At 62.3% G+C, this 112,357-nt stretch carries 111 protein-coding genes, 1 tRNA gene and 1 pseudogene (2 of these 113 only partly in view); 71 read left to right on the top strand and 42 right to left on the bottom strand.

All coding sequences use genetic code 11. The features are described 5' to 3' along the window. Positions 1–411, top strand: the 3' portion of a protein-coding gene (locus BMX04_RS03430; RefSeq protein WP_074785019.1) for an ion transporter. Its footprint begins 381 nt before the window's first position; only the last 411 of its 792 coding nucleotides appear in the window; its start codon lies off the left edge, out of view; the stop codon is at positions 409–411. Here BMX04_RS03430 and BMX04_RS03435 read toward each other — a convergent pair. Continuing rightward, positions 396–1,370: a GlxA family transcriptional regulator gene (locus BMX04_RS03435; protein ID WP_074785020.1), complete on the bottom strand. Its 975-nt coding sequence runs from the start codon at positions 1,368–1,370 to the stop codon at positions 396–398. The genes BMX04_RS03430 and BMX04_RS03435 overlap by 16 nt on opposite strands. A 78-nt stretch (positions 1,371–1,448) precedes the next feature. On the opposite strand from BMX04_RS03435, the gene BMX04_RS03440 reads away from it, so the two are divergent. The 12 genes from BMX04_RS03440 to BMX04_RS03490 all read left to right on the top strand — a co-directional run bounded on the left by BMX04_RS03440 (position 1,449) and on the right by BMX04_RS03490 (position 14,300). Then, positions 1,449–2,699 carry a sarcosine oxidase subunit beta family protein gene (locus BMX04_RS03440; protein WP_074785021.1) on the top strand — a complete coding sequence of 417 codons (1,251 nt, stop codon included), beginning with the start codon at positions 1,449–1,451 and terminating at the stop codon, positions 2,697–2,699. A gap of 49 nt (positions 2,700–2,748) precedes the next feature. Beyond that, the gene (locus BMX04_RS03445; RefSeq protein ID WP_074785022.1) at positions 2,749–3,036 is read left to right on the top strand and encodes a sarcosine oxidase subunit delta; all 288 of its coding nucleotides are present in this window, start codon (positions 2,749–2,751) and stop codon (positions 3,034–3,036) included. Beyond that, the gene (locus BMX04_RS03450; protein ID WP_074785023.1) at positions 3,033–5,966 is read left to right on the top strand and encodes a sarcosine oxidase subunit alpha family protein; all 2,934 of its coding nucleotides are present in this window, start codon (positions 3,033–3,035) and stop codon (positions 5,964–5,966) included. The genes BMX04_RS03445 and BMX04_RS03450 overlap by 4 nt, the downstream gene beginning before the upstream one ends. Then, positions 5,959–6,525 carry a sarcosine oxidase subunit gamma gene (locus tag BMX04_RS03455; protein WP_074785024.1) on the top strand — a complete coding sequence of 189 codons (567 nt, stop codon included), beginning with the start codon at positions 5,959–5,961 and terminating at the stop codon, positions 6,523–6,525. The genes BMX04_RS03450 and BMX04_RS03455 overlap by 8 nt, the downstream gene beginning before the upstream one ends. A 69-nt stretch (positions 6,526–6,594) precedes the next feature. Beyond that, complete coding sequence (gene pheS, locus BMX04_RS03460; RefSeq protein ID WP_074785025.1) at positions 6,595–7,668, top strand: phenylalanine--tRNA ligase subunit alpha; 1,074 nt, start codon at positions 6,595–6,597, stop codon at positions 7,666–7,668. Between the two features lie 255 nt (positions 7,669–7,923). Then, a complete protein-coding gene (locus tag BMX04_RS03465) occupies positions 7,924–8,340 on the top strand; it encodes a BLUF domain-containing protein (protein ID WP_074785026.1) in 417 nt (138 codons plus the stop codon). Positions 8,341–8,615: 275 nt separating this feature from the next. Further along, positions 8,616–9,746, top strand: coding sequence for a TRAP transporter substrate-binding protein (locus BMX04_RS03470; RefSeq protein ID WP_050661425.1), 1,131 nt, complete (start codon positions 8,616–8,618; stop codon positions 9,744–9,746). 78 nt (positions 9,747–9,824) lie between these two features. Then, entirely contained in the window at positions 9,825–10,409 is a 585-nt protein-coding gene (locus BMX04_RS03475) for a TRAP transporter small permease subunit (protein WP_074785027.1), read from the top strand. Further along, on the top strand, positions 10,406–11,827 hold the full coding sequence (locus tag BMX04_RS03480; RefSeq protein WP_050661337.1) for a TRAP transporter large permease: 1,422 nt from the start codon (positions 10,406–10,408) through the stop codon (positions 11,825–11,827). The genes BMX04_RS03475 and BMX04_RS03480 overlap by 4 nt, the downstream gene beginning before the upstream one ends. Further along, positions 11,817–13,160, top strand: coding sequence for an amidase (locus tag BMX04_RS03485; RefSeq protein ID WP_074785028.1), 1,344 nt, complete (start codon positions 11,817–11,819; stop codon positions 13,158–13,160). The genes BMX04_RS03480 and BMX04_RS03485 overlap by 11 nt, the downstream gene beginning before the upstream one ends. 15 nt (positions 13,161–13,175) lie before the next feature. Then, the gene (locus tag BMX04_RS19325) at positions 13,176–13,334 is read left to right on the top strand and encodes a hypothetical protein (RefSeq protein WP_162838250.1); all 159 of its coding nucleotides are present in this window, start codon (positions 13,176–13,178) and stop codon (positions 13,332–13,334) included. Positions 13,335–13,337: 3 nt separating this feature from the next. After that, positions 13,338–14,300: a 2-hydroxyacid dehydrogenase gene (locus BMX04_RS03490; RefSeq protein ID WP_074785029.1), complete on the top strand. Its 963-nt coding sequence runs from the start codon at positions 13,338–13,340 to the stop codon at positions 14,298–14,300. A 9-nt stretch (positions 14,301–14,309) separates the two neighbouring features. Here BMX04_RS03490 and BMX04_RS03495 read toward each other — a convergent pair whose 3' ends face one another. Continuing rightward, a complete protein-coding gene (locus tag BMX04_RS03495; protein WP_074785030.1) occupies positions 14,310–15,260 on the bottom strand; it encodes a GlxA family transcriptional regulator in 951 nt (316 codons plus the stop codon). Positions 15,261–15,387: 127 nt separating this feature from the next. On the opposite strand from BMX04_RS03495, the gene BMX04_RS03500 reads away from it, so the two are divergent. Genes BMX04_RS03500 through BMX04_RS03520 form a run of 5 tightly spaced genes read left to right on the top strand, consistent with a single transcriptional unit; the run spans position 15,388 to position 20,622 of the window. Beyond that, positions 15,388–16,092 carry a GntR family transcriptional regulator gene (locus BMX04_RS03500; protein WP_074785031.1) on the top strand — a complete coding sequence of 235 codons (705 nt, stop codon included), beginning with the start codon at positions 15,388–15,390 and terminating at the stop codon, positions 16,090–16,092. 8 nt (positions 16,093–16,100) lie between these two features. Beyond that, positions 16,101–17,018, top strand: coding sequence for a dihydrodipicolinate synthase family protein (locus BMX04_RS03505; protein WP_074785032.1), 918 nt, complete (start codon positions 16,101–16,103; stop codon positions 17,016–17,018). A 3-nt stretch (positions 17,019–17,021) separates the two neighbouring features. Continuing rightward, positions 17,022–18,518 carry an aldehyde dehydrogenase gene (locus BMX04_RS03510; protein ID WP_074785033.1) on the top strand — a complete coding sequence of 499 codons (1,497 nt, stop codon included), beginning with the start codon at positions 17,022–17,024 and terminating at the stop codon, positions 18,516–18,518. Next, a complete protein-coding gene (locus BMX04_RS03515) occupies positions 18,518–19,285 on the top strand; it encodes an NAD(P)-binding domain-containing protein (RefSeq protein ID WP_074785034.1) in 768 nt (255 codons plus the stop codon). The genes BMX04_RS03510 and BMX04_RS03515 overlap by 1 nt, the downstream gene beginning before the upstream one ends. Next, a complete protein-coding gene (locus tag BMX04_RS03520; RefSeq protein ID WP_074785035.1) occupies positions 19,282–20,622 on the top strand; it encodes an NAD(P)/FAD-dependent oxidoreductase in 1,341 nt (446 codons plus the stop codon). The genes BMX04_RS03515 and BMX04_RS03520 overlap by 4 nt, the downstream gene beginning before the upstream one ends. Positions 20,623–20,714: 92 nt before the next feature. Here BMX04_RS03520 and BMX04_RS03525 read toward each other — a convergent pair whose 3' ends face one another. Beyond that, the gene (locus BMX04_RS03525) at positions 20,715–22,268 is read right to left on the bottom strand and encodes a trimethylamine methyltransferase family protein (protein WP_074785036.1); all 1,554 of its coding nucleotides are present in this window, start codon (positions 22,266–22,268) and stop codon (positions 20,715–20,717) included. 315 nt (positions 22,269–22,583) lie between these two features. On the opposite strand from BMX04_RS03525, the gene rbfA reads away from it, so the two are divergent. Genes rbfA through BMX04_RS03545 form a run of 4 tightly spaced genes read left to right on the top strand, consistent with a single transcriptional unit; the run spans position 22,584 to position 25,223 of the window. Continuing rightward, entirely contained in the window at positions 22,584–22,979 is a 396-nt protein-coding gene (rbfA, locus tag BMX04_RS03530) for a 30S ribosome-binding factor RbfA (protein WP_050661346.1), read from the top strand. Next, positions 22,966–23,715, top strand: a complete 750-nt coding sequence (locus tag BMX04_RS03535) for a phosphodiester glycosidase family protein (RefSeq protein ID WP_074785037.1) — start codon at positions 22,966–22,968, stop codon at positions 23,713–23,715. Before rbfA ends, BMX04_RS03535 begins: the two co-directional genes overlap by 14 nt. 36 nt (positions 23,716–23,751) lie before the next feature. Next, a complete protein-coding gene (gene truB / locus BMX04_RS03540; protein WP_074785038.1) occupies positions 23,752–24,657 on the top strand; it encodes a tRNA pseudouridine(55) synthase TruB in 906 nt (301 codons plus the stop codon). After that, complete coding sequence (locus BMX04_RS03545) at positions 24,654–25,223, top strand: DUF1643 domain-containing protein (protein WP_074785039.1); 570 nt, start codon at positions 24,654–24,656, stop codon at positions 25,221–25,223. The genes truB and BMX04_RS03545 overlap by 4 nt, the downstream gene beginning before the upstream one ends. Positions 25,224–25,232: 9 nt before the next feature. Here the strand turns inward: BMX04_RS03545 and BMX04_RS03550 are convergent, their stop codons facing one another. From BMX04_RS03550 to BMX04_RS03575, 6 genes are all read right to left on the bottom strand, one after another. After that, positions 25,233–26,075: a dienelactone hydrolase family protein gene (locus BMX04_RS03550; protein ID WP_175477320.1), complete on the bottom strand. Its 843-nt coding sequence runs from the start codon at positions 26,073–26,075 to the stop codon at positions 25,233–25,235. Positions 26,076–26,224: 149 nt separating this feature from the next. Then, a complete protein-coding gene (locus BMX04_RS03555; RefSeq protein ID WP_074785041.1) occupies positions 26,225–27,682 on the bottom strand; it encodes a DegQ family serine endoprotease in 1,458 nt (485 codons plus the stop codon). Positions 27,683–27,856: 174 nt separating this feature from the next. Beyond that, positions 27,857–28,423, bottom strand: coding sequence for a PqiC family protein (locus BMX04_RS03560; RefSeq protein WP_074785042.1), 567 nt, complete (start codon positions 28,421–28,423; stop codon positions 27,857–27,859). 3 nt (positions 28,424–28,426) lie between these two features. Next, on the bottom strand, positions 28,427–30,493 hold the full coding sequence (locus BMX04_RS03565; RefSeq protein ID WP_074785043.1) for a PqiB family protein: 2,067 nt from the start codon (positions 30,491–30,493) through the stop codon (positions 28,427–28,429). Next, positions 30,490–31,143: a paraquat-inducible protein A gene (locus tag BMX04_RS03570; protein ID WP_074785044.1), complete on the bottom strand. Its 654-nt coding sequence runs from the start codon at positions 31,141–31,143 to the stop codon at positions 30,490–30,492. Before BMX04_RS03570 ends, BMX04_RS03565 begins: the two co-directional genes overlap by 4 nt. After that, the gene (locus BMX04_RS03575; protein WP_050661355.1) at positions 31,122–31,739 is read right to left on the bottom strand and encodes a paraquat-inducible protein A; all 618 of its coding nucleotides are present in this window, start codon (positions 31,737–31,739) and stop codon (positions 31,122–31,124) included. Before BMX04_RS03575 ends, BMX04_RS03570 begins: the two co-directional genes overlap by 22 nt. A 309-nt stretch (positions 31,740–32,048) precedes the next feature. On the opposite strand from BMX04_RS03575, the gene BMX04_RS03580 reads away from it, so the two are divergent. The 6 genes from BMX04_RS03580 (at position 32,049) to BMX04_RS03605 (ending at position 36,527) form a co-directional block, all read left to right on the top strand. Next, positions 32,049–32,549 carry a type III secretion system chaperone family protein gene (locus tag BMX04_RS03580; protein WP_050661356.1) on the top strand — a complete coding sequence of 167 codons (501 nt, stop codon included), beginning with the start codon at positions 32,049–32,051 and terminating at the stop codon, positions 32,547–32,549. A gap of 44 nt (positions 32,550–32,593) precedes the next feature. Beyond that, positions 32,594–33,409: a pyrroline-5-carboxylate reductase gene (gene proC, locus BMX04_RS03585; RefSeq protein WP_074785045.1), complete on the top strand. Its 816-nt coding sequence runs from the start codon at positions 32,594–32,596 to the stop codon at positions 33,407–33,409. After that, a complete protein-coding gene (locus BMX04_RS03590) occupies positions 33,402–33,740 on the top strand; it encodes a tRNA-binding protein (protein WP_074785046.1) in 339 nt (112 codons plus the stop codon). Before proC ends, BMX04_RS03590 begins: the two co-directional genes overlap by 8 nt. Further along, positions 33,737–34,693 carry a 2-hydroxyacid dehydrogenase gene (locus tag BMX04_RS03595; RefSeq protein WP_074785047.1) on the top strand — a complete coding sequence of 319 codons (957 nt, stop codon included), beginning with the start codon at positions 33,737–33,739 and terminating at the stop codon, positions 34,691–34,693. Before BMX04_RS03590 ends, BMX04_RS03595 begins: the two co-directional genes overlap by 4 nt. Before the next feature lie 127 nt (positions 34,694–34,820). Next, positions 34,821–35,951 (top strand): beta-ketoacyl-ACP synthase III, encoded by a 1,131-nt coding sequence (locus BMX04_RS03600; protein ID WP_074785048.1) that lies wholly within the window; start codon positions 34,821–34,823, stop codon positions 35,949–35,951. A 117-nt stretch (positions 35,952–36,068) separates the two neighbouring features. Continuing rightward, positions 36,069–36,527: a phage regulatory CII family protein gene (locus BMX04_RS03605; protein WP_074785049.1), complete on the top strand. Its 459-nt coding sequence runs from the start codon at positions 36,069–36,071 to the stop codon at positions 36,525–36,527. 6 nt (positions 36,528–36,533) lie between these two features. On the opposite strand, the gene BMX04_RS03610 is transcribed toward BMX04_RS03605, so the two are convergent. The 4 genes from BMX04_RS03610 to BMX04_RS03625 all read right to left on the bottom strand — a co-directional run bounded on the left by BMX04_RS03610 (position 36,534) and on the right by BMX04_RS03625 (position 39,785). Then, complete coding sequence (locus BMX04_RS03610; RefSeq protein WP_074785050.1) at positions 36,534–36,863, bottom strand: DUF1294 domain-containing protein; 330 nt, start codon at positions 36,861–36,863, stop codon at positions 36,534–36,536. 51 nt (positions 36,864–36,914) lie between these two features. After that, positions 36,915–37,508 (bottom strand): recombination mediator RecR, encoded by a 594-nt coding sequence (gene recR / locus BMX04_RS03615; RefSeq protein WP_074785051.1) that lies wholly within the window; start codon positions 37,506–37,508, stop codon positions 36,915–36,917. Positions 37,509–37,576: 68 nt separating this feature from the next. After that, positions 37,577–37,921, bottom strand: a complete 345-nt coding sequence (locus tag BMX04_RS03620) for a YbaB/EbfC family nucleoid-associated protein (RefSeq protein ID WP_050661363.1) — start codon at positions 37,919–37,921, stop codon at positions 37,577–37,579. A 100-nt stretch (positions 37,922–38,021) separates the two neighbouring features. Then, positions 38,022–39,785 (bottom strand): DNA polymerase III subunit gamma/tau, encoded by a 1,764-nt coding sequence (locus tag BMX04_RS03625; RefSeq protein WP_074785052.1) that lies wholly within the window; start codon positions 39,783–39,785, stop codon positions 38,022–38,024. Between the two features lie 147 nt (positions 39,786–39,932). Between BMX04_RS03625 and BMX04_RS03630 the strand changes: the two genes are divergently transcribed. Next, positions 39,933–40,415 carry a protein-tyrosine phosphatase family protein gene (locus BMX04_RS03630; protein WP_074785053.1) on the top strand — a complete coding sequence of 161 codons (483 nt, stop codon included), beginning with the start codon at positions 39,933–39,935 and terminating at the stop codon, positions 40,413–40,415. Between the two features lie 261 nt (positions 40,416–40,676). Here BMX04_RS03630 and BMX04_RS03635 read toward each other — a convergent pair whose 3' ends face one another. From BMX04_RS03635 to BMX04_RS03645, 3 genes are all read right to left on the bottom strand, one after another. Then, a complete protein-coding gene (locus BMX04_RS03635; protein ID WP_074785054.1) occupies positions 40,677–41,651 on the bottom strand; it encodes a M23 family metallopeptidase in 975 nt (324 codons plus the stop codon). Further along, positions 41,648–42,487: a DUF6544 family protein gene (locus BMX04_RS03640; protein ID WP_074785055.1), complete on the bottom strand. Its 840-nt coding sequence runs from the start codon at positions 42,485–42,487 to the stop codon at positions 41,648–41,650. Before BMX04_RS03640 ends, BMX04_RS03635 begins: the two co-directional genes overlap by 4 nt. 165 nt (positions 42,488–42,652) lie before the next feature. Beyond that, on the bottom strand, positions 42,653–43,051 hold the full coding sequence (locus BMX04_RS03645; protein WP_074785056.1) for a DUF2177 family protein: 399 nt from the start codon (positions 43,049–43,051) through the stop codon (positions 42,653–42,655). A gap of 216 nt (positions 43,052–43,267) precedes the next feature. Between BMX04_RS03645 and BMX04_RS03650 the strand changes: the two genes are divergently transcribed. After that, the gene (locus BMX04_RS03650) at positions 43,268–43,894 is read left to right on the top strand and encodes an SOS response-associated peptidase (RefSeq protein ID WP_074785202.1); all 627 of its coding nucleotides are present in this window, start codon (positions 43,268–43,270) and stop codon (positions 43,892–43,894) included. On the opposite strand, the gene BMX04_RS03655 is transcribed toward BMX04_RS03650, so the two are convergent. Then, a complete protein-coding gene (locus BMX04_RS03655) occupies positions 43,863–44,123 on the bottom strand; it encodes a 3'-5' exonuclease (protein ID WP_338101061.1) in 261 nt (86 codons plus the stop codon). The two genes, BMX04_RS03650 and BMX04_RS03655, sit on opposite strands and share 32 nt — an antisense overlap. A gap of 516 nt (positions 44,124–44,639) precedes the next feature. On the opposite strand from BMX04_RS03655, the gene BMX04_RS19800 reads away from it, so the two are divergent. The 13 genes from BMX04_RS19800 (at position 44,640) to BMX04_RS03720 (ending at position 56,968) form a co-directional block, all read left to right on the top strand. After that, a complete protein-coding gene (locus BMX04_RS19800) occupies positions 44,640–44,966 on the top strand; it encodes a rhodanese-like domain-containing protein (RefSeq protein WP_338101063.1) in 327 nt (108 codons plus the stop codon). 436 nt (positions 44,967–45,402) lie between these two features. Continuing rightward, a complete protein-coding gene (locus BMX04_RS03665) occupies positions 45,403–46,638 on the top strand; it encodes a transporter substrate-binding domain-containing protein (protein WP_083398074.1) in 1,236 nt (411 codons plus the stop codon). An 82-nt stretch (positions 46,639–46,720) separates the two neighbouring features. Then, positions 46,721–47,590 carry an urea ABC transporter permease subunit UrtB gene (urtB, locus tag BMX04_RS03670; protein ID WP_074785058.1) on the top strand — a complete coding sequence of 290 codons (870 nt, stop codon included), beginning with the start codon at positions 46,721–46,723 and terminating at the stop codon, positions 47,588–47,590. 10 nt (positions 47,591–47,600) lie between these two features. After that, positions 47,601–48,713 carry an urea ABC transporter permease subunit UrtC gene (urtC, locus tag BMX04_RS03675; protein ID WP_074785059.1) on the top strand — a complete coding sequence of 371 codons (1,113 nt, stop codon included), beginning with the start codon at positions 47,601–47,603 and terminating at the stop codon, positions 48,711–48,713. Between the two features lie 2 nt (positions 48,714–48,715). Beyond that, positions 48,716–49,444 carry an ABC transporter ATP-binding protein gene (locus tag BMX04_RS03680; protein WP_074785060.1) on the top strand — a complete coding sequence of 243 codons (729 nt, stop codon included), beginning with the start codon at positions 48,716–48,718 and terminating at the stop codon, positions 49,442–49,444. 2 nt (positions 49,445–49,446) lie between these two features. Continuing rightward, complete coding sequence (gene urtE / locus BMX04_RS03685; RefSeq protein WP_083398075.1) at positions 49,447–50,148, top strand: urea ABC transporter ATP-binding subunit UrtE; 702 nt, start codon at positions 49,447–49,449, stop codon at positions 50,146–50,148. Positions 50,149–50,193: 45 nt separating this feature from the next. After that, the gene (locus BMX04_RS03690; RefSeq protein WP_074785061.1) at positions 50,194–51,237 is read left to right on the top strand and encodes an aliphatic amidase; all 1,044 of its coding nucleotides are present in this window, start codon (positions 50,194–50,196) and stop codon (positions 51,235–51,237) included. A 75-nt stretch (positions 51,238–51,312) separates the two neighbouring features. Then, entirely contained in the window at positions 51,313–52,434 is a 1,122-nt protein-coding gene (locus BMX04_RS03695; protein WP_074785062.1) for an AAA family ATPase, read from the top strand. Positions 52,435–52,450: 16 nt separating this feature from the next. Continuing rightward, on the top strand, positions 52,451–53,620 hold the full coding sequence (locus BMX04_RS03700) for a transporter substrate-binding domain-containing protein (protein WP_074785063.1): 1,170 nt from the start codon (positions 52,451–52,453) through the stop codon (positions 53,618–53,620). Next, positions 53,613–54,212, top strand: a complete 600-nt coding sequence (locus tag BMX04_RS03705; protein WP_074785205.1) for an ANTAR domain-containing response regulator — start codon at positions 53,613–53,615, stop codon at positions 54,210–54,212. The genes BMX04_RS03700 and BMX04_RS03705 overlap by 8 nt, the downstream gene beginning before the upstream one ends. A 400-nt stretch (positions 54,213–54,612) precedes the next feature. Continuing rightward, positions 54,613–54,879: a hypothetical protein gene (locus BMX04_RS19000; RefSeq protein WP_139194488.1), complete on the top strand. Its 267-nt coding sequence runs from the start codon at positions 54,613–54,615 to the stop codon at positions 54,877–54,879. A gap of 412 nt (positions 54,880–55,291) precedes the next feature. Further along, complete coding sequence (locus BMX04_RS03715; RefSeq protein WP_074785065.1) at positions 55,292–56,116, top strand: cobalamin B12-binding domain-containing protein; 825 nt, start codon at positions 55,292–55,294, stop codon at positions 56,114–56,116. A gap of 318 nt (positions 56,117–56,434) precedes the next feature. Continuing rightward, the gene (locus BMX04_RS03720; protein ID WP_074785066.1) at positions 56,435–56,968 is read left to right on the top strand and encodes a YecA/YgfB family protein; all 534 of its coding nucleotides are present in this window, start codon (positions 56,435–56,437) and stop codon (positions 56,966–56,968) included. 275 nt (positions 56,969–57,243) lie between these two features. On the opposite strand, the gene BMX04_RS03725 is transcribed toward BMX04_RS03720, so the two are convergent. The 5 genes from BMX04_RS03725 to cysQ form a co-directional block, all read right to left on the bottom strand. Beyond that, positions 57,244–57,657, bottom strand: a complete 414-nt coding sequence (locus BMX04_RS03725; RefSeq protein ID WP_074785067.1) for a SpoIIAA family protein — start codon at positions 57,655–57,657, stop codon at positions 57,244–57,246. Between the two features lie 896 nt (positions 57,658–58,553). Continuing rightward, positions 58,554–59,432 (bottom strand): SGNH/GDSL hydrolase family protein, encoded by an 879-nt coding sequence (locus BMX04_RS19005; protein ID WP_139194489.1) that lies wholly within the window; start codon positions 59,430–59,432, stop codon positions 58,554–58,556. Positions 59,433–59,586: 154 nt separating this feature from the next. Then, positions 59,587–60,354 carry a DUF3800 domain-containing protein gene (locus BMX04_RS03730; RefSeq protein WP_074785068.1) on the bottom strand — a complete coding sequence of 256 codons (768 nt, stop codon included), beginning with the start codon at positions 60,352–60,354 and terminating at the stop codon, positions 59,587–59,589. A gap of 650 nt (positions 60,355–61,004) precedes the next feature. Beyond that, positions 61,005–61,805, bottom strand: coding sequence for a 3-deoxy-manno-octulosonate cytidylyltransferase (locus BMX04_RS03735; RefSeq protein ID WP_074785069.1), 801 nt, complete (start codon positions 61,803–61,805; stop codon positions 61,005–61,007). 1 nt (position 61,806) lies between these two features. After that, entirely contained in the window at positions 61,807–62,604 is a 798-nt protein-coding gene (gene cysQ / locus BMX04_RS03740; RefSeq protein ID WP_074785070.1) for a 3'(2'),5'-bisphosphate nucleotidase CysQ, read from the bottom strand. Positions 62,605–62,741: 137 nt separating this feature from the next. Between cysQ and BMX04_RS03745 the strand changes: the two genes are divergently transcribed. Continuing rightward, positions 62,742–63,563, top strand: coding sequence for an ABC transporter permease (locus BMX04_RS03745; protein ID WP_074785071.1), 822 nt, complete (start codon positions 62,742–62,744; stop codon positions 63,561–63,563). Here the strand turns inward: BMX04_RS03745 and BMX04_RS03750 are convergent. Beyond that, a complete protein-coding gene (locus BMX04_RS03750) occupies positions 63,560–64,168 on the bottom strand; it encodes an alpha-ketoglutarate-dependent dioxygenase AlkB family protein (protein ID WP_074785072.1) in 609 nt (202 codons plus the stop codon). The genes BMX04_RS03745 and BMX04_RS03750 overlap by 4 nt on opposite strands. Before the next feature lie 208 nt (positions 64,169–64,376). On the opposite strand from BMX04_RS03750, the gene dnaK reads away from it, so the two are divergent. The 3 genes and pseudogenes from dnaK to radC all read left to right on the top strand — a co-directional run bounded on the left by dnaK (position 64,377) and on the right by radC (position 68,336). Next, positions 64,377–66,287, top strand: a complete 1,911-nt coding sequence (gene dnaK / locus BMX04_RS03755) for a molecular chaperone DnaK (protein WP_074785073.1) — start codon at positions 64,377–64,379, stop codon at positions 66,285–66,287. A gap of 78 nt (positions 66,288–66,365) precedes the next feature. Continuing rightward, positions 66,366–67,526, top strand: coding sequence for a molecular chaperone DnaJ (gene dnaJ, locus BMX04_RS03760; RefSeq protein ID WP_074785074.1), 1,161 nt, complete (start codon positions 66,366–66,368; stop codon positions 67,524–67,526). A gap of 51 nt (positions 67,527–67,577) precedes the next feature. Beyond that, positions 67,578–68,336 (top strand): annotated as a pseudogene (radC, locus tag BMX04_RS03765) (RadC family protein). On the opposite strand, the gene BMX04_RS03770 reads toward radC, so the two are convergent. The 3 genes from BMX04_RS03770 to secA all read right to left on the bottom strand — a co-directional run bounded on the left by BMX04_RS03770 (position 68,333) and on the right by secA (position 73,691). Next, a complete protein-coding gene (locus BMX04_RS03770; RefSeq protein WP_074785075.1) occupies positions 68,333–69,892 on the bottom strand; it encodes a phosphate ABC transporter substrate-binding/OmpA family protein in 1,560 nt (519 codons plus the stop codon). The pseudogene radC and the gene BMX04_RS03770 overlap by 4 nt on opposite strands. A gap of 26 nt (positions 69,893–69,918) precedes the next feature. Further along, positions 69,919–70,899 (bottom strand): hypothetical protein, encoded by a 981-nt coding sequence (locus BMX04_RS03775; RefSeq protein ID WP_074785076.1) that lies wholly within the window; start codon positions 70,897–70,899, stop codon positions 69,919–69,921. Between the two features lie 95 nt (positions 70,900–70,994). Continuing rightward, positions 70,995–73,691, bottom strand: coding sequence for a preprotein translocase subunit SecA (secA, locus tag BMX04_RS03780; RefSeq protein WP_074785077.1), 2,697 nt, complete (start codon positions 73,689–73,691; stop codon positions 70,995–70,997). 192 nt (positions 73,692–73,883) lie between these two features. On the opposite strand from secA, the gene BMX04_RS03785 reads away from it, so the two are divergent. The 7 genes from BMX04_RS03785 (at position 73,884) to tdh (ending at position 80,009) form a co-directional block, all read left to right on the top strand. Beyond that, a complete protein-coding gene (locus BMX04_RS03785) occupies positions 73,884–74,735 on the top strand; it encodes a peptidylprolyl isomerase (protein WP_074785078.1) in 852 nt (283 codons plus the stop codon). Positions 74,736–74,738: 3 nt separating this feature from the next. Then, entirely contained in the window at positions 74,739–75,968 is a 1,230-nt protein-coding gene (gene argJ / locus BMX04_RS03790) for a bifunctional glutamate N-acetyltransferase/amino-acid acetyltransferase ArgJ (RefSeq protein ID WP_074785079.1), read from the top strand. Beyond that, complete coding sequence (gene mutT / locus BMX04_RS03795) at positions 75,965–76,363, top strand: 8-oxo-dGTP diphosphatase MutT (protein WP_074785080.1); 399 nt, start codon at positions 75,965–75,967, stop codon at positions 76,361–76,363. Before argJ ends, mutT begins: the two co-directional genes overlap by 4 nt. 151 nt (positions 76,364–76,514) lie before the next feature. After that, the gene (locus BMX04_RS19740; RefSeq protein ID WP_268784945.1) at positions 76,515–76,649 is read left to right on the top strand and encodes a hypothetical protein; all 135 of its coding nucleotides are present in this window, start codon (positions 76,515–76,517) and stop codon (positions 76,647–76,649) included. Between the two features lie 207 nt (positions 76,650–76,856). Beyond that, positions 76,857–78,053 carry a glycine C-acetyltransferase gene (locus tag BMX04_RS03800; protein WP_074785081.1) on the top strand — a complete coding sequence of 399 codons (1,197 nt, stop codon included), beginning with the start codon at positions 76,857–76,859 and terminating at the stop codon, positions 78,051–78,053. Then, positions 78,050–78,985, top strand: coding sequence for a PLP-dependent cysteine synthase family protein (locus BMX04_RS03805; protein ID WP_074785082.1), 936 nt, complete (start codon positions 78,050–78,052; stop codon positions 78,983–78,985). The genes BMX04_RS03800 and BMX04_RS03805 overlap by 4 nt, the downstream gene beginning before the upstream one ends. Before the next feature lies 1 nt (position 78,986). After that, on the top strand, positions 78,987–80,009 hold the full coding sequence (tdh, locus tag BMX04_RS03810) for an L-threonine 3-dehydrogenase (RefSeq protein ID WP_217644435.1): 1,023 nt from the start codon (positions 78,987–78,989) through the stop codon (positions 80,007–80,009). A gap of 191 nt (positions 80,010–80,200) precedes the next feature. On the opposite strand, the gene BMX04_RS03815 is transcribed toward tdh, so the two are convergent. The 4 genes from BMX04_RS03815 to BMX04_RS03830 are packed head-to-tail and all read right to left on the bottom strand — an operon-like array spanning position 80,201 to position 85,062. Continuing rightward, positions 80,201–81,370, bottom strand: coding sequence for a pyridoxal phosphate-dependent aminotransferase (locus tag BMX04_RS03815; RefSeq protein ID WP_074785206.1), 1,170 nt, complete (start codon positions 81,368–81,370; stop codon positions 80,201–80,203). A gap of 40 nt (positions 81,371–81,410) precedes the next feature. Continuing rightward, entirely contained in the window at positions 81,411–82,874 is a 1,464-nt protein-coding gene (locus tag BMX04_RS03820) for a heme biosynthesis protein HemY (RefSeq protein ID WP_074785084.1), read from the bottom strand. Positions 82,875–82,893: 19 nt separating this feature from the next. Beyond that, on the bottom strand, positions 82,894–84,279 hold the full coding sequence (locus BMX04_RS03825) for a hypothetical protein (RefSeq protein WP_083398076.1): 1,386 nt from the start codon (positions 84,277–84,279) through the stop codon (positions 82,894–82,896). A 48-nt stretch (positions 84,280–84,327) separates the two neighbouring features. Then, positions 84,328–85,062: a uroporphyrinogen-III synthase gene (locus BMX04_RS03830; protein ID WP_074785085.1), complete on the bottom strand. Its 735-nt coding sequence runs from the start codon at positions 85,060–85,062 to the stop codon at positions 84,328–84,330. 73 nt (positions 85,063–85,135) lie between these two features. On the opposite strand from BMX04_RS03830, the gene tsaD reads away from it, so the two are divergent. The 4 genes from tsaD to BMX04_RS03850 are packed head-to-tail and all read left to right on the top strand — an operon-like array spanning position 85,136 to position 87,874. Then, positions 85,136–86,233, top strand: coding sequence for a tRNA (adenosine(37)-N6)-threonylcarbamoyltransferase complex transferase subunit TsaD (tsaD, locus tag BMX04_RS03835; RefSeq protein ID WP_074785208.1), 1,098 nt, complete (start codon positions 85,136–85,138; stop codon positions 86,231–86,233). After that, on the top strand, positions 86,230–87,186 hold the full coding sequence (locus tag BMX04_RS03840) for an NAD(P)H-dependent glycerol-3-phosphate dehydrogenase (protein ID WP_074785086.1): 957 nt from the start codon (positions 86,230–86,232) through the stop codon (positions 87,184–87,186). Before tsaD ends, BMX04_RS03840 begins: the two co-directional genes overlap by 4 nt. Then, a complete protein-coding gene (locus tag BMX04_RS03845) occupies positions 87,186–87,455 on the top strand; it encodes a YciI family protein (RefSeq protein ID WP_074785087.1) in 270 nt (89 codons plus the stop codon). The genes BMX04_RS03840 and BMX04_RS03845 overlap by 1 nt, the downstream gene beginning before the upstream one ends. Further along, complete coding sequence (locus BMX04_RS03850; protein ID WP_074785088.1) at positions 87,455–87,874, top strand: EVE domain-containing protein; 420 nt, start codon at positions 87,455–87,457, stop codon at positions 87,872–87,874. The genes BMX04_RS03845 and BMX04_RS03850 overlap by 1 nt, the downstream gene beginning before the upstream one ends. A gap of 536 nt (positions 87,875–88,410) precedes the next feature. Here BMX04_RS03850 and BMX04_RS03855 read toward each other — a convergent pair. Genes BMX04_RS03855 through ectA form a run of 4 tightly spaced genes read right to left on the bottom strand, consistent with a single transcriptional unit; the run spans position 88,411 to position 92,141 of the window. Further along, the gene (locus tag BMX04_RS03855; protein ID WP_074785089.1) at positions 88,411–89,847 is read right to left on the bottom strand and encodes an aspartate kinase; all 1,437 of its coding nucleotides are present in this window, start codon (positions 89,845–89,847) and stop codon (positions 88,411–88,413) included. Positions 89,848–89,883: 36 nt separating this feature from the next. Beyond that, the gene (locus BMX04_RS03860) at positions 89,884–90,276 is read right to left on the bottom strand and encodes an ectoine synthase (RefSeq protein ID WP_074785090.1); all 393 of its coding nucleotides are present in this window, start codon (positions 90,274–90,276) and stop codon (positions 89,884–89,886) included. Between the two features lie 5 nt (positions 90,277–90,281). Next, the gene (gene ectB / locus BMX04_RS03865; protein WP_244888467.1) at positions 90,282–91,574 is read right to left on the bottom strand and encodes a diaminobutyrate--2-oxoglutarate transaminase; all 1,293 of its coding nucleotides are present in this window, start codon (positions 91,572–91,574) and stop codon (positions 90,282–90,284) included. 48 nt (positions 91,575–91,622) lie between these two features. Then, positions 91,623–92,141 carry a diaminobutyrate acetyltransferase gene (gene ectA, locus BMX04_RS03870; RefSeq protein ID WP_050662828.1) on the bottom strand — a complete coding sequence of 173 codons (519 nt, stop codon included), beginning with the start codon at positions 92,139–92,141 and terminating at the stop codon, positions 91,623–91,625. Between the two features lie 249 nt (positions 92,142–92,390). Here ectA and BMX04_RS03875 point away from each other — a divergent pair, with 249 nt between their 5' ends. Next, positions 92,391–92,864 (top strand): MarR family winged helix-turn-helix transcriptional regulator, encoded by a 474-nt coding sequence (locus BMX04_RS03875; RefSeq protein WP_050662809.1) that lies wholly within the window; start codon positions 92,391–92,393, stop codon positions 92,862–92,864. 50 nt (positions 92,865–92,914) lie between these two features. Here the strand turns inward: BMX04_RS03875 and BMX04_RS03880 are convergent, their stop codons facing one another. From BMX04_RS03880 to BMX04_RS03890, 3 genes are all read right to left on the bottom strand, one after another. Then, positions 92,915–93,256 carry a DUF2853 family protein gene (locus BMX04_RS03880; protein WP_074785091.1) on the bottom strand — a complete coding sequence of 114 codons (342 nt, stop codon included), beginning with the start codon at positions 93,254–93,256 and terminating at the stop codon, positions 92,915–92,917. A 201-nt stretch (positions 93,257–93,457) separates the two neighbouring features. After that, positions 93,458–94,846 (bottom strand): adenosylhomocysteinase, encoded by a 1,389-nt coding sequence (gene ahcY / locus BMX04_RS03885; RefSeq protein ID WP_074785092.1) that lies wholly within the window; start codon positions 94,844–94,846, stop codon positions 93,458–93,460. A gap of 71 nt (positions 94,847–94,917) precedes the next feature. Further along, positions 94,918–95,232, bottom strand: coding sequence for a hypothetical protein (locus BMX04_RS03890; protein ID WP_074785093.1), 315 nt, complete (start codon positions 95,230–95,232; stop codon positions 94,918–94,920). Positions 95,233–95,389: 157 nt separating this feature from the next. Between BMX04_RS03890 and BMX04_RS03895 the strand changes: the two genes are divergently transcribed. Both BMX04_RS03895 and BMX04_RS03900 read left to right on the top strand, forming a co-directional pair. Further along, positions 95,390–96,307 (top strand): FkbM family methyltransferase, encoded by a 918-nt coding sequence (locus BMX04_RS03895; RefSeq protein ID WP_074785094.1) that lies wholly within the window; start codon positions 95,390–95,392, stop codon positions 96,305–96,307. Positions 96,308–96,336: 29 nt separating this feature from the next. Next, positions 96,337–96,930 (top strand): HD domain-containing protein, encoded by a 594-nt coding sequence (locus tag BMX04_RS03900; RefSeq protein ID WP_074785095.1) that lies wholly within the window; start codon positions 96,337–96,339, stop codon positions 96,928–96,930. 42 nt (positions 96,931–96,972) lie between these two features. Here the strand turns inward: BMX04_RS03900 and BMX04_RS03905 are convergent. Next, positions 96,973–97,048 (bottom strand) — tRNA-Thr (locus BMX04_RS03905). Between the two features lie 213 nt (positions 97,049–97,261). Here BMX04_RS03905 and BMX04_RS03910 point away from each other — a divergent pair. Further along, positions 97,262–98,095, top strand: a complete 834-nt coding sequence (locus tag BMX04_RS03910; RefSeq protein ID WP_074785210.1) for a bifunctional allantoicase/(S)-ureidoglycine aminohydrolase — start codon at positions 97,262–97,264, stop codon at positions 98,093–98,095. A 247-nt stretch (positions 98,096–98,342) separates the two neighbouring features. On the opposite strand, the gene BMX04_RS03915 is transcribed toward BMX04_RS03910, so the two are convergent. Together BMX04_RS03915 and puuE are read right to left on the bottom strand one after the other, a co-directional pair. Beyond that, positions 98,343–98,843, bottom strand: a complete 501-nt coding sequence (locus tag BMX04_RS03915) for an ureidoglycolate lyase (protein ID WP_074785096.1) — start codon at positions 98,841–98,843, stop codon at positions 98,343–98,345. Continuing rightward, the gene (gene puuE / locus BMX04_RS03920; RefSeq protein ID WP_074785097.1) at positions 98,840–100,255 is read right to left on the bottom strand and encodes an allantoinase PuuE; all 1,416 of its coding nucleotides are present in this window, start codon (positions 100,253–100,255) and stop codon (positions 98,840–98,842) included. The genes BMX04_RS03915 and puuE overlap by 4 nt, the downstream gene beginning before the upstream one ends. 171 nt (positions 100,256–100,426) lie before the next feature. Between puuE and uraH the strand changes: the two genes are divergently transcribed. Beyond that, complete coding sequence (gene uraH, locus BMX04_RS03925; protein WP_074785211.1) at positions 100,427–100,780, top strand: hydroxyisourate hydrolase; 354 nt, start codon at positions 100,427–100,429, stop codon at positions 100,778–100,780. A 90-nt stretch (positions 100,781–100,870) separates the two neighbouring features. On the opposite strand, the gene BMX04_RS03930 is transcribed toward uraH, so the two are convergent. Further along, on the bottom strand, positions 100,871–101,776 hold the full coding sequence (locus BMX04_RS03930) for a LysR family transcriptional regulator (protein ID WP_074785098.1): 906 nt from the start codon (positions 101,774–101,776) through the stop codon (positions 100,871–100,873). Between the two features lie 110 nt (positions 101,777–101,886). Between BMX04_RS03930 and BMX04_RS03935 the strand changes: the two genes are divergently transcribed. The 8 genes from BMX04_RS03935 (at position 101,887) to BMX04_RS03970 (ending at position 111,014) form a co-directional block, all read left to right on the top strand. Then, the gene (locus tag BMX04_RS03935; protein WP_074785099.1) at positions 101,887–103,125 is read left to right on the top strand and encodes a urate hydroxylase PuuD; all 1,239 of its coding nucleotides are present in this window, start codon (positions 101,887–101,889) and stop codon (positions 103,123–103,125) included. 132 nt (positions 103,126–103,257) lie between these two features. Next, positions 103,258–104,151 carry a UTP--glucose-1-phosphate uridylyltransferase GalU gene (galU, locus tag BMX04_RS03940; protein WP_074785212.1) on the top strand — a complete coding sequence of 298 codons (894 nt, stop codon included), beginning with the start codon at positions 103,258–103,260 and terminating at the stop codon, positions 104,149–104,151. A 21-nt stretch (positions 104,152–104,172) separates the two neighbouring features. Next, positions 104,173–105,156, top strand: a complete 984-nt coding sequence (gene galE, locus BMX04_RS03945; protein WP_074785100.1) for a UDP-glucose 4-epimerase GalE — start codon at positions 104,173–104,175, stop codon at positions 105,154–105,156. A 35-nt stretch (positions 105,157–105,191) separates the two neighbouring features. Beyond that, positions 105,192–106,223, top strand: a complete 1,032-nt coding sequence (locus tag BMX04_RS03950; RefSeq protein WP_083398077.1) for a glycosyltransferase family 2 protein — start codon at positions 105,192–105,194, stop codon at positions 106,221–106,223. Positions 106,224–106,441: 218 nt separating this feature from the next. Further along, on the top strand, positions 106,442–107,059 hold the full coding sequence (locus BMX04_RS03955; RefSeq protein ID WP_074785101.1) for a biliverdin-producing heme oxygenase: 618 nt from the start codon (positions 106,442–106,444) through the stop codon (positions 107,057–107,059). Then, on the top strand, positions 107,056–109,350 hold the full coding sequence (locus BMX04_RS03960; RefSeq protein ID WP_074785102.1) for an ATP-binding protein: 2,295 nt from the start codon (positions 107,056–107,058) through the stop codon (positions 109,348–109,350). The genes BMX04_RS03955 and BMX04_RS03960 overlap by 4 nt, the downstream gene beginning before the upstream one ends. Beyond that, complete coding sequence (locus tag BMX04_RS03965) at positions 109,334–109,942, top strand: response regulator transcription factor (protein WP_074785103.1); 609 nt, start codon at positions 109,334–109,336, stop codon at positions 109,940–109,942. The genes BMX04_RS03960 and BMX04_RS03965 overlap by 17 nt, the downstream gene beginning before the upstream one ends. 145 nt (positions 109,943–110,087) lie before the next feature. Beyond that, the gene (locus BMX04_RS03970; RefSeq protein ID WP_074785104.1) at positions 110,088–111,014 is read left to right on the top strand and encodes a cobalamin B12-binding domain-containing protein; all 927 of its coding nucleotides are present in this window, start codon (positions 110,088–110,090) and stop codon (positions 111,012–111,014) included. Positions 111,015–111,440: 426 nt separating this feature from the next. Here BMX04_RS03970 and BMX04_RS03975 read toward each other — a convergent pair whose 3' ends face one another. After that, positions 111,441–112,357: the 3' portion of a branched-chain amino acid ABC transporter permease gene (locus tag BMX04_RS03975; RefSeq protein WP_074785105.1), read on the bottom strand. Its footprint extends 382 nt past the window's final position; 917 of the gene's 1,299 nt are visible here — the last part of the coding sequence; the start codon falls outside the window, past its right edge — the gene reads right to left on this strand; its stop codon occupies positions 111,441–111,443.

Genomic DNA, 112,357 nt, shown 5'->3' on the forward strand with positions numbered 1-112,357 from the left:
ACGGCGCTGCCGGGGATGGGGTCTGTGTTCCTGCTGATGGGCATGATCTTCTATATCGGCTCGGTCATGGCGACCAAGCTCTTTGGCGCGGCCTTTCCGGAGTGGTTCGGCGATCTGGGGCGCAGCGCCTATTCGCTTTTCCAGATCATGACGCTGGAATCGTGGTCGATGGGCATCGTACGCCCGGTGATGGAGGTGTTTCCCTATGCCTGGGGCTTCTTCGTTCCCTTCATCATGGTCACGACCTTTGCGGTGGTGAACCTTCTGGTCGGTCTCATCGTCAACTCAATGCAGGACGCGCATCACGCCGAGGACGCGGAAAAGACCGACACCTATCGCGACGAGGTGCTGACGCGACTGGCAGACCTTGAGGCGCTCATTCGCGAGCGGCGCGATCAGGACGAGCGATAGCGAGACGGCGGCTGCCCGTATTCCGCGCGGTAGGCGCGCGAGAAATGCGACGAACTGGCAAAGCCGGTGGCAAGCGCCACCTCGGTCAGCGACAGCGCCGAATTGCGCAACAGGTTGCGCGCCTTGTCGAGCCTGAGGCGACGGTAATAGCCATGGGTCGTTTGGCCAAGATGCTGCCGGAACACCCGGTTGAGCTGTCGCGGCGAGAGCCGGGCAATCTGCGCCAGATAAGGCAGGGACAGCGGATCGGCGATATTGCCCTCCATCGCCTCGACCGCATCGAGAATTGCCGGGCTCTGGGTGCCGACACGCTCCACCAGACTTGAGCGTTGCGGGCCGGTGGGCGGGCGGATTTCGGTATGCATGAACCAGTCGCTGACCTCACGCGCAAAGGCGCGGCCGTGATGGCTGGCGATGAGTGCGTGCATCATGTCCATTGGCGCGGTGCCGCCCGCGCAGGTCATGCGGTCGCGGTCGATGACATAGAGCGTGCGCTCGATGCGCAGATCGGGCGCGACCTCGGCCAGGGCTGTGGCATATTCCCAATGCACGGTCATCCGCCTGTCGCCCATCAGCCCGGCGCGCGCCAGCAGGATCGGCCCGCCCGAGACACCACCCAGCACCACGCCTGCCCGCGCCTGACGGGCGAGCCACGGGGTGAGGGCGCGGGCCGGGTAGGTGGCCGGATCGCCCCCCGCCACGATAAAGAGATGATCGAGGTGGAGATCGTCAGCGAGCGTCGCCTCGGGCCTGACCTGTGCCGCGCCGGAACTGCACACCGGGTCAGGCGTCGGGGCGATATGGATCACCTCGTAGAGCGTGCGCGCCGCCAGCAGGTTGGCGGCGCGCAAGGGCTCGACCGTGGCGGCGTGCGACATCAGCGCGAAACCGGGGATCGGCAGGATGCCGATTCGATGTGGGCCGGGGGTGTGTCGGGCAGGTTTGTCCATATTCATCATCTAAATGACTGTTTGGGGCAAGTATAGCCCCCGCAGATCGGCCATGATCACACCAGAGCGAGCCACAGGACAGACCCGATGCGCTATTCCGCCTTGAAGATCCTCCGCGAGGGGCTGACCGGCAACAAGGGCTGGACACCCGCCTGGCGCGACCCGGAGCCGAAACCCGAATATGATATCGTCATTATCGGCGGCGGCGGGCATGGTCTGGCCACCGCCTATTACCTCGCCAAGGAGTTCGGTCTGCGCAATATCGCGGTGCTGGAAAAGGGCTGGATCGGGTCGGGCAATGTCGGGCGCAACACCACCATCATCCGCTCCAACTACCTACTGCCCGGGAACGAGCCGTTCTACGAGATGTCGCTCAAGCTGTGGGAGGGGCTGGAGCAGGATTTCAATTACAATGCGATGGTCAGCCAGCGCTCGATCCTGAACCTCATCCATTCGGATGCGCAGCGCGATGCCTTCGTGCGGCGGGCCAACGCGATGTTTCTGGCCGGGGCCGATGCGGAACTGGCCGATGCCGATCAGTTGCGCGCGGAACTCCCGTTTCTCGATTTCGACAATGCCCGCTTTCCGATCAAGGGGGGCCTCTATCAGCGGCGCGGCGGCACGGTGCGGCATGACGCGGTGGCCTGGGGCTATGCGCGCGGTGCCGATGCGCGGGGCGTCGATATCATCCAGAATTGCGAGGTCACCGGGTTCGACATCCAAGAGGGTCGTTGCCGGGGTGTCGAGACGACGCGCGGGGCCATTCGCGCGCGCAAGGTGGGGGTTTGCGTGGCGGGCTCTTCCGGCCGGGTGATGGCGCTGGCGGGGATGCGCCTGCCTATTGAGTCGCACGTCTTGCAGGCCTTCGTCACCGAGGGGCTGAAACCGATACTGCCCGGCGTCATCACGTTTGGGGCGGGGCATTTCTATGTCAGCCAGTCGGACAAGGGCGGGCTGGTCTTTGGCGGCGATATCGACGGCTATAACTCCTACGCGCAGCGCGGCAACCTGCCGGTGGTCGAGGACGTGGCCGAGGGCGGCATGGCGATCATGCCGATGATCGGACGCGCGCGGTTGTTGCGCAGCTGGGGCGGGATCATGGACATGTCGATGGATGGCTCGCCCTTCATCGACCGCACCGATATCGACGGGCTCTATTTCAACGGCGGCTGGTGCTATGGCGGCTTCAAGGCGACCCCGGCAAGCGGGTTGTGTTACGCCCATCTGCTGGCCAAGGACGCGCCGCATCCTGTGGCGACGGAAATGCGCCTCGACCGGTTCGCGCGCGGGCATCTGATCGACGAAAAGGGCATGGGCAACCAGCCCAACCTGCATTGAGGGCGCGCGCCATGCTTCATCTTGCCAAAAATACTCAAGGGGCACCGGCATGATCATCAATCACCCGCTTCTGGGCCCGCGCGATGCTGCCGAATTCGTGTATCTGGGCGATGCCGCGCTGATCGACCGCCCCGACTGGCAGGCAGAGGACGCCGCCGAGGCCTTTCACGCCTATGGCTACCTGCGCGATAACCCGGCGGGGGCGCATCAAGAGCTTTGGTATCACGAGCAGGGCGACCGGTCCTGGCTGGTGGTCACGCGCGACACGGTGAGCCACGAGATCACGGCGGTGGAATTGGCGCGCGACGTGGCCCGTGCCCGGGGACGCAGCCGATGAGCCAGATCCATCGCATCAAGGGCGGGCTGATCGACCGGTCCACCGAGATCAGCTTTACCTTCAACGGCAAGGCGATGCGCGGGCATCCGGGTGACACGCTGGCCTCGGCGCTTCTGGCCAATGGGCAGCGGCTGGTGGGGCGGTCGTTCAAGTATCACCGCCCGCGCGGCATTTTCACCGCCGGGTCGGAAGAGCCCAACGCGCTGGTGGAGCTGCGCAAGGGGGCCGCGCAGGAGCCCAATACCCGCACCACGGTGGCCGAACTCTTCGACGGGCTGAGCGCGCGCAGCCAGAACCATCGCGGATCGCTCGAATTCGATCTGATGGCGGTGACGGACCTGCTGTCGCCGTTCCTGTCGGCGGGGTTCTATTACAAGACCTTCATGTGGCCGCGCGCCTTTTGGGAAAAACTCTATGAGCCTGCGATCCGCGCCTCTGCCGGTCTCGGGCGGTTGTCGATGGAGGAGGATCCCGACACCTACGACAAGGGCTATCTGCATTGCGACCTGCTGGTGATCGGCGCGGGGCCTGCCGGGCTGATGGCAGCGCGCACGGCGGCGCGGGCGGGCGCGCGGGTGATCGTTGCGGATGAGGATTTCGTCCTGGGCGGGCGGCTCAATGCCGAGACGCTGGAGGTGGACGGCGCAGCCGGGGCCGATTGGGCCGCCGGTGTCGTGGCCGAACTGGCGGCGATGGCGAACGTGCGCCTGATGCCGCGCAGCACGGTCTACGGGGCCTATGATCACGGGGTTTACGGCGTGCTTGAGCGCTGCACCGATCATCTGGCATCCAGCGGCGGCAAGCCCCGGCAGGTGCTGTGGCGCGTTTATTCCCGGCATGCGGTGCTGGCGGCGGGGGCAACCGAACGCCCCATCGCTTTTGGCAACAACGACCGGCCCGGCGTGATGCTGGCCGGGGCCGTGCGCGCCTATGCCAATCGCTGGGGCGTGGCCCCGGGGCGGCGCGTGGCGGTCTTTACCAACAGTGACGACGGCTGGCGCACTGCCGCCGACCTTGCTGCCAAGGGGGTCGAGGTGCCCGCCGTGATCGACACGCGCGACGCGCCCGCCGTCTGCGATGTGCCCGGCGCACGGCATATGCGCGGCGCGGCTGTGATGGACACGAAAGGGCGCAAGGGGCTGCGGCAGATCACGCTGACCGACGGGCAGATGATCGACGTTGATTGCCTCGCCGTGTCGGGCGGCTGGAACCCCAACGTGCACCTGACCTGCCATCAGCGCGGGCGGCCCGCGTGGCGCGACGATCTGGCGGCGTTTGTGCCCGGGCACGATCTGCCGCCGGGCATGGTGGTGGCGGGTGCCGCCAACGGCGCGATGACGCTGGCGGCGGCCCTGCGCGAGGGCCGCGTGGTGGCGGAGCGTCTGGGCTATGCCGACAAGAGCGACCTGCCCCGCGCCGAGGACGAGCCGCGCGACTGTGCGCCGGTGTGGCATGTGCCGCAGAGCCGGGCGCGCGCCTGGCTCGACCTGCAGAACGACGTGACCGTCAAGGACGTCAAGCAGGCGCATCAGGAAGGCTTTCGCGCGGTCGAGCATCTCAAGCGCTACACCACGCTTGGCATGGCCACTGATCAGGGCAAGACGGCGAATATCCCGGCGCTTGCGATCATGGCAGACTGCACCGGCCGGACCATCCCCGAGACCGGCACGACGATCTTTCGCCCGCCTTACACGCCGGTGCCCATCGGCGCGCTGGCGGGCCGTGCCCGGGGCCGCGAGTTCCGGCCCTATCGTCTGACGCCCTCGCATCGCTGGGCCGAGGCCAATGGCGCAACCTTTGTCGAGGTCGGCAACTGGCTGCGGGCGCAATGGTTCGCGCGGGAGGGCGAACAGGGCTGGCGCGATTCGGTGGATCGCGAGGTGCTGATGACGCGCGGGTCGGTCGGCATCTGCGACGTGACCACGCTGGGCAAGATAGACATTCAGGGGCGTGACGCCGGGGAGTTTCTGAACCGGGTCTATTGCAACGGGTTTGCCACGCTGGCGGTGGGCCGGGTGCGCTATGGCTTGATGCTGCGCGAGGATGGCATTGCCTATGACGATGGCACCACCGCGCGGCTGGGCGAGCATCATTACGTGATGACCACCACCACCGCCAATGCCGTGACGGTGTTCCGACGGCTGGAGTTTGCGCGGCAATGCCTGTGGCCCGATCTGGATGTGCATCTTATTTCCACCACCGACGGCTGGGCGCAATTCGCCGTCGCCGGGCCGAACGCGCGCAATCTGTTGCGCAAGGTGGTGGATGAGTCGCACGACCTGTCGAACGAGGCGTTTCCCTTCATGGCCTGCGGTGAGGTCACCGTTTGCGACGGGATGCCGGCGCGGCTGTTTCGGATCTCCTTTTCGGGCGAGTTGGCTTATGAGGTCGCGGTGCCCGCGCGCTATGGCAATGCCATGATGGGCGTGCTGATGGAGGCCGGGCGTGAGTTCGACGCTGTGCCCTATGGCACCGAGGCGCTGGGCGTGATGCGGATCGAAAAGGGGCATGCGGCGGGCAATGAGCTGAATGGTCAGACCACGGCGCATAACCTCGGGATGGGGCGGATGGTCAGCCGCAAGAAAGACTGCATCGGCAACGTGCTGTCGCAACGCCCCGAGATGCTGCGCGAGGATGCGGTCAAGCTGGTCGGGTTCCGGCCCGTAGATCGCGCGACGGGGCTGATTGCCGGGTCGCATTTCATCGGGCAGGGGGATGCCGCGACGATGGAGAACGATCAGGGCTGGATGTCCTCGGTCGCCTATTCGCCGAGCCTCGGGCATTCCATCGGGCTGGGCTTTCTCAAGCGGGGCGATGCGCGGATGGGAGAAATCCTGCGTGCGGTGAGCCCGGTGCATGGCAGGGAGATGGAGGTCGAGGTGGTCTCGGCGCATTTCATCGACCCGGACGGGGAGCGGTTGCGTGGCTGAGTATACCTTGCAGGCAGAGCCGCCACTGGCGGGCACGGAGATGGAGATTGCGGGCGTGCGGCTATCGGCACCCGCCGATCTGGCGGTGGTGTCGCTGGCGCTGCCTTTGGGGGGCGAGTCGGCGGCAGAGGAGGCCGTGAAGGACGCCTATGGGCTGGATTTTCCCGGGATTGGCCGGTCGGCTCTGGCCGGGGATGGCACGCGCCTCATCCGGCTGGCCCCTGATCTTGTCTTTGCGCTTTTCACTCATGCGACCCCCGATGCCGAGCGCGTCGTGGCGGAGGGGCTGAAGGGCGCGGTCTATACCACGGATCAGACCGATGTCTGGGTTGCGCTGGCCCTTTCGGGCCCGAATACACGCCGCGCGTTGGAGCGGATTTGCCCGGTTGACCTGCACCCGGAGGTGTTTGGCGTGGATCATGCCGCGCGTACGGTGATGGAGCACCTGGGGGTGCTGATCCTGCGTGCCGGGGCCGATGATTACCTGCTGCTGTCGGCGAGTTCCTCGGCCAGATCCTTCCTGCATGCGGTCGAGGTGTCGCTGCGCAATATCGCGTGACCGCCCCATATGCTTGCACGCACGCGCAAGGCGCGGTAACTCGCCCCTGACATCAGCGGGATAAGAGCCATGAACGATCTGCGGGACAAATATCTGACGGCGATTGCCAATGCGGGCGACGAATCCGCGCTCGAGGATCTGCGGGTGCAGGCCGTGGGCAAGAAGGGCGAGATCAGCCTGAAGATGCGCGAGTTGGGCAAGATGACGCCCGAGGAGCGGCAGGTGGCGGGCCCGGCGCTCAATGCCTTGAAGGACGAGATCAATTCGGCGCTGGCGGCCAAGAAAGAGGCACTGGGCGATGCCGCGCTCGATGAGCGGCTGCGGGGCGAATGGCTCGATGTGACGCTGCCGGGGCGGCCGCGCAGGCAGGGCACCATCCACCCGGTGTCTCAGGTGACCGAAGAGGTCACGGCGATCTTTGCCGATATGGGATTTGCCGTGGCCGAAGGGCCGCAGATCGAGAGCGACTGGTACAATTTTGACGCGCTGAACATTCCCGGCCACCACCCGGCGCGAGCCGAGATGGACACGTTCTATACGCATCGCGCGGACGGGGACGACCGCCCGCCGCATGTGTTGCGCACCCATACCAGCCCGGTGCAGATCCGCACCATGCAGGCCGAGGGCGCGCCCATCCGGGTGATCGCGCCGGGCCGTGTTTACCGTGCGGATTACGACCAGACCCACACCCCGATGTTCCATCAGGTCGAGGGGCTGGCGATTGACCGCGATATCTCGATGGCCAATCTCAAATGGGTGCTGGAGGAGTTCGTCAAGGCGTTCTTCGAGGTGGATGACGTGGAACTGCGGTTCCGCGCGTCGCATTTCCCGTTCACCGAACCCTCGGCAGAGGTGGATATCCGGTGTTCCTGGGAAGGCGGCACGCTGAAGGTCGGCGAGGGCGATGACTGGCTGGAAATCCTAGGCTCCGGCATGGTGCATCCGAAGGTGCTGGAGGCCGGAAATATCGATCAGAACGAGTGGCAGGGCTTTGCCTTCGGGATGGGCATCGACCGGATCGCGATGCTGAAATACGGGATACCGGATTTGCGGGCGTTCTTTGACTCGGACCTGCGCTGGCTACGGCATTACGGATTCGCGAGTTTAGACGTGCCGACGTTGCATGGTGGGTTGTCGCGGTAACTCAAGCCGCGCCATCGTATGTCCGCGGGCAGGCGATCCGACGCTGTTTCGCAGCACTTTATGGCTGCTTTCCCGCAAAAGACCTGATCGGTGCGCTAACTTGGATAAATCGCCTGTCCGGGGGGCGGACATGCGATGGCGTGGCGGGCTTCGCCCTCGATTCCGCGCTGGGTTTGCTAAAGTGTGGCGGTTCTCTTTCTCGCATCGACAGGCCGCCGCAACCCCTCTAGGCTCTGCTTGAAAGGGAGTCGCCTCATGCCGCTGACCCAGCTTGTTTATGCCTCGCGGCCCTTCGGGTTCGATCAGGCGACGCTCTCGGCGATCCTGATGGATGCGCGCCGGGCCAATGCGCGGGACGATATCACCGGCGCGCTGATTGCGCGGCATGATCTCTACCTGCAACTGCTGGAAGGGCCGCGCGACAAGGTCGAGGCGGCCTATCAGCGTATCCGCCATGATGACCGTCATGTCGAGGTCACGCGGCTGGTGGAGCGGACCATAGAGACCCGGCTGTTTCCCGGCTGGGCGATGCGCGACGATCCGGCGCAAAGCTGGGTCTGGAGCATCGAGGATGTGCGGGGCGGTGCCATCGAGCGGACGGACGAGGCTGAGGTACTGGGGTTCTTCCAGCGTCTCGCGGATCAGGGCGTGGTGCCGCCGCGCGAGGCCTGAGGCCGGGCGGTGGACCAATTGCATCTTATGCGCGAAATATTTGCGGATTTCACCAGCCAAGGCTGTGTATACTGGGCGCGAATTGGGGTGAAAACCCAGGAAAACCGCTGAATCAGGGCCTTTGGTCAGATTATCTTACCAGAATACTTGTTTTTGCATAGCCAATCCTTACGATGGCCTGCGTGTGGTAGGCATTCAGCACCGAATCGCCTTTGCAACTGACGTGCGCCTGCCATCCGACACGATTGATGCATACGCATAAATGGGAGGATAACATGACAGATAAGGCGAAGTTTGACCGCCGTTCGTTCCTGCGCCGCGCAGCGGTAGGGGGACCGGTGGCGGCTGCGAGCACGCTCGCGGCACCGGCGGTATTGGCGCAAGCGCCGATCGTGCTGAAAATGCAGACATCCTGGGGTGCCGGGAACATCTGGCAGGAATTCGCACAGGACTATGCCGACCGGGTGGAGGAAATGTCCGGTGGCCGTCTCAAGATCGACGTTCTGCCCGCGGGCGCCGTCGTGGCCGCGTTCCAGGTGCTCGATGCCGTGAATGACGGTGTTCTCGACATCGCGCATTCGGTGCCGGTCTACTGGTACGGCAAGAACAAGGCGGCCTCGCTCTTTGGCACCGGCCCGGTGTTCGGCGGTTCGGCCACCACGATGCTGAGCTGGTTCTACGAAGGTGGCGGCAAGGCGCTCTATGACGAGCTGACCCAGGATATCCTGGGCATGGATGTCGATGGCTATCTCGGCTTCCCGATGTTCGCGCAGCCCTTCGGCTGGTTTAAGGACGAGGTGAACACCGCCGAAGACCTCAACGGCTTCAAGTATCGCACCGTGGGCCTTGCGGCGGACCTGCTGCAAAGCATGGGCATGTCGGTGGCACAGCTTCCGGGTGGCGAGATCGTCCCCGCGATGGAGCGTGGCGTGATCGACGCGTTCGAGTTCAACAACCCGTCCTCGGACAAGGATTTCGGCGCGCATGACGTGGCGAAGAACTACTACCTGTCCTCCTACCACCAGGCATCGGAAAGCTTCGAGTTCCTGTTCTCCAAATTCACCATGGAAGAGCTGGACCCCGATCTGCGCGCGATCCTGAAATACGGCGTCGAGGCCGTGTCGACCGCGAACACCGCCAAGGCGATGCGTCGTTACTCGGCCGACCTCAAGTGGCTGCAGGAAGAGGCCGGTGTCACCGTGCACCGCACCTCGGAAAACATCCTGGCGGCACAGCTCGACGCATGGGACAAGCTGATCCCGGAACTGGAGCAGGATCCGTTCATGAAGAAGACTCTCGACAGCCAGCGTGCCTGGGTCGAGCAGGTCACCTTCTATGAGCTGATGAACGCGCCTGATCTGGAGCTGGCCTACGATCACTATTTCCCGGGCAAGCTCAAGCTCTGAGTTCGGGCAAAGACCTGATTGAAACAGGCCCCGGCGCAGAAAACGCCGGGGCCGCTTTCCAACTAACGGGGGCATCTCGTGATCGGTTTCATACGCTTCGCCGACAGCCTGTCGGCCTGGTTTGGCAAGGCTTTCGCCTGGCTCATCATCCTGATGTCGGTGGGCACCGGCTATGAGGTGGTCTCGCGCTATCTCTTCAACGCGCCGACGGCCTGGGCGCTCGATGTGTCCTTCATCATGTACGGCACGCTGTTCATGATGGGCGGTGCCTATACGCTGTCGCGTGGCGGGCATGTTAGGGGTGATTTCCTTTATCGCCTGTGGCAGCCGCGCAACCAGGCCAAAATCGACCTGGTGCTCTATATCCTGTTCTTTTTTCCGGGCGTCACCGCGCTGATCTTTGCAGGCTGGAAATATGCCGCAAAGTCCTGGTCCTACGGCGAGGTGTCGGTCAACAGCCCGGCGGGCGTGCCGATCTACCAGTTCAAGACGGTGATCGTCGCTGCCGGTATTCTGCTGTTCATTCAGGGGCTGGCGCAGGTGTGTCGCTGCCTCCATTGCATGCGCACAAATGAATGGCTCCCCGCTGACGAGGATGTCTTCGAGACCGAAGACCTGTTGATGCAAAAGGCCGCCGAGGCCGAAAAGGACGCACATCCATGACCGATCCGCAAATCGCCCTGATGATGCTGGGCCTGTTCATCGTCTTCGTGTTTCTGGGCTTTCCGATTGCCTTCACGCTCATGGCCATGGGCATCGGCTTTGGCTATTATGCCTATTTCGAAGAGCGCCGGATGTGGCGCGAGTTCAACCGTCTCGATGAGACGGTGGCCACCACATGGGATCAATGGTCAACCTGGATTGAGGGATTCTTCAATAACCGAATATTCGATCTGTTCGTGAACCAGACCTTCACGGTGATGTCGAATGAGGTTCTGACCGCCGTGCCGCTGTTTTTGTTCATGGGCTATATCGTCGAACGCGCGAATATCGTGGACCGCCTGTTCTCGACGCTGAACGTCGCGGCCAAGAACATGCCCGGCTCGATGGGTGTGGCCGCATTGATCACCTGTGCGCTCTTTGCGACCGCCACCGGCATCGTCGGCGCGGTTGTCACGCTGATGGGCCTGCTGGCGCTGCCGGCGATGCTCAAGGCGCGGTATGATCCGTCGTTCGCGTCCGGCATCATCTGCGCAGGCGGCACGCTGGGCATTCTCATTCCGCCGTCGATCATGCTGATCGTCTATGCGGCGGCCTCGAACGTGTCGATCGTGCGGCTTTACGCGGCGGCGCTGTTGCCCGGGCTGGTTCTGGTCGGGCTTTACCTGACCTACGTGATCGGGCGTGCGATCATTCAGCCGTCGGTGGCACCGAAGCCGAGCAAGGAAGAAGTGCCCGACATCCCGATGACCAAGCTCATCCTGATGATCGTGACCTCCTTCGTGCCGCTCGCGTTTCTCATCATGGCGGTTCTCGGCTCGATCCTGTTTGGTCTGGCGACACCGACAGAAGCGGCCTCGATCGGCGCGCTTGGCGGGATCTTCCTCGCCTTCGTCTACCGCGCGATGACATGGCAGCGGATGCGCGAAAGCGTCTATCTCACGGTGCGCACCACGGCGATGGTCTGCTGGCTCTTTGTCGGCTCCTACACCTTTTCGGCGGTGTTCTCCTATCTGGGCGGCGAGCATATCATCTCGGAATTCGTGCAGGGGCTGGATCTGAGCCCGCTGGAATTCCTGCTTCTGGCGCAGCTGATCATCTTCCTGCTCGGCTGGCCGCTGGAATGGTCCGAGATCATCATCATCTTCGTGCCGATCTTCCTGCCGCTCCTGCAGTTCTTCGAAGTCGATCCGCTGTTCTTCGGCATCCTCGTGGCGCTGAACCTGCAAACCAGCTTTCTGACGCCACCGATGGCGATGTCGGCCTATTACCTCAAGGGGATCGCGCCACCGGAAATCAAGCTGACGCAGATCTTCTCGGGCGTGATGCCGTTCCTGTTCTGCGTCTTCATCTCCATGGCGCTGATGTACATCTATCCGCAGATCGTCTTCTATCTGCCGGAGCTGATGTATGGCGGATAAGATCGACATGCTGAGCCTGGACGCTTGCGCCTTGCGCGAGCGTCTGGCCTCGGGCGCGATCAAGGCTGTTGAACTGATCGAGGCTTGCATCGCCCGGATCGAGGCGCGTGAACCCGAGGTGCAGGCCTGGGCTTGGTTCGATCCCGATTTTGCCCGCCATCAGGCCAAGGCGCTTGATGCGCATCGGCAGGCGGGGCGGCCGGTCGGTCCGTTGCACGGGGTGCCGGTGGCGCTCAAGGATGTGATCGACACCGCGAAAATCCCCACCGAGAACGGTTGCGCGCTGGATCAGGGGCGTGTGCCGATCAAGGACGCGGCCGTGGTCGAACGGCTGCGAGCGGCAGGTGCGGTGATCATGGGCAAGACGGTCACGACCGAACTGGCCTTCATGCAGGCGGGCAAGACCCGCAATCCGCATAACCCCGCGCATACGCCCGGCGGCTCGTCCTCGGGGTCGGCGGCGGCGGTGGCCGACGGGATGGTGCCGCTGGCCGTGGGCACGCAAACCGGTGGGTCGGTGATCCGGCCTGCCTCTTTCTGCGGCGTGACCGGGTTCAAGCCCAGCTTTGGTGCGATCCCGCGCAGCGGCGTGCTGATGCAATCGCCAACGCTCGACACCGTGGGGGTGTTTGCCCGCACGCCTGCCGATGCGGCGCTCCTTTCGGAGGTGCTGTTTGGGCATGATGCGGGGGACACGGCCACAGCACCGCAACCGACCCCGGCGCTGTTGACCATCGCCCAGTCGAAACCGTTGGTGAAGCCGGTCTTTGCATTGGTGAAACCGCCGGGCTGGGACGAGGCCGACCCGCAGTTGCACGCCGCCTTCGACGAACTGGCCGAGGCGCTAGGCGAGCAGGTGTTCGAGGCCCCGCTGCCCAAGGCGTTCGAGGAGGCCGCCGAGGTGCGCGAGCGCATCAATTTCGCGGAAATGGCGGGCTATTACTACCGCTATGGCAAGCAGATCGACGCGCTCGGCCCCCGCACGCAGGAGGCACTAACCAAGGGCAACGCGATCCTCGCGCGCGACTATCTTGCGGCGCTCGACTGGCCGGATGTGCTCTATGCCGGGCTGGACGAGATCTTCGAGCGCTGCGACGCGATCCTGTGCCCCGCCGCCACCGGACCCGCGCCCGAGGGACTGGAGTTCACCGGCGAGGCGATCTTCAACGGGCTTTGGACACTGACCGGCGTGCCTGCCGTGACGGTGCCTGCCTTCACCGCCGAGAACGGCCTGCCGATGGGCGTGCAGTTGGTCGCCGCGCGCGGCCAAGACGCACGGCTGTTGCGCACGGCGAATTGGTTTCAATCCTGGCTGCTCGAGGCCGGGGAATGACGAAAGGATGATGACATGAACAGGCTATTGGCGCTTTTCGCCTTTGTGGTGCTGGCGGCGTTTCTCTATATCCTCGCCAGCGAGATCGGCGAGACCGACCTGTGGATCGTGACGGTGTTCGCCGCCGGGCTCGCGGCCTATGATTTCATAACCTCCAGCAAAAACAAGAGCTGAGTCATGTCCAAGAAGGTGATCTGGATTCCGCGCCGCCTGTCGGATGCGACGCTGGAGCGTGCGCGCCGCGATTACGAGGTGATCGTGAACGAGGCGGATACACCCGGCAGTGCCGAGGATATCGTCGCGATGAGTGCGAAGGTGGATGGGATCATCCCCTGCCATTCCGAGCATTTCAGCGCGGATGTGGTGGCGCGGCTTGATCCGCGGCTCAAGATCGTTGCCAATCACTCGGTGGGCGTCGATCATTGTGATCTGGAGGCGCTGAAAGGCGCGGGCGTGGTGGTGACGAACACGCCCGACGTGCTGTCGGATGCCACCGCCGAGATCGCCATGCTGCTGATGCTGGGTGCGGCGCGCCACGCGGTGCGCGGTGATCGCCTCGTGCGGCAGGGGCAGTGGGACAGTTGGTCGCCGTCCTTCATGGTGGGCAAGCAGATGACCGGCGCACGGCTGGGCATCGTGGGGATGGGACGCGTCGGTCGCGCCTTTGCCGAAAAGGCGCGCGGTTTCGGCATGGAGATCCACTATCACAACCGCTCGCGGCTTGCGCCGGATGTTGAGCAGGGCGCTGTTTTTCATGAGGATGTGGAGAGCCTTCTGGAGGTTGCCGATTTCCTGTCGCTGCATTGCCCGGCGACGCCTGACACGGTCGATTTGCTGAATGCTGAGCGCATTGCCAAGCTGCCCAAGGGTGCGGTCGTGGTGAATACCGCGCGCGGCGCGCTGGTCGATGAAGACGCGCTATTGGCCGGGATCGAATCGGGCCACATCGCCGCCGCCGGTCTCGATTGTTTCAAGGTCGAGCCGGGCGGTAACCCGGCCTTCGCGGCGCATGAGAACATCTTCATGCTGCCCCATATCGGCAGCGCCACGCGCGCGACGCGCGACGCGATGGGGTTTCGCGCGCTCGATAATCTCGACGCGTTCTTTGCGGGGCATGAGCCGGGTGACCGTCTGGTCTGAGGCACGGGGTCAGCTCAACCGTCCGCGCTGCTGCATCGGGGCCACGCCATAGGCCGCGCGGTAGACGCGGGAGAAATGCCCGGAACTCTCGAACCCGCAGGCCAGTGCGATCTCGATCACCGACGCCTCGGTCTGGATCAGCAGATGGCGCGCGCGTTCGAGGCGCAGGTCCATGAAATATTTCTTGGGCGAGGTGTTGAGGAACTTGCCGAAGAGCCGCTCCAACTGACGTGTTGAAATGCCGATCTCGGAGGCGATCTGCGCGGGGCTGAGCGGCTCCTCGATGGTCTCGCGCATGCGCTGGATGGCACGGGTCAGGTGGACGTTGCGGATGCCGTTGCGCGATTGCAGCGAGACGCGCTGTGCCGCCGTCGCCTCGCGCGCGGCGCTATAGACCATCTGGTCGGCCACCGCCATCGACAGGTCCGCGCCATGATCGCGCTCGATCAGGTGCAGCATCAGATCCGCCGTTGCAGTGCCGCCCGAGGCGGTGAGGTGCCGCTCGTCGGCCACGAACACGTTGCGCACGAGATTCACTTCGGGAAAGCGCTCCATGAAACTGTCGTGGAATTCCCAGTGGATCGCCGCCTTCATGCCGTTGAGGAACCCGTCCTCGGCCAGGATCCACGCGCCTGAACACAGCGCCCCGATGGGCGTGCCGTGCCGTGCCTCGCGGCGCAGCATGGTCATCAGTGGCTTGGTCAGATGTGCGCGCATGTTGATCCCCGACAGGAGGAACAAGCGGTCGCATTTGGGCAGGGTGTCCAGCCCGTGATGCACCAGCGTGACCGAGCCGTTGGAGCAGCTCGCGCTCTGTCCGTCCTCTGACGCGAAGGACCAGCGATAGAGCGTCTCGCCGCTCAGGAGGTTGGCGATGCGCAAAGGTTCCACCGCGCAGGAAAATGCGAGATGCGAGAATTCCTCGACCAGAACAAAAGTGAAATGCTGGGGTGCGATCATGGCATGTCCATCGGCGGGCTGTGACCTGTCTGGCGATGATATTATGAAAACACAAGAATTATTCATTGCGTATACAAGTTGTATATTATAAAGGCAAGGTGAAATTCACGCCAGAGGAGGCCCGGACATGGCCGCCAAAGACCGCAAGACCACGCTTGCGACGCATCTCAGACACGCGATTCTCACCACTACGCTCCGGCCCGGTGTCGATCTCGACGAGGCCGCGCTTTGCGCTGAGTTCGACCTGTCGCGCACCCCGGTGCGCGAGGTGTTCCGCGAATTGGCAGGCCTTGGCTATATCGACCTGCGCGACAATCGCGGGCCGCGCGTCGCGGACCTGTCGCATACCACGCTGCGCGATTTCTTCCTTGCTGCGCCGATGATCTACGGCGCGATCCTGCGGCTTGCCGCGCACAACGCCACCGAGGTCCAGATCGCGGCACTGCGCGCCGCACAGGAAAGGTTCCGCGCCGCGCTGCGCACCGGTGCAACCGCTGACCGCACGCTCGCCAATAACCGCTTTCACGAGATCACCGGTGAGATGGCGGGCAATATCTATCTGCTGCCCTCGTTCCACCGGTTGCTGATCGACCATGCGCGCATTTCAATGACCTTTTACCGCCCGAAAAACACCACCATGGCCGATAACGTGGCCGAGGCCAGCCGCCAGCATGACGCGATCATCGCGGCCATCGCGGCGCGGGACGAGGCGCAGGCCGCGCAACTGGCCGAGGATCACTGGAACCTGTCGCGCCACGAGATCGAACGCTTCGTGATGCCCACGGCCCTTGATGTGCCGATGGGCCGCCTCACCCGCTCCAGCCCCGCATGAGGACCGCCATGACGCCACTCTTTCGCTTTGACGGGATCTATACCCCGGTCATCACCCCCTACCACGCTAACGGCACGGTGAACCGTGATGCCTTGGGTGCGGTGATCGAGCACCTGATCGCCAGCGGTGTGCATGGGATCATCACCGGCGGTTCGACCGGTGAGAACTATGCCCAGACCGTGGCTGAGCGGGTGGAATTGGCGCGGCTCACGCATGACATGATCCGGGGCCGTGTACCGCTGGTGATGGGCACGGGCGCGATGCTGACCAGTGACTCCATAGCCTTGGCGCAGGCCGGGCGCGAGATCGGGGCGGATGTGATCCTGCTGGCCTCACCGCCTTATGCCGTGCCCACGGACCGCGAGAATGCGCTCAACGCGCTCGCCATCGACCGGGCGGCAGGTTTGCCGGTGATGCTCTATAACTACCCCGGTCGCACCGGCACGATGATGGGCGAGGAGTTTCTCGACCGTGTCGGACGCAGTCGCAATTTCTGCGGTATCAAGGAAAGCTCTGGCGATATCAACCGGGTGCACCTGCTGGCCCGCGATTACCCGCATATCCAGATGGGCTGTGGCATGGACGATCAGGCGTTGGAATTCTTTGCCTGGGGCGCGCCGTTCTGGGTTTGCGGCGGCTCCAACTTCCTGCCGGCCGAGCATGTGGCGCTTTATCAGGCCTGCGTGGTCGAGGGTGATTTCGCCAAGGGGCGGCGGATCATGTCGGCGATGCTGCCGCTGATGCATGTGCTGGAGCAGGGCGGCAAGTTCATCCAGACGATCAAGCATGGCGTGACCATGAGCGGCATCGACGCGGGCGAGGTGCGCGCCCCGCTGAAAGGCCTGAACAAGGACGACAAGCGCGCATTGGAACAAGTGGTGCGCGTGCTGAAAACCACCATCGCAACCATCACGGCGGAGGGCTGAGACATGAGCTTGCTGACACGCGACGAATATGCGGCCATCGCCGCGACGCTCGACCTGCCCACGGGGGCGTTCATCGACGGCGGCTACCGCCCCGCGATCTCGGGCAAGACATTTGCCACGCTGAACCCCGCCACTGGCGAGACACTGGCCGAGATCGCCGCCTGCGGCGCCGAGGACGTGGATTTTGCCGTGACCAAGGCGCGCGCGGCGTTTGACGATGGCCGCTGGTCGCGCCTGCACCCCTCCGCGCGCAAGGAGGTGCTGATCCGGTTTGCCAAGCTGATGACCCGCAATGCGCGGGAACTGGCGGTTATGGAGAGCCTCGACGCGGGCAAGACCATATACGATTGCGAGACGGTGGATGTGCCTGAGACCATCCATTGCCTCAAATGGCACGCCGAGGCGATCGACAAGATCTACGATCAGGTCGCCCCCGCCTCGGACGATCACATCGCCATGGTGCTGCGTGAACCTATCGGCGTGGTGGGCCTCGTGCTGCCGTGGAATTTCCCACTTTTGATGCTGGCGTGGAAGGTCGGCCCGGCACTGGCCGCCGGCTGCTCGGTCATCGTGAAACCGGCGGAGGAGACCAGCCTCACGGCGTTGCGCGTGGCTGAACTTGCGCATGAGGCCGGACTGCCGCGCGGGGTGCTCAACGTGCTGCCCGGCAGCGGGCCGGAGGTGGGTGAGCCTTTGGGCCGCCACACGGATGTGGACATGGTCAGCTTCACCGGCTCCACCGTGACCGGCAAGCGGTTCCTGGGCTATTCAGCGCAATCGAACGCCAAGGAAATCGTGCTGGAGATGGGCGGCAAGAACCCCGCCATCGTCATGGACGACGCCGAAAATCTCGACCGTGTCGCGGCGCATGTCGTGCAGGGCGCGTTCTGGAACATGGGTGAGAATTGCTCGGCCACCTCGCGGCTGATCGTGCATCGCGACGTCAAGGAGGCGCTGCTGTCACGGATCGAGGCGCATGCCCGCGAATGGGTGGTGGGCGACCCGCTTGATCCCGAGACCCGCGTCGGCGCGCTGGTGAGCGAGGGGCATTTTGCCAAGGTCTGCGGCTATCTCGATCAGGCGGAGAATATCGTGTTCGGCGGCAAGGCTGAAAAGGGCTTTGTCGAGCCGACGGTGGTGATGCTGCCGGGCAACGATCATCCGCTCGCGCGCGAGGAAATCTTTGGCCCCGTCCTCAGCGTGATCGAGGTCAGCAGCTTTGACGAGGCCATCGCGGTGGCCAATGACACCGATTACGGCCTCTGTGCGGCGCTCTTTACCGCCAATACCAAGCTTGCGCTGCGCGGCGCGCGGATGCTGCGGGCGGGGACCGTGACGGTCAACAGCTTTGGCGAGGGCGATATCTCGACGCCCTTTGGTGGCTACAAGCAATCAGGCTTTGGCGGGCGCGACAACGGGCTGCACGCCCATGACCAGTATACCCAGGTGAAGACCATCTGGCTCGATCTGGCGGATGATTCGGATGAGGCGGTGTCCTGATGGCGCGGATCGGATTTCTCGGCACGGGTGCCATCGCAGAGGCGATGGTGCGCGGGCTGGACGGGCTCGGGCACGACATCCTCGTGTCCGAACGCAACGCGGCGACGGCGCAGCGGCTCGCCCGTGACTTTGCCGGTGTGTCTGTCGCTGCCAATGCAGAGGTGGTCGCGCAGTCGGATATCGTGATCCTGTGCCTGATGTCCGGCATCGCCGAGCGGGTGCTGCCGGACCTGCCGTTCCGCGCCGATCACAAGGTGATCTCGGTCATGGCCGACATGCCGTGTGACAAGCTGGCGGCGCTGATCCCGGGTGTTGCCGATTTGAGCCTGACCATCCCCCTGCCCTCCATCGCGACGGGCGGCTGCCCGCTGCCGGTCTGGCCGGATACTGGCAGCGTGCGGGCGGTGTTCGGCGACCGCAACCCGGTGATCGCCGTCGAGAGCGAGGCGGCTCTCAACGCGCATTTCGGGGCCTGCGCCGTGTCGCTTCCGGTGATGGGGTTACTGCGCACCGGCATAGACTGGCTGGCCGCGCAGACCGGCGACAGGGCCGGGGCCGAGATTTACGTGACCGCGATGTTCGGGGCCTATTTTGCGGCAATGCGCAAGGACGGGTCCGGCGGCATCGACGCGCTTATGGCAGATCTGGGCACCGAAGGCGGCCTGAACGACAGCCTGCGCAACACCATGGCGCAGGCCGGTGCCCCCGATGCGCTTCTGGAGGGCCTCGACGGTCTGCGGGAGCGTTTGGGATTGCCACTGGCATGACCGCGCACCGCGCCAGACGGCTGCCCGCGCATCTTGGGCCAGCGGCGTGGAACGCTATCCTGGGGCCACAGGGGGCCGCGCATCCACTGGAGGGTGACGCCACCGCCGATTTCGCGGTGATCGGTGCGGGCTTTGCCGGGCTGTCCGCGGCGCGGCGGCTGACCCAGCTTGCTCCGGGCGCGCGCATCGCCGTGCTGGAGGCGGGCCGTGTGGCCGATGGGGCGGCGGGGCGCAACTCGGGCTTCATGATCGACCTGCCGCATGACTTGACCAGTGAGGATTATGCCGGGGCGGGCGATGATCGGACGATGATCGCCCTCAATCGCATGGCGCAGGGTTTCGGGCGTGATGCCGTTGAAGAGTATGGCGTCGCGCCCGCGTATTTCGACCCGGCGGGCAAGGTCAACGGCGCGGCGAGCGCGTTGGCGCATGCCCATAACGAAAGCTACGCACGCCATCTCACGAGCCTCGGGGAACCGTCCGAGATGCTCGACGCGCAGGCGATGCAGGGGCTGACCGGCAGCGCGCATTACCGCTCGGGCCTTTATACCCCCGGCACCGTGATGTTGCAGCCCGCGGGCTATGTGCGCGGGCTGGCGGACGGGCTGCGGCGCGCCGGTGTGGCGCTGCATGAGGGCAGCCCCGTCACCGCCCTCACCCGGCAGGGCGATGCGTGGCAGGTAGAGACGCCCAAGGGACGGCTGAGCGCAGGCAAGGTGATATTGACGGTGAATGGCCATCTCGAAAGCTTTGGCATCGCGCGCGGGCGGCTGATGCAGGTGTTTCTCTTTGCCACCATGACGCCAGAGCTTGATGCCGAGACGCTTGCCCGCCTCGGCGGTCAGCCGCGTTGGGGGGTTACGCCGTCGGACCCGATGGGCACCACCCTGCGCCGGATCGACAGCGCGCAGGGCGGCGACCGGATCGTGACTCGCACCTGTGCGGTGCTGCGCCCCGGCATGGTGGCGAGCCGTGCCGACATGACCCGCGCCGCCCGGGTCATGCAGCGCAAGTTCGATCAGCGATTTCCGCAGCTTTCGGGCATGCGGATGGAACATGCCTGGGCGGGACATCTGTGCCTGAGCCTCAACGGGGTGTCGGTGATGCGCGAGATCGAGCCGGGGCTATATGCGGGTTGCGTGCAGAACGGTCTTGGCACCGCGCGGGGCACGCTGACGGGGATGGGCGCGGCAGAGCTTGCCTGTGGTGAGACCAGCGCCATCACCCGCCATTTCACCGACCATGCAGAGCCCAAGCGCCTGCCGCCGCAACCCTTTGCCGAGGCCGGGGCCAATGCGGTGTTGCGCTGGAAGGAATGGCGCGCGGGCGCGGAGTGAAAGAGGGGGCGCTGCCCCCGCCGCGCCTTTGGCGCGTCTCCCCCGGAATATTTCAGGCAAGATGAAGCCCCGAAAACGGCCCGGTGAGGGGCTTAATACTCCTGGTTGAGCGCGTCGGCGGCGGGGATTTCGCGTTCGCGCCGCGCGATATAGTCGAGCAGCGCTTCGTTCACGCCCGCGTCGAGTGTCGGTTCCTCATAGGCGTCGAGCAGGCGGCGGGCGTGGATGAGGGCGCGTTCGGTGGTCTCTTTTGATCCGTCCGCGGCCCATTGCTCGATCGAGTTGTTGTCGAAGAGGTCGGGCATGAAGAAGGCGGTCTGGAAATTCTCCTGCGTGTGCGGATGGCCGAGGTAGTGCCCGCCGGGTCCGACATCGGGGATCGCCGCGAGCGCGGCGTCGAAATCGCCCCAGTACGGGCCTGAGGCCATGCGATGCGCCATGGCGCATTGTTCGGCATCCACCACGAACTTGGCGACGGAGCAGTGCATCCCCGCCTCGTTCCAGCCGGCCGAATGCCAGATGTAATTGGCCCCAGCATGGATCACCGCCGAGAGGGTCGTCGCACTCTCATAGCCTGCCTGTGCATCAAAGGTCTTGGCCCCGCCGAGCGTGTTCGAGGTGCGCCACGGCACGCCGTAGAACCGCGCCATCTGGCCGATCATGAAGTTCATCAGGCTGATCTCGGGCGTGCCCGCCATCGGCGCGCCGGACCGCATCGATACGGTCGAGAGGTAATGCCCGTAGATTGCCGGGCAGCCGCGCCGGATCAGCTGTGTGTAGGCCAATGCGCTCAACGCCTCGGCATTGAGTTGCGCCACGGTGGCGGGGACGGAGGCGGGCGTGTTTGCGCCGCCAAGGACGAAGGGTGAGCAGAGCACCGGCTGATTGCGGCGGCAAAACGCGCGCATCGCGCCCAGCATCGTTTCGTCCCAGACCAGCGGCGAGTTGCCGTTACAATTGCCGGTGGTGACCGGGTGCTCCTCCATGAACGCCTCGCCGAAGAGGATGGCGCACATCTCCATCACGTCCTCGGCATTCATGGGACTGGTCGTCATCCCCATGAAGGTCTTGTCCGAGTGTTTCATCGACGAATAGGTGATCCGCAGGTGGCGCTGGCTGATCGGGTGATCATAGGGCTCCACGATGTGATGCGCGGATGAATGGAGCGCGGGCATCATGTGGCTCAGCTTGTGGAACATCGCCAGATCGTCGAGCGTGGGGTTACGTCGCACATCGTCTAGGTCACGCAGATAAGGCGCGCCGGTCATCGGCACGAAGATCGAATGCGGCCCGCCGAGGCGGACGTTCTTTTGCGGATCGCGGGCGTGATAGGTGAAATCCGCAGGGATCGTGGCAATGAGGTCGCGCACGAGGCCACGGTCGGGATGGACACGCTCGCCCACGACCTTGACCCCTGCGCGCCTCCAATCCGCAAGCGCGATCTCGTCGCGAAAGACCACACCGACGTTTTCGAGGATGTCCATGGAGGCCGCATCAATGCGCGCAATCTGGTCTGGGTCCATCACCTCGCAGGTGGGCAGCGCGCGGGTCAGGCCGGGGAGCATGTCGAAGTTCGGCGCGCTGCGGCTGCTGCGCCGGGCGGCGCGGCCCCCGGCGCGGGCGCGGGGCTTGGTCAAGACTGTCATGGCGGGTCTCCTTCCAGTCCAGTCTGGGAGGGACAGAGGCCCTTGACGTGCAGGTTTGCGATATCCTCTTGCAGAATACGACATCCCGGAGACGTCACAGCCATAGTCCGGCTGTTGTCGTGAGGACTGCGGGTTTGCGGCGCACGGAAAAGGAAACTGGTCCGGACACGACCCCGAAACTTCTTTCTTGAACGCGGCGGGCGTGGTTCGGCACAGACCACGCCACACCCCGGCAAACAAATGTACCTCTCCTCAAACCTTATCTGTGGATATTCTATGCTTGGAATGTCGCGTGTCAGAGCTTAGATGCGTCACATGGCAAAGAACAAGTTCAATGACGGGCCCGGCCCTTCGCAGCGTCAACTTCGGGTTGGCGAACTCATCCGGCGGACCTTGTCGGATGTGCTCATGCGGGGTGACATCCATGACCCGGATCTCAACCGTCTGTCGGTGACAGTGGGCGAGGTGCGGACCTCGCCCGATCTCAAGATCGCGACCGCCTATGTCATGCCATTGGGCGGCAGCGGGCAGGGTGAGGTGATCGAGCTGCTGGCCCGCAACAAGGCCGAGCTGCGCCGGATCATCGGGCGCAAGGCGGGGCTCAAGTTCACCCCCGATCTGCGGTTCCGGCTTGATGAGACCTTCGATCAGATCGACGAGACGCGCAGGCTGTTTTCGCAGGACGAGGTGCGCCGGGATGTGGAGGACTAGGCTCTGCGCCGCCCTCGGGGCCTGTCTGTTGGCGGTCCCTGCGGTGGCGGAGTGCCGGGCGGAGCAGGTCGAGGGGCAGGGCTATGTGATCTGCGCGGTCGATGTCGCCGCCGATCTGCGGCTTTTTCTGAACGATCCCGAGACCGGCACGCTGCTTGGCAGTTTCGCGGGGGTCGATGCGCATCTTGGGAAGGCGGGCGAGCGTCTGGCCTTTGCGATGAATGCGGGGATGTATCACGGTGATCGTCGTCCGGTGGGTCTTTATATCGAGGACGGGCTGGAAATTGCGCCGCTGGTGACCCGCGAGGGGCCCGGGAATTTCGGGCTGTTGCCGAACGGCGTCTTTTGCCTGCGCGGCGGGCGCGTGGAGGTGATCGAGACGCTGCGCTATGCGCAGGAGCGGCCCGAGTGCAGCTATGCCAGCCAGTCGGGGCCGATGCTGGTGATCGACGGCGCGCTGCATCCGCGGTTCCTCATAGACAGCGACAGCCGCTATATCCGCAACGGTGTGGGCACCTCTGACGATGGGCGGGCGTGGTTCGTGATTTCCGATGCGCCGGTGAATTTCCATCGCTTCGGGCGGGTGTTCCGCGATCGTCTGGGTGCCGAGCAGGCGCTCTATTTCGATGGCAAGGTGTCGCGGCTTTATGCGCCCCGGCTGGGCCGCAATGATCTGGGGTTTCCGCTGGGGCCGATGGTGGGGCTTGTGGTTGACGCGGACACCCCGCTGGATTAGCCCTGCGCTTCGTTCAAAAGCAGGAAAAGGCCGCAGATGGCACGCAAAAGCAAGGGGCGCGACGTAAACGGGTGGCTGGTGGTCGACAAGCCTGCGGGCATGACCTCGACCAGCGTGGTGAACAAGGTCAAATGGGCGCTTCAGGCGAAAAAGGCAGGCCATGCCGGCACGCTCGACCCCGAGGCGACGGGGGTTCTTGCGGTGGCGCTTGGCGAGGCGACCAAGACCGTTCCCTACATCACCGACGCGCTCAAGGCCTATGAGTTCACTGTCCGGTTGGGGCAGGCCACCAATACCGACGATGCCGAGGGCGAGGTGATCGCCAGCAGCGATGCGCGCCCTACGGATGATGAAATCAAGGCCGCGCTTGGGGCGTTCGTCGGCGATATCATGCAGGTGCCGCCGCAGTATTCCGCCGTCAAGATTGACGGGCAGCGCGCCTATAAGCTGGCCCGCGAGGGCGAGACATTTGAGGTCGCCGCGCGCCCGATCTGGGTCGAGGAACTGCTGCTCGTGGACCGGCCGGATGCCGATCACGCGGTGCTGGAAATGGTCTGCGGCAAGGGCGGTTACGTGCGCTCGGTCGCGCGGGATCTGGGCGCAGTGTTGGGGTGTCACGGGCATGTTGTGGCGCTGCGGCGGGTCTGGTCGGGGCCGTTCGAGGCCGAACACGGGCTGAGCATCGAGCAGATCGAGGCGATGGCGCAGTCTGCTGATCTAGACGCATATCTGCGACCCTTGGAAGACGGGCTGAGCGACCTGCCCATGGTCACCGCCACGCCGGAGGGCGCGGCGCGGCTGCGCAACGGCAACCCCGGCATGGTGATCGCGAATGACGTGGAATATGGCGAGGAATGCTGGGCCGCGCAGGATGGGCGCGCTGTGGCCGTGGGCCGGTTCAAGGCAGGCGAATTGCACCCGAGCCGCGTGTTCAACCAATGACCGGTAACGCCCCCGAGCACCTGCACGATCCGGGCGGCAAGGTGCGGCTGCGCCTGCCCGACGGGGTAATCGGCGGGGCGACGTTTTCCGACTGCGGACGATATCGGCAGGCGCTGACCCGTGATTGGACGGCTGCGGGCGAGGCCCCGCGCGCGGTGCTTTTCGTGGGGATGAACCCGTCGGTGGCCGGGGCCGAAGTGTCGGACCCCACCTGCCACCGGGAATTGATGTTCGCCCGCGACTGGGGTTTTACCCGCTATCTCAAGGGCAATGTGCTGGATTGGCGGGCCACCTCGCCGCGTGACCTGCCGCACGATCCGGCCCTTGCGTGCAGTGCGGCGAATATCCCCGCGCTGGTGGCGATGGCGCAGGAGGCGGAGTGCGTGGTGATGGCCTATGGCAAGCTACACGCGCGCTACGCGGAGGTGGTGGGCGGTGTCCTGCGCGCGGTTGCCGAGACCGGTCGCCCGCTCAAATGCCTCGGGCTGAACAAGGACGGATCGGCCAAGCATCCGCTCTATCTGCGCAAGGATACCGTGCTGATGGATTTCCCCGCGCTGGCCTGACCTCGCGAGTCAGAAGGGATCATCAAGGTTGTCGAACCAGCCCCAGACATCTGCGGCGAGGTTGGGGCCGATTTCGTAGAACCAGTGGGTGTGATCGGGGATGAGGTGCAGTTCCGTGTCATGCCCTGCCGCCGCGAGCGCCGCCGCTGCCGCCTGCGCGCCGTCTACCGAGAAGATGTGATCGCCCTCGCCGAGATGGAGGCGCAGCGGGGGTGCCTTGGGCGTGGGCAGATACTGTTCAGGGGGGCCATAGCCGCCATGCAGTGCTGCCGCGCGCCAGGGACCGATGCCGCGATTGACGAGCAATGCGGCGTAGCTTGCCCCGGCCGAGTGGCCGAAGAGGTAAACCTTCGCGCGGTCGATGGCGCGCGTCGCGGCGATGGTGTCGAGCATGGCCGCGATGCGCGGTGCCGTGATGTCCTGTGCCGCCCATGTCTTGGCCGGCGCATCCGGGGCGATCAGCACCACCGAGCGCGTGCGCCCGACCCGCTGCCACATGTCGAGCATCGACAGCCCGTCACGATTGGCGCCGTGCAACAGCACGACCACCGGCGCCGCCGCATCGCCGGGTGGCAAGAGGGCGTGCCAGGACAGGCCGTCGCTTTGATACCGGGTGCTCTGCCGTGCGATCTCGGCAGAAGGGCTGTAATCGAACTTATCCGGAATCGCGGGTGTGAGAAAGCCACGTGGCCGTTCGATCAGCGTGCCGGGACGTATCTCGGGGGCCGTTGCTGCGGGGTGTTCCGGGGCGGGGGCCGCCTGTTCGGTCCCCGGTGTCGTCAACAGCGCCGCGAGGACAAGCGCGAGCGCGCCACCGACGATTCCGATCAACAAAACGCGCAAAACTCTCATCTGACACTCCGGGAAACCAATTTGGTTGCGCTGCCTTGATAGCCAATCGTTCTGGTTGTGAGAAGCCTGCATCGCGGGGCTGTCATTGCCCGGACATGAAAAGGGGCACCGCCGAGGGTGCCCCTTTCAAGATTTTGCCGGACCGTGGTCTAGCTGTCTTCGAGTGTCAGCGCGACGAAGCGCGGCTCACCGGCGCGGCGGATCAGCAGCAGGAGCGATTTGCGCCCTGCCTCGCGGGCCTCGGCGATGCGGTCGTCGAGATCGCTGATCGAGGCGATTTTCTGTTGCCCGGCCTCGGTGATCACGTCACCGGCGCGCAGGCCCTTTTCATAGGCCTCCGACAACTCGTCCACATCCGTCACGACCAGCCCGGTCGTATCGCTGTCGAGTTCCAGCTGGGCGCGCAACTCGTCATCAAGCAGCTGAATGGTCAGACCGAAGATGTCCTTTTGCTGATGTTCCTCGGACGGATCCTCGCCGGGCTGGGCCACCGGGATCGCGTTCTCGGCCTCTTCGCGGCGGCCAAGCGTGACCTTGAGTGTCGTGGTCTTGCCGTCGCGGAACACGACCACACGCACGGTCTTGCCCACGGCGGTGTTGCCGACCTGACGCACGAGGCTGCGGGTATCCTCGACCTCCTTGCCGTCGAAGGACACGATCACGTCACCGGCCAGCATGCCGGATTCAGCGGCGGGGCCTTCGGGCACATCGGTGACGAGCGCGCCTGCAGCCTCTTCGAGGCCCATCGCCTCGGCCACGTCATCGGTCACGTCCTGAATGCGCACACCCAGCCAGCCACGCCGTGTTTCGCCGTATTCCTGAAGCTGATCGACCACGCGCTTGACCACGTTCGAGGCCATCGAAAAGCCGATCCCGATCGAGCCGCCGGTGGGGCTGAGGATGGCGGTGTTGACGCCCACAACCTCGCCATCGAGGTTGAATAGCGGGCCGCCCGAGTTGCCACGGTTAATGGCCGCGTCGGTCTGGATGTAGTCGTCATAGGTGCCCGAGAGCGCGCGGTTGCGGGCCGAGACGATCCCCGCCGAAAGCGAGAAGCCCTGACCGAGCGGGTTGCCCATGGCGAGCACCCAGTCACCAACGCGCGCGGTGTCGCTGTCACCGAAATTGACGAAGGGCAGCGACTTGTCGGCCTTGACTTTCAAGAGCGCGATATCGGTCTTGGGGTCGGTGCCGACCACCTCTGCCGCAAGCGTTTCGCCCGAGAAGAACTCGATGCTGATCTCGTCGGCGGATTCGATGACGTGGTTGTTGGTCACAACAAACCCGTCCTCGGAAATCACGAAACCAGAGCCGAGCGCCGAAGAGCGGCGCGGGCGGTCGCCTTCGCCCATGCGGTCGCGGAATTGCTCGAAGAAGTCCTCGAAGGGCGAGCCTTCGGGCACCATCGGCGAGGGGCCGGTGCCGCGCTCGACCACGGTCGAGGTGGTGATGTTGACGACTGAGGGGCTGACCTTGTCGGCCAGATCGGCAAAGCTCTCTGGGCGCGCCTGCGCCGCAATCGCCTGTGCCAGCAGAAGGCCCACAACCAGGGCCATCAGCCAGAGCGACCTGAGCGGCGTCGCCCGGGATCGTGTGTCGGATATCATCGGGAGGTTCACGCCAATATCTCCTTTGGTTCGTGTCAAACGGGGCGCGCCGCGCGCGCTATCCTTGGGTACAGATGTAGGTGCCTCGGGCCGGATCGCAAAGGGCGCAACCTCAAGTCACGTTCATGTGACTGCTTTGGCGCGCACAAATCAAGCATTGCCGGGTGCCAAAGTTCACTTCAGACCCCGCTGCACCACATCAAGCGCCAGATCGCGGACCAGCCGCGCCCGCGCATCCGCCAGATCGGCGGGTGTTCGCTCACCGGCGATGGGCGTGGTCAGGTCAAAGAGACGCGCGCGGTCGCGGCCCTCTTCGGTGGCGACAAAATACTGCCCCGAGAACTGAAACGTGCCATCGGCGCGCGCCAGCATGTCCTCGACGCGAATCTCGACTTCTGCCGCCGCCGGATCGAGAAACGGCCAGGGTTCAGAGGCGACGCGCGCGCCGGTGATCCCGGTCAGATGCCGCGCCAGTTCCAATGTCATTGCGCGGCTTGGGTCGTCGGCCCACAAGAGCCCGCCATTGTCGCGCAGGCGGCCGGTTTCGTCGGCGGTAAAGATCGCTTCGCCCGCCGCATAGGTCGGCAGCGAGACGTTGCGCAGGGCAACCGTGCCATAGGCGATGCGCTGCTTTTCCGTGGCTTGCGCGCGGGGCACGGCGATGCGCTCTTCGGGCACCGAGGCGCAGGCGACCAGCAGGGGCAGGGCGGCGAGGCAGATGATAGAGAGGGATTTAAACATGGCTCAGCGTCCTCGGATCAGGGAATTGGGATTGCGCTCGATGGCGCGGGCAAGCGAGGCGACCGCCTTGGCGGCGGCCTCGACCTCGCGCAGGGCGGCGCGGGCGTCGCGCCCGACCCCGCCCTGTGCCTGATAGCCTTCGAGCGTGGTATTGGCGCGGGCCAGAACGCCGCGCGCCTCGGCGATGAGGCCGGGCAGGTCGCCTCCGGCCTCGGCGAAGGTGTCGGCCGCGCTACGGGCGGAATCGAGCGCGGCGACAGCATTGTCCACGACGCCGCCCGCGCGCAATTCTTCCAGCACGAGGGCCAGTTCGCCAAGCGTGGCGTTGAGTTGGCCGGGCAGGGCGCGGGTGTCGTCCTGTCCGATCAGGCGTTCGGCACTTGCCAGCAGCGCCGAAAGATCGGACGCAAGCACATCGAGTTCGACCTCGCCCGCGCGGGCGGCGACCGTATCGAGCCGGTCAATGAGTTGCGGCACGCCTTCGGTCGCGCTGCCGACGCTGCGCGCGGCCTCTGCCGCCTCATCAAGAAGGCTGGAAACGCGGGCCGCAAGCGCCTGCTCGTTGATCTGCGCGACCAGGGTTTCCAGTTCCGCCAATGTTGTATCGAGCCGGGCGGGCAGGGCCTGTGCCTCGGTCAGAAGCGCGTTCACATTGCCCGGCACCGCGCGGGTGTCGTCACTTGCAATCAGCGTGTTGGCGTTCTGCATGAGGGTGATGGCCTGTGCCATCACCTCCTCGACCGGCAGGGCGTTGATCCGCTCGAACACGCCTTCGGCGGTGGCGGAGACGTCTGCGATCTCGCTGTCGGTGGTGGGCAGGACGGGTGGCGCGCCCTCGGTCTCGGTGATCTGCGCCTCGGGGGCGTTCGGCACCTCGACCAGTTCTACCTTGAGCCCGCCGGTGAGGATCGATGCGGTGGCAAGGCGCGCACGCAGACCTTCGGCCACCCGCGCGCGCAGGAAATCGAGCGCGTTGCCGGTGCCATTCTCGCCGGCAAGGCCAAGCCGCCCGGGGCGGATCGCCAATGTGACGGCAAGGCGCACGTTTCCATCCCCGAACTGCGCCTCGTCGACCAGGCCGTTGAGCGCCTCGACCTCGCCGATGCGCAGCCCGTTCAATTCGACCGGCGCGCCGGTGGACAGGCCGGTGATGTTCTCGTCAAAAAGCACCGAAAGCGTCAGCGCCTCGCCCTCGTTGCGGGAAAAGATGCTGGACTGCGCCGCCGATTGCTCGGCGAAGACGGTAAAGCGCGCGCCGGGATCGACGGAGGTGCCACCCGACAGCATGGTATCGAACGTGATGCCGCCCGAGACCAGCGAGGCGATGGACGAGAAATCGACCGCAGCGCCGCCCGGCCCGAAGGAAAACGAGAACCCCGAGGCATCCCAGAACCGCGTTGCGCTATTGATCAGGCGGTCATGCGGAGCGTAGATCACCGCCTCTGCCTCAGCGGTGCTGCCCTCGTCTGAAATGACCGGTTTTCCGATGCGCCCCACTTCGATCCCGCGATAGAGGATCGGTGCATTCTCGGTCAGTGCGGCGCCGCCCGAGGCGCGCAGAGTCAGGCGCAGCCCCGGCTCGCCCAGCCGCTCCAGCGGGGCATCGGCCAGCCCCTCAAAGCGCGTGGTCGCCGGGCCCGGCTCATTGTCCCACAGCCCTTCGATAAAGACGCCCGAGAGCACCGTATCGAGCCCCGAGACACCTTGCGTCGTGACCTGCGGACGCACCACCCAGAAGCGCGCGTCGCTGTCCACGTAAGGTGCCACGGCCTGATCGAGCCGCACCTTGACCAGCACCTGCCCGAGACCTTGGGCAAAGCCCACCTCTTCGACCAGCCCGACCTTGACGTCGCGGTAGCGTACCTCGGTGCTGCCCGCGCGCACGCCGCTTGCGTTCTCAAATCCGATCTCGATCAGCGGTCCGCGATCGGCGTAGTTCTGCCAGGCGATGACAAGAACCACGACGAGCGCCACGAGCGGTACGATCCAGACAATCGACAGACGTTGCCAGACCGGCCGGCCGGCCGGGGAGACCGGGGCCTCGGGTGGGGATGTGGTCTCGTCACTCACGCGATACGCTCCTTCGGGTTGCGGGCAGGGCGCGCGCCCTCGGCGCTGTCCCAGATCAGGCGGCTGTCGAAGCTTTGCGCCGACAGCATGGTGAATATGACAGATAGGGCGAAGAACAGGCTTGCCCGTCCCGGCGTGATCGTGGCCAGCGCCTGAAGCTGCACCAGCGCGGACAGGATGGCCACCACGAAGACGTCGATCATCGACCAGCGCCCGATATATTCCACCACCTCGTAGAGCCGGTGCCGCCACGCCTCGGAGATTTGCGGCCCGCGCCGGACCCCGATGGCGAGACCGGCAAGCACCACGAACTTGCCCACCGGGATGAGAACGCTGGCGATCAGGATGATCGCCGCCACCCCCCAGTTGCCATGCCGCGCCAGATCGACCGCGCCGCCGACGATGGTGTCGCTTTGCGTGCTGACCAGGGTGCGGGTTTCCAGCATCGGATAGATATTGGCCGGGACATAGCAGGCCAGCCCGACCAGCCACCAGGCCCAGACCTTTTGCAACGACATCGCATCGCGCGACTGCAAGCGGCTGCCGCAGCGCGGACAGCGCGCGGTGCCTGTGGGCGAGGGGCGGGTACAGCGCGTGCAGCCGACAAGCCCCTGTTCCCGCGCAGTGTTCACTCCTTCAGGGAGGTCCATATCGAATACCTGCACATCAATCGGTCACTCGCCACCACGATCACCACGAGCGCAGCAAAGAGCCAGGCCGCAGGGCCAAAGAACACCTCGGCCAGATCGCTCAGCTTGACAAGGGCCACGGCACAGCCAAGCGCGAAAATTTCCGCCATCGACCAAGGCAAAAGCTCCTCCGAGAAGCGGAACGCGGCCTTTGCATGCGGTGCGGGCGGCCGGTCGCGGATGATCGGGGCGAGCACGTAGATCAGCAAGATCAGCCGCAGCGCCGGGATGATCACGATGAACAGGAGCACCGCCACGGCCAGCACCGACAGCAGCCCCGAAAAGGCAAAGGCGGTGTCGAGTACCGAAGCCTCGTGCCGGACCCCGCCCGCGCCGATGGCGAGAAACGGAAACACCGTCGCCGCCGCGATCAGGATCAGCACGGTGAGGGCGAGCGCGATCAGTTGCTTGCCCGCCTTGCGCCGAGGCGCAATGAGCACAGTATGACAGCGTGCGCAATAGGCCCGCTCGCGCGCCGCCACAGCGGGCGCCCGATAGACCAGATCGCAGGTCGGGCAGACGATCAGATCGTCCAGGTCATCCGTTGCGTCGCGCATTGGTCCCTTTCATCCGGGGGGCGGTTCTGTCCCGGCAAGCGTCAAGAGTGGGGTAAGCGGGGGCGGAACTCAACCCCCGGCCCCCGAACGAGTGGCGCCATGTCGCCTTCTGCAGCTGTCTCTGCTTGAGGCATCCGCGAATTCATCCACAACATATTGCAGGTATCCCCAACAAATTGCTTTACAGGCCGAAAGAATGCCCGCACCATATCTTGTATGGGCGGCGGGAATGGCCCCCGCCCGTAGAGCAGGCACCTAGCATTGGGGGTGCGTAGCCATCCCCCGCGCTACAGCAAATGAGGCGGCGCCATGGCACTTTCCGAAAGCTTCTTTCAAGAAGATCTCCATCCCATTGATATTGTTGAGCATATCGCTGAGCATCACGAGTGGGATTTCGACCGGATCGGCGACGATCAGATCGCCATGGCGGTCGAGGGACAATGGCGCACCTATTCACTGACCCTCGCCTGGTCGCACCATGACGAAACCCTGCGTCTGGTGTGCACCTTCGACATGGAGCCACCCGAGGATAAGCTGCCTGCGCTCTATGAAATTCTCAATGAAATCAACGACCAATGTTGGTCAGGCGCCTTTACATGGTGGGGCGAGCAGAAGCTGATGGTCTATCGCTACGGCCTTGTGATGGCCGGATCGCAGGCCCCCTCGCCCGAGCAGATTGATGTCCTGCTGAGCGCCGCCGTGCTGAGCGCCGAGCGGTATTACCCGGCGTTCCAACTGGCGATCTGGGGCGATCAGACCCCGCAGGAAGCCATGCAAGTCGCCATTGCAGAGGCGTACGGCCGCGCGTAACACTGACCCCCGCGAAACGGTTTAATCAGACGCGGGGGATCACCATGACCATGGATCACGTGGCCGAGAAAGGCCTTGTTTTGTTGGGCTGCGGCAAGATGGGCAGCGCCATGTTGCAGGGCTGGCTGGGGGACGGATTGCCGCCCGCCTCTGTCTGGGTGATCGACCCGAATCCGTCTGACTGGCTGCGCGGCACCGGCGTGCATATCAACGCTGACCTGCCCGCCTTGCCCGCCATCGTGCTGGTCGCGGTCAAGCCGCAGATGATGGGCGACGCCCTGCCGATGATGCGCGACCGGGGCAATGGCGACACGCTTTTCGTCTCGATCGCCGCCGGCACGCCGATTTCCGCGTTTGAGCAGGCGCTTGGGGGGCAGACCCCGATCGTGCGGGCGATGCCCAATACCCCCGCTGCCGTCGGGCGCGGCATCACCGCGATCATCGGCAATGCCCATGCCACGCCTGAGCAACTCGATCTGGCCGACATGCTGTTGCAGGCGGTGGGGCAGGTGGTGCGGCTGGAGGATGAGGGTCAGATGGACGCGGTCACCGGCCTCTCGGGCTCTGGTCCGGCCTATGTCTTTCACATGATCGAATGCATGGCGCGGGCAGGCGAGGCGCAGGGGCTGGCCCCCGATCTTGCGATGCAACTGGCGCAGGCGACGGTGGCGGGGGCCGGGGCGCTGGCTGAGGCGGCGGATGAGACGCCCGCGCAACTGCGCCAGAACGTCACCAGCCCCAAGGGCACCACGCAGGCGGGGCTTGAGGTGCTGATGCACGAGGACACGGGCCTGCCGCCGCTGATGGCGCGCACGGTCAAGGCCGCGGCAGAGCGTTCGCGGGAATTGCGCAATGGCTGAGATCACGTTCGACGACTTCCTGAAGGTCGATATCCGGGTCGGCCGCGTCACCCGCGCCGAACCCTATCCCGAGGCGCGCAAGCCCGCGATCAAGGTCTGGGTGGATTTTGGCCCCGATCTTGGCGAGAAGAAATCGAGCGCGCAGATCACCGCGCATTATGAGCCCGAGGCGCTGATCGGCCAACAGGTTCTGGCAGTCGTCAACTTCCCGCCCCGTCAGATCGGCAAGTTTCTGTCCGAAGTGCTGGTTCTGGGGCTGAGCGATAGCAAGGGCGATATTGTTCTGATACGCCCTGACATGGACGTTCCCATCGGAGAGAGACTGCATTGAAACGGATCCTGATCACCCGACCCATGCCCGCCCGCGTCGCCGAGGCCGCGCGCGCGCATTTCGACGTGGAGATGCGCGACGACAACACGCCGCTGAAGCCCGGACAGATGCGCGGGGCGCTGGCGCTTTACGACGGTATCCTGCCGACGCTTGGCGATATGTTCAGCGCGGATGTTTTCACCGAGGCCGAGGGCAGCCGCTGCCGGATTCTGGCGAATTTCGGGGTGGGCTATAATCATATCGACGCGGATGCTGCGCGGTCTGTGGGCATTGCGGTCACCAACACGCCCGGTGCCGTGACCGATGCGACCGCCGATATCGCCATGACGCTGATCCTGATGAGCGCGCGCCGCGCGGGCGAGGGCGAGCGGCTGGTGCGCGCGGGCAAATGGCCCGGCTGGAACCCGACGCAGATGCTGGGGCTGCATGTCACCGGCAAGACCGTGGGCATCATCGGCATGGGCCGCATCGGGCAGGCCATCGCGCGGCGCTGTCATTTCGGCTTTGGCATGGAGGTGGTCTATTACAACCGCTCGGACAAGCAGATGGAGTTCGAGGCGCGGCAATTGCCACGGATCGAGGACGTGGCGGCCGAGGCGGATATCGTTGTCATCGCGCTGCCCGGCGGGGCCGAGACCAAGCATATCATCAATGCCGAGGTGCTGGCCGCGATGAAGCCGACGGGGCATCTCGTCAATATCGCGCGCGGTGACGTGGTGGACGAGGCGGCCTTGATCGCGGCCCTGAAGGACGGGCGCATCGCGGGGGCGGGGCTTGATGTCTACGAGCGCGAGCCGGAGGTGCCAGACGCGCTCAAGGCGATGGAGAACGTGACACTGCTGCCGCATCTGGGGACCGCCGCGCTGGACGTGCGCGAGGCGATGGGGCTGATGGCGGTGGACAACCTGCGTGCCTTTTTCGACGGAGAAACCCCGCCCAATCAGGTGAACTGAGCCACAGCGGGTGTTTTTGAGTATTTTTGCCAAGAAGAAACTCCGATTGCCCGATTTCGCGCCACGTCGTGCTTGACGGGGGCGGGAGGACGCGTTGATCTGGCCGGAACTTTGAGGAGAACGGATTATGGCTCAGCCCGCGATAACGGGATCGGGTGTGTTCACGCCCGCCGAGGTGATCAGTAACGAGGAACTGGTCGAGGCCTTCAACGCCTATGCCGAGCGGTTCAACGCGGCCCATGCCGACGCCATCGTCGCGGGTGAGGTTAAGGCCAAGGGCCTGTCCTCGCCGGAGTTCATTCACAACGCCTCGGGGATCGAGCGGCGTCATGTGATGGACAAGAGCGGTGTTCTCGATCCGGAGGTGATGCATCCGCGCTTGCGTCAGCGGCGTGATGACGAGCCGGGGATCATGGCGGAAATGGCGCTCGATGCCTGTGGCAAGGCTTTGGCGCAGGCGGGGCGCGACGGGTCGGAGATCGACCTGATCATCTGCGCCGCCTCGAACCACGAGCGGCCCTATCCGGCGATTGCCATCGAGATACAGGAGTTGCTGGGCGCGGGCGGCTTTGCGTTCGACATGAACGTCGCCTGTTCCTCGGCCACCTTCGGCATTCAGTCGGCGGCGGATATGATCCGCGCGGGCAGCGCGCGGCGTGCCATAGTGGTCAATCCCGAGATCTGCTCGGGTCACCTGGAATGGCGCGACCGCGATTGCCATTTCATTTTCGGCGATGTTTGCACCGCCGTGGTGATCGAGCCGGCAGAGGACGCGAAAGGCGCACATTTTCTGATCCATTCGACGCGCTGCGCGACCAAGTTCTCGAACAACATCCGCAACAATAATGGCTTTCTGCGGCGCACGCGCCCGGATGGCGTGGCCGACCGGCGCGACATGCAATTCATGCAGGAGGGACGAAAGGTGTTTAAAGAGGTTCTGCCGATGGTCTCGGCGCATATTCTGGGGCATCTGGAGGGCGAAGGTGTCGAGGCGGATAACCTGCGCCGCCTGTGGCTGCATCAGGCCAACAAGACGATGAACGATTTCATCGGGCGCAAGGTGATGGGGCGTGTGCCCGAGGCGGGCGAGCAGCCAAATATCCTTCAGGATTATGCCAACACGTCGTCGGCTGGATCGATCATCGCGTTTTCGCAGTATTCGGGCGATCTCGAACCCGGCGACAGGGGGCTGATCTGTTCGTTTGGCGCGGGCTATTCGGTGGGCTCGGTGCTGGTGGAACGGGCCGGGCCTGTGTGACGGCCGCCCCCTGCAAGCCTGCGCAATAATTTGCAAATGACATTGCAGGGCAAAGTCAGTAAGGAAAAATCAGGTTCTGGGTGCCCCGGGCGGTTCGGGGAGAATTGGGGGTCGGGTATGTCGACGATGCGAAGCTATCTGAAAAAGCACACCGAGGCGCTCGTGAAGGATGTGGGCATCGAGGCGGCGTGCAAGCTGACCGGGAAATCCAAGGCCACGCTTGGCCGCTATTATTCCGATCACGAGGAACATTCGGATCGTTTCATTCCGGTCGATGCGGTGGCGGCACTGGAAGAGGCGTCCAGCTATCCGCATGTCACCAGTGCCCTTGCCGAGTTGAAGGGTATTCACCTCAGTCTGAGCGCAGAGCGGCGCAACGCCGATGAGAAGGCCAACGTGAACAGCGACGTGATCGCGTTGTCACAGCGTTTCGCGATGCTGATGGCCGAATATCAGCAGAGCATCGAAGATGGCCGTATCACCGTGAACGAGGCCAAGCGCCTGTTGCGCGAGACGACGCAATTGCAGCAGGTTCTGATCGAGATGAAACTGCACCTTCAGGAAGAGGTCACCTGAGCGGTTTCATCCGAAAAGTGCCGCCGAGGCGTCATGCAGCATGGCCACCACCGAGCCGCGGAAGCCTGGCAGCACGAGGGCCGACAAGAACCCCAGATGCAGCACGATGATCGCGTTCAGCGAGGTGCGGAACGGCTCCTTGCGGGTCTTGTGGCGGAACAGGCCCTGCCCTGTCTTGGCACCGAAAGAACCGCCGACGAGGCAAAGTGTGAGCATCGTGCTCTCGGGCACGCGCCAGCGTCTGTGAATCGCGCACTGCTTGTCCCACCAGAACAGGCCAAGCGTGACGAGGTTGAGCCCGAAAAGGTAGACAAGGGCGAGGGTCAGCGGAGACATGGCAATGTTTTCAGGTATTTGAGTGTGTCAGATGCCGCGTGGCGCGGCGGCTCAGAGGCTTTTGCGCGCCGAGAGCGCCGCGCTGATGGTGCCATCGTCGAGATAATCCAACTCGCCGCCAATGGGAACACCCTGCGCGAGAGATGTGAGCGTAACCCTGCCGTCAAGTTGATCGGCGATGTAATGCGCCGTGGTCTGGCCGTCCACCGTGGCATTGAGGGCGAGGATCACCTCGCTGATCTCTTCGGTCACGACCCGTTCCACGAGTTTCGGGATGCGCAGCGTCTCGGGCCCGATCTGATCGAGCGCCGAAAGCGTGCCGCCAAGGACGTGATAGCGCCCCTTGAAGGCCTGCCCGCGCTCCATCGCCCATAGGTCGGCCACGTCTTCGACCACGCAGATCTGGCCGTTGGCGCGTTTTGGCGAGGCGCAGATATCGCAGGTTTCCATCGTGCCGATATTGCCGCAGGCGGCGCATTCGCGCGCGGTGGCGGCGACGGACTGCATGAGATCCGCCAATGGCGTGAGCAGCAGCGCGCGCTTGCGGATCATGTGCAGAACCGCGCGCCGCGCCGATCGGGGCCCAAGCCCCGGCAGGCGCGCCATCATGTCGATCAGGGCGTCTATGTCGCGGGTGCTGTTCAATCGTCACATCCGTGTCGTGGGCTGCCGCGCGTCGCGCGCGTATCTTCGGAAAGATGGGTCGCAGGGTATCAGAACGGCAGTTTCATGTCCTTGGGCAGACCCATGCCTTCGGTCAGCTTGCTCATCTCTTCCTGAGCGCGGTCGCTGGCCTTGGATTGCGCATCTTTGATGGCGGCGAGGATCAGGTCCTCGACCACTTCCTTGTCGTCGGAATTGAAGATCGACGGGTCGATATCGAGGCCCTTCAACTCGCCCTTGGCGGTGCAGGTCGCCTTCACGAGGCCCGCGCCGCTTTCGCCCTCGACCATGATGTTGTGCATCTCTTCCTGAAGATCGGCCATCTTCTGCTGCATTTCCTGCGCTTTTTTCATCATTCCGGCCATATCGCCGATCTGGCCCAAACCCTTGAACATGAAATGATCTCCTCTGGATCGTGGCCCCTTACGGGGCCGGGAAAGATTCTGCCGTCTTTAAGCATATTGGCATGGCAAAGGCGACAGGCAAGCGGCGGGATCAGTCCTCCTCGAAGGGATCCCATTCATCCTCGACCTCGGGCAGGGCCTCAACCCCGGCGTCGGTGGTGATGTCCTCGGCGGTCTTGATCTCCTTGATCGCGGCCTTGGGGAAGGCGTCGAACACCGCGCGCACGAGGGGATGCGCCCGCGCCTCGTCTCTCAGTGCGTCGCTCTCGGCCTCGCGCGTTTCGCGGATCGTGGGCGTCGAGGCGGAATTCACCAGCGTGACGGCCCAGCGGTTGCCGGTCCAGCGTTGCAGCGCGCCGCCCAAACGCTGCGCGAGGTCCTGCGGCGCGTCGGGCGTCGGCGTGAACTCGATCCGCCCGGGGCGGTAGGCGGCGAGGCGCAGGCAGCCCTCGACCTCGATCAGCAGCTTGGCGTCGCGATTGGCGCGGATGAGGTCGAGCACATGCTCGAAGGTGGGATAATGGGCGAGCGCCGCCTCTGTATCCTGCGCAAGAGCCGTGACCGGCCCCGCACCCCTTGCGCTTGGGCCCGAGGGGCCGGAATGGGTGGGGCGGGGCATGGCGCTGCCGTGCGCCGACGTGCTTTGGCCCTGCGCCTGCGGCCTCGCGCCACCGCCGCCCGGCGGCGGCGGGCTGTCCTGCAGGCGGCGCACGAGGTCTTCGGGCGTGGGCAGGTCGGCGACGTGGGTCAGGCGGATGATCGCCATCTCGGCGGCCATCATCGAATTGGGGGCGTCGGCCACCTCGTCGAGGGCCTTCAGGAGCATCTGCCACATGCGGGTCAGGATACGCATCGGCAGGGCTTCGGCCATCTCCTGCCCACGGGTGCGCTCATCCGGGCCGACCGTGGGGTCGTTGGCGGCGTCGGGCGTGATCTTGACCACGGAAATCCAATGGGTGATCTCCGACAGATCGCGCAGCACGGCCAATGGATCGGCCCCTTCGGCATATTGCGCGCCCAGTTCCGAGAGTGCACCTGCCGCGTCGCCCCTCATGATCATGTCGAAGAGATCGAGCACCCGGCCCCGATCGGCCAGCCCCAGCATGGCGCGGACCTGATCGGCCCCGGTTTCGCCCGCGCCATGGCTGATCGCCTGATCCAGAAGCGAGGTCGCATCGCGTGCCGAGCCTTCGGCGGCGCGGGTGATGAGGGCGAGCGCATCGTCGGTGATCTGCGCGCTTTCCTTGTCCGAGATGCGGCGTAGCAGGCTGATCATCACCTCGGGCTCGATCCGGCGCAGGTCGAAGCGCTGGCAGCGCGACAGGACGGTGACCGGCACCTTGCGGATCTCGGTGGTGGCGAAGATGAACTTCACATGCGCGGGCGGCTCTTCCAGCGTTTTCAGGAGCGCGTTGAACGCGCCCGTCGAGAGCATGTGCACCTCGTCGATGATGTAGACCTTGTAGCGCGCCGAGGCGGCCCGATAGTGAACGGAGTCGATGATTTCGCGGATATTGGCGACTCCGGTATTGGAGGCCGCGTCCATCTCCAGCACGTCGACATGGCGGCCCTCCATGATTGCGCGGCAATGCTCGCATTCGCCGCAGGGATCGGTCGTCGGGCCACCCGCGCCGTCAGTGCCGATGCAATTCATCCCCTTGGCGATGATCCGCGCGGTTGTGGTTTTGCCGGTGCCGCGAATGCCGGTCATGATGAAGGCCTGCGCGATGCGGTCGGCCTGAAAGGCGTTCTTGAGCGTGCGCACCATCGCATCCTGCCCGACCAGATCGGCAAAGGTTTCGGGCCGGTATTTGCGGGCCAGAACCTGATAGCCGGTATCGGGGGTGTCGGACATGCGCGGTGCCTTTCGGATTCGGGGGTCTGGGGCAAGGTAAAGCGGGGCAGGCGGGGCGTCCACCTTGCTTTTTGCACGCGGCGTGGCAAAGCTGTGTGCGTTCGAGTTGGGGGTGGTGATGACTGATGCTGTGCAAGAGGTAGAAACGTGACGGGCTTCGTGATCCATGCCCTGCACGTGGGCGGCGGTACGCTGGCGCTTGCGCCGCTGCCCGGTGTTGCGGGGGATTATGCGTGCGACCTCAGCCATATACGTGACTGGAAACCGGCGCTGGTCATCAGCCTGACCGAGGCGGCGGAACGTGCCGTGGCCGGGGCGTCCGGGTTCGGTGCGGACCTACAGGATACCGGCACCCGATGGATTGCCTTTCCGGTGCCGGATTTCGGCGTGCCGAGCCCTGATCAACACATGGATTGGCGTACCGCCAGCCAGGCGGCCCGCGCCGCGCTGCAGGGCGGCGGGCGGGTGCTGATCCAGTGCCGGGGCGGGTGTGGCCGATCCGGGATGGTGGCGTTGCGCCTGATGATCGAAACCGGAGAGGCCCCTGATGCCGCGCTGCGCCGCTTACGGTCGGTGCGGCCGTGCGCCGTCGAGACCGAGGCGCAGATGGCCTGGGCGCTGCGCGACTAATGCTTTGCCGATGTCGGGAAAAGGGTGAGAGGTTGGACAACGACCAGTGTGCATTAAAAACAATAAGTTAGGTGTAGTTTTGTAACCATGTAACCGCATTTGAAATGGGTAAATGACGTTGCGTCAATATGACTGCGTCTGCCATCAGAACACATCCACTTCTATCGTATCAGCGATGCTTGTAGAATTACTAGATGCCCCGTCATCGTCTGCCAATGTGTGGACGCTTCATAGACCCCAATCCGGGGTGTCCCTCGGCTTTTACCTTAATGGATTGACCGGATGCCCCGAAAGATGATCGCCACGCACGAGGAAACGGCCCTCGATGCGTAGGGCCAGCGGCTCGCCCGAGATCGGCGGCGCACCAAGGGCTGCGGGACGCTGCGCGTGGATATGCAGATGCGGCTCGGTCGAGGCACCGGAGTTACCAACCTGCCCAAGCAGGTCCCCGACCCTGACCTGATCGCCAGATGCCACGGTCACGCTACTCTGTCGCATATGGGCCAATACGATCTCGGCCTCGCCGCAGCGCAGGATAACGTGGTTGCCAAGACGGTTGACCTGATCGCTATTTGGCACCTCGAAATCCGGCATGTCCCCTTCCTTAGCGACCACCCTACCGGCGCAGGGAGCGCGCAGTTCCGCTCCGAAGATGGCATAGGCGGCAGGATCGGCAGGCTGCCAGCCCTGCCCGCGCAGCCCCCAAGCTCCTAGACCGAAGAAATCCACCGCATAGGACTGGCCACGCCACGGACGAAACCGCGCAACGCTTCGATCAAGTGTCGCAATGTGCACGTTGACGATCCGGTTCGAGCCCCCGTTACCCACGAGATAGTGACCGGGTCCGAACGGATTGCCGATATCGACGATCTCGACCTCTGGCAGGCTGCGACCCATCACTGCGCGTGCGCCATACCAGCCGCCGACGCACAAAAGCACGACCGACAGCACTATCCCGGTCCATCCGGCCAGCCCATTCGGCACCCTGGGTGGCGCAGCCCTGCCCTTGCGCACCAGTCCAGCCAGCAAGGCGAGCAGCCACAGCCCGCCATAGACCCAAGGCAACCACCAGACCGGAACGGCCCATTGCGCGACCCGGGCCAGCGCGAACAGGAAAGCACCGGTGCCCACCGCCTGAAGCCCGAATCTGGACCAAGTGCTACCCGGAAGAAATGCTACCCACGCGATCAAAGCGAGCGGCAACGCTATCTGAAGTGACAGGATCATCACCGTCATGGCACACCCCTCGGCAAGCGAATCTCGGTGACATCCGCGATGAAGAATGGGAAATAGTCGTCCGTGCCGAACATGTTGCCCGCCTCGACATGGAACGCCAGCCGATACCCCTCGACCTCGCGAAAGTCCGACAGGTTCGCACCGAATGGCTGAAAGCGGTGGATGCGGTCCGGGTTCGCGTCACTCCAGCGCTGGAAGGAAACGACACCCGGTCGGCCCTCATGGTCCAGCGTCACATCGACCGCTTGGCTCAACGCGTCACGGCGCACGGTCACGCGCGCGGTGCTGTCATCCACCGTTTCCCAGGAAACGCCCGGACCCGGCAGGAGTGCGGCCGGTGACCAGATCACGGCCTCGGCGACATAGCGCCCAAAGGCCGAGCGCCTGTGGTCAGCATTATCCCCCAATCGCCCGACGGGGATCAGCCCGAAAATGCGAAACCGTGTCCAGAATGCGGAATCTGACCCCGACACCGGCATCCCCTTGCGCGTCCGCATCGCCCAGACGAATCCCTCCGGCACGGACAGGATCTGGCGCGCCGCCATCGGTCGATAGGCAGGGGCCTGCTTGCTGCCAAGGCTGAATTTCCCCGTCATGTCGATTTCAGACACGGGCAACAGCGGGGTGCCGGGCTGTATCACGAACATGAAATAGCGGCGCGCAGGTTCAGGCAAGTCCGCGACCATCTCAGGATCGAACCGCGCCGGATCGGCGGGCTGCAACGCCGCCAGCCGCTGCCATTCGGCGCGATCGGCCCGCCGATCATAGACAAGAAGCAGCGCTAAAGTCGAAATGCACACCAGCAGCATGGTGCAAATTACGATCAAGATCGTCATTCTGTGCGCTCCTATAGACCAGCTTGGATCATGACCACAAATGACGCTTTGGCACGTTGACCTCCGTCAAAACCCGAAATCACGCACCCCGACGCGAGATGATGCAGGAGTAGGCGAGGTTCGTCACCGGACGCGGCGCAGTCACTTGACGGGCGTGTGGTCCGTTCAGCCGATTGCCCGGGCGCTCACAACTCCGGCCCAGGCAGATACGCCAGTGAGTGTCGCGCCCCAGGCCATGTCGGCGACCACCATCGAGGGATGCCAGTCGCGCATAACCGTCCAGCTGGTCAGCACGTAGGTGCCGTAGGCGACAAAGCCCAAGATCGCGCCATTGACGAGCGCGGTGACGGGCGTGCCATCGCGCAGCGCCGGCCAGCCCGCGAACCAGACCACGCCCACCATGTAGATGAGATAGAACAGCACGGCCGGGAGGGGCCGTATGCCCTCGCGAAGCGTATCGCCCAGGTGCTGAGCGAAGAGCGGCTGCATGACGGTCGAGAGCATGATGGCGTCGGCGATCAGGAAGATCACGCCGGTGACCAGGGCGAGGACGAGAAGGGACATTCGTTTCTCCTTTGCAGGGCTGGATATAGGCCGTCGAGGCGGCCCGTCTACGAAGGGAGATGGCGGCAGATCAGTATGGCGTCTTGCACCTGCGGACCTGCCGAGCACAAAGGCCGCGCTATTAGGATTGCGTGGACCGTGCACAGGCAGAGAAAGCACTGCTGTTCAAAGAGCACGAGCTTGTAGAATCACTAGATGCCCCGTCATCTTTCATTCATGTGTGGACGCTTCATAGACCCCAACCTGCGCGGCACCGAGTTCGAGTTCGCCGATCTCAAGATCACGCCCTTCCCGCGACGGTTCAACATCAAGCCGACGCAGGAGGTCTATGTGCTCCTGGGACAGGAGCTGACCTGCGCCCGATGGGGCCTGATCCCGAGCTGGCACAAGGGTGATCTCAAGGACTGGCGCGCGAGCACGATCAACGCGCGGATCGAGGAGGCCGCGACCAAGCCCAGCTTTCGCGGCGCGTGGCGCTATGGCCGCTGCCTGATCCTGGCGGGTGGCTATTACGAGTGGACCGGAAGCAAGAGCCCAAAGCAGCCGCATTTCTTCGCCAGCGCCGGCAACGAGGAGACGCTGTGGTTCGCGGGCCTGCTGTCGGTCTGGAACGACCTGCGCACCTGCGCGATCCTGACGCGCGCGGCGAATGACACCGTCACGCCGATCCATGACCGCATGCCGGTGATCCTCGTCAGCGCAGAGCGCGACGACTGGCTGACCGGGAGCGACCGGACCGACCTCGGTGCAAGCTATCAAGTCAAGCACCATCCGGTCGTGCGGTTTGGCATCCAGGATGAAGGAGAGGCGCTCATCGAGCCAATAAGTGGGCTTTCAATTTGAAAACGTCTTCCAGGAATTCTGATACAGGTTTCACCCCGGACATCCAAAGGTGATCCCGGGCACGAGATGCAGCGACATAGAGCAGGTGTCGTTCGGTATTCATGATCTCGTCGAGCCTCGCCTCGTTATTCGCGGACATCAGGCGCTCCTCGAGCGGGACGATATCCTGATCGAGTGCCAGCACTGCGACAGCACGGTATTCAGCCCCCTTGGCTTCGTGCATGGGCATCACCCGGACGGGCAGAAGCGGCGCGATTTCGGCAACGAGGTCGGAGGTGCGAACAAGGCAGATGACGTCGTCACTCGGAACACCGGCTTGCGCGAGGTTTTCTGTCTGACGCCAGAGCGTGTTTTGCTCAAACCTAGGTCGGCGTCGTGGCGTGCGTCAGAGGTTGTCGTGACCAACAAGCATGACTCGGTCGGAGAGGTTCTTTGCGGGATCCTTTCGGCGCGCTTTGATTTGCACAGACTGGAGGACAAAATGAATACATTTGCCACGGCTTTCGCAACCGCACTCATCGCCGGATCAGCGCAGGCCGACCCTACAGTTGGCATAACGAAATCGATGCCCCAAGTGACAGTGCAGACCGAAAATGGTCCGCAGGTGATCAATCGCGTTCAGGATCCGTCGCACGAGATCACGGACGAGTGGGCGCGCACGTCACGGCCGTGCCCGGAATTCTGCATCCAGCCGATGAGTCCAGCTCCGGGCGTGTCGACGATTGGGGAGCTTGAGCTTCTGGAGATGTTGCAAGACCCAGAGTCAGTGGTCGTGGACAGCCGGACGCCCGACTGGTTTCAGGGTGGCACAATCCCCGGCGCCATCAACATCCCCTATACATATGTCGTCGATGAGCTCGGTCTGCTCGGGTGTGAGCCAGATTTCGACGGCTGGGATTGTGCGGAGGCCAAGCGGGTCGCGCTTTTCTGCAACGGGATCTGGTGCGGCCAGTCGCCGACGGCGATCCGCAACATGATCGACGCCGGTTACCCGGCTGAGCAGATCTCATACTACCGCGGCGGCATGCAGGTCTGGCGTCTACTTGGTCTGACGGTGACGGGTGGAAGTTAAAAATAAATGTGGCGGTGGTTGCACGGCGTGATGCGTAGGGCGCAATTACAGGGGAGGGGCAGCACTATAGCCATTCGTTGCCCGCCTCGCACATCAAGCGTCAGACCTTGATGCTCTCGGAAGTCTCTACAGAAGACGCCAAGCCAGGGCGGTCTCCTTAACCTCCAGTCGCATAACATTACTTTCCAGAAGTCGTGATCGATTCCACACCAAGCCCGAAGATTCAACGAGTTTTAACCGTAAGTCACTCAAATTAAATAAATAAATAATCTTGCAAAAAAATCCCTTCTGGATAACGATTATTTCAGGCTCAAATGCGAGTCTAAAAATCAAATGAGCAAAGAGGCTCTTCGACTGCGGTTTTCAACCGCGTTGAAGGGCCTTTTTTTATTGCCGAATGAAACGGCGGCTCGGATCCAACAGAGGAGAAGTAAGAATGAAACGTCGCGATTTTCTGAGAGGCGTCGGCGCAGTTGGGACAGCCAGCGCGCTGTCGGCTCCGGCCTTCCTGACGACGGTGAGCCGCGCTGCTGCGCAGGGCACTGACATTCCCGTGGGCTTGCTGTTTTCACTGACTGGGGCCGTGGCCGTGGTCGAGAGCACACTGCATGACGCGGCGTTGATGGCGATTGAGGAGATCAATGCGGCAGGTGGCGTGCATGGTCGTCAATTGCGCCCGATCATTGAAGATCCCGCTTCTGATCCTGCGACCTATGCTGACCGAGCCCGTCGCCTGATGATCCGTGACAAATGCGTGAGCGTATTCGGCTCCTATACGTCAGCCAGCCGCCAGGCCGTGTTGCCGGTCACAGAGCAGCGCAAGAACCTCTACTGGTATCCAACGCTCTACGAAGGTCGCGAGTGCTCTCTTAACGTGATGTATGGCGGTGCTGTGCCGAACCAGCAGCAGGATGAATTGATTCCGTGGGCCATCGAGAATTTCGGGCCGCGCTTCTATATGATCGGCAACAACTACGTGTATCCGAAAGAGGAGAACAACTACTGTAAGACGCTGCTGGAGAAGCACGGGGGCGAAGTGGTGCACGAAGAATATGTGCCCTTGGGCCACTCCGACTTCAGCTCGGTCATCAACCGTATCCGAGCCGAAGAACCGGACGTCATCTTTGCAACAGTGGTTGGAGACTCCGACGTCGCTTTTGCGCGGCAGTATCATGCAGCAGAGCTTGATCCCGCGAAGATGCCGGTTATCAGCCTCACACGCTCGGAAGTCGAAGTGAAGGCTATAGGCGGCGAAGCTGCGGCCGGGCACTTCTCATCTGCTCCCTACTTCATGGGCACCCAGACGCCGGAAAACGAGCGTTTCGTCGAGTCCTACAAATCTCGCTATGGCGCAGATCAGGTCACCCATTTCGTCAGCGAAGCAGCTTACTTTCAGGTGTATCAGTTCAAAGCAGCCCTGGAGAAGCTTGATCCGGCAAATATCACGCCAGAAACGATCCGCGACGCCGCAGTGGGGCTGACATTGAACGCGCCGCAAGGTGAAGTTCTCATCGATGAAAACTTGCACACTCACCTCTGGCCGAAGATTGGTCAGTGGCAGGCAAACGGTCAGGCCGAGGTAATGCTGGAATCGCAGAATCGCGTCGCTCCCTTGCCCTACGCTGCCTACGAGGGACAGCGTTGCACTGGCGAAGGCCTGGTGCAGGGCTGACGCCCCGACACGCAAACTCCGACAGAAGCAATCTACTGCCCGGCTCCACCATTGGAGCCGGGTCAACGGGAAGGGTGTCTCAATGGACGTCATATTGAACCAGATATTCGCCGGGCTCAGCATGGCTTCAATCCTGCTGATGATCGCCTTGGGCTTGGCCATAATTTATGGTGCGATGGGTGTCATCAATCTCGCGCATGGTGAGTTCGTAATGCTTGGAGCCTATGCGGCATGGGCGCTACAGACCTATGCAGGGTTCAGCATCATCGTCGCTCTCCCCTTTGTATTCCTCGCCGTTGCTTCAGTTGGCTGGATCATTGAGAGGGTCATTGTTCAGCGGCTCTATCATCGTCCTCTCGACACGATTCTCGCGACATGGGGAATTGGTATTGTCTTGCAGCAGTTGGTGAGACTCTTCGTCGGAGCGGAGTCACGTTTCGTGAAAGGGCCGGAAATCCTCAGTGGCAACATTGAGATTGGTGGACTGATCATGTCCAACTACCGCATTTTTGTGATCGTGTTCTCCTTGGCTATTTTGGCGGCATCCTGGGCACTCATGACGCGAACCGAATTTGGCATGAAACTCCGCGCCGTGATCCAAAATCGTCAGATATCGGAGTGCTATGGCATTGAGGCCAAACACATATACTCGATCACGTTCGCTTATGGAGCTGGGCTTGCTGGCATCGCAGGGGCGCTGATCACACCACTCTTCAGCACCATTCCGACAATGGGGACAGGGCTTGTGGTTGACGCATTCCTTGTTGTGATCGTCGGTGGGTTGGGAAGCCTGCTTGGTGCTGCCACTGCCTCCGTGCTCATCGGCGAAGCAACTGCACTTTTCTCGATGCTGCTCAACGATACGCTTGGTCGGATCGCCGTGCTGGCTGGAATTATCGTGCTTATCCGGTTCCGCCCAAAGGGCCTATTTCCGTCCAACACCCGCCGCTGAGGAGAGCAAAATGACAACGAAACTATTCTACGACCTGTTTGCACTCGCAGTCTTTGCAGTGGTTATCGTAGTCGGGGTCCCATTCCTAATGGGGTTCGACGGGTTCGAGTTGAACACCTTTGCGCGCTATCTCGCGCTCGGCATAGTGTCACTCGCGCTAGCGCTCTCGTGGGGAAGCGCCGGGCTGCTCAACCTCGGCCAGGCTGCGACTTTCGGCATGGGCTCTTACGCGATGGCCATGCATCTCAAGCTCAAGGCGAGCGGCGACGCTCTGCCTGACTTCATGGGATGGAACAATGTCCCAGAACTGCCACTTATTTGGATTCCTTTTCACTCACTCGGCTTCACCCTGTTGGCCGGGCTACTGGTGCCGGCATTCGTGGGCGGACTGATCGCTATGTTCATGTTTCGCGCACGGATTGCCGGCGTCTTTGTCGCGATCATCACACTTGCATTCCTGGTAGCGTTCCAACTGGTTGTAATTGAACAACAGGGTATTACAGGAGGTCAGAATGGTCTGACCGGGCTCGCCCCGCTGAGCTTGCTTGGCTGGAGCGTCGACACCTATGACGTGAGCTTCTACTACCTTGTCGCAGGCTGCCTGATGGCGGCAATCACAGTCGGACTCTACCTAACGCACAGCAAGTTCGGACTGATCTTGCGCGCAATACGCGAGGACGCAGACCGCACCCGGTTTTTTGGCTACAATGTGGCCAATTACCAAACCGTTATTTTCTGTATCTCAGCAGCACTGGCTGGCTGGGCAGGCATGCTTTACACACTCGTTCTCGAGTTCGCATCCCCAACCTACATGAGTGTGTCGTTCAGCCTCGCCATCGTGATCTGGTGCGCGGTTGGCGGGCGGGATTCCGTGATTGCAGCTGCCATTGGCGCAATCATCGTGAATCTTCTCGAGGGGCGCCTTTCGGACGTCTTCGTAGAAGGCTGGAACCTTATGCTCGGCGTCATCTTCGTTCTTGTGGTGATGTTCATTCCACGCGGGTTGCACGGATTGATCGGCGACTTGTGGAAGGCACTGAATAACCAATCCCACAAACAGCGCGCCAATGAAGCTGAGCCAAAATTGCAGCCACAACCGGTTAAATCCGGTCAGGAGAAATAATCATGGCCCAGCTTCAGGTAACCGATCTGCATGTCGATTTCGGAGGGCTTCGCGCCGTTGATGGGCTTTCCTTCAACGTGAACGAAGGCGAAATACTCTGTCTCCTTGGCCCGAATGGAGCAGGCAAATCGACTACTCTCGACCTCATCTGTGGGAAGACTCAGCCCACAAGCGGATCGATCCGGTTCGAAGGCACTGATATTTCTCAGTTGCTTGAATTCCGGCGGGCGCGCTTGGGTATCGGGCGCAAATTTCAGGTGCCATCTGTCTACAAAGAGCTGACCGTAGCCGAGAACCTCTCAGTCGCTCGCTCACGCAGTCCTGGAATTTGGCACGCGCTTACCCGCTTCTCATTATCCGACGGCCGCGTGGCAGCGCCGATCCTGGAGCGTGTTGGCCTGGAAGCCAGGGCAAGCGAGATCGCGGGCAATCTCTCGCACGGGGAAACTCAATGGCTCGAGATCGCCATGCTGATCGCTCAGGACAGCCGCTTGATCCTGATGGATGAACCAACGGCCGGTATGACCATTCAGGAAACCGCACGCACTGCCGAGATATTTCGATCGCTCAGCACCAGCCACACCCTCATCGTAGTGGAGCATGACATGTCCTTTGTTCGCACCGTCGCGGACAGAATCGTCGTGATGAACCGCGGTGCCATGCTGGCTGAGGGCACGATCGAAGAGATCGAGACGAACGACGACGTTAAGACTGCATATTTGGGGCATTGATCATGGAAACCATGCGAGCAAAGGATCTATTTTCGTTCTATGGCAAGAGCCCGGTGATACAGGGTGTCACCTTTGATCTGGCACCTGGCGAGTTTCTCGCCATCCTGGGACGCAATGGTGTCGGCAAGACCACTCTGCTGAAATCTCTCATGGGGCTCACCGACCGCTGTGACGGAGGGCTTGTCTTCGGCGAGAATGAATTGCTTGGTCTGAGCACATCGCAGCGTGCGCAACTCGGCATTGCCTACATTCCGCAGGGCCGTGAGATCATTCCTGACTTCACGGTCCGTGAGAATATTCTGATGGGCACCTTCGCCCGCCCTGACGGTGGGCGCGAAATCCCCGACTATCTCTTCGAAATGTTTCCGATCTTGGACGAGTTCATCGGCCGAAAAGGCGGGGACTTGTCCGGAGGACAGCAACAGCAACTGGCTATCGCAAGGGCGCTTGCGATGGATCCTAAGATTCTGATCCTCGACGAGCCGACCGAAGGCATTCAGCCCAACATCGTCAAGCAAATCGAAGAGGCGATCATTCGGCTGAACAAGGAGCGAGGCCTCGGCATCATTCTCGTGGAACAAAACGTGCCATTCGCAAGACGCGCTTCAGACCGTTTCCTGGTGCTCGACAAGGGCCGTGTAGTCCTGAGCGGGCACAGCACCGATCTCACCGACTCCGTCGTGGAGAAGCACCTGACCTTCTGACGGTCAGGCAATCAGCACCGCAGTAACTCAAGAAAAGGATAAGACATGAGACATGGTGACATCTCAAGCAGCGACAACACCGTCGGCGTTGCAGTCGTCAACTACAAGATGCCCCGGATGCATACCAAGGCGGAGGTTCTAGACAACGCACAGAACATCGCCGACATGATCATCGGCATGAAGAAAGGCCTTCCCGGGATGGATCTGGTAGTCTTCCCGGAATACAGCACTCAGGGGATCATGTATGATCCCGACGAGATGATGGAGACCGCGGCCACGATACCTGGTGAAGAGACCGAAATTTTTGCCGCCGCCTGCCGCAAGGCGAACACCTGGGGCGTTTTCTCGATCACCGGCGAACGCCACGAAGAGCACCCAAAGAAGACACCTTACAACACGCTCATCCTTATGAACAACAAGGGTGAGATCGTGCAGAAGTATCGCAAGGTTCTGCCGTGGAATCCGATCGAGGGCTGGTATCCGGGCGATCAGACCTACGTCTGTGAAGGCCCAAAGGGCCTCAAGGTCAGCTTGATAATCTGTGACGACGGCAATTATCCGGAGATCTGGCGCGACTGCGCCATGAAGGGTGCCGAACTGATCGTGCGCTGCCAAGGCTACATGTATCCTGCAAAAGAACAGCAGGTGGTCATGGCAAAGGCGATGGCCTGGGCGAACAATAGCTACGTCGCTGTCTCAAATGCCGCAGGTTTTGACGGGGTCTATTCTTACTTCGGACATTCAGCGATCATCGGCTTTGATGGGCGGACGCTGGGTGAATGCGGCGAAGAGGACATGGGCATCCAATATGCACAGCTTTCGATCCCCGAGATCCGCGACGCCCGTGCCAACGATCAATCCCAGAACCACCTCTTCAAGCTTCTGCACCGCGGCTATACCGGTATTCATGCCTCGGGCGATGGTGACAAGGGTGTGGCCGAATGTCCGTTCGAATTCTATCGCAACTGGGTGAACGACGCGGAAAAGACACGGGAGCATGTCGAGTCCTTTACCCGTTCGACCGTCGGCGTGGCCTGCTGCCCGGTCGGCGGCTTGCCCACTGGTGCAAAAGAAAAAGAAGCGAAGTGATCTCGCTCAATCTCCCGCTTTGGAACGGCGCCAAGCTGCGCCGTTCCAGATCTTCCCCGGAATGGTGGACTTATAATGCCGTTTTTGACTGATCGACTGCATGATAGTGCACGTCAGGAAAAACTGACCTCGGCTTTGGCCGATGAAAATGCACGCATGACTGTGGCGAATACCACAAAGCAGCCCGAGACAGGGTTGCAATCTCGTTTTTCGTTCGACCTCCAGATGGTCGAAGCTGAATTGCGTGCGGCTATCATCGGACAGGATGAAAGTATCAACGAGTTGCTCGATATCCTCAAAGTCGTTCGAGCCGATATTGGCGACCCACGCAAGCCTCTGGCTACGGTTTTGTTCTGCGGTCCAACGGGAGTGGGCAAAACTGAAACGGTGCGAACGCTTGCGCGTGCACTCTACGGCGATGCAGACGCTTTCTGTCGCATTGACATGAACACATTGTCCCAAGAGCATTATGCGGCTGCTCTTACAGGGGCGCCTCCCGGATATGTCGGCTCCAAAGAAGGCACCACGATCCTTGATCAAGAGAAGATCGAAGGCACACGCAACCTTCCGGGGCTTGTGCTGTTTGACGAGTTGGAGAAGGCCAGCGACGAGGTCGTTCTGGCGCTCATGAATGTGTTTGACAATGGCTTGCTGACTGTCGCTTCAGGAGAAAAAACCTACTCGTTCCGCAATGCCCTGGTATTCATGTCCTCTAACCTCGGCGCGCGCGAATTGATGGACATTGATGAGCAACGTAGCCGCCTGTGGCATCGTTTCCTCTCAGCCCGCAAGAGCCGTCGGTCACAGGCCCACGACATAGTCATGAAATGCCTTCTTGAAAGATTTCCGCCGGAATTGGTCAATCGAATCGACCATGTCGATACGTTCAATTGGATATCCCGCGACAAGGTTCCTGCACTCGTAGATGTCGAGTTGACGCGGCTCAATCGGCGCCTTCGCAAACACGACCTTTCACTGGACATCACTACAACCCTGAGGGATTTTCTTTCATCCGAAGGATATGATAAGCAGTTCGGAGCGCGGGGCTTAAGACGGGCGATACGGCGGCATCTCGAATTTCCCTTGGCCGGTTTTCTACTGAACGGGCCTTCCCCTACAGCTGTTGGACCGGACCAGCATGTGATCCAAATTCTTGCGGACCGAAAAGATGGAACGGTCCAGTTTCAATATTCCTGAATAAAGGTGCCTCTTCGTGACAAGAACCGAAAGCTGGAAGATCGGACTGCTCTTTTCGACATCAGGTGTGACCTCGATAATCGAGCAGTCGCAACTCAATGGTGCGTTACTGGCCATCGATCAGATCAACGCAAAGGGTGGAATTCGCGGGCTTCCGCTAGAGGCGGTCAGCTACGATCCTGGCTCCATCGTTCCTCGCTACGGTGAATTGGCCGAGCGCTTGATCGTGGAAGATAAGGTGAGTGTCATCTTTGGCTGCTACATGTCGTCTTCACGCAAAGAGGTTTTGCCCGTGGTCGAGCGGCGCAATGCCCTTTTCTTCTATCCGACCCTTTATGAGGGCTTTGAATATTCTCCGAACGTCATCTACGGTGGGGCTTGCCCTAACCAGAACAGTGTGCCGCTTGCTAACTACCTGATGAGCGCCTTTGGCCATCGCATATTCTTCGTAGGCTCCAACTACATCTATCCCTATGAATCCAATCGAGTAATGCGAAACGTTCTTCGGCAAGGTGGCGGTGAAGTGGTTGGCGAACGCTATTTTGATCTCACTACCTGCGCAGAAGATTTCACTGATGTAGTCAAGGAAATCATGGAGGTTCGGCCCGACGCGATCTTTTCCACAATCGTGGGGCAATCATGCATTGAGTTTTATCGCGCCTACCATGCAGCGGGAGGTGACGGACGTATCTGCCCCATAGCCAGCCTCACAACGAACGAAGGTGAGATTAGCGCAATCGGGGCAGATGCAGCTGTTGGCCACATAACCGCAGCACCTTATTTCCGATCGATCAACTCCGTGGCGAACCGGCGCTTTCTCAAGGCCTATGAACAAAAATTTGGTTCTACAATTGATGTTACAAGCTGCTGCGAAGCTGCTTATAGTCAAGTGCATCTGTTTGCGGCAGCCTTGGAGGAGACTGGTGAAATGGACACAGATTGCTTGCGCGAGGCCCTGTTGGGCGAGGCGTTTGATGCGCCCCAGGGCCAGATCAAGATCGACCCGGAAAACAATCACACATATCTTCAGTCGCGCATCGCAATGGTCAATGGCGAAGGCGAGTTCGTAATAGACCTCAAAGTCCGTCGCGCGATCAAACCAGACCCCTACCTCGTCTATCCGGCGATCCATGACTGGAGTTTCCGCACTCAAAAAGTTTCCGGGGGTGGCGGTCACCATGCATGACCTGATCCGCGACCTACGCGATCAGAATGTTCTGCTGATCCATCCGCGTGATCGGAGTGCAGACGAACTTCTGCAACAAGTGAATCGGATCGGATGTAGTTTCGATCACATGTGGCCGGTGCCACACGCTTTACCAGATAAGTTCGACATGGTCTTTGTCGATGTTACCGATCAGTCCGCCAGTAAGTTGAAGAGCTTTTTCGACAAACGCGAGAAGCGTGCAACAATCATTACAATCATCGGATATGAAAATCCTTCGGTCTTGGACATCATTCTTGAGATCGGAGCACATGCCGTGTTGACGAAACCAGTCCGCGCAGCGGGTGTCTTGAGCAGTATGCTCATGGCGCGGCGATTTCAGTCCGAGCAAGAAAGGTTTTCCAAGGACCTCACCAAGCTACGGGAAAAGCTCGAGAATGTGCAAAAGGTCAATGATGCAAAATTCATTCTGATGCGCCATCGCGGAATTACCGAACGCGAAGCATATCATCTAATCCGCAAACAAGCTATGGCCAAGCGGACCACAACAACAGAAATTGCACAATCAATTATCAATGCTGAGAGCATTCTCAGCAATATGGGCGATAGCTAAAAGGCTATTCTATCGCGTCTAAACACCTACGAACTGTTTTTCGAACACCGGAGGCACCATGGCCTTTCGAAATCGCGTCGCACCCACAGGCGCACTTCACGCAGCCTCATCCAGAGGAACCCTAATGGGTAACCGGGGTATCATTCATGATGACCAGGGTAACATCCTCCGGACCCATGCACATCAGAATTGGGTAACATGTGCGCTTAACTATAAGGGGCGCAAACAGGTCGTAATGACCCCCGGACGCTATACTCGGCTGTTCTTTCTCGATGAGGCGACCGCGCTTAGTGCTGGGCATCGCCCCTGCGCGACGTGTCGGAGGGACCGCTACAGATCATTCGTTGACGCCTGGTGTCAGGTCCATGGATGCCCTGCAGGCAATCGCTCCGTGCCGCAGTTGATCGATAAGATTCTGCATGCAGCACGCATTTCTCGAAATGGTGCAAAGGTTACATTTCAAGCCAAGCCTGCGGAGCTTCCGGATGGCACGATGTTTGTCGGCGATGAGGCTCCGATTCTGCGGTGGAACGGCTACTTCCTGAGATGGAGTTTCTCCGGTTATCGAGTTGCTGAAGTAAATGAATCGAGAGAGGTTAGTGTCCTGACACCAAAACCCGTGGTTGATCTCTTCTCAGTCGGCTGGACCCCAGAGGTGCAATTATAAAGGTCATGGTCTGGATAGCAGGGCAAATCCCTACCGAGGCAATCTTCACATACCGCGCTAGGAATTAGCATATCATGTCCGCGAATGACGCTATGCTCGTTATGAGCAGGAGAGCCGGATATCTATACATGCATCGACGAGCAGAATGCAGGTCGGGCGGGAAGCGGAACTTCGCTGCAGATACGCGAGATCCAATATGGGCCTTGAGCGATAGCGGGCGAGCCCGAACCGGAAGGTCCCCGCCGAGCTACCGCATGACCGCTTAGAGCCCAATCCCGTCATTGCACCAAAGCGCAGCATCTGACGTGAAGCACGGAAAGCCGACATCCATGCGAAGTTCTTCTCACGTCAACATGAGCCTATTGAACGAATCGCAGGCTACGCTAAGCTCAACTCCCGGGGGGAATATTAAATGGGCAAACCGCAGGCTGCATTCGACGCAGAAGTGTTCTCACGGACGACGTCTCTCTTTGCATCAAAGCGTGATACCTTTCCTCCCGATGCGGTCGAGGCGCTTGCCGACGACATCGCAAGACGTCTTGTCTCAGCCAATTTACTTGGTCCGGCATTCGACATTCCTGTTATACCTGAGGAGGACATTTCCGCCTTTTGCGACGCGCTAATCCAGCCCGATCCTCAAGTCTCCCTGCACTTCATTGAAAACCGCCGTGCCGAGGGCCTGACCCGGCAAGGCGTTTATCTAAGCTATATCACTGCCGCAGCGCGTTACCTGGGAGAAGGGTGGGAGGAGGACAGGTTATCCTTACTGCAAGTGACATACGGAACCGGTCACCTTTACGCCCTGATGCGAGCCTTGAGGGCCGAAAGTCATTCAGTGCAGCACCATGCATTGGACAATCGCCGTTACGCCCTGTTTGCGACCGTTCCGGGTGAGGATCACGGCATAGGGATCACCGTCGCCGCGGATATGTTCCGAGACGTTGGCTGGGAGATTGACCTTCAGACTTGCACCGATCACGAAGCACTCATCGCGCATGTCGAGAATACCCGGCCGCATTTCATCGGCCTCTCACTGAGCACTGAACAAAGGCTGGAAGCGCTGGTGCGGCTGGTCGTGGGGATGCGCATCATCATGCCTGAAGCAATCATCGGCGTCGCACCGGCTTCGAAGGTCGACCCAAAACGCCTGACGGACCTTGTGGACATCGACCTCGTGTTCGAGGATGCACCTTCTGCGTGCCGCACATTGGATCGTCTGATCCGTCTTCGTGGCTGAGCTGTGCGATTAGGTTGCCGGGCGAATTGATCGACTGCAGCGAATGTCCGGTATGGCGGGCTGAACAGCAGCGCTGCGGATTGGGCTCCAAGGTCGGCTAAGTCCCGCAGACCGGACAGTGGCTAAGTCGTTGGCGAAGGTCTGATCTAGTTGAGACAACGGTCAAGTCTCGACCATTCTTGTCACCGTCGATAACCACGTTAATGAAAGAAGTTTAAATGCGAACGCCTTGATCGACAGATTTGCGCATGCTTTGCTCCGTAATTATGCTTGGCGACACCACCATGATCCTCTCCACTCTAGTTTAGAGATTGCCATATGGTCAGCCTTGATGAGCTTGATGATTACCTGTCTTCGGATGAAATGCCGGATGACTGCATGTGTATTTCAGATTTGGATGGGTTCATTCATGGAATCGCTTGTTCGCCTGTCACGATCCAGCCAGAGGAGTGGGTGCCAGTCGCCTTAGGTGGGCACGTTGAAGGCATCCCCGATTGGGTGATTGAAGCCATCATCACTCTCTACGGCGGTTCAATTTCTGATCTGTCAAAGGACCCACCTGAGGTAGAGCCGATATTTTGGCAAGCCAAAGAGGGCCATGTGATTGCGATGGACTGGTGTGAGGGGTTCATGCAGGCAGTTGCTCTCCGTAACAAAGAATGGCTGAGACTTACGGAGAGCGGCAATGGTGTTCGCCTTTTGACGCCTATTCTGGTTCACATTCTGGACGACAACGGAAACTCAGTGATGGGCATACCGCAGGAGGAACTAGACAAGACACTGAACGCTGCTGCGCAGGAAATCCCAAAATCAGTGGCCGGGATATATCAGTTCTGGAAGGAACAGTCTTAGACATACTCAGGCCTGACGTGCTTACTCATTTCTGGTGGTTCCTCTTCTGTAAAAAGCCAGGTTTCCATTTTAATGGCGCCCTCCATTCAGGTTCCCTGATAAGCATTCCAAAGTTCTTCAGCACTGCCACTCCTATGCTCAAGGCAAAGGTAGTCGCATACCAAAAGCGTTCTGCGCCCTTGCCAATCTAACGGCACATCAGAACTTCTTGGGTTTCATCTGGGTTAAGCTTCTTCAGCAGTCGCCCAGAGCAGGACACCCGCGAGCGTGTGATTTTAGACTGGAAAGTTCTCATCGTCGTCCCTGTCACTTTCTTCATGCGTTTGGTCGTCTAGCCAAGCCTCAGCCGCCTTAATATCTTTCATTGCAAAGCTCTTTATCGCGAGTGAAGGAAACATGGCGCCCTCAATCTCTGCTGCGGTTCGGATCCAAGCTGTATCCGAGAGCACAGCGCATTTTTCGAACTTGTTGATTAAGCTAAAAAGCCTCGGCATCTGCTGGAGTTCGACAGCCATCGCACTCAAAGTCGGCATTTCAAAATCAGAGATTCTGTAGAGCATCTTACCGTTGGTGATGCCTTCGGATTTCTCAATGAGGTTATGGAGCGCTGACCCCATAGCTTCTGCATCAAGTGCGCCCGACAGTTCAATGTTCAGACGGTTGGTTGACGGTTTCGAGACATGAAGCATTTCAGAACCCACTTCGCTATGGTCATAATCACCCTCAGACTGGGGTCCGCTTTCATTTATGCAAGTCAACAGCTACCTAGGCTCTGGACCTATAAACTGGTCGCATCGTAAACCACTGCTTTAACCTAGGCCAGACACTGGCAGGAAACACGGCTATGACCGGGTTGCGGACAAAGCAGACTTCAATATCACTTGGCGCTTATCATTTTTTCTGGCGCACTCTTCGGGTCTCAATCCCTGGTACCGCTACACGAACCAAGCTTAGCGAAGGGGCTAGCGGACTCGGGTCAGTTCTTTCATGTTCAGAAACCGAGTGTTTCCGAATTGGCTCAATCTTTCACGTTTGTGGCTAGAACGGACCTCCCTTTGGACAGCTTCCACCTGCAAAGATGCACCGTGTAACCAGTGATGGTACCAGTTATTGCATGATGCGTGCGGCAATCCCCTCATTGGGGATTGCTGTTTTTCCGCTGAGCGGGACGAAGCGGACTTTGCTTTTCTATGCTTTTCGAGCCAGCCTTTGGCGATATGTGTGGATTTGCGAATTATGATTCGCTCATAGGCTAAAGTACCTACAAGTGACCATTTCCAAGACTACAAAAAATCAGCAACTACATCACGTTTCATGGTAACCTTCGAACCGAGAACGACTTAACCAAGCCTTGGTAATTGAGTTATCCACAGTTCATTTGTTTGGGAAGTCAACTCGTAAGGACACCACTTAAAAGGATGCCAATTTATGAAAGTCGCGAAATCAATATTGCTCATTGCGCTTTTTGGCCTTGCCGCCTGCGCGCAAGTTGAACCTGCACCAAGCTATGGTGACAATCTCTACGACGCAGGGAGCTGAAAACTGTACCCAGTCTGTGAGGCGCGTTGCGCACCCCGCTTCTGATCTACTCGCCCAAAGCGGATAAAATTGCACTGCACAATTGCGGTTTGACCGCCTTCAGATATCGCCGGGCTCCGCGGTCAGTAGGATGAAATGGGTCTTTCACCTTGTTTTGCTCGGACAAACGGAAATTGCGCTTGTTCGACATCATGAGGGCTATTGTGTCCTTGCGCACTCCGCCGACAAATCGGCATTTATCCCCCTCCTGTTCAAAAGCCGCTTGGACATTGGATTGTGCCGTCAATCGCAGTTTGTTGGCTGCAGACTGAAAGCTGGGTGCGGTTGTCATGAAAACACAGGGCAATCCTTTTGGTACCTGTGATATCGCCCGCCGGACGTCACGCTGTGCGGTGGCAGGGTCGGCTGCCCAATCAGCCGCAGCATTTCCCAAAAATGAGAGGACCAGCAATTTTGGCTGATAATATCCGGGAGTGATTGCAGCTTCCATCGGGGACAGCCCTGGCTTGCAGAACTGAAAGTCCGGACCAACGCCAATCTGCACATACTTCTCTCGTTCGCGATTAACAGTGCCAAATGCGCCGGCGTTCCTTTTGAAACGTGGGTGAATTTTGCAGACATCTGCCTTACCCTTTGTACTACGAGCCGACCATTCCCTAAGCGCGGTCGAACGCACCCCGATTATTGCTGTCGCTTTAAGGCGGCGCAGCACCTGTCGTTGCCGCCAGTTCGTCTGACTGGCACAGCGCCGAGACAAAGATTGGAAAAATGCTAAGTAAGCTGGTCCCGCCCCAAAAGTGATCTGACTGTCACCGAGAACCAGAATATCTGGCGTCTCGAAACTCCGGGCGGGCTTTGCGCTCCAGGCGATTGCACAGGTCAGTACTAAGCACACCCGAAAAAATGATGCGGCGCTGTGTTTCATACCGGCAGGTTAGGCAACGCTCCACCATTTCGCAACGGAAGCTCGCTGGACCTCGTTTGGCATGTCCGCCTTGGGCTCAAACCTGCCGTTCTCTGTTTTGGCCGTGAAGGTCGGCTTTGGGCCGAGCACGAAGATACTCTAGATAGATGATCGCTCAATGGATGCACCCGAGATACATCGAGCCGAACCGTTTAGGTGCGGCTACTGAAACCTCTGGGGATGCACTTGGATCAATGTACAATCCGTGTGGTTCGACTAGCACGACAGCAAAGTCTTCATCGTCGATATCTGCGCCGCTGCCCACGCTCAAAAACGAGTAGCGTATGCCTGCCCACATCTCGAACCCGAGATCGATTTCAACACCGTCGTCATACCCTGAGTTTGGCACGTTGACGATCTTGTTGATTTTCCCAAGTGCGTCGAGAAGCATCGTTCCGCAAGTGTGAGCAATGAGATCAGCCACTTGGATGCCTGAAACGCGCTGCGAGTCCTGTTCAAAATGAATTGTGCAATCGTCAAGACCGCTAATTTCTGAAGCAATAGTTTTTGCTCTGCTTTCCGATGAGAAAAGACCTTCATCAAAGAAAACTTGATGGCGTTGACCTCGCAGCTTTGGGTGCAAGATCGCTTTCTTCAGGAGCGCAAGAGACGCGGGGCCGATCTGCTTGTCGCCATCAACAATGCAGACGGCGATCTGGCACTTGGAGCTTACAAAACCCCTTAGTGCGTTGCGCAAGCGCTGCAGACCTGGATTGTCGCGCATTGCTGTCGAGGATTTGTATTCGTAGCTTGATAAATCGAACCCACACTCCACAAAAAGCGCCTCGAGTTCCTCGTGTGGGTCAGCGTCACAGATCGCGAAAGCCGCCAGGGAAAACCCATGTGGGTGATGTTTACTATCGTCCAAGTAGAGGTAAGCCATGGATACAGTGTAAATAATCAGATCATTCTACAAAAGCCTTTCCGAAAGAAGATGCGAGCGGGAGAGGGAGCGAGCAGTTGGTTCAAAAGATTTGAGACGACGAGTCTGCCCACACACCAGACACCGCTGAACCAAATCCCTGACCAAATGATCAATGTCTGTTTTTGGGAAGCCGCACCGCAGCGTTGACGGAGCCGGTCAATGTCCGGAATGGGCCGTTTGTGCGATCGTCAATCTCAGTACTGGCAATGGATGACTGGAGCTCCACGTACGGGTATGCTCTGGTCGGGTGCGTCCGGAGCAGCAGCGAGGCTTCTCCCGCCGTCCTTCTAGACGCGCTACAATTTTCGAATTACTCTAGACGATGCTGGACAAACTGAGACTTAACTGGACATTCAATTTGGTTCCTAAACATGGAATCACACTGATCTTTCAAATACTTGGAATCAAATGGATGCCGCCACAGGGGTACATATGGGGGTAGGAGGGGCACAAGAGGATTCATGAAATTAATAAAATACAAGATCTTGATCGATAAGTGTGATTCCGCCCCCGGCACCATGTTACCAAATGTCTCTATGACTTGCCGTCATTGCTTCGGTCCAAGGAACCGACGGTGCGGGACGCCTTGCGTCCCTGTCAGGCGGCGGTCAGTCCAGCCCCATCTGGCGCATCATCGTTTCGATCTTAGGCAGGTCCTCGGGGTTGTTCAACTCCCAGAACTGGCGGTCGCGGGCTTCGACTTCGACGCAGAGTATGGCGCGGCCGTTTTCCAGAAAGCGCAACTGTTCCAGCCCTTCCAGCCCTTCGAGCGGCCCCGGTGCCCAGCCGGGATAGGCGGCGAGCGCCTCGGGGCGGTAGGCATAGACGCCGACATGGTGAAAGACCGGGGTCTGCGCATCGTCGGCATAGGTCTGAGAGGTGAAGGGCACCACTTCTTTGGAGAAATAGAGCGCGTGGCGGTCGCGGGTGAAAACTGCGGTCGTGCCGCCCACGCGGCCCGCCGCGCGGTCGGCCAGAAACCCGTTGAGCGCCGCGCCATCGCAGCGCAGCACCGGCGTTGCCACCTCTGCCGCGGGGTCGGCGCGAAGGCCCGCCACCAGGTCCTCGACGAACCAGTGCGGGGTCAGCGGTGCGTCGCCCTGCAGGTTCACAACGATGTCGAAGCCGCCGCCAAGGGCGGCATGCGCCTCTGCGCAACGCTCGGTGCCGTTCGCGCATTCCTGCGAGGTCATCACCACCTCGGCACCGAATGCCTCGGCGGCGGTTCTGATCCGGTCATCATCGGTGGCCACGACCACCCTGTCGACGCCCGAGACCGCGCAGGCGGCCTCCCATGAGCGGCGGATGAGCGACCGGGCCTCTCCGCTTGTCCCGCGCAACTCGGCGAGGGGTTTGCCGGGATAGCGCGTCGATGCGTAGCGGGCGGGGATGGCAATGAGAACGCTCATGTCAGGCTTTCTTGAGGTCGATGCCCGGCGCATGGGCGATGTAGAACGGGTTGGCAAAGCCGTCCTTGCCGTAGCGCAGCGGTGTGTGATCGTCAAAGCGCACCACATGCCCGCCGGCCCCTGACAGGACGGCATGCCCGGCGGCGGTATCCCATTCCATGGTGCGCCCTACACGGGGATAGAGATCGGCCTCGCCGGTGGCGACAAGGCAGAACTTGAGCGAAGACCCCGCGCTTGTCATGTCTTTCACGGCGTATTTGCCGATATAGTCGTCGGTTGCCTGATCGCGGTGCGACTTCGACGCCACCACCATTAGCGCGTCATTGTCAGGACGTGTGACGCGGATGGCGCGTTGTGGGCCGGGGGCTGCCTTGTCGAAGGGGCCGTCCTCCTCTACGGCAGTGCCATCGGCGAGGGTGTAGAACATGCGGCCCTTTGCCGGGGCATAGACGACACCGCGGGTAGGCGTGCCGTTCTCGACATAGGCGATGTTCACCGTGAAGTCGCCGCGCCGGTTGATGAATTCCTTGGTTCCGTCGAGCGGATCGACGATCAGGAACGTGTCAACGCTTTGACCATGCGACGCGGCCTGTTCTTCGGTAACGAGCGCCACGTCGGGGAAGGCTGCGCGCAGACCGGCGGAAATGATCGCATCGGCGGCCTCGTCGGCCTCGGTTACGGGGCTTGCGTCAGACTTCACCTTCACGTCGAAATCATCTGCTTCGTAGATTTCCATGATCCGGTCGCCAGCTTCCAATGCCAGTCGCCGCATCTCTGCCACAAGCGTGTCGTACTCCAAATTGTCGCTCCTTTGCCCGGAAGACGCCACTTTGCGCCCTTAATGAATGGATTACCCGGTGCCCCTTATGATAGGGTCTGAATGGGACAGCAAGAAACCCGCGCAAGAAATCCAACGGCATTCAGGCAGTTTTTCCGATGTTCAAGACCGCACGCCCAAGATCGAGCCTGCATTCCGCGATCATCATCCTTGACGTGATCTACCATGCGACCGTGCGGAGCGTGCGTCAGGCGCATGGCAACGCGGTGATCGCGCTCGTGTTGAACATCATGACCGTGATTATCATGGTGCTGGCGTTCTATCTCATGTTCACGGTTCTTGGCATTCGCGGCGCGAAGCTGCGCGGTGACTTCTTGCTGTTCATGATGTCGGGGATTTTTCTGTATCTCACGCATATCAAGGGCATGGGTGCGGTTCTCGGGGCGGATGGGCCATCCTCGCCGATGATGCAGCATGCACCCATGAACACGATCGTGGCGATCGCCTCTTCGGCGCTTGGGGCACTCTACATCCAGGTGTTGTCGATGTTCGTCATCCTGTTCGTCTACCATGTGGGATTCACGCCGATCACGATCTATCAGCCGATCGCAGCCTTCGGCATGGTCCTGCTGGCGTGGTTCACAGGGGTGGCCGTGGGCTTGGTTTTGTTGGCGATCAAGCCGTGGCTTCCAACCTTCGTGTCGATCTTTGCAACGGTCTACCAGCGCGCCAACATGATCGCCTCGGGCAAGATGTTCGTGGTCAACACCCTGCCGCCCTTCATGTACAACATGTTTTCCTGGAACCCGCTGTTTCACAATATCGATCAGGCGAGGGGGTTCGTTTTCATCAACTATTTCCCGCACAAGACGTCGCTGGAATACCCGATCTATGTGGGCATCGTTCTATTGGTGGTCGGGCTGATGGGCGAGTTTTATACCCGGCAATATGCCTCGCGCAGTTGGGATGCGCGGCGTTAATCCACGACCCGGCAGGTCAGGTTGATCCGTCCGCCGCCCTGTAACAGCGACGAGGTGCCGGGCCGTATGCGATCAACCCCGTGATGGATCAGGCGCACCGCACCACCCATGACAAGCACGTCACCCGAATTCAGCCAGACCGATTCGGTTGGGCCTCCGCGTGTGCAGTTGCCGACGCGAAAGAGCGCGTCGTCGCCAAGGGACACCGACAGGACCGGCCATGAGAAATCCGCCTCGTCACGATCCTGATGCAATCCCATCCGCGCGCCTTCGGTGTAATGATTGATCAGGCAGCAATCGGGCAGCCGCGCCTCGCTTACAAGTGCGCGCCAGATGGTCAGCACGCTCTCTGGAATCGGCGGCCAGCGCAGCCCGTCGGGGTGGGTCGGTTCATAGCGATAGCCATGCCGGTCGGTGACCCAGCCATAGCGTCCGGCAGAGGTCATGCGCACACTCATAGCCTTGCCTCGCGGGGTAACGGGGGTGAAGAGCGGGGCCTGCGCGACCACACCGCGCAATTCGTCCACCATCGCTGCCTGCGTCTCGGGCGACAGCCAGCCCTTGTAGATTGCCACGCCGCGCAGGGTCAGGGTTGGTTGGGGCATGTGGTCTCCTCTTTGTGCCAGATGGTCATTTTATACCAAATTGCACGATTCCATTACGTCCCAATGCTTGCAGCCCCACACGGCGCTGCCTATATACGCGCAGAAACGCAGGCACTGCGGCACGTCGCGGGTCTGCTCCTCATCGGGGGCCGGATGCCGAAACGGGTCGGGCCTTCGTCATATCGCCTAAGTAGAAGGGATCGAAAACATGGCCAAAGTGATTGGTATTGACCTCGGCACCACGAATAGCTGCATCGCGATCATGGACGGCGCTCAGTCGCGCGTGATCGAAAATTCCGAAGGCGCACGCACGACGCCCTCGATCGTGGCTTTCACCGAGGATGAACGCCTTGTCGGTCAGCCCGCCAAGCGGCAGGCCGTCACCAACCCCGAAAACACCATTTTCGGCGTCAAGCGCCTGATCGGTCGTCGCGTCGATGATCCCGATCTCGCGAAGGACAAGAAGAACATGCCGTTCACCGTCGTTGATGGCGGCAATGGCGACGCATGGGTGCAGGCGCGCGGCGAGAAATACTCGCCCAGCCAGATTTCCGCCTTCATCCTCGGCAAGATGAAGGAAACCGCCGAGAGCTATCTCGGCGAAGAGGTGACGCAGGCCGTCATCACCGTTCCCGCCTATTTCAACGACGCGCAGCGTCAGGCCACCAAGGACGCCGGCAAGATTGCCGGTCTTGAAGTGCTGCGCATCATCAACGAGCCGACGGCGGCGGCGCTCGCCTACGGTCTGGACAAGAAAGAAACGCACACCATTGCCGTCTATGACCTTGGTGGCGGCACGTTCGACGTGACCATTCTCGAAATCGACGATGGCCTCTTTGAGGTCAAGGCGACCAACGGGGACACATTCCTTGGTGGTGAAGATTTCGACATGCGGATCGTCAACTACCTCGCCGACGAGTTCAAGAAAGAGCATGGCGTCGACCTGACCAAGGACAAGATGGCGCTTCAACGTCTCAAGGAAGCCGCCGAAAAGGCCAAGATCGAACTGTCCAGTTCAAGCCAGACCGAGATCAACCAGCCGTTCATCTCGATGGGGTCGGACGGTCAGCCGCTGCACATGGTGGTGAAACTGACCCGCGCCAAGCTCGAGAGCCTTGTGGGCGACCTGATCAAATCCTCGATGAAGCCCTGCGCTGCGGCGCTCAAGGATGCCGGCATGTCGGCTTCTGAGATCGATGAAGTGGTTCTGGTGGGCGGCATGACCCGCATGCCCAAGGTCGTCGAGGAAGTGACGAAGTTCTTCGGGAAAGAGCCGCACAAGGGTGTGAACCCCGACGAGGTCGTGGCCATGGGGGCTGCCATTCAGGCGGGCGTGCTGCAAGGCGACGTCAAGGACGTGGTGCTGCTCGACGTCACGCCGCTTAGCCTCGGCATCGAAACATTGGGCGGAGTCTTTACCCGTCTGATCGACCGCAACACCACGATTCCGACCAACAAGAGCCAGATCTTCTCGACTGCCGAAGACAATCAGTCGGCCGTGACGATCCGTGTCTTCCAAGGTGAGCGCGAGATGGCGTCCGACAACAAGATGCTCGGCCAGTTCAACCTCGAGAATATCCCGCCCGCCCCGCGTGGCATGCCGCAGATCGAGGTGACCTTCGATATCGACGCCAACGGCATCGTCTCTGTTTCGGCCAAGGACAAGGGCACGAACAAAGAGCAGAAGATCACCATTCAGGCGTCGGGCGGCCTCTCGGAAGAAGATATCGAGAACATGGTCAAGGAGGCCGAGGAAAACGCCGAGGCCGACAAGGCCCGCCGCGAACTCGTCGAGTCGAAGAACCAGGCCGAGAGCCTTATCAACTCGACCGAGAAATCGCTTGAGGAGCATGGCGACAAGGTCGACCCCACGACCGTCGAGGCGATTGAGCTGGCCGTCGCCGCGCTCAAGGACGAGCTTGAGGGTGAGAATGTCGACAAGATCAAGTCCGGTATTCAGAACGTGGCCGAGGCCTCGATGAAGCTGGGCGAGGCAATCTACAAGGCCAGCCAGGACGACGGTCAGGATGAGCCTGCGGGAGCCGATCAGGCGCGGGGTGACGAAGATGACATCCTCGATGCCGATTTCGAGGATCTCGACGACAACAAGCGCGCCTGAGGCACGTTTCGGACCAAGTGGGCCGGTTCGGTTTAATGCCGGACCGGCCCCCACGCTCCGACATCAAGGAGATCCCAGATGGCCAAACGTGACTATTACGAAGTGCTCGGGCTTTCCAAGGGCGCCTCGGCAGACGAGATCAAGAAAGCCTACCGCACCAAGGCGAAAGAGCTTCACCCCGACCGCAATTCCGACAATCCGGACGCCGAAAAGCATTTCAAGGAAGCGGGCGAGGCCTATGACGTCCTGAAAGACCCCGAGAAGAAGGCCGCTTATGACCGGTTCGGCCATGCCGCCTTTGATGGCGGTATGGGCGGCGGCGGCGCGCGTCCCGGCGGCGGGTTCGGCGGCGGGGCAGGGCAGGGCGATTTCGCCTCGGCATTCTCGGACGTGTTCGACGATCTGTTTGGCGATTTCATGGGTGGCGGCCGTGGTGGCGGTCGTCAGCGCGCGGCCCGCGGTGCCGACCTGCGCTATAACCTGCGCGTAACCCTGGAAGAGGCCTATGGAGGCCTGCAAAAAAGCATCAAGGTGCCTTCTGCCGTGCCGTGCGACGAATGCGATGGCTCGGGGGCCGAGGGTGGCGCACAGCCTACAACCTGTCCGACCTGTTCGGGCATGGGCAAGGTGCGTGCGCAGCAGGGCTTTTTCACCGTCGAACGCACATGCCCCACCTGTGGTGGGATCGGCCAGATCATCAAGAATCCCTGCAAGGTCTGCCAGGGGCAGGGTCGTGTGCAGAAGGATCGCGCGCTCAGCGTGAACATCCCCGCAGGCGTCGAGACCGGCACGCGCATCCGTCTCGCCGGAGAGGGTGAGGCCGGTATGCGCGGCGGTCCGGCGGGTGATCTTTATATCTTCATCGAGGTGACCAAGCACGAGCTGTTCGAACGTGAGGATACCAACCTCTTCTGCCGGGTGCCGGTGTCGATGGCCAAGGCCGCGCTTGGCGGCGACATCGAGGTTCCGACGATCGAGGGCGGGCGCAGCCGCGTCAAGATCCCCGCAGGGTCACAGTCGGGTCGCCAGATGCGGCTGCGCGGCAAGGGCATGCCAGCCCTGCGCGGCGGTGCGCCCGGCGACATGTTCATCGAACTGGCTGTGGAAACCCCGGTCAACCTCACCTCGAAGCAGAAAGAGTTGTTGCGTGAGTTCGATGCGCTGAGCGAGGATAACAACCCCGAGAGCAAGAGCTTCTTTTCGTCGGTCAAGAACTTCTGGGATTCGATGAAAAGCTGATGCTGGACGCGCGTTAACCGTTTTCTAACGCTCCATTGGCAGGGTAGGGGCATGACAGATGCCCCTGCCTTTTCCGAGCGGCTATTGCCGCTCTTTGCGCCCCAGACGGCGACGCCAGTCACCCTGTCCGCCGCCCAGCCATCCTATATCCGCGATCACCGGCAGCGATTGCGTGCGCGCTTCCTTGATGGCGGCGCACAGGCGGTACCGGATTACTAGATGCTGGAACTCGTTCTCTTTCGCGCCATTCCGCGCCGCGATGTGAAACCGCTGGCGCGCGCACTCTTGGACATGTTCGGTGATTTCGCCGGGGTCATCTCCGCCCCGGCGGAGCGGCTCTCGGGGGTCGCTGGCGTGGGCGAAGCGGTGATCTGCGAGTTGAAGGTGGTCGAGGCGGCGGCGCACCGGCTGGCGCAGGCGCGGGTGATGAACCGAGCCGTGCTCTCGTCCTGGGAGGCGCTGCTGTCCTATTGCCGGGCCAGCATGGCACATCGCGAGACCGAACAGTTCCGCGTTTTCTATCTAGACCGCAAGAACGTGTTGATCGCGGATGAGGAACAGGCGCGCGGAACGGTGGATCACGTGCCGGTCTATCCGCGCGAGGTGGTCAGGCGCGCGCTGCAACTCAATGCGAGCGCGTTGATCCTCGTGCACAATCACCCCTCGGGTGATCCCACACCCTCGGCGGCGGATATCGACATGACCGCGCAGGTCGGTCGCGCGGCCGAAGTGCTGGGTATCACGCTGCACGATCACGTGGTCATCGGGCGTGCAGGCGAGGTGAGCTTTCGCGCGGACGGCTATCTCTAGCGGAGCCAGACCTCGACCCGACGGTTCACCTGGCGGCCCCAGGCGGTATCGTCGCAGGCCATGGGCATCGCCTCGCCGAACGCCTCAACGGCAAGGTCGATCTGTTCGAGCCGGGCGGTTTCAGCGGCCCGGACAACGGCCCGCCGCACCGTTTCGGCCCGCCGCAGGGCGATCTCGCGATTGGTTTCGGCCGGGCCCTCGCCATCGGAGAACCCGACAAAGACCAAACGGCGATTGTCATACAGTCCAAGCTCCAGTGCCCTTGCCAGTTGCTGCGCGTTGGAACGGGACTGGGCATCGAGCCGGACCGATCCGGTTTCGAAGCGGAACGTGGTGGTCAGTCGCTTGAGCGGGGCAAGCGTGCGCACCATGCGCTGCAACTCGCCCAACCCCAGTTCGTCGCCCGCCTGCGCGATCGCATTCGCGAACCGGTCGCCTTGCGCGTTGATCTCGATCTCCTCGGGGGTCTGATCGACAAATCCCGCGCGACGGATGACCAGTTGCGCCGAGGGATCGCGCAAATAGGCGATGAACTCGCGGCCCAGCTTGGGCAGACGGCGTGCGGGGAGATAGAGAAAGAGTGGCGCGGTCAGCGGGTAATCCTCGGTCTTGACCGCCCGGCGCGTCGCGCGCAGCGCAAATCCGCAGGCCCCGGTAATGGGTAATTCCCACGTGTCACCCTGCTCGGAGCGCGTCGTGAGACCGAGCGCAAAAGGATCGCTCGCGACGGCCTTGGCGAAGGCTGCACCATTGGCATGCCGTTCGACACGTTCCAGCAGGCGGCGGCCTTCGGGGACAAGCACCTGATCGACACTGGCTTGTCCGATCCCGGTTTCCGCCGACCACAGGTGAATATCGATTGGCGCATCCGGGCCGCCCAGATCGGCCCAGTTCACGATCTCGCCCGCCAATGCGCGCGACAATTGCCGCAGGCTGATGCCTTGCGTGGGGTTGCTTGGAGCTACGACTGGAACCAGCGCATCCAGCGCAAGCACTCGCGCCCGTCCCGGTGCCGAGAGATTGCCAAGCCCTGCCTCTCGTGCGCGCTCCAGTTCACCTTGCCGAATCTCGCGCAATGTCATGGCGATATCCGCCTCGTTGGCGAGAAGGTCGGCAAACCCCTCATCGGTATTGGTCAGGCGAAAGGTGAATTCCCCGATCAGGGTGGCGTCCTGACCGGTATGCAGATCAAAACGCAGTTCCGTCGGCGTGTCGGTCACGCGCCGCAGATCGTAGTCACCACGAATGGCAAAGGCTTCGAGCAGGGCGGGCATGAGAATGCGGCCGACTGCCGGCGCGCCGGAAAACACCAGCCGCGCGACATAGGCCTCGAGATTGGGGCAGCCGGGCCCCTCGCAGGCGACGCCTGATCCATCGACGGTCAATTCGCCATATACCGTATCGACACGATAGAATTCGCCGTCAAAGCCCAGAAGGTTGCCGGATATTTCGACAGAGCCATCATGAGAGCGGAGCGTCACATCTTGTGCTGCGACCGCGATCGGAATGACCAGAAGACAAAGTGCGGCGAGGATCGCCGCACGCAATGCTGTCATGTCCTGCCCCCCTGAAAAACGCGGTCTTAGTTTTGCGCGATCTTCAGGTCATTGAACAGGTTTTTCAACACCAGAAACTCTCCGACGGCCTCGCAATCGGGCATGGCCAGCACAATATCCTGCACCTTGAGCCCAGCATCGCCGGTGGCGATGGTCTGCGCCTCGAGGTCGCGGCCGCAATTTGCCGCGCTAACCTCGGCCTCGACACGCAGGGTCACGTCGCCGGCGCGCGTGGCGGTGCCGGTGGGGAAGGTGTAGACTTCGGCCATCAGGCCCTGATCGGTGCCGGGGATGCCAAGACGCGTCAGAAACCCACCTTCGCCTGCGATTCCGCGTGCCTTGTCCTGCGTGGATGCGGCCCAGATATGACCCGCCTCACCGAAATCTGCGCCGTATTCGAGGGCGTGCAGCGAGAGGCTGTCTGAACTGCCGCTCCATTGCACGACAAAGCGATCGTAGAGTGGGAGCGTATCGACATCCGCCGTCGCCAACGCCCCCTCGCCGTCGGCGAAAGACACGATGAAAACCGCGCTCTCGCTCAGCGCCGGCACTTCAAGCCTGCTTTGCCCGGCGCTATCGGTCGCGGCGTTGAACATCATGCCGTTGTGATGAACCGTGAAACGCTCGTTGATGCGGCAGGGGGCTGACACGGCCAGTTCGACCATCGCGCCCTTGCGCAGCGCGGCATCCATCTCGTAGTCGCATGTGAAGGTCGGGGCGACCTCTTCCTGCGGCAGGATGTCGGGTGTCACCGTCTCCTCGGCCACGGCGAGCGTAACCGGTACCGCCGGGAGCGCGACCGGGCCCGGCATCGCCGCAGGAGGTGTGGGCGCGGCAGATGTCAGTTCGATCTGGGAAATTTCCACTGGTTTGTTGAGCACCGGAACCGAGACCGATTGCATCGCAGCCACTTGGTGCGACGGCGCCTGCGCCTGCATGAAAAATCCAATTCCAAGCGCGCAGGCAAAGGTGCCGCCCGCAATGATGTAACGTCGAGCCTTTGACATAGTGCTCTCCATACCAAAACACGGTTGGTATAGAGGCTAGGCGTTAATAATGGCTTCCCAATGGCAGGGAAAAGGTCTCAATCAGGCGATTTTTCTCAACTCAGCCGTCCGTGGCAATGCTTGAATTTCTTGCCGGAGCCGCAGGGGCAGGGCTCGTTACGGCCCGGGTTTCCCCATGTCGAGGGATCGCTCTCGACAAAGCCCGGCGCACCCTCTGCGGATGGTTCGGCGGGGGTTTCGGGCTGTGCGGCGGCCTCCATCGCGGCGCGCTGCTCCTGCAATTCGCGCATCAGTGACTGTTGCTCTTCTTCCGACATTGGACGGATCTGCGAGAGCTTCTTGGTCACGTCCATACGCAGGCTGTCGAGCATGGTCTCAAAGAGTTGGAACGACTCGTTCTTGTATTCGTTGAGCGGATCGCGCTGAGCATAACCGCGGAAACCAACGACGCTGCGCAGGTGTTCGAGCGTCAGCAGATGCTCGCGCCATTTGCCGTCGATGGTCTGCAAGAGCACCTGCTTCTCGATCATGCGCATGCTCTCGGGGCCGAACTGGGCGGCTTTGGCGGCCATCATTTCGTCGGCGGCCTTGTCCAGGCGTTCGATGATCTCCTCGTCGTCCACGCCCTCCTCGGCGGCCCAATCAATCACCGGCAGATCCATGTTGAGATGCTCGATCACCGCAGCATGAAGGCCCTCGGTATCCCATTGATCGGCATAGGTCTTGGGCGGCATATACTGGTCGACGAGATCGGTGATAACCTCGGCGCGCATGTCGCTGATGATCTCGCTGAGATCCTTGGCCTTCATGATGTCGAGGCGCTGCTTGAAGATCACCTTGCGCTGTTCGTTCATCACGTCGTCGAATTTCAGCAATTGCTTGCGGATATCGAAATTGCGCCCTTCCACCTTGGCCTGGGCGCGTTCCAGCGATTTGTTAACCCAAGGGTGAATGATTGCTTCGCCTTCCTTCATGCCAAGCGTCGAGAGCACCTTTTCCAGCCGCTCTGAGCCGAAGATGCGCATCAGGTCGTCATCGAGGCTGAGGAAAAAGGCCGACCGCCCCGGATCGCCCTGACGGCCCGAGCGACCGCGCAGCTGGTTGTCGATGCGGCGGCTCTCATGGCGCTCGGTGGCGAGCACGAAGAGCCCGCCTGCGGCCTTGACGGCCTCTTCGTCGGCGGTGTGTGCTTCTTCGATGTGGCGGCGGATGTCCTCGGGGTCACCCTCGGGATCGGCAGCAATCGCCTCCATGATCTGGAAATCGAGATTGCCGCCGAGTTTGATGTCGGTGCCGCGCCCGGCCATGTTGGTTGCGATGGTCACCGCACCCAGCTTGCCGGCATCGGCGATGATCTGCGCCTCTTTCTCGTGCTGGCGGGCGTTGAGCACGTTATGCGTGATCCCCGCCTTGGTCAGCAGCGTGCTCAGCATCTCGGATTTCTCGATCGAGGTGGTGCCGACGAGGATCGGCTGTCCCTTGCCATGGGCGTCGCGAATCTCCTCGACGATGGCGTCGTATTTTTCCTGCTGGGTGCGATAGACGGCATCGTCTTGATCAACCCGCGCAATCGGCTGGTTGGTGGGCACCTCGACCACGCCGAGGCCGTAGATCTCCGCGAATTCCTCGGCCTCGGTGACGGCGGTGCCGGTCATGCCGGACAGCTTGTCATAGAGGCGGAAATAATTCTGGAAGGTCACGCTGGCGAGGGTCACGTTCTCGGGCTGGATCTGGCAGCCTTCCTTGGCCTCGATGGCCTGATGCAGGCCATCCGACAAACGGCGCCCCGCCATCATGCGACCGGTGAATTCGTCGATCAGTACGACGTCACCGTCACGCACGATGTAATCCTTGTCCTTGTTGAACAGTTTGTGCGCGCGCAGGCCCTGGTTGACGTGGTGCACGATGGTCGTGCTTTCGGGGTCGTAGAGCGATTGATCCTCGGGCAGGATGCCACGTTCCTTGAGGAGGTTTTCCAGATACTCGTTTCCGTCATCGGTGAAGGTGACGTTGCGGGTTTTTTCGTCGAGCGAATAGTGATCGTCGCTTAATTCCGGGATCAGTGCGTCGATGGTCTGATACAGTTCACTGCGGTCCTGGCTAGGGCCCGATATGATCAGCGGTGTGCGCGCCTCGTCGATCAGGATGCTGTCGACCTCGTCTACCACGGCGAAATTATGCGCGCGTTGGTTCATCTCTTCGAGCGAGGCTTTCATGTTGTCGCGCAGATAATCGAACCCAAGCTCGTTATTGGTGGCATAGGTGACATCAGCACCATAGGCGGTCTTTTTCTCGGCTTCCGGCTGTTGCGGATAGACGACGCCCGTGGTCATGCCGAGCGCGGCAAAGACCTTGCCCATCCACTCGGCATCGCGCCGGGCAAGATAGTCGTTCACGGTGACCACATGCACGCCCTTGCCGGAAAGCGCATTGAGATAGCAGGGGAAGGTCGCCACAAGGGTCTTGCCCTCGCCGGTCTTCATCTCGGAAATGTTGCCCTGATGCAGGAAGATGCCGCCCATCAGCTGCACATCGAAGGCGCGCAGTCCAAGCGCGCGGCGGGCCGCCTCGCGGCAATTGGCAAAGGCCTCGGGCAAGAGCGCATCGAGGCTCTCGCCGTCGGCGATACGCTTGCGGAACTCTTCCGTCTTGGCGATAAGCCCGTCGTCGCTCAGGGCCTCGTATTCGGGTTCCAGTGCGTTGATCTTTTCGACCAGCGGGCGCGTCGCCTTGATCTTGCGGTCGTTCGGTGTGCCGAAGATCTTTCGCGCGACCGTTCCAATACCCAACATGTTTTATCCGTTCTGGTGTTTTGACTGTCCGTGACAGGCAATCGCTTGCCCCGCTCGCCCGCGCGCCCTAAAACGGGCGCAAGTTGTCGGCTCGCGCCTTGGTTACGAGGCGATGTAAGGGGCCGCCGGAAAAGTGTCAACGTCGCGCGCCGTCACGCCCGGTGTCGCGTCACGCAATAAAGGGATGTTTCCATGTTTCGCCGTATGATGACCTCGACCGCGCTTGCTGCCGGGCTGATGCTGGGCACGCCGCTCATGGCGCAGGATGACCCCTCCGCCAAAACCGTCGTCGCCACCGTGGGTGACACCGAGATCACGCTGGGGCACATGCTGGCGCTGCGCGCGGGCCTTCCGCAACAATACGATCAGATCCCGCCAGAAGTGCTATTCAAGGGCGTGCTGGATCAGTTGGTGCAGCAGACCTTGTTGATGCAGGCGCATCAAGGCACGCCGTCGCTGGCCGCGCAGGTGCAACTCGAGAATGAGCGCCGCGCGATCCTCGCGGCGGATGTGGCCGATGATGTGCTGAACGACGCCCTGACCGATGAGGCGCTGCAAGAGGCCTATGAGGCGCGCTATTCGGGTGCCGAGCCCGAGACCGAATACAAGGCCGCGCATATCCTCGTGGAAACCGAGGAGGAGGCGCAAAAGCTGATCGAGGAGATCGAGGACGGGGCCAATTTCGCGGCCCTCGCGCAAGAGCACTCCACCGGTCCTTCCGGTCCTTCGGGCGGGGATCTGGGCTGGTTCGGCGATGGCGTCATGGTGCCTGCTTTCTTCGACGCGGTCGCGGCTCTTGGTGAGGGCGGGGTCTCGGCTCCGGTGCAAACGCAATTCGGCTGGCACGTGATCCAGCTCAAGGAGACCCGGGTCAAGGAACGCCCCGCGCTTGACGAGGTGCGTGACGAACTGACGGGTGAACTGCGTCAGGCGGCCTTTGATGCCTATATCGCAGAGCTTGAGGCCGAAAGCAGCGTCGCGCGTGACGCGGGCGACGCGCTCGACCCCGCGCTGATCAACCAGACCGACCTTCTGGAGAACTGAGCCATGGGCGCCAAACCGCCGCTTTCCCCGCTCGCCCCGGCGGGATTTCCCGAACTGCCCGAGATCGCCGGGGTGAGCTTTGCCACCACGGCGGCGGGGGTGCGCTACAAGGATCGCACCGACGTGATGCTGGCCAGCCTTGCGCCGGGCACGGCGATGGCGGGGGTGTTTACCCGCTCTGCCACGCGCTCGGCGGCGGTGCTGGATTGCCAAGACAAGATCGGCGGCACGCCTGCGGGCGGGGCCGCGATCCTCGTCAATTCCGGCAATGCCAATGCCTTTACCGGGCGGCGCGGGTCAGAAGCGGTCAGCGCCGTTACCGGCGCTGTCGCTGAAACGCTTGGCATCTCCGCGGCTCGGGTCTTTTCCTCGTCAACCGGTGTGATCGGCGAGCCGCTACCGCATGACCGCATTACCGGATGCCTTGATGATCTCAAATCCGCACTTTCGCCGCATGCCATCGAAACTGCGGCGCATGCGATCATGACCACCGACACCTTTCCCAAGGGATCGGGCACCACGGTCACGATCGACGACCAGACCGTGCATATCGCGGGCATCGCCAAAGGGTCGGGCATGATCGCGCCCGACATGGCGACGATGCTGGTCTATATCTTCACCGATGCCGCGATCGAGCAAGACATTCTGCAAGACATGGTCAGTGCGCTCAACCGCACGACGTTCAATTGCATCACCGTGGACAGCGACACTTCGACCTCCGACACGCTTCTGGTGGCCGCGACCGGGGCGTCGGGCATACGCGTGACCGAGACCAATGTCGGGTTCATGGAGGGGCTGCGCCGCGTCATGCTCGATCTGGCGCATCAGGTGGTGCGCGACGGTGAGGGTGCCACGAAATTCGTCGAGGTCTCGGTGACCGGCGGGGCTTCGGATGCCGAGGCCCATGTGCATGCCAAATCCATTGCCAATTCGCCGCTGATCAAGACGGCGGTGGCGGGCGAAGACCCGAACTGGGGCCGCGTGGTGATGGCGGTGGGCAAATCCGGCGCGCGGGCAGATCGTGACCGTCTGTCCATCTGGTTCGGCGATCTGGAGGTGGCGCGCGAGGGATTTGTCAGCCCCGATTATGACGAGGCGAGGGCCGCAGCCTACATGAAGAACCAGGACATTGTGATTCATGTCGATCTGGGTCTCGGTGGCGGCACGGCGCGCGTCTGGACCTGCGACCTGACCCATGGCTATATCGACATCAACGCGGATTACCGGTCTTGAAGACGGTTCTGGTTTCGGCCGTGGCGCTCATCGACGTGGATGGGCGCATCCTGCTCACGCAGCGCCCCGAGGGCAAATCCATGGCCGGGCTGTGGGAATTTCCCGGCGGCAAGGTGGAGCCGGGAGAGACGCCGGAACACGCGCTGATCCGCGAATTACAGGAAGAGATCGGCATCGACACATGGGCGTCCTGCCTTGCCCCCTTGACGTTCGCCAGCCATTCCTATGAAGAGTTTCACCTGCTGATGCCGCTCTTTGCATGTCGCAAATGGCAGGGCATTCCGCAGGGCCGCGAAGGGCAGGCCCTCAAATGGGTGCGCGTGGGTGATCTGAAATCCTACCCCATGCCGCCTGCTGATATCCCACTGATCCCGATCCTGCGCGATTGGCTCTGACAGCGCCGGGCAGAGCCAAAGGCGTGCGGGGTATCGAAAGAGCCTGCCGCTGATCCCTTTGGCCATTGGCCGTTCCGCACTTTTCTTGGCATTCTAAAACTACCAGAGCAACGGACGCCTGACGGCGCGTTTTAGACGAGGAATTGTAAAGATGATCCGCACCATCCAGACAGGCTCCTGCACCTTGATCCAGGGAATGTTTGTTAAGCTTCTAGAGAATGGTTTCATGCAGGTGCGTGTTGACGATCGCCTTTTCGTCGGTCGTCCTGTGTCCAGCCTGGGCTGATAGGCAAAGACCATCACTCACACGACTGCCCGCGTGCTACGTCCCCCAGCGTAGTGCGCGGGCATATTTATGTGCTGTGACCGGACTGACGGTTTCTCGCATAGCAGTCTGCCATCCGCTATTTCCCGCACCGATCTTCGTGTTAAACGCGAAGAGGACAAGTGCGGCCTCTGCTTATCGAGAGGCCCGTTCAGGGGGGGGAAGGCGATGACGGCGGCGGGTCGGTTCAACGATGACATAGCGGCGCGGCTTGCGGGTTTGCGCGACGAGGGGCTTTACAAGACCGAGCGGGTGATCACCTCGATGCAGTTGGGCGAGGTGCGGCTGGCGGATGGGCGGGAGGTGATCAACCTGTGCGCCAACAACTATCTCGGGCTGGCGGACAACCCCGAACTCATCGACGAAGCCGTGTCGGTATTGCGTCGGTATGGCGTCGGTATGGCGTCGGTGCGATTCATCTGCGGTACGCAGGAGGAGCATAAGCAACTAGAGGCGCGGATTGCCGGGTTTCTGGGTCAGGAGGATACAATCCTCTATGCCGCCGCGTTCGATGCAAATACCGGTCTCTTCGAGACGATCCTGGGGCCGGAGGATGCGATCATCTCGGATGCGCTCAACCATGCGAGCATCATCGATGGGGTGCGGCTGTGCAAGGCGCAGCGCTGGCGCTATGGCAATCGCGACATGGGCGATCTGGAGCGGTGCCTGAAGGAGGCGCAGGGCGCCCGGCATCGGTTGATTGCCACCGACGGGGTGTTCTCGATGGATGGCACCTACGCGCCGCTTGACGAGATTTGCGATCTGGCCGAGCGCTATGACGCGATGGTGATGGTGGATGATTGCCACGCCACCGGGTTTGTCGGCGCGACCGGGCGCGGCACGCCGGAGCATTTCGGGGTGATGGACCGGGTGGATATCCTGACCGGCACGCTGGGTAAGGCGCTGGGCGGGGCCTCGGGCGGGTATACGGCGGCGAGTGCGAAGGTTGTGGACTGGTTAAGGCAACGCTCGCGGCCTTATCTCTTTTCGAACACGTTGGCGCCTGTCATCGCGGGCGTGTCGCTCAATGTTTTCGATATGCTGGAGGATGGCGGGGCGCTGCGCGCGCGGCTGTGGGAGAACGCGGCGTATTTTCGCGAGCGGATGGGCGCGCTCGGGTTCGAGTTGCTGCCCGGCGAACATGCGATCATCCCGGTGATGCTGCGGGACCCGAAACTGGCGCAGGAGATGGCGGCCAAGCTGAACGCGCGCGGTGTTTACGTGACCGCGTTTTCTTTCCCGGTGGTGCCGAAAGGGCAGGACCGCATCCGTACGCAGATGAGTGCCGCATTGAGCCGCGACATGCTGGACCGGGCGATTGACGCTTTTGAGTCGGTCGGGCGCGAGTTGGGGGTCATTGTATGACGCCGCTGCCGTCGGTGATCGAGGCGTTTGGCGACACGCCTCTGGTCGAGTTGCATCGCATCCGCGCGGCGCTTGGCCTTGAGGGGCGGGTGCTGGCCAAGCTCGATTATCTCACGCCCGGCTTTTCCAAGAAGGACCGCGCGGCGCGGGCGATCATCGAGGCGGCGCGCGCAACTGGAGAGTTGCGCGACGGGCAGGTGGTGGTGGAACTGACCTCGGGCAACATGGGCACCGGGCTGGCGATTGTCTGTGCGGTGCTGGGCCATCCGTTTGTCGCGGTGATGAGCGAGGGCAATTCCGAGGAGCGGGCGCGGATGATGCGGGCACTTGGCGCGGAGGTCGTGCTGGTGCCGCAGGCGGAAGGGTCGCGGTCCGGTGAGGTGTCGGGGGCGGATCTTGCCCTGGTCGAGGAAGAGGCGCGGCGGATCACGGAGACGCGCGCCGCGTTCCGGGCCGATCAGTTTGCGCGGGAGGGCAATCCGGACGCCCATGCGCGCGGCACCGCGCCCGAGATCTGGGAGCAGTCGGGCCATGCGGTGACGGCGTTCTGCGATTTCGTCGGCTCTGGCGGCACGATCGGCGGCGCAGCACGGTTTTTCAGCCCTCTGGGGGTGCGCTGCTTTGCGGTGCATCCCGACCGGGCGGATCATCCGATTCAGGGTGGAGGATACTCGATGCCCGATCTGGTACATCTGCGCGGCGCCGATCTGGCGGGCGATGTGACGATCACGGGGCAAGAGGCGGCGGAGCATGCGCGGCTTTTGGCCCGGACCGAGGGCATTTTTGGCGGCTATTCTGCCGGGGCCAATCTGGCGGCGGCGATCCGGCTGTTGCGAGGGCCGGAGCGGGGTGGTTGCGTGGCGTTCGTGGTTTGCGACAGCGGGTTGAAATATCTGAGCACCGATTTGTGGGGGCAGGGCAATGCAGAATGAAATGAAGGCGCTGGTGAAGGCGCGGCCCGAGCCGGGGCTGTGGATGGAGTATGTGCCGGTGCCCGAGGTCGGCCCGGCGGATGTGCTGATCAAGGTGAAGAAATCGGCGATTTGCGGCACCGATGTGCATATCTGGAAATGGGATGAGTTCTCGGCCAAGACTGTGCCGGTGCCCATGGTGGTGGGGCATGAGTTCGTCGGCGAGATCGTCGATACCGGGCCTGCGGCGGTGAGATACCGGATCGGGCAGCGGGTTTCCGGCGAGGGGCATATCGTCTGCGGGGCGTGCCGCAATTGCCGCGCCGGGCGCGGGCATCTGTGCCGCAATACCAAGGGGGTGGGCGTGAATCGGCCCGGATCATTTGCCGAGTATGTCTGTATTCCCGAGATGAACGTGGTGCCGATCCCCGAGGACGTCCCCGACGAGATCGCGGCGATCTTTGATCCGTTCGGCAATGCGGTGCATACCGCGCTGAGTTTCGATCTGGTGGGCGAGGATGTGCTGGTGACGGGCGCGGGGCCGATCGGGATCATGGGCGCGCTGGTGGCGCAGAAGGTGGGCGCGCGCAAGGTGGTGATCACCGATATCAACCCTTACCGCCTTGATCTGGCGCGGCGGATGGGGGTGCAGCATGTGGTCGATGTGGGCAATCAGCAGCTGCGCGACGTGATGGACGAGATCGGGATGACCGAGGGGTTCGACGTCGGGCTGGAGATGTCCGGGGCCGCGCCCGCGATGCAGCAGATGATCGCACGGATGAACAATGGCGGCAAGCTGGCGCTGCTGGGGATTGCGCCGACCGAGTTTGCAGTGGACTGGAACGCGGTCATTTTCAAGATGCTGCATATCAAGGGCATCTATGGCCGCGAGATGTTCGAGACCTGGTACAAGATGATCGCATTGGTGCAATCGGGGCTGGATGTGTCGGGGTTGATCACCCACCGGATCGGGATCGACGATTTCGAGGCCGGGTTTGCCGCGATGATCTCGGGGAACTCGGGGAAAGTGGTGATGGATTGGTGAGGGCGGGGGAGTTGTGACGCGGTTTTGGGTTTTTTTTGACCGTGAGCGGACATAGCACCCCGCCAAAAGGTGCCGCGGGACGGCCCGGCGATCGCGCGGCACCTTCGGTGCGTTTCGCGCGGGTGGTGCGTATGTCGGGTCTAGGCCAAAACCGACCAGTTATCTTTAACGGGCAATCCCGCTCCGCACACTCAAAGCAGCGCGCGAATCCGCTCTATCGCCGTCTCGATATTCTCCGCCGAATTGGCATAGGAAAACCGCAGATAGCCCTCGCCGTGGCGGCCGAAGGAGGTGCCGGCAACCGTCGCCACACCGGCCTCGTCGAGGAAGCGGTCCTGGGCCTCTCCCGACGTCATCCCCGTCCCTTCGATATTCGGGAAGGCGTAGAACGCGCCACCCGGGTCGGTGCAGCGCAGGCCCGGCAGGCTGTTCAGCGCCTTGACGATCAGCCGCCGCCGGTCATCGAAATGGCGCATCATCTCGTCTACCGCGTCCTGCGGCCCGGTGAGTGCGGCGAGCCCGGCATATTGCGACGCGGCGTTGACGCAGGAATGATCGTTGATGCAGAGCCGCGTGGCGTGGCCCACCGCCGCGTCGGGCCAGACCGCGTAGCCCAGCCGCCAGCCGGTCATCGCATAGGTCTTGGACCAGCCGTCGAGCAGGATCAGCCGGTCGCGGATCTCGGGGTATTGTAGCAGGCTGACATGTTCGCGGCCGTCATAGAGCATGCGGCTGTAGATCTCGTCGGAGAGCACCGCCACGTGGGGATGGTCCGCCAGACCGGCCACGAATTTGTCGACCTCTGCGCGCGGGGTGACGCCGCCGGTTGGGTTGGCGGGGCTGTTGATGATGATCAGGCGGGTTTTGGGCGTGATCTGTGCCAGTACGGTTTCGGCGTCGAAGGCAAAGCTGTTTTCCTCGCGCAGGGCGATCGGCACCGGGGTGGCCCCGGAATAGCGGATCACGCTTTCGTAGATCGGGAAGCCGGGGTCGGGATACATGATCTCGGCGCCCGGTTCGCCGAACATCAGCACGGCAAAGAACATCGTCGGCTTGCCGCCGGGCACCACCACGACGTTGTCGGGGTTCACCTCGGCCCCGTGGCGGGTGTGCAGATCGGCGGCCACGGCCTCGCGCAAAGCGGGGATGCCGTTGGCGGGTGTATAGCCGTGATGGCCGTCGCGCAGCGCCTTGATCCCGGCCTCGACGATATGGTCGGGCGTCTGGAAATCGGGCTGGCCGATGCCGAGGTTGATGATGTCATGGCCCTGCGCCGCCAGCGCCTGCGCGCGGGCCAGCACGGTGAAGGCCGACTCGGTGCCAAGGCGCGACAGGCTGTCGGCGAAGTGCAGATGTGGCATCGGGGTCTCCGGCATGGGTCGGGCAGGCGCGCGTTGCGGCTCAGGTCTTGGCGGTGTCCTCGGATCTCTCAGCCTCGTCGACGACCTCGGCCTCGACCACATCTTCGTCGTCGTCGCCGTGGTCCTCGATCGCGCCGACGATCAGCGGCAGCATTTCGAGCCCGGTGGGCGTGGCCATCGGAGAATTCGGCGGCGCGCGCCAGCTGAGCGTGTCGAAGGTGCCGCAATTCTCGCAGGACGGCACCCATTCGGCGTGGATATGCTGACACTTGTCGCAGACCCATTGCGGACCGCGCGGCGCGCTGAGCGCGCGCGCGAGCCAGCCCTTGACCACGGCGTCGGGGGCCCCTTCACCGCGTTCGATGGCGGCCATGATAGTGAGCGCGCGGGCGTCCGGCTCGACCTCGGCCAGATCACCGAGCGCGCGCCTCGCCGCCGGGAAATCCTCGGCGGCGAGGTTCAGTTCCGCCTCGAGCAGCCGCGTTTCGCGGTTGTCGGGATGGACCTTCAACAGCTTGCCGAACCGCTTGAGCCGCTGCGCCGGGCTTTCGTCGGGTTCGATGGCGGCGAAAGCGGCGGCGAGGTCGGGATGCGGGCGTACCAGCCATGCCTTGTTGATCACCCGCACGGCGTTGCGTTTCTTGCCCTGCTCGACATAGCCGCGCGCCGCCAGCACCGCCGCCGGAATGAGGTCTGGCGAGAGCTTGTTGGCCTCGATGGCGGCCTCGCGGGCCTCGATGCTCTTGCCCTCGTTGAGCACATCGCGCGCCTCCGAGAGGGCCAGCACGGCGTCGCGCCGTTTATGAACGTCGCGTGGCAGATTGCCGTATTTCAGCTTGGCATTGAGGGTGGCGCGCGCGCCTTTCCAGTCGCCCGACCCGGCCTGCAACTGCAACAGCGTGTCCTGGACCTCGGCATGGCGCGGCTTGAGGGCAAAGGCCGTCTGCGCCAGTTTCATCGCGGTCTCGGTATCGCCATCCTGAAGCCTTTGCCGCAGGATGCCGCGCACCCCGACAAAGCGGGTTTTCTCATTGGTCAGCAGCCGCTTGAAGGCCTTTTCCGCCTTGGTCTTGTCGCCCGCCATTTCGGCGGCCTGCGCGGTGATCAGGTCGGTGAGTGCGGGTTTGCGCAGATAACCTTCGGCCTTGGCGGCCTTGGCCATCGCCACATCGCCCTCGCCCGAGGCCAGCGCCAGCATGCCCTCGCTCAGCGCGCGATAGCCCTTTTCCTGCCGGTTGCGGTCGAAGTAGCGCGACAGCGCGGTCTCATCCCCGTTGATGAAGCGCAGCAGCGCGACCAGCATCGCCGCCAGTTTCATCAGCGCCCAGATCGCCAGCACCAGGATCACCAGCGCGATCACCGCCTTGATCGGCGTCAGGTTGATCTCGACCCCGGCCATGACGACGCGGACACCGCCATCAAGTTCCAGCAGGAAGCTTGCACCGAAGGTCACGCCAGCCACCAGGGCGATGAAAACGGCTATCTTGATAATCGACCAAAGCATATGGATCGCCTTTTCTAACTCAATTCATCGTACCGGCCAGCGCATTGGCCGCCGACAGGGCCGCGCTGCGGCGCTCGGCGTCGGCGGCCCAATCGCTGAGCGCGGTGCGCGCGCCTTCGGGCAGGGTCTCGATCTCGGCCAGTGCATCGCCCAGCCGTCCGTCGCGCAGCGCCGCCTCGGCGCGCGACAGGACGGCATCCGGGTCGTCGCCCTCGCGCGGTTCCAGCGAGCGGATGCCAAGCTGGCTCTTGAAAAAGCCGCCGACACTCGACGCGGCACCGCCATCGGCATTGCGTTCGGTGGCGAGCGCCGCCCGCGCCGCCTCTGGGAAACTTTCGATCAGCGCCTCTTGCGTCGGGACACCGGTTTCGGCGGCGTCCGCCAGCGCGGCGGGCACATCGGCCCCGGTTTCGCGCAGATCGGCGAGGGCGGCGCTGAAATCATCGCCGGTATCGAGCGCCGTCATCACCCGGGTCAGGGCGGCGCGCTGCAAGGTGGCGCGCGCGCTGTCGCGCGCGGCTTCCTCTTGTGCCTGGGCTTCGCCCTTGAGGGCGTCGATTTCGGCGCGCTGTGCGTCAAGCGTCTCGCGCTGTTCGCTGAGTGCCGTGCTCAATTCCTCGATCTGCGACGCGGAGACATCGCTGCCACCGGTCTCGGGGGCGGGGCGGTCTTCCAACTCGGCGACGCGGCTTTCAATGGAGCTGACCTGCTCGGCAAGATCGCTCAGCGTGTCTCGCAGTCCGCCCAGTTCGCCACTCAGGTCGGGGGCGGGTTCAGAAGCGGGCTCGATGCCCTCGACCGTGGACTGCAAATCGTCCAGCGCGGTTTCCTGCGCTGCGATGCGGTCCTGCAGCGCATCCGTGTCAACGCTGTCCTCGGCCGGGCGCAGCGGGTGGTCGGGCAGGACATAGGGGGCGGCGATCACGCCGATGCCTGCGGCGACGACGCCACCAAGGAGCATCGACCAGAACCCGCCCTGCCGGATCGTGACCTGTTCGGTTTTCGTCACCGGGGCCGCCGGGGCAGGTGTCTCGGCCTCGTCGGTCTGCTGAGCGGCCTGCGCCTCTTCGGCCTCGGCCATGGTCGCGACCTCTGCCATCGGGTCATCGTCTTCGGGGCGGGTCGTGATCTCGTCGTCGGTTTCCGGCTCTTGGGATGTGTCCTCTGGCGTGCCGTCCGTTTCGGTCGTGCTCTCGGCGGGCTCTGGCTGCTCCGTGGGGGCGTCCTGCGCCGTTGTCTCAAGGTCTGCCGATTGCTCGGGCGCTTCGGTTACGGAGGTCGCCTTCGGGGCATCGCTCGACGGTTTTTCGGTGGGTGGCACCTCGGTCTCCGGTGCGGGCGCGCCTTGGGCGACCGTGTCCTGCGCCTCGGTCTGGTCCGTCTTTGAAGTCTTTTTTCTTGCCACGTCCCGCCACCTTTTCGAATCTTATCACGTCAAGCTGTCAACCTGACCTTACTGCGCCCGTTTTCCACCCTCAAGCCGCTTGGCCGTTTTCACCAGATCGTGCACCGCATCGGCCATGGCTTCTGCGTCGGGGCGTTGCGCAATGCTCAGTTTCTGCGCGGCCCCCTCTGGCACCGCCTCTGCCGCATTGCGGCTGATCGCCGCGACGAAGAGCGGCGCATGGATGTGATCCGCCTGGCTGAAGACTAGCCGTGCGCTGCGTGGTGACATCAGGGGAAGGATCACCGGCCCCTCCCCGGCCAGCGCGCGGCGGGCGGCCTCGCCCATGTCCTGCGGCTGCTGATCATAGACCACGGTCTCTTGCGCCACATGCCCCGCCGCCTGCAACGCGCCGGTGATATCGGCGGCCACATGCGCGCCGCGCAGGTGCAGGAACGGGCCGGTGGCCGCGTCCTGTGCAATCCGGTCGAGCAGTGCCGCTGCATCGCCATCGCAGGCGATCGCCGTCAGGCCCTGTGCGTGCGCCGCCTTGGCCGTGGCCTCGCCGACACAGTAGCAGGTGAAATCACGGGCCGCGGTCTGGTGACAGAATCCCGCCACACCATGCCGCGACGTGAAGATCAGCACCTCGTCGCCGCGCAGGGGTGGCAGTGTCCCGCGCCACGCGATTCGCATGACCGGGGCGCAGAGCACTTCTGTCTCCGGTCCGCACACCGTCCTCAGCCGCGCGGCGAAGCGGCCCGCCTCCGGCTCGGGCCGGGTGATGAGGATCGTCACGGGCATGGATCATCCAGAGTTGTTGGCTGCCTCATTCGGTGTTACCTGCCTTGCACCTGTCACGCAACGCATGGGCGCGATGAGCAAGCCGCTGATCTTCCTTGGACTTGAGAGTAGCTGCGACGATACCGCCGCTGCGCTTGTGCGTATCGGTCGGGATGGGGGCCCTGATATCCTTGCCTCGGTGGTGCATGGGCAGGCCATGCTGCATGCCGATTACGGCGGGGTGGTGCCGGAAATCGCGGCGCGGGCGCATGCCGAAAAGCTCGATATCTGCGTGTGTGAGGCGCTGGGGCAGGCGGGGCTGGGTCTGGCCGATGTGGATGCTGTTGCCGTCACCGCCGGGCCGGGCCTCATTGGCGGGGTGATCGCCGGGGTGATGTGCGCCAAGGGGATCGCCGCCGGGGCGGGCCTGCCGCTGGTGGGCGTCAACCATCTGGCCGGGCATGCGCTGACCCCGCGGCTGACTGACCTGGTCGCCTATCCCTACCTGATGCTGCTGGTCTCGGGCGGGCATTGCCAGTTCCTGATCGTGCGCGGGCCGGATGATTTTACCCGGCTTGGCGGCACCATCGACGATGCACCGGGCGAGGCGTTCGACAAGACTGCGCGTCTGCTTGGGCTGCCGCAGCCCGGTGGCCCGAGTGTGGAGGGGGAGGCCGCGCATGGTGATGCCAGCCGCCTGCGCTTTCCCCGTCCGTTATTGGACCGGGTGGGGTGTGACATGTCGTTCTCGGGGCTGAAAACCGCGCTGCTGCGCGCCCGCGATCAGATTGTGGCGGAAAAATCCGGGCTGACCCGACAGGACCGTGCCGATCTTTGTGCCGGATTTCAGGCGGCGGTTTGCGACGTGCTGGCCGAAAAGACCCGCCGCGCGCTCAGCCTGTACATGGCCGAGGGCCCTGCGGTGCCGCTGATCGCCGTGGCGGGGGGCGTTGCCGCCAACGGCCCCATTCGTGCGGCGCTGACGGACGTGGCGGCAGAGGCGGGTGCGCGGTTTCTCGCGCCGCCCCTCGCGCTTTGCACAGACAACGCGGCGATGATCGCCTATGCGGGGGCCGAACTCTACGCCCAAGGCCATCGCGATGACATGACGCTTGCGGCCCGACCGCGCTGGCCGCTGGACCGCGCCAGCCCGGCGATGCTGGGCAGTGGCAAGAAGGGGGCCAAGGCATGACGCTGATTTGCGGCGCGGGCGCGTTCGGCACGGCGCTGGCGGTCACATTGGCGCAAAACGGGCCTGTCACGCTCTGGGCGCGCGATGCCGAACACGCCGCCGAGATGCAGGCAAGCCGCGTCAATGCGCGTCGGCTGCCGGATATTCCGCTGCCCGAAGGGATCACCGTGATCTCGGGCGATCTGCCCGAAGACGATACCCCCTGCCTGCTGGCGATGCCGATGCAGACGCTGGGCGGGTTTCTGACGGCGCATCACCGCACGCTTGGCGCACGCCCCCTTGTCGCCTGCTGCAAGGGGATGGATCTTGCGACCGGGCTTGGCCCGACCGGCCTGATCGCGCAGACCTGTGCAGAGGCCATTCCGGCGATCCTCACCGGGCCGAGTTTCGCCCGCGATATCGCGCTGGGCTTGCCAACGGCGCTGACGCTGGCCTGTGCTGACGGTGTGGTGGGCGAGCGGCTGCAAGCCAACCTGACCACGCCCACCCTGCGCCTCTATCGCACCACCGACACCATCGGCGCGGAACTGGGCGGTGCGCTCAAGAACGTGATCGCCATCGGCTGCGGTGCGGTGATGGGTGCGGGGCTGGGCGAGAGTGCGCGCGCGGCCCTGATGACCCGTGGTTTCGCCGAGATGCACCGGTTTGCCCATGCGCTTGGTGCGCAGCCCGATACGCTGGCGGGGCTGTCGGGCTTTGGCGATCTGGTGCTGACCTGCACCAGTGGCCAGTCGCGCAATTACGGCTACGGTCAGAGCCTCGGGCGAGGTGAGGCGTTCGATGGAGGTGTCACCGTCGAAGGGGCCGCCACCGCGCGCGCCGTGCTGGCCCGCGCCCGTGCACTTGACCTCGACATGCCTGTCACCCATGCCATCACCGCGCTTGTCACGGGCGAATTGCGCGTGAGTGAGGCGATGGATATGCTGCTCTCACGTCCATTGAAGGAAGAATGATGCTGATTGCCCTGATTGCCCGCGACCACCCCGGTGCCCTGCAAACCCGTCTCGACAACCGCGACGCCCATATCGCCTATCTCAAGGAGACCGGCGTGGTGTCTCAGGCCGGGCCGCTTTTGAATGACGAGGGCGAGATGGTGGGCTCGCTGGTGATCCTCGATGTCGAGGATATGGAGGCGGCGCAGGAATGGGCCAACAATGATCCCTATGCCAAGGCCGAACTTTTTTCGGGGGTCGAGCTGATCCCGTGGAAGAAAGTGATCTGATGCGGTTTTGGCTGTTCAAGTCCGAACCGTCGGTCTGGGGCTGGTCCGATCAGGTGGCCAAGGGCGATGCGGGCGAGGAATGGGACGGCGTGCGCAACTATCAGGCGCGCAATTTCATGCGCGAGATGACGGTGGGGGATCGCGGGTTCTTTTATCATTCGCAAAAGGAAAAGGCGGTCGTGGGCACGGTCGAGGTTATCGCCGGGGCGCATCCCGACAGCAACACCGATGATCCGCGATGGGAGTGCGTGGATATAAAGGCGCTGGAGGCGGCGCAGGTGCCTGTCACGCTGGAGATGATCAAGGCCGATCCGCGCCTGTCGGAGATGGTGCTGGTCCGCAACTCGCGCCTCTCGGTGCAGCCGGTGACGGCGGAGGAATGGCGGATCGTGTGCGAGATGGCGGGGGTGTCGGGGTAGGGGTGGTCGTTGTGTTGAAGTGCGAATGGCCTGAAGCTGCCGTTGCCGTGAGCGGCGCCATTGCCAGGCCGCGGGCTGGCGATCTAACGCTGTTTCAGAGCACTTTATGTCTGCCAAATCCGAAAAACTCTAATTGGCGCGATGACTTAGACAAATCGCCAGTCCGTGGGGGCGGCCTGGCGATGGCGCGGCGGCCTTCGGCCTTGATTCCGCGCCGGATCTTTCGAGCATATCTTCGCTCTACGCCAAATCCCCCTTCAAAACCCGAACGGAGGATGCCAGCCACCCGGCCGACACCCTCCGTTACCCCACGTGCTCCCTACGCACCACACGTGTAACTGACTGGGTCTCGGCCATCCTGGCCCTGACCTCTTGACCCTACACAAAAAGCGCGGCCTCTCCAAACCGAGAGTGCCGCGCTTTTGGTTCAAATTGTAATGGGCCGACTGACGCGGGCCGAGGTGGAGATCCTCGGGTCAGGCCCGAGGATGACGTTCGCGCGGTGTCATCATCCGGCTAGACCGGATGATCCCGGGTCAGGCGGCCTTCTTAGGGACCTGCGCCACCGTACCTTCGATCAGCGCGCGGTGCAGCGCGGTGATGCCCGGCTCCAGATCCGCCGAGGAGAGCACGAATTGCACGTCCACCCCGCGCGGTGTCTGATGCGCGGCGATCACCTCGATGCCCGCGTCCTCCAGCGCCGAGAGGCCCCGGCTGAGCACCTTGAGCCCGCTCAGATCGCGCCCGATCGGCGACACGAGCGAGAGCGTGCGCGCCGAGACGGTGGCCGACGTGAACTGCTCTTCGAGATCGCGCGCCACGCGGCGCACCACCTTGAGAGAGGCATGCACATAATGCGTGATCGTGTTGGCGTTCGAGGTCTTGGAGACGATCCAGACATTGTGCCGCTTGAGCGCCTCGAGAATGGCTGCGTCATAGCCCTTGACGCCGACCATGTCCTGCTCGAACAGCTCTAGTGCGACGACCTTGAGGCCGGTCACGATCTCGACATTGGCCTCCTTGGCGGGCTGATCGTCGATCAGCGTGCCGGGGTCGCCGGGATCGAAGGCGTTGGTCACGCGCAGCGGCACCTCGGCCTGACGCAGGGTCTTGGCGGCCTTGGGGTGGATCGCCTCCATCCCCAGATTCGAGAGCTGATCGGCGACGTCGTAATTGGTGTGGCCCAGCTTGCGAACAGCATTCTCACCGACAAGGTTGGGATCGGCCGAGGACAGGTGGAATTCCTTGTGGATGATCGCCTCAGATGCGCTCGTATGGGCGGCGATGCGGGCGAAGGTCACCTCGGAATAGCCGCGGTCGAACTCGCGCATCAGCCCTTCGGTGCATTGCGCATAGCCGGTGATGATAGGCATCTCGGTGGCGAGGTCGACGTCGCCCAGGCCCTGCGCGATGCGCTCGGAAAGGGTGTGCTCGGTCTCGTCGCGCCAGCCGCTGAGGTCGATGAAGCGGGCGTTGACGCCTGCGCGCTGCAACAACAGCGTGGTCACAAAGGCGGAATGCGCCTCGCCCAGGCCCGAGAGCAATTCACGGATGACCAGCATGTGATCGCTGAGGCGGAAATGCCCGTAAGAGCACAGCCGCTGCAGGTCGAACAGGCACGAGCGCGCGCCCTCGATCCGTTCGCGCACGAATTCATCCGCCATGCTGCGGTCGCCGGGATGCTCAAGGATGTCGCCATGCGCCTCGGTCATCGCGCGACCCGTCTCGGTGAGCGCATCGAGCCAGCCGTGATCGTCATCGTCATTGGCAAACAGGCCATAGACCCCCGGCGTGCCGGATTTCTTGTGCTCCAGCAGCTTGTTGGTGATCCCGCCAAAGGCCGAGACCACGAAGGCGCGGTGATAGAGCGCCTCGCCCTCGCGGTCGCCGATGAAGAGCGTGTCCAGCAACTCGCCCACGCGGCTCATGGATGTGCCGCCGATTTTCTCGACGGTATGGGTTGGAAATGTCATATCCCTCTTCCCGGGGGACGCGCCCCCGAGCCTTTGTTAGCTGTCTTCCAGCGCGTAGGAGCCGTCGGCCTGGTGCACTTCCTTGCCGGTCACCGGCGGGTTGAAGCAGCAGGCCATCACAAGCTCTTCCTCGGCGCGCAGGATGTGGCGATCATGCTGATCGAGCGCATACATCACGCCGGGCTTGATCTCATGCGTCTCGCCGGTGGCGATATCGGTGATCGAGCCTTTGCCTTGCATGCAATAGACGCTCTCGAAGTGGTTCTTGTACTCGAACGTGTGCTCCGAGCCCGGCTCGAGAAACGTGATGTGGAAAGAAAACCCCATCCCGTCATCGGCGAGCAGCATCCGCACGCTCGACCATTGTGCATCCGAGACCACCCGGTTGCGTTCTTCCTCGATGATCTTGTTGAAGTCTCTGACGATCATTCGTGTTACTCCGCTGCGTATTTGGTTGTGGCCGTCACGTCGCGCGCGGCCTCTTTCAGAATGTCCAGCCCCTTGGCAAAGGTCGCTTCGGGCGTGGTGAGCGGGGCCAGAACCTTGACCACCTCGTCATGCGCGCCCGAGGTCTCGATGATGAGACCTTTTTCAAAGGCCCGCGCGCAAATCTCGCCCGCCAGATCGCCATTGCCGACATCGACGCCGCGCATCATACCACGGCCCTTTAGCCGAGCACCGGGGACGTTGTCGGCGATCTGCTCCAGCGCCTCGCGCAGCATCTCGGCCTTGGTTGCGATTTCCTTCTGGAAGGTGTCGTCTTTCCAGAACTTCTCCAACGCGACACGCGCGGTGACAAAGGCGTGGGTGTTGCCCCGGAAGGTGCCGTTATGCTCGGCCGGGCCCCAGATGTCGTGCTCGGGCTTGATCAGCAGGGCGGCGAACGGCAGGCCCATGCCGGAAAAGCTCTTGGCCATCGGGATGAGATCGGGCTTGATGCCCATTTCCTCGAAGCTGAAGAACGTGCCGGTGCGGCCACAGCCTGCCTGAATGTCATCGACGATGAAGAGCGCGCCGTGATCCTTGGCCAGCTTGGCGATGCCGCGCATGAACTCGGGCGACGCGGCGTTGAGCCCGCCCTCACCCTGCACCGGCTCGATGATGAAGGCGGCAGGCGCATCGACGCCGCTCGACGGGTTCGACAGCATCTCTTCGATGATCTTGAGGCTGTCCATGCCATCGCCGAACGCGCCCTCGAAGGGCATATGGGTGGTGCCGCAGAGCGGCCCGCCACCGGCACCGGCCCGCTTGCCGGCGTTGCCGGTGCAGCTGAGTGCGCCCATGGTCATGCCGTGAAAGCCGTTGGTGAAGGCGATGATATTGCGGCGACCGGTGATCTTGCGCGCGAGTTTCATCGCGGCCTCGACGGCGTTGGTGCCGGTCGGACCGGTCATCATCACCTTGTAGTCCATGTCGCGCGGTTTGAGGATGATGTCCTCGAACGCGGTCAGGAAATCGGCCTTGGCCCCGCTGTGCATATCGAGACCGTGGGTGATCCCGTCGGCATTGAGATGCTCGATCAGCGCGGCCTTCATGTCGGGGTCGTTGTGCCCGTAGTTGAGCGACGAGCACCCGGCGAGAAAGTCGATATAGGTGCGGCCCGACGCGTCGGTCAGTTCCGAGCCCTGTGCCTTGACGAAGGACGTTGGGAAGCTGCGGCAATAGCTGCGCGCCTCGGATTCGCGGCGGGTATAGATGGCAAGATCGGCTGACATGTCAGTCGTCATAACGTATTCCTTTGTGTAATTGGGGTGCAGGGCGGCGGGGGCCTGGGATCAGGCCGCCTTTTTCGTCCGCGCCTTCATGGTGATGGTCACCATGTATTCGGTGTCATGCTGTTCGTTGAAGTGCTGCGACTTCGCGAAATAGGGCGTGCTCGACAGCTCGCCGTCGGTGTAGTCGCTGAACTTGCGGAACAGCGCCCAGCTTCCGGGGTTGTCGCGGGTGATCGTGGTCTGGAGACGCTTAACGCCTTCGCAATTCTCACGCGAGAGCAACCCGCGCAGCATCAGCGTGCCAAGCCCGGTGCCGCGTGCCTTTTCCGACACGGCGACCTGCCAGACAAAGAACGTCTCGGGATCGTCAGGCAGGATATAGCCCGACACCCAGCCAACCACCTCGCCATTCAGCTCGGCGACGATGCAGGTATCGCGGAAATGATCACATTGGATCAGATTGCAATACATCGAATTTTCGTCCAGCGGCTTGCACTCCTGGATCAGTTCCCAGATCGCAGCACCATCCTCTGCGCTCGGCTTGCGCAGGCTGGGAAGAGCTTTACGAAACATTTCCATCGCATGTCGCATAGGATCAATGACCTCTCTATTTGCTTTGGCTAACTAAATATATCAGACGATCTGAAAAATCAACCACGGAGGTCGATTTGCCGTTCTATACGAAAAAAATCGCTTTCGCCCTTATAATTATGGGGGGAATGCGCTATATATTTAATTAGCTAACTAAATTAGTGTGGCTCAGGAGGAATAAAATTGCAATTAAGCGACAGCTTTGCGACCATAACTTCGATTACCGAAGGAACGAAAATGGATCGCACCGACCAGAGTCTCATCGCCCTGCGGCGCATCCTGCGCGCAACGGAAATTTATGGGCGCAAGCTGGCGAATGCCGCCGGGCTGACAGCCGTGCAGTTTCGCGTGCTGCAGATCGTCGCGGAGCGCGGCAGTTGCACCGCGACGGTGATCGCGCATCAGATGCGCGTCAGTCAGGCCACCGTGACCTCGCTGGTGGACAAGCTGGTGAAACACGGTGTCGTCACGCGCGAGAAATCGCAGACCGACCGGCGTCAGACCAACATCATAGTGACCAAGCAGGGGCGCGATATCATTCTGCATGCCCCCGACGCGCTGCAACAGCGCTATGTGCGCAAGTTCGAGGCGCTGGAGGATTGGGAGCAGGCGCAGCTTGTGGCCTCTCTCGAACGGGTGGCGACCATGCTCGACGCCGAGGGCATCGACGCGTCGCCGGTGCTCGATACCGGGGATCTGCGCAGCGCATGAAAACGCCCGCCACGAGGGGCGGGCGCACTGTCATTGCCGTTGCGGGCGGATCAGCCGTAGACTGATTCCTTGCCGAAATGCTTGGTCAGCATGTAGTAGACCACGACACGATACTTGTTGCGCTCGGAGCGGCCATAGGTCTCGAGCACCTGGTTGATAGCATCCATCAGCGCGGGGCTGTCGGCGAGGCCCAGTTTCTTGACGAGGAAATTGTTCTTCACGGTTTCCAACTCGGCGGGCTGGCTTGCGGCCACGGTCGAGGCATCCGCGTTGTAGATCGCCGGACCGCAGCCGATGGTCACCTTGGTCAGCAGATTCATGTCCGGCTGCATGCCGCATTTGTTGCGCAGGTCATCTGCATATTGTGCGATCAGATCGTCACGCTTTCCCATTAACTTTCTCCCGAATACCCGACCGTGCTGTCGGTCTTTTGTTTCAACCCAGCCCCGAAAATGGCGCTTTGGGCACGATAGCGGCTGTTATTGCGCGCACAAAGGGAAAATTGCCCGCGCTCTCCCCTTCGGCGTAGGGGTGACGAAAAACGCCCGCTGGCCATGTGGCCAACGGGCGTGTTCCTGCGCATGATGCGAAATCTAGTAGCGGTAATGCTCGGGCTTGAACGGGCCTTCGGGGCTGACGCCGATATATTCGGCCTGATCGGGTTTGAGCTCGGTCAGTTTCACGCCGATGCGGTCGAGATGCAGGCGCGCGACCTTTTCATCGAGATGCTTGGGCAGGACATAGACCCCGTTGCCGTATTGATCGCCCTTGGTCCACAATTCGATCTGCGCCAGCACCTGATTGGTGAAGGACGCGGACATCACGAAGGAGGGATGCCCGGTGGCGTTGCCGAGGTTCAGCAGGCGCCCTTGGCTGAGCAAAATGATGCGATTGCCCGAGGGCATCTCGATCATGTCCACCTGATCCTTGATGTTGGTCCACTTGTGGTTTTTCAGGCTGGCGACCTGAATCTCGTTGTCGAAATGGCCGATATTGCCGACGATGGCCATGTCCTTCATCGCGCGCATGTGCTCGATCCGGATCACGTCCTTGTTGCCGGTGGTGGTGATGAAGATGTCGGCGCTTTCGACCACATCCTCGAGCGTCGTCACCTCGAACCCGTCCATCGCGGCCTGCAGGGCGCAGATCGGATCGACCTCGGTTACCTTGACGCGGGCGCCCGCGCCGCGCAATGACGCCGCCGAGCCCTTGCCGACATCGCCATAGCCCATGACCACGGCGACCTTGCCCGCCATCATCGTGTCGGTGGCGCGGCGGATGCCGTCGACGAGGCTTTCCTTGCAGCCGTACTTGTTGTCGAATTTCGACTTGGTCACGGAATCGTTGACGTTGATCGCGGGGAAGGGCAGCAAGCCTTTCTTGTGCAGGTCATAGAGACGGTGCACGCCGGTGGTGGTTTCCTCGGAGACGCCCTTGATCTGGTCGCGCACCTTGGTGAACCAGCCGGGGCTGGCCTTCATGCGCTTGGCGATCTGCGCCTTGATCACCTCTTCCTCTTCCGAGCCGGGCACCGGGATGATGTCCTCGCCCGCTTCGGCGCGCGCACCGAGCAGGATATAGAGCGTGGCATCGCCGCCATCGTCGAGAATCAGGTTGGGGCCGTCTTCGAACATGAAGGACTTGTCGAGATAGTCCCAATGCTCCTCCAGGCTCTGGCCCTTGATCGCGAAGACCGGGGTGCCGCCCTCGGCGATCGCCGCTGCCGCGTGATCCTGGGTCGAGAAGACGTTGCACGAGGCCCACCGCACATCGGCGCCCAGATCGACCAGCGTCTCGATCAGCACGGCGGTCTGGATGGTCATGTGCAGGCTGCCGACGATCCGCGCGCCCTTGAGCGGCTTGGCCTCGCCGTATTCCTTGCGCAGCGCCATCAGCCCCGGCATTTCGGTTTCCGCAATATCCAGTTCCTTGCGGCCGTAAGCGGCGAGGCTGATGTCCTTGACGATGTAATCTTTTGCCATCTCGAAGTGGCTCCTTGCATGAGAATTTTGCAAGGCAGATAGCACTCACCCCGTGATTGGGCAACGTGCGATTACCCGGCCACGCCGTCGGGCTGCGTTCTGGCTGCTCCGGTCCAGTTCTGGCCGGTCGCGAGGATGCAGCTCAGGCCGTTGGGGCGGGTCACGAAAACCGTGAAGCTGCCGCTCTCGTCCGAGGCCCAAACCTCCAGCAATTGTTGCGGGTTTTGCAGCCCGCCGCCGGTGGGGTGCTCCTTGTAGCGGTCTTCCAGCCGTTCGACGAGCGCGTCGCGCGGCAGGCAGGTCATCGCCTGCGCTACCGCTGCTTGCGGCGGGGCGAGGGCGGCGGCGCCAAAGATCATGGCGGTGGAGCAAAGACGTTTGAACATGGGATCTCTCCTTGGATCAGGGGCGCGGATGCGCCGGTGTCATGTCTGGAATCTGGGGGTTGAGCACGCGCGCCGCATTAAAACTCGCGACACAAGCGCGTGTGGCAGATGTGTTTCGGACTGGCACCGGGCGCGCATTCTCTCTACCTCTGCGGCCATGAATGAGCGTCACCTGACCTTCTCCGGCCCGGCAGCCCGACTGCAATATATACTTCTGATGGGGCTCTTTCGGCTGGCGGTGACGCGCGGACTCTATGGGCGGTTCGCGCGCGGGCTTGGCCGCGTCTTTGGTGCGGAGAGGGCGGTGTTTCTGCATGAGGGGCGCGCGCCGCCCTACCGTATCGCCTTGAATGACGGCTACTGGACGCGCTTTGCGCTCTACCGTGCGCCCTATGAGCCTGAGGTCGCCCGCGTGCTGACGGCGGCCTCGGGGGCAACGCCGCTATTCTGCGACCTGGGGGCGAACAAGGGGTACTGGACCACGCGCGCCGCGCCGCTGTTCGAGCAGGTGATCGCGGTCGAGGCGTCGGCGGCGACCTTTGCGGACCTGTCGGGAAACGCCCGCGATGTGCCCAATGTCACCCTGCATCGTGCCGCCATTCATGCACGCTCGGGCGAGGAGATGCGGTTTGTGAACACCCATCTCAGCCATGCCTCGGCGCGGTTGGAAGCCGATCTGCCTGCCGGGGGGCAGGACCGCGTCGAGACCGTCGGGACGCGCGCGGTTGACGATCTGGTGCCCGAAGGTGTGGCGGCCCTCATCAAGCTGGACGTCGAAGGGGCCGAGATCGCGGCAATTGAGGGGGCCGCACGCGCCCTTAAAGATGGGGCGGTCCTGATCTATGAGGATCACGGCAACGATCCGGCCTGCACGGTCAGCGCGCATCTGCTCTCGGACCCCGATATGCGGCTTTATTCCATCGGAACCGGCCTGATCCCGATGCCCGATGTCGCCACCATCCGCGCGTGCAAGACCGACGCTTACAAGGGTTACAACTTTCTCGCCGCGCGAGCGGACTCGGAGCTTATGGGCCGGATCATGCAGGGCTTTGCAAATTGGGCGCGCTCGGGCTAGTCAGGGCCACCACCTGATCCGGAGGCCCCATGCCCACACCCCGCGCCTGGCAAAAGATGCTCTCGGGTCGCAGGCTCGACCTGCTCGACCCGACCCCGGTCGATATCGAGATCGAGGATATCGCCCATGGTCTCAGCTTTGTGGCGCGCTGGAACGGGCAGACGCTGGGTGATTTCGCCTATTCCGTGGCCGAGCATTCGCTGCTGGTGGAGCGGCTCTATTCGCGCCTCAATCCGCGTGCGCCCGCCAAATGGCGGCTGGCGGCGCTGTTGCACGATGCGCCAGAATACGTGATCGGCGACATGATCTCGCCGGTGAAGAACGCGGTCGGGCCGGGCTATGACGCGCTCGACAAGCGGCTTGCTGCGGCGGTGCATATCCGCTTTGGCCTGCCCGCGACGATCCCGGTGCCGGTGAAGAAGCAGATCAAGAAGGCGGACAGGATCAGCGCCTGGATGGAAGCCACGGAAATCGCCGGTTTCACTGTCGCCGAGGCTGATCGCTTTTTCGGCAAGCCGGACCCGGAGGTGATCCGTGACCTGAGCATCGCCCTGCGCCCGCCCACCGACACCCGTGCCGCCTATACCGCACGGCATCATGCGCTCTTGGCCGAGATGGGGTGATTCTGCCCGGTCCGGATATCTGTATGGAAAAGCGGAGAAGAGTGGTGCCGCTGAAGGGACTCGAACCCCCGACCCCATCATTACGAATGACGTGCTCTACCAGCTGAGCTACAGCGGCCTTCTTCCCGTATCGCGCCCGCCTGTGCGGGGCGATATGACGCCAGCCCATTAAACGATCCCCCGGTACCGCGCAAGGCCCGTTGCGCGGGCTGCGGGTGGAATCTACCTTCCGGCTTTTCCTGACAGGCTTTCAAATAATACCGGTAGTGTCCTGACCGGGCCGGGCATGGCATAGAGGGTCATGCGTGACGATCAGACGAAAGGCCCGGACATGAGCAGCCCCTCTTACTACGCACCGACAGGCGGCCTGCCGCCGCAAACGCGGCTTTTGACGGACCGTGCGGTTTTTACCGACGCCTATGCCGTCATTCCCAAGGGAACCTTCAGCGACATCGTGACCAGCCTGCTGCCATTCTGGGAGAAGTCGCGGTTCTGGGTGATCGCGCGGCCTCTGTCGGGGTTTGCCGAGACGTTCTCGCAATATATCGCCGAGGTTGGACCCGGCGGCGGCAGCGACCGGCCGGAGACCGAGCCGGAGGCCGAGGCGGTGCTGTTCGTGGTCGAGGGACGGCTGTCGCTGACGGTCGAGGACACGGCGCATGAGATGAGCGAGGGGGGCTATGCCTATATCCCGCCCGGGGCCAAATGGACGCTGCGCAATACCGGGTCCGGGGTTGTGCGGTTTCACTGGCTGCGCAAGCGCTATCAGCGGGTGGACGGGCTGGATGCGCCGGAGGTGCTGGTGCTGAACGAGCGCGACATCGCGCCCACCGAGATGCCCGACACCGGTGGGGTCTGGGCGACCACGCGATTTGTCGACCCGGATGATCTGCGCCATGACATGCATGTGACCATCGTCACGTTTCAGCCCGGGGGGGTCATTCCCTTTGCCGAGACGCATGTGATGGAACACGGGCTCTATGTGCTGGAGGGCAAGGCGGTCTACCGGCTCAACCAGGATTGGGTGGAGGTCGAGGCGGGAGATTTCATGTGGCTGCGCGCGTTCTGTCCGCAGGCCTGTTATGCGGGCGGGCCGGGGCCGTTTCGCTACCTGCTTTACAAGGACGTCAACCGGCATATGCCGTTGACCTTTGGCGGGGGGTGAAGGGGGCTAGTGGCCTTGAGCGGACGTTGAGTGACCCGTAGAAGGTGCCGCGCGGTCGCAGGGCCGGGCACTGGCGAAGCAACGGTTGTTGCCCGCACTTTATCTCAGCCAAGTCATTCTAAACTCAACACGTTACGCGCCATTCCAAATCGCCAGGCCGCGGGACGGCCCGGCGATTGCGCGGCACCTTCGGTGCGTTTCGCGCGGGATGCTGCAATGTCAGCTCTAGGCCAAAATCTACAGTCCTCTACACCTCCAGCGCCTCGATCAGATACGGTCGCTCGAACCAGTGTTCCTCGAGATTGGGGCCTGTGCCGATGCGGTCCACCACGGCGAATTGTCCGGCCGTGTCGAGCGGTGTCAGCACCCCGTGCCAAACCCCGCGATGCAGGTTGATGGCCTGTCCCGGTTCGGTGACGAAGGCGCGCGGTGTGTCCGGCACGCCGCCTGCATCAGCCGCCACGATCACGAGGCAGCGCCATGGGCCGAGCGGGATGAAGGCCTGACTGCCAAGCGGGTGGCGTTCGACCATCTCTACCAGATGCGGCAGGTGGCGCGCCTGCGCGTCAAACAGGCTGATGCCTGCGCGCCCGTCGGCGAAATCGAGCTGCGCCAGGTCGCTATGTCGGGCGCAGAGCCCTTGATTGATCATCACAGTGGGCGTCGCACGGGCCGCGATCACGTCACCGAAGGGGGCGAACTCCGAAGCGGTCAACGGTGCTGCGGTGAGCGGGAGGGGGCGGCTCATGTCAGCATCTCGCGCAGGCGCAGGGCGGCGATGCGTTCGACCTGACGGCAGGCCTCGGCGAACTCGGCCCCGCTGTCCTGGGCCAGCCGCCGCTCCATCGCGGCGCGAATGCCTGCGGTGTCGTGGTCGCGCACCGCGATGATGAAGGGAAAGCCGTGCCGCGCCACGTAATCGGCGTTGAGCCGTTCAAAGGCGGCGCGGTCTGCATCGCTGAGGCGGTCGAGACCTGCCCCCGCCTGTTCCGCCGCGCTCTCGGCGCTGAGGCGACCGGCGGCGGCCAGTTTTCCGGCCAGATCGGGATGCGCGCGCAGGACGCCCAGCCGTTCCTCGCGGGTGGCGGTGCGAAACGCGCGGCAGAGCGCGTTATGCACCCCCGCCGCGCAATCATGTGCCGGGCCGAGTTCGAGCGCATGGGCGCGCCCGGCCACCCAGGGCGAGTGTTCGAACACACCGCCGAAACGGGCAACAAAGCGCGCCTGATCCATCTCGCTCGGGCGCTCTTGCCGCTTGGGCGGGTGAACCTTTGCCCAATGCTCGGCGATGTCGATGCGGCGGGGGCACCAGACGCCATCAAAGCCTTGGATATGCTCGATGAAGCGGCGCAGCCCGGCGAGTTTGCCGGGGCGTCCGATCAGGCGGCAATGAAGGCCCACGGTCATCATCTTCGGCGCGCCCGCCACGCCTTCGGCATAGAGCGTGTCGAACGTGTCGCGCAGATAGCTTTCGAACTGCTCGCCGGTGATCCAGCCGGGGGAGGTTGCGAAACGCATGTCGTTGCATTCGAGCGTGTAGGGGATGATCAGCTGATCGCGCCCGGCGACCTGCATCCAATGCGGCAGATCATCGTCATAGGTATCCGAGATATAGGCGAGTTGCCCGGTCTCGGCGGCCAGCCGCACGGTATTGGTGCTGCAGCGCCCGGTATACCAGCCGCGCGGCGGCGCGCCGGTGACTTCCTGATGCAGGCGGATCGCCTCGGAGATAGCGGCGCGTTCTTCGTCCTCGGGCATGTCCTTGTGCTCGACCCATTTCAGGCCGTGGCTGGCGATTTCCCAATCGGCAGCTTGCATCGCCGCCACCTGTTCGGGGCTGCGCGCGAGTGCCGAGGCGACGCCGTAGATCGTGAGCGGAATGCTCGCGCCGGTGAAGAGACGATGCAGCCGCCAGAACCCGGCGCGCGCGCCGTAGTCGTATATCGACTCCATGTTCCAATGGCGCTGTCCGGGCCAGGGGGCCGCACCGGGAATGTCCGAAAGGAACGCCTCGGAGGCGGGATCTCCATGCAGCACGCAATTCTCGCCACCCTCTTCGTAGTTGAGGACGAATTGCACGGCGATGCGCGCCCCGCCCGGCCAGTGCGGATCGGGGGCGTTCGGGCCGTGGCCGCGAAGATCACGAGGGTAACGTTGCATCAGTCTCCACCGGTTGTTGCGCGCCGGGTGCCCGGCGGTGTCAGTCTAGGGCAAGCCGATCAAAAGCACTTTCCAATATCACTTGAAAGAGTTGTTTCCGAATATGCGTGCCACCACCTTGTGCAGGGCGCGCGGCCTGCGCCATGATATGAGACGATGAAGGGGGTCGAAATGACAGGCTATCTGACGACGCATGTTCTGGATACGGCACGCGGTCAGCCCGCTGCCGGACTGACGATAGAGCTGTTTCGGATGGAGGGTGAAACGCGCACGCATATCCGCACGCTGACGACGGATGCCGATGGCCGCACCGATGGGCCGATCCTGCCGGAGGATGCGTTCGCGCCCGGCACCTATGAGCTGGTGTTTCATGCCGGGGCTTACCTGGATGCGATGGGGTTGGCCGCGGATGGTCCCCGGTTTCTCGACCTCATTCCGATCCGGTTCGGCATGGCGAAGGCCGCGCATTACCATGTGCCGCTGTTGCTGTCGCCGTTCGGATATTCGACCTATCGGGGGAGTTGAGCGGGGCTGAGGTGGTTGGCCTGTAGTGGAGCTTGAACGCATACGGGTTGAGCCGCGCGGGGGTAGAGGCCGGACAGCACCTTTTGAAAGTCACCCCGGCATCGCCCCGAGAATACGCTCGATCATGAATTCGATCAGCAGCCGCGCCTTGGGGTCCTGCCGCCGTTTATGGGGATAGAGACAGGCCATCTGGATCGGCACCGGCGGCTCGCTCTCCAGCACCGGGACAAGGCGGCCGGCCTCGAGATGGTCATGCACTTCAAAGCGCGGTTTGAGGATGATGCCGTGCCCGTTGAGCGCCCATTGCGTCAGCGCATCACCATGGTCCGACTCGAACGGCCCCGAAACCGAGATGCGCCGCACGCCGCCGGGCGTGCGCAGCGGCCACTGGAATTCGGGCGCGCCGGCATAGCGCAGGTTCAGGCAGTCATGCGCGCCCGAGGCAAGACTGTCGCTGGTCTCGGGCAGTCCCTTGCGGGCGATATAGGCGGGTGCGGCGCACAGGATACGTTCGCAATCGGCGATCTTGCGGATGCGCAGTGACGAATCTTCGGGCACGCCGAGAAAGAACATCGCATCGAGCCCCTCGGTGGCCAGATCGAGCCTGCGATCGGACAGGCGCAGGCGGATGTTGATCAGCGGATAGAGCGCCTTGAACTCGGGCACGGCGGGGGCGATGATCCGCTGGCCAAGGCCAAGCGGGGCCGCGATATGTAGCGTGCCGCGCGGGCTGCGGGTGACCTGCCCTATTTCGGCCTCGGCCTCGTCCACTGCCTCGATGATCCTGAGCGCGCTGTGGTAAAAAAGCGCGCCCTGCTCGGTCGGGTTGAGTTTGCGCGTGGTGCGCTGAAACAGGCGGATGTCGAGATGCTCTTCGAGAGCGGCGATGCGGGCAGAGGCGACGGCCGCCGAAATCCGCTGATCGCGCGCGGCGGCGGACATGCTGCCCAATTCATAGACGCGCACGAATGTCCTGATATTCTCCAGATAGGCCATGCGCCGAGATTATTAGCGTATTCTTGAAACAGCTAGGGATTTTTCCCGGATGCAGGGCAATCACGTCTTGTGGCATGCAGGGGGCGCGAAGAGAACACGGAGGTCGCGACATGCTTGATCCTGCCATCATCTGGGACTGGCTCGGTTTTGCGCTGCGCTGGCTGCATGTCATCACGGCGATGGCGTGGATCGGATCGTCATTCTATTTCATCGCGCTCGACCTGGGGCTGCGGCAGGCGGATGACCTGCCCGAGGGCGCGCAGGGCGAGGAATGGCAGGTGCATGGCGGCGGGTTCTACCATATCCGCAAATACCTCGTGGCGCCGACGCGTATGCCCGAGCATCTGACCTGGTTCAAATGGGAGAGTTATTCGACATGGCTGTCGGGGGCGGCACTGTTGATGGTGGTCTACTGGGCGGGGGCCGAGATCTACCTGATCGCGCCTGAAAGCGGGTTGAGCACGGGGCAAGGGATTGCGTTTTCCGCCGCCTCTCTGGGTCTTGGCTGGGTGATCTATGACCGGTTGTGCAAATCCGGGCTGGCGGGGCGGCCGACGCTGTTGATGCTGGTGCTGTTCGCGCTGCTGGTCGCGATGGGCTGGGGTTATACGCAGGTCTTCACGGGCCGCGCGATGATGCTGCATCTGGGGGCGTTTACCGCCACGATCATGACGGCTAACGTGTTTTTCATCATCATGCCCAATCAGCGCATCGTGGTGGCCGATCTCAAGGCCGGGCGCGTGCCGGACGGTAAATACGGGCGTATCGCCAAGCTGCGCTCGACCCATAACAATTACCTCACGCTGCCGGTGATCTTCCTGATGCTGAGCAATCACTACCCGCTGGCCTTTGCCACGGAGTATAACTGGATCATCGCGGCGCTGGTGTTCCTGATGGGGGTGACGATCCGGCATTTCTTCAACAGCATTCATGCGGGCGGCGGCTATCGCTGGTGGACATGGGCGGTGACGGTGTTGCTCTTTGCCGCGATCATCTGGTTATCGACGGCCCCGTTGCGTCATGATGCGTTCGACGACAGCGCAGCGCGCGCCCTCACCCCGCGCGAGCGGGTCTTTGCCGAGGCAGAGGGCTTTGACGAAGTCGCGGCGATCATTCCGGGGCGCTGTTCCATGTGCCATGCGCGCGCGCCCTATTTCGAGGGCATCCACCACGCCCCGAAGAATGTTCTGCTGGAGACCGAGGCTGATATCGCCCATGCGGCGCGGGCGATTTACATGCACGCCGGAGTTACCCACGCGATGCCGCCTGCCAATCTCAGTTACATGGAAGACGCTGAGCGGCGGGCGGTGCGGCGCTGGTATCGCGCGGCAAAAGCCGACGGCGGATAGGCGCGCGTTGTGCCATTGCCACGCGGGTGGCATGATTCTGCCAAAAAAGTTTCAAACTTTCCCCTTAACCGCATACAAACCCCCGCGTTGTTGTGTATGATAGCGCAAAGATAATGAGTTGAGGTGCAGGCGATGCGTCGCAAGGTGACGAAGGCGATTTTTCCCGTGGCGGGGCTGGGAACACGGTTCCTGCCCGCGACGAAATCGGTGCCAAAGGAAATCATGACGCTGGTGGACCGCCCGCTCGTGCAATACGCCATCGACGAGGCGCGCGCGGCGGGGATCAAGGAGTTCATCTTCGTCACCTCGCGCGGCAAGAGCGCGCTGGAGGATTACTTTGACAACGCCCCGCAGCTGGAGCAGGAATTGCGCCGCAAGGGCAAGGACGAGCTGCTGGAAATCCTCAAGTCCACCAATATGGACAGTGGCGAGATTGCCTATATGCGCCAGCACAAGCCGCTTGGCCTTGGTCACGCGGTCTGGTGCGCGCGGCGCTTCATCGCCAACGAGCCCTTTGCCGTGATCCTGCCCGATGACGTGATCGCCGCCGAAAAGCCGTGCCTGCAACAGATGGTCGAGGCGTTCGAGGACACCCAGAGCAACATGGTCGCGGCGATGGACGTGCCGGACACTGCGACGCAATCCTACGGTATTCTCGACGTGAAAGAGGATATGGGCAACATCGTCTCGACCAAGGGAATGGTGGAAAAGCCCGAACCGGGCAGCGCGCCGTCGAACCTTGCGGTGATCGGGCGCTATATCCTGACGCCCACCGTTCTGCAGAAGCTCAACAAGAAGCAGACCGGCGCAGGCGGCGAGATTCAGCTGACCGACGCCATCGACGCGGCGCGTGAGGAGGGCGAGGAGGTGCATGGCTTCCGCTTTCGCGGGCAACGCTTCGATTGCGGTTCCAAGGCGGGGTTCCTGCAGGCCACGGTGGCCTTTGCCCTCGCCCGCGACGAGCTGCGCGACGAGCTGTGGAACTACATCTCGGATATCGTTCATGCCGAAAAAGCCGCGCAGTGACCGCACGCACAGGGGCGCGCTTTGACAAATGTTCTGGTCACCGGCGGCGCGGGGTATATCGGCAGCCACGCCTGCAAGGCCCTGTCCAAGGCGGGCTATACCCCCGTCACCTATGACAATCTCAGCACGGGATGGGAGGACGCGGTCAAGTTCGGCCCGTTCGAGAAGGGCTGTCTGACCGACCGGGCGCGGCTCGACCAGATATTCGCCGCCTATCAGCCGCAGGCGGTGATGCATTTCGCGGCCCTCAGCCAGGTTGGCGAGAGCATGCGCGAACCGGGGCTTTACTGGCACAACAATGTCGCCGGGTCGCTCTGCCTGATGCAGGCGGCGGTGGCGGCGGGCTGTCTCGATCTGGTGTTTTCGTCCACCTGTGCCACCTATGGCGATCAGGACAACGTGCTGCTGGATGAGGGATGCGCGCAGTATCCGATCAACGCCTATGGCGCATCGAAACGCGCGATCGAGGACATGCTGCGCGATTTCGAGGCCGCGTATGGCCTGCGGCACGTGATCTTTCGCTATTTCAACGTGGCAGGCGCCGATCCCGAGGCCGAGGTGGGCGAGTTTCACCAGCCCGAGACGCATCTCATCCCGCTGATGCTGGATGCGATCGACGGCAAGCGTGACGCGCTGACGATCTTCGGCACCGACTACGACACGCCCGACGGCACCTGCATCCGCGATTACGTGCATGTCTGCGATCTGGTGGAGGCCCATGTGCTGGGGCTGAACTGGCTGGAGGAGGGGCGCGGCAGCCGGGTGTTCAACCTGGGCACCGGCACCGGGTTTTCGGTGCGCGAGGTGATCGACCACTCGGCGGCGGTGACCAACCGCGCGGTGCCGATTGTCGAAGGGCCGCGCCGCCCGGGCGATTGCACGCGGCTCGTCTCGGGCTCGACCCGGGCGACGGCGGACCTCGGCTGGCAGCCCGGACGCTCGACGCTGACGCAGATGATCGGCGACGCGTGGCGCTGGCATCAGTCTGGACATTACGCGAAATAGCACCGACCCTGCCGGATGGGGATCAAGAGGGCCGCATGGGCAGAGGCGACGGGATACGCGACATGGCGATGGCCTATCGCCTGCGGTGGAGGCGCCGCCGCCTGCTGTGGCGCAGTTTCCGCAAGCGCCGGGAGTTGCGCGCGGTCACCGACCGCACGGCGCAGATCAGACCCGGCGACATCCTGTGCTTCGGCACCATGCGCAACGAGGCACTGCGGTTGCCGTATTTCCTCGAGCATCACCGGCAACTGGGGGTGCGGCATTTCCTGATCGTCGAGAATGCCAGCACCGACGGCACGCGCGAGTATCTGGCGGTGCAGCCCGATGTCTCGCTCTGGAGCACGGCGCAGAGTTACAAGCTGTCGCGCTTTGGCGTCGATTGGCTGACATGGTTGCAGATCCGGCACGGGCATGGCCATTGGTGCCTGACGCTCGATGCCGATGAATGCCTCGTTTATCCCTATCATGACACCCGGCCCCTGCCTGCGCTCTGCGACTGGCTGGAGGGGCAGGGGCGGGCCTCGTTCGGCGCTCTGATGCTGGACATGTATCCCGAGGGGCGGCTCTCGGCGTATCCCTATGCGGCGGGGGATGATCCGTTCGAGCGGCTGTGCTGGTTCGATGGCGGCAATTACACGATGCGCCGCAAGCCGGACCTGCAGAACCTGTGGATACAGGGCGGGCCGCGTGCGCGGATGTTCTTTGCCGGCGAGCCGCGCCGCGCGCCCACGATGGGCAAGGTGCCGCTGGTCAAATGGAACCGGCGCTATGCCTATGTCAGCTCCGCGCATTCGCTGCTGCCAAGGCGGCTCAACCATGTCTATGATGGGCTGGGGGGAGAGTTGATCTCGGGCGTGCTGTTGCACAGCAAGTTCCTGAACACGGTCGTGGAACGGTCTGCCGAGGAAAAGGCACGGCAGGAGCATTTCGCCAACAGCCAGCTTTACGAGGGCTATTACGACGCGCTGACCGAGGACCCGGACCTGTGGTGCGACGCCTCGACACGGATCACCGGCTGGCGACAGCTAGAGGCGATGGGCCTGATGTCGCGTGGCGGGTGGGTGTAGGGCACCTCAGCCAGTCCTTGAGAGCCGCGAAGAGCATATGCACTTTGAGAACGATACTTCGCCGGATCTGTCTTGCCAGTGCCGAAACCGCGAAACACTTGGTTTGCCATTCAATTTTTGGGATGCGCGAAATTCATGCTACGGTCTCCCCAGAAACGGAATATTCAACATTGGAGTGACGCGTGCCTACGGCCAAGGGTTCACCTCGGAATGTCTCATTGCGCGACCAACTGCGCGCGCATACGCATCAACAACACGAGCGGTTACACGAGCACGCTTGTTTTCAGGCACTGTTCGACCAGACTCTCGGCATCGTTGATTACCGGGATCTGATCTTGCGGCTTTACGGGTTTTACCAGCCGCTTGACCGGGCGATTGGGCGCGCGATTTCATGTGGAGCGGCATGCACTGCCGGTTACGATTACGCGGAACGGGCCGGGTATCTGGCGCAAGACCTGGCGGATCTGGGATGGAGCGCCCAGGCGATCGAAGAGAGCCCGCGATGCAGCGAGGCGTTCGATATCGTGTCTCCCGTGTCGCTGGGCGGTATCCTCTACGTGATCGAAGGCGCGACACTCGGGGGCGCGCGCATCGACCGCGCCGCGCGCCGGTTGCTTGAGCGCGAAGACGAAGCGGGTCGGCGGTTCTGGTCATGGTGCCGGGCGGTGGGTGGCCACCGCTGGCCGATGACCAACGCATACCTCGAGGGGCTGGAGGCCGAGGGGGCCGCCGTCAGTGACCTGAGACAGGGTGCTCACGACACGTTCCGGCTGCTGGCAGACTGGCTTGCGCCGCTGGACCATTCAGCCCCTCTTGCCGTTGCGAGGGTGCCATGACGCTGGATACCGTCAACCTCGAAACCTGCGACCGGGAGCCGATCCACCTGATCGGCGCGGTCCAGCCGCATGGTGCCCTGATTGCAATCGACGGGGAGCGATTCACCGTCGAATTCGCGAGCAGGAATACGGCGTCTTTCATCGGGCTCGGGCCCGAGCAGATCCTCGGGAAGGATATTGCCAGGCTCATCGGTGAGACCAATGCACGGCATTTGCGGAGCCTGACGCTGGGACGGTCGACCCCGGACCTTCTCAGCCCTTGGTTCTTAAGTTTTCCGGGGCCCGACGGCACGCGGATAGATCTGGAATGCCTGCCACATCGAAGCAACGGTCATATCGTTCTCGAACTGTTGCACCCCGAGCCTGCGCCGGCGCGCGTTTGGGAAGATGAATATCTGCGCCGGGAGTTCATCTCGGAACTTGTCACGCCGGGCGCGCTCGAGGATCTTGCCAATGCGAGCGCGCGGATCATCCGCGATGTGACCGGGTTCGACCGGGTGATGATCTACCGGTTCGCCGAGGACAAGCATGGCGAGGTCATCGCCGAGAGTACCAATCGCCCTGACAGCTTTCTCGGGCTGCACTATCCCGCGTCCGATATTCCCGATCCGGCGCGGCGGCATTTTCTGCTGAACGTCGTGCGGGCGATCCCCGACATCAACAGCGAGCGGGTGCCGATCATCAGCCGCAAGGGTGGCGTCGCCGACGCGCAATCCGCGTCTCCGCTGGATCTGACGTTTTCCAAACTTCGTGCCGTCGCCCCGGTGCATGTTGAGTATCTCAACAACATGGGCGTGGCGGCTAGCCTGTCTATTTCACTGGTCACCAACAACCAGCTCTGGGGGCTGGTCGCCTGCCACAACTACGAGCCGCGCGAGATATCTTCGAGCCGGTTGCGGTTTGCCGAACTCCTGGGGAGCACCACCTCTGCGCTGCTGCAAAGTATCGAGAGCACCAATCAGCTTCAGACGAGCATCACCGCCGAGAAGACGGCCTTTCGCATAGAGCAACAGGCGCGTGGCGGCACGTCGCTGCGGTCGTTGATAGACGACTGGGCCCCGGTGCTGATGCAATTGATCGACGCGCAGGGGATGTTGCTTTTTCGGGGCGATGGCGTCGTCGCGTTCGGCGCGGTGCCGGACAAGCCTCTGGATTTTTCCGGTCTTTGCAAGCTGCAGGCGGACGGCGTTGCAACGACCGCGCAGCTGTCGGACCATATCAATATGGACGCGGAGCAATTGACGGTGGCCGCCGGCGCCGCGCTTCTTGATCTGTCCGAAGATGGCCGGGATTATCTGGTTTTTCTGCGCAGCGATTTCGAGCAGACGATCCGCTGGGCCGGAAAGCCCGACAAGGTCGAGACCACCACGGAAGGCGGGGTCACGCGGCTGTCGCCGCGTGGCTCCTTCGCGCTTTGGCGCGAGGAGCGACGCGGCCAGAGCCGTCCCTTTTCGGCGATGGACCGTGATGCGCTGCGCATCCTGCGCCGGGCGCTTTTCGCTCTGAACAGCCTGGAACACGAGCGCGCCGCACGCGAGGCGCAAAAGACTGCGGAGGAGAAGGAAACCCGCTTGCGGCACGCGCTTCTCGATGCGTCGCGGGCCAGCTCGATGGGTGAGCTTGCCTCGGCGATCGCGCATGAGCTGAACCAGCCCCTGTCAGCGATTTCCAATTACATCAGCGCGTGCCGCCAGGAATTGAGGAACGCCGACGTCGAAATCCCGGAGCGGGCGGCGCAGCTTATCGACGAGGCCGTCGCCGAAACGACCCGGGCCGGTGACCTGATGCGCCGCATGCGCAATTTCATATCCGCAGGCGATCTGAATGCCGAATATATCGACCTGAACAAGGCCATCCAGCAGGGTATCGACCTTGCGCTCGCCTATGTCGATCTGCCAAGGCTTCAGGTCAATCTGCTGTTGGACCAAGGCATTCCACGGGTTCTTGCCGACCCGGTACAGATCGGTCAGGTCATGTTGAACCTGGCGCGCAACAGTATCGCGGCGATGCAGGGGGAAAGGGTCCAGAAACTGACCGTCGAGGTGATAAGATCGGGCCAGTGGGTCAAAGTATATGTCCGTGATACCGGGCACGGGATACCAACGGAACAGCGCAAGTACCTGTTCGAGCCGTTCAACACATCGACCACGCAGGGCATGGGCATAGGCCTCTCTTTGTGCCGCTCAATCATCGAGGCACATGAGGGCCGGATCTGGGCCGAACCCGCAAAGACCGGCTCGGTATTCGTGTTTCAACTGCCGATCGAGGGGGCAAATGGCGAACAGGCCTGATCAGGACTTTTCGGTCTATGTCGTCGAGGACGACGAGTCCGTGCGCAACTCCTTCTGCGCGCTGTTGAACGCGCATGGCTATGCGACACTGCCCTGCGAGTCGGCGGAAGGCTTCCTGAAGACGTTCGACCCGGAGCAGAAGGCGTGCATGCTGCTCGACGTTAGGCTGCCGGGAATGAGTGGCCCGCAATTGCAGGCTCAGCTTGCCGAGATGAGCATAGATATTCCGATCATCGTCGTCACCGCACATGGCGACGTTCCGATCGCCGTTCAGGTCATGCGTAACGGGGCCATCGACTTTATCGAGAAGCCGACAGAGGCTGGTCGGCTTCTCGAAGCGATCGAATTGGCCGGGGGGCTGCTGGCCAACCGGACCCCCTTCGAGCTTCCCAAGAAGATCATTGCCGACCGCTTGGCGAAACTGACCGACCGGGAGAAAGAAGTGCTCCGCCACATGCTCGAGGGAAAGCTCAACAAGGAAATCGCCGCGGAGCTTGGGATTAGCCGCCGGACCATCGAGGTTCACCGCTGGCGTATCCGCGAGAAAATGCAGGTGCGCGGCATTGCCGATCTGATCCGGATGCTGGGCTAGTGCCGACGTCAAACCATGTACGCATAAGTACGTAGTGGTAATGCCCAACTATCCCACCAACACACTATCATCCTACGCTCGGTTGTCTCGATCAAGAATTCGAGACACCTCGATTAGTCTGGCCTTGGGCCGTCGTAGGTAAGGAATGCCGATCCTCGAGGCAATATGGATGTCGGGAGGGGAACGTTTGTATACCGCAGCACCACTACTGATCTACGCGGGTTCCGGGAATGATGACTCGGTCCCGTGCGACGCAGCGCATATCAACGGCAAACCGCCTTTGCACCTGCTGGCCGGTCTCGCCCATGAGGTCGTCCGCCGCATCGCCTATCGGGAAAAGGACGCCGATGCGCTGCCGCACGCGCCCTCCGCAGAGGAGGTTGAGGAGCTCTGCATGGCGCTGCTGTCGAAAGACGGCGCGGCATCGGCGGAGGAGATCATATCCAGCCTCGCGAAAGATACCACGACGGAGGTGATCTATCTCAAATACCTTGCCGCTGCCGCGCGCATGCTTGGGGATTGGTGGACCGAGGACCGGGTGAGTTTCACCGACGTGACCGCAGCGACCGGGCGCATTTTCGAATTGCTGCGGAAGATCACCATCACCGCGCATCCCGGCTCGAACAGGCAGGATCTGACTGTTGTCTTTGCCTCGGTCCCGGGCGAACACCATACGCTTGGCATCCGTATGGCCGCGGATCTGTTTCGTGATGACGGATGGGAGATCGCGCTCAAGATCGGCTTGAGCGAAGCGGAACTGGTCGCCGAGATCAAGAAACTGCCGCGCTGCATCGTCGGGCTATCCATTGGCGGGCGGCACTCGCTCGAAAGGCTTTCCGGTCTTGTGGAGGCGCTGCACAGGCACTGCCCCCAGGCCGCCATTGTCGTGAGTGGGCAAGACGTCGACGAGCTCAGACCGCGCCTGTCCGCGATGGGTCTTGACGGTGTCGCGGCTGAGATCAACGAGGCGAAAGAACATATTTCGGCCCTGTGGGACCGCGAAATGGCAAGAAAGTCTTTTTCCCTGCTTGATAACGGCGAGCCCCAAGACCGGCTACTCCTGAAGGAGTAGAAGGATCCGGGATCGAACGCTCGCTACACCCGATCAGCACGAATAGTGACCTTTTTAAAGTTTCGACTATGTTCCGAAAGCCTCCTTTCAATTCAGACCGAGCGAATGCCGGTTCTGAGCCCAACCCGGAAACGTCAAATCCTCGCCGCGCGCGCTCGCAGAGAAATTGCCACGGCAACGCTGAAAAATTGGCGCTAAGCCGCGGCGAGATAAGCTGCAATTCAGGCAAGCCGCAGCAAGTTTTCACCGACGACGGCCGGGTCGCGGACAAAGCCGCCTGACGCATCTGCGAAATCATGTTCTCCCGAACGGTTGCAGCCCCGGCGCTCCACTTATCTGACCAAAGTGGGTGGCACCCCGGATGCGCTTCTCGGCGAAACCAAGACGCGGCGCGGCTATAAGAGACAGCCTGTCGACGTTCCGCCACTACCGTTCCGGTATCAAGCCTTTTGGCGCGAACCGCATCACGACGAGCAGGATCGTGCCCATCATCAGGTAGCGCATGTAAGCCGCCCCGCCGACCAGGTGCTGCGCCAGGTCGGAGTCTTCGCCAAGCGGCCAGGTTACCGTCGCCATGAACCAGTTGCCAAAGGGCTCGGCCTGCACCCACAGGAACCAGATGATGAAACCGCCCAGAACCGCACCCCAGTTGTTCCCGGAACCGCCGAGGATCACCATCACCCAAACGAGGAAGGTGAACCGCAGCGGGATGTAGCTGGTCGGCGTGAGCTGACCCTCGAGCGTGGTCAGCATGGCGCCCGCAACGCCGCAGGTGAAGCAGCCAAGGACGAAGGTCTGCAAGTGACGCGCCTTGACGTTCTTGCCCATGGCGGCGGCGGCGTCTCGGTTGTCGCGGATGGCGCGCATCATCCGCCCCCAGGGCGAGCGCAGCGCGCGTTCCGCGAACCACATGATGATCGCCAGAACGGTGATGAACAGCGCCGCGTAGCACAGCTTGACGAAGAGGCCGGCGGCATCCGCGATATCCGCGGCACCGAAGAAATTGGCCAGCCCGATGAACCAGTCCTGCTCAACAAGATTAATCTCGTAGGGAACAGGGCGCGGAATGCCGGTGACGTTTTTCACACCACGCGACAGCCACTCCTCGTACTTGATGACGGCGATGATGATCTCGGCGATGCCAAGCGTGGCGATCGCCAGGTAGTCGGCGCGCAGCCCCAGCGCGATGCGCCCGATGAACCAGCCCGCCCCGGCCGCGACAAGGCCGCCAATCGGCCAGGCCAACACCACCGGCAAGCCAGCACCGCCGAGATAGCCGCTCAGCGCGGGGTCGATCGCCTCGATCGCGTCGGTCGCGGGACCGAAGAAATACCCGATGACGA

Origin of the sequence: Roseovarius tolerans, from assembly GCF_900109855.1 — a bacterium.
Taxonomy (GTDB): Bacteria; Pseudomonadota; Alphaproteobacteria; order Rhodobacterales; family Rhodobacteraceae; genus Roseovarius; species Roseovarius tolerans.

What these genes read in the sequence shown, in the direction of transcription:
- BMX04_RS03750 (WP_074785072.1), bottom strand. Translation starts at nt 64,168, where the DNA reads ATGCCCCAACCAACCCTGACCCTGCGCGGCGTGGCAATCTACAAGGGC.
- BMX04_RS03495 (WP_074785030.1), bottom strand. Translation starts at nt 15,260, where the DNA reads ATGATCGCACCCCAGCATTTCACTTTTGTTCTGGTCGAGGAATTCTCG.
- BMX04_RS03535 (WP_074785037.1), top strand. Translation starts at nt 22,966, where the DNA reads ATGTGGAGGACTAGGCTCTGCGCCGCCCTCGGGGCCTGTCTGTTGGCG.
- BMX04_RS03830 (WP_074785085.1), bottom strand. Translation starts at nt 85,062, where the DNA reads ATGCCCGTGACGATCCTCATCACCCGGCCCGAGCCGGAGGCGGGCCGC.
- BMX04_RS03715 (WP_074785065.1), top strand. Translation starts at nt 55,292, where the DNA reads ATGGGCAAACCGCAGGCTGCATTCGACGCAGAAGTGTTCTCACGGACG.
- BMX04_RS03620 (WP_050661363.1), bottom strand. Translation starts at nt 37,921, where the DNA reads ATGTTCAAGGGTTTGGGCCAGATCGGCGATATGGCCGGAATGATGAAA.
- BMX04_RS03435 (WP_074785020.1), bottom strand. Translation starts at nt 1,370, where the DNA reads ATGATGAATATGGACAAACCTGCCCGACACACCCCCGGCCCACATCGA.
- BMX04_RS03875 (WP_050662809.1), top strand. Translation starts at nt 92,391, where the DNA reads ATGGATCGCACCGACCAGAGTCTCATCGCCCTGCGGCGCATCCTGCGC.
- BMX04_RS03590 (WP_074785046.1), top strand. Translation starts at nt 33,402, where the DNA reads ATGGCTGAGATCACGTTCGACGACTTCCTGAAGGTCGATATCCGGGTC.
- BMX04_RS03745 (WP_074785071.1), top strand. Translation starts at nt 62,742, where the DNA reads ATGTTCAAGACCGCACGCCCAAGATCGAGCCTGCATTCCGCGATCATC.
- BMX04_RS03915 (WP_074785096.1), bottom strand. Translation starts at nt 98,843, where the DNA reads ATGAGCCGCCCCCTCCCGCTCACCGCAGCACCGTTGACCGCTTCGGAG.
- BMX04_RS03655 (WP_338101061.1), bottom strand. Translation starts at nt 44,123, where the DNA reads ATGCCCATGCACGAAGCCAAGGGGGCTGAATACCGTGCTGTCGCAGTG.
- BMX04_RS03450 (WP_074785023.1), top strand. Translation starts at nt 3,033, where the DNA reads ATGAGCCAGATCCATCGCATCAAGGGCGGGCTGATCGACCGGTCCACC.
- ectA (WP_050662828.1), bottom strand. Translation starts at nt 92,141, where the DNA reads ATGGAAATGTTTCGTAAAGCTCTTCCCAGCCTGCGCAAGCCGAGCGCA.
- BMX04_RS03485 (WP_074785028.1), top strand. Translation starts at nt 11,817, where the DNA reads ATGGCGGATAAGATCGACATGCTGAGCCTGGACGCTTGCGCCTTGCGC.
- BMX04_RS03935 (WP_074785099.1), top strand. Translation starts at nt 101,887, where the DNA reads ATGCTTGATCCTGCCATCATCTGGGACTGGCTCGGTTTTGCGCTGCGC.
- BMX04_RS03880 (WP_074785091.1), bottom strand. Translation starts at nt 93,256, where the DNA reads ATGGGAAAGCGTGACGATCTGATCGCACAATATGCAGATGACCTGCGC.
- BMX04_RS03575 (WP_050661355.1), bottom strand. Translation starts at nt 31,739, where the DNA reads ATGCGCGACGCAACGGATGACCTGGACGATCTGATCGTCTGCCCGACC.
- proC (WP_074785045.1), top strand. Translation starts at nt 32,594, where the DNA reads ATGACCATGGATCACGTGGCCGAGAAAGGCCTTGTTTTGTTGGGCTGC.
- BMX04_RS03570 (WP_074785044.1), bottom strand. Translation starts at nt 31,143, where the DNA reads ATGGACCTCCCTGAAGGAGTGAACACTGCGCGGGAACAGGGGCTTGTC.
- BMX04_RS03690 (WP_074785061.1), top strand. Translation starts at nt 50,194, where the DNA reads ATGAGACATGGTGACATCTCAAGCAGCGACAACACCGTCGGCGTTGCA.
- BMX04_RS03705 (WP_074785205.1), top strand. Translation starts at nt 53,613, where the DNA reads ATGCATGACCTGATCCGCGACCTACGCGATCAGAATGTTCTGCTGATC.
- BMX04_RS03725 (WP_074785067.1), bottom strand. Translation starts at nt 57,657, where the DNA reads ATGCTTCATGTCTCGAAACCGTCAACCAACCGTCTGAACATTGAACTG.
- BMX04_RS03520 (WP_074785035.1), top strand. Translation starts at nt 19,282, where the DNA reads ATGACCGCGCACCGCGCCAGACGGCTGCCCGCGCATCTTGGGCCAGCG.
- BMX04_RS19325 (WP_162838250.1), top strand. Translation starts at nt 13,176, where the DNA reads ATGAACAGGCTATTGGCGCTTTTCGCCTTTGTGGTGCTGGCGGCGTTT.
- BMX04_RS03770 (WP_074785075.1), bottom strand. Translation starts at nt 69,892, where the DNA reads ATGACAGCATTGCGTGCGGCGATCCTCGCCGCACTTTGTCTTCTGGTC.
- BMX04_RS03470 (WP_050661425.1), top strand. Translation starts at nt 8,616, where the DNA reads ATGACAGATAAGGCGAAGTTTGACCGCCGTTCGTTCCTGCGCCGCGCA.
- BMX04_RS03610 (WP_074785050.1), bottom strand. Translation starts at nt 36,863, where the DNA reads ATGTCTCCGCTGACCCTCGCCCTTGTCTACCTTTTCGGGCTCAACCTC.
- BMX04_RS03560 (WP_074785042.1), bottom strand. Translation starts at nt 28,423, where the DNA reads ATGTTTAAATCCCTCTCTATCATCTGCCTCGCCGCCCTGCCCCTGCTG.
- BMX04_RS03855 (WP_074785089.1), bottom strand. Translation starts at nt 89,847, where the DNA reads ATGACATTTCCAACCCATACCGTCGAGAAAATCGGCGGCACATCCATG.
- galU (WP_074785212.1), top strand. Translation starts at nt 103,258, where the DNA reads ATGCGTCGCAAGGTGACGAAGGCGATTTTTCCCGTGGCGGGGCTGGGA.
- BMX04_RS03505 (WP_074785032.1), top strand. Translation starts at nt 16,101, where the DNA reads ATGACGCCACTCTTTCGCTTTGACGGGATCTATACCCCGGTCATCACC.
- BMX04_RS03625 (WP_074785052.1), bottom strand. Translation starts at nt 39,785, where the DNA reads ATGTCCGACACCCCCGATACCGGCTATCAGGTTCTGGCCCGCAAATAC.
- BMX04_RS03605 (WP_074785049.1), top strand. Translation starts at nt 36,069, where the DNA reads ATGTCGACGATGCGAAGCTATCTGAAAAAGCACACCGAGGCGCTCGTG.
- BMX04_RS03640 (WP_074785055.1), bottom strand. Translation starts at nt 42,487, where the DNA reads ATGACGATCTTGATCGTAATTTGCACCATGCTGCTGGTGTGCATTTCG.
- BMX04_RS03890 (WP_074785093.1), bottom strand. Translation starts at nt 95,232, where the DNA reads ATGTTCAAACGTCTTTGCTCCACCGCCATGATCTTTGGCGCCGCCGCC.
- BMX04_RS03845 (WP_074785087.1), top strand. Translation starts at nt 87,186, where the DNA reads ATGCTGATTGCCCTGATTGCCCGCGACCACCCCGGTGCCCTGCAAACC.
- BMX04_RS03580 (WP_050661356.1), top strand. Translation starts at nt 32,049, where the DNA reads ATGGCACTTTCCGAAAGCTTCTTTCAAGAAGATCTCCATCCCATTGAT.
- BMX04_RS03960 (WP_074785102.1), top strand. Translation starts at nt 107,056, where the DNA reads ATGACGCTGGATACCGTCAACCTCGAAACCTGCGACCGGGAGCCGATC.
- BMX04_RS03805 (WP_074785082.1), top strand. Translation starts at nt 78,050, where the DNA reads ATGACGCCGCTGCCGTCGGTGATCGAGGCGTTTGGCGACACGCCTCTG.
- rbfA (WP_050661346.1), top strand. Translation starts at nt 22,584, where the DNA reads ATGGCAAAGAACAAGTTCAATGACGGGCCCGGCCCTTCGCAGCGTCAA.
- BMX04_RS03635 (WP_074785054.1), bottom strand. Translation starts at nt 41,651, where the DNA reads ATGACGGTGATGATCCTGTCACTTCAGATAGCGTTGCCGCTCGCTTTG.
- BMX04_RS19800 (WP_338101063.1), top strand. Translation starts at nt 44,640, where the DNA reads ATGTTGCAAGACCCAGAGTCAGTGGTCGTGGACAGCCGGACGCCCGAC.
- urtE (WP_083398075.1), top strand. Translation starts at nt 49,447, where the DNA reads ATGGAAACCATGCGAGCAAAGGATCTATTTTCGTTCTATGGCAAGAGC.
- uraH (WP_074785211.1), top strand. Translation starts at nt 100,427, where the DNA reads ATGACAGGCTATCTGACGACGCATGTTCTGGATACGGCACGCGGTCAG.
- BMX04_RS19740 (WP_268784945.1), top strand. Translation starts at nt 76,515, where the DNA reads ATGATCCGCACCATCCAGACAGGCTCCTGCACCTTGATCCAGGGAATG.
- truB (WP_074785038.1), top strand. Translation starts at nt 23,752, where the DNA reads ATGGCACGCAAAAGCAAGGGGCGCGACGTAAACGGGTGGCTGGTGGTC.
- BMX04_RS03550 (WP_175477320.1), bottom strand. Translation starts at nt 26,075, where the DNA reads ATGAGAGTTTTGCGCGTTTTGTTGATCGGAATCGTCGGTGGCGCGCTC.
- urtB (WP_074785058.1), top strand. Translation starts at nt 46,721, where the DNA reads ATGGACGTCATATTGAACCAGATATTCGCCGGGCTCAGCATGGCTTCA.
- BMX04_RS03440 (WP_074785021.1), top strand. Translation starts at nt 1,449, where the DNA reads ATGCGCTATTCCGCCTTGAAGATCCTCCGCGAGGGGCTGACCGGCAAC.
- tsaD (WP_074785208.1), top strand. Translation starts at nt 85,136, where the DNA reads ATGAGCAAGCCGCTGATCTTCCTTGGACTTGAGAGTAGCTGCGACGAT.
- puuE (WP_074785097.1), bottom strand. Translation starts at nt 100,255, where the DNA reads ATGCAACGTTACCCTCGTGATCTTCGCGGCCACGGCCCGAACGCCCCC.
- BMX04_RS03515 (WP_074785034.1), top strand. Translation starts at nt 18,518, where the DNA reads ATGGCGCGGATCGGATTTCTCGGCACGGGTGCCATCGCAGAGGCGATG.
- BMX04_RS03695 (WP_074785062.1), top strand. Translation starts at nt 51,313, where the DNA reads ATGCCGTTTTTGACTGATCGACTGCATGATAGTGCACGTCAGGAAAAA.
- BMX04_RS03850 (WP_074785088.1), top strand. Translation starts at nt 87,455, where the DNA reads ATGCGGTTTTGGCTGTTCAAGTCCGAACCGTCGGTCTGGGGCTGGTCC.
- BMX04_RS03445 (WP_074785022.1), top strand. Translation starts at nt 2,749, where the DNA reads ATGATCATCAATCACCCGCTTCTGGGCCCGCGCGATGCTGCCGAATTC.
- BMX04_RS03525 (WP_074785036.1), bottom strand. Translation starts at nt 22,268, where the DNA reads ATGACAGTCTTGACCAAGCCCCGCGCCCGCGCCGGGGGCCGCGCCGCC.
- BMX04_RS03735 (WP_074785069.1), bottom strand. Translation starts at nt 61,805, where the DNA reads ATGAGCGTTCTCATTGCCATCCCCGCCCGCTACGCATCGACGCGCTAT.
- BMX04_RS03775 (WP_074785076.1), bottom strand. Translation starts at nt 70,899, where the DNA reads ATGTCAAAGGCTCGACGTTACATCATTGCGGGCGGCACCTTTGCCTGC.
- BMX04_RS03650 (WP_074785202.1), top strand. Translation starts at nt 43,268, where the DNA reads ATGTGTGGACGCTTCATAGACCCCAACCTGCGCGGCACCGAGTTCGAG.
- argJ (WP_074785079.1), top strand. Translation starts at nt 74,739, where the DNA reads ATGGGCGCCAAACCGCCGCTTTCCCCGCTCGCCCCGGCGGGATTTCCC.
- urtC (WP_074785059.1), top strand. Translation starts at nt 47,601, where the DNA reads ATGACAACGAAACTATTCTACGACCTGTTTGCACTCGCAGTCTTTGCA.
- tdh (WP_217644435.1), top strand. Translation starts at nt 78,987, where the DNA reads ATGAAGGCGCTGGTGAAGGCGCGGCCCGAGCCGGGGCTGTGGATGGAG.
- BMX04_RS03815 (WP_074785206.1), bottom strand. Translation starts at nt 81,370, where the DNA reads ATGCCACATCTGCACTTCGCCGACAGCCTGTCGCGCCTTGGCACCGAG.
- BMX04_RS03545 (WP_074785039.1), top strand. Translation starts at nt 24,654, where the DNA reads ATGACCGGTAACGCCCCCGAGCACCTGCACGATCCGGGCGGCAAGGTG.
- BMX04_RS03510 (WP_074785033.1), top strand. Translation starts at nt 17,022, where the DNA reads ATGAGCTTGCTGACACGCGACGAATATGCGGCCATCGCCGCGACGCTC.
- dnaK (WP_074785073.1), top strand. Translation starts at nt 64,377, where the DNA reads ATGGCCAAAGTGATTGGTATTGACCTCGGCACCACGAATAGCTGCATC.
- BMX04_RS03900 (WP_074785095.1), top strand. Translation starts at nt 96,337, where the DNA reads ATGCCCACACCCCGCGCCTGGCAAAAGATGCTCTCGGGTCGCAGGCTC.
- BMX04_RS03840 (WP_074785086.1), top strand. Translation starts at nt 86,230, where the DNA reads ATGACGCTGATTTGCGGCGCGGGCGCGTTCGGCACGGCGCTGGCGGTC.
- BMX04_RS03860 (WP_074785090.1), bottom strand. Translation starts at nt 90,276, where the DNA reads ATGATCGTCAGAGACTTCAACAAGATCATCGAGGAAGAACGCAACCGG.
- BMX04_RS03680 (WP_074785060.1), top strand. Translation starts at nt 48,716, where the DNA reads ATGGCCCAGCTTCAGGTAACCGATCTGCATGTCGATTTCGGAGGGCTT.
- BMX04_RS03785 (WP_074785078.1), top strand. Translation starts at nt 73,884, where the DNA reads ATGTTTCGCCGTATGATGACCTCGACCGCGCTTGCTGCCGGGCTGATG.
- BMX04_RS03950 (WP_083398077.1), top strand. Translation starts at nt 105,192, where the DNA reads ATGGGCAGAGGCGACGGGATACGCGACATGGCGATGGCCTATCGCCTG.
- BMX04_RS03465 (WP_074785026.1), top strand. Translation starts at nt 7,924, where the DNA reads ATGCCGCTGACCCAGCTTGTTTATGCCTCGCGGCCCTTCGGGTTCGAT.
- BMX04_RS03555 (WP_074785041.1), bottom strand. Translation starts at nt 27,682, where the DNA reads ATGATATCCGACACACGATCCCGGGCGACGCCGCTCAGGTCGCTCTGG.
- BMX04_RS03895 (WP_074785094.1), top strand. Translation starts at nt 95,390, where the DNA reads ATGAATGAGCGTCACCTGACCTTCTCCGGCCCGGCAGCCCGACTGCAA.
- dnaJ (WP_074785074.1), top strand. Translation starts at nt 66,366, where the DNA reads ATGGCCAAACGTGACTATTACGAAGTGCTCGGGCTTTCCAAGGGCGCC.
- ahcY (WP_074785092.1), bottom strand. Translation starts at nt 94,846, where the DNA reads ATGGCAAAAGATTACATCGTCAAGGACATCAGCCTCGCCGCTTACGGC.
- secA (WP_074785077.1), bottom strand. Translation starts at nt 73,691, where the DNA reads ATGTTGGGTATTGGAACGGTCGCGCGAAAGATCTTCGGCACACCGAAC.
- BMX04_RS03965 (WP_074785103.1), top strand. Translation starts at nt 109,334, where the DNA reads ATGGCGAACAGGCCTGATCAGGACTTTTCGGTCTATGTCGTCGAGGAC.
- BMX04_RS03930 (WP_074785098.1), bottom strand. Translation starts at nt 101,776, where the DNA reads ATGGCCTATCTGGAGAATATCAGGACATTCGTGCGCGTCTATGAATTG.
- pheS (WP_074785025.1), top strand. Translation starts at nt 6,595, where the DNA reads ATGAACGATCTGCGGGACAAATATCTGACGGCGATTGCCAATGCGGGC.
- BMX04_RS03480 (WP_050661337.1), top strand. Translation starts at nt 10,406, where the DNA reads ATGACCGATCCGCAAATCGCCCTGATGATGCTGGGCCTGTTCATCGTC.
- BMX04_RS03730 (WP_074785068.1), bottom strand. Translation starts at nt 60,354, where the DNA reads ATGGCTTACCTCTACTTGGACGATAGTAAACATCACCCACATGGGTTT.
- BMX04_RS03910 (WP_074785210.1), top strand. Translation starts at nt 97,262, where the DNA reads ATGAGCAGCCCCTCTTACTACGCACCGACAGGCGGCCTGCCGCCGCAA.
- ectB (WP_244888467.1), bottom strand. Translation starts at nt 91,574, where the DNA reads ATGACGACTGACATGTCAGCCGATCTTGCCATCTATACCCGCCGCGAA.
- BMX04_RS03970 (WP_074785104.1), top strand. Translation starts at nt 110,088, where the DNA reads ATGCCGATCCTCGAGGCAATATGGATGTCGGGAGGGGAACGTTTGTAT.
- BMX04_RS03500 (WP_074785031.1), top strand. Translation starts at nt 15,388, where the DNA reads ATGGCCGCCAAAGACCGCAAGACCACGCTTGCGACGCATCTCAGACAC.
- BMX04_RS03820 (WP_074785084.1), bottom strand. Translation starts at nt 82,874, where the DNA reads ATGCTTTGGTCGATTATCAAGATAGCCGTTTTCATCGCCCTGGTGGCT.
- BMX04_RS03665 (WP_083398074.1), top strand. Translation starts at nt 45,403, where the DNA reads ATGAAACGTCGCGATTTTCTGAGAGGCGTCGGCGCAGTTGGGACAGCC.
- BMX04_RS03645 (WP_074785056.1), bottom strand. Translation starts at nt 43,051, where the DNA reads ATGTCCCTTCTCGTCCTCGCCCTGGTCACCGGCGTGATCTTCCTGATC.
- BMX04_RS03720 (WP_074785066.1), top strand. Translation starts at nt 56,435, where the DNA reads ATGGTCAGCCTTGATGAGCTTGATGATTACCTGTCTTCGGATGAAATG.
- BMX04_RS03600 (WP_074785048.1), top strand. Translation starts at nt 34,821, where the DNA reads ATGGCTCAGCCCGCGATAACGGGATCGGGTGTGTTCACGCCCGCCGAG.
- BMX04_RS03800 (WP_074785081.1), top strand. Translation starts at nt 76,857, where the DNA reads ATGACGGCGGCGGGTCGGTTCAACGATGACATAGCGGCGCGGCTTGCG.
- BMX04_RS19005 (WP_139194489.1), bottom strand. Translation starts at nt 59,432, where the DNA reads ATGAAACACAGCGCCGCATCATTTTTTCGGGTGTGCTTAGTACTGACC.
- BMX04_RS03490 (WP_074785029.1), top strand. Translation starts at nt 13,338, where the DNA reads ATGTCCAAGAAGGTGATCTGGATTCCGCGCCGCCTGTCGGATGCGACG.